At 71.3% G+C, this 103,364-nt stretch carries 81 protein-coding genes, 3 tRNA genes and 1 pseudogene; 38 read left to right on the forward strand and 47 right to left on the reverse strand.

All coding sequences use genetic code 11. From position 1 onward, the window contains the following. The 15 genes from ACZ32T_RS04060 to ACZ32T_RS04130 form a co-directional block, all read right to left on the reverse strand. Positions 1–223 (reverse strand): hypothetical protein (locus tag ACZ32T_RS04060; RefSeq protein ID WP_467365214.1); only part of this gene is annotated, 223 nt, incomplete at its 3' end. Positions 224–451: 228 nt separating this feature from the next. Beyond that, complete coding sequence (locus ACZ32T_RS04065) at positions 452–1,231, reverse strand: TIGR03936 family radical SAM-associated protein (RefSeq protein ID WP_467262657.1); 780 nt, start codon at positions 1,229–1,231, stop codon at positions 452–454. A 122-nt stretch (positions 1,232–1,353) separates the two neighbouring features. Further along, positions 1,354–2,487, reverse strand: coding sequence for a hypothetical protein (locus ACZ32T_RS04070; RefSeq protein WP_467365216.1), 1,134 nt, complete (start codon positions 2,485–2,487; stop codon positions 1,354–1,356). Between the two features lie 50 nt (positions 2,488–2,537). Beyond that, positions 2,538–3,437, reverse strand: a complete 900-nt coding sequence (locus tag ACZ32T_RS04075) for an SdiA-regulated/phytase-like domain-containing protein (RefSeq protein ID WP_467365218.1) — start codon at positions 3,435–3,437, stop codon at positions 2,538–2,540. A 247-nt stretch (positions 3,438–3,684) separates the two neighbouring features. Beyond that, positions 3,685–5,610 (reverse strand): TIGR03960 family B12-binding radical SAM protein, encoded by a 1,926-nt coding sequence (locus tag ACZ32T_RS04080; RefSeq protein WP_467262661.1) that lies wholly within the window; start codon positions 5,608–5,610, stop codon positions 3,685–3,687. Positions 5,611–5,660: 50 nt separating this feature from the next. Then, positions 5,661–7,232 carry a CYTH and CHAD domain-containing protein gene (locus ACZ32T_RS04085; RefSeq protein ID WP_467262662.1) on the reverse strand — a complete coding sequence of 524 codons (1,572 nt, stop codon included), beginning with the start codon at positions 7,230–7,232 and terminating at the stop codon, positions 5,661–5,663. Positions 7,233–7,311: 79 nt separating this feature from the next. Then, positions 7,312–8,505: a rod shape-determining protein RodA gene (rodA, locus tag ACZ32T_RS04090; protein WP_467262664.1), complete on the reverse strand. Its 1,194-nt coding sequence runs from the start codon at positions 8,503–8,505 to the stop codon at positions 7,312–7,314. Continuing rightward, positions 8,505–10,679: a penicillin-binding protein 2 gene (mrdA, locus tag ACZ32T_RS04095; protein WP_467365219.1), complete on the reverse strand. Its 2,175-nt coding sequence runs from the start codon at positions 10,677–10,679 to the stop codon at positions 8,505–8,507. Before mrdA ends, rodA begins: the two co-directional genes overlap by 1 nt. A 64-nt stretch (positions 10,680–10,743) precedes the next feature. Further along, positions 10,744–11,406 carry a rod shape-determining protein MreD gene (mreD, locus tag ACZ32T_RS04100; protein WP_467262667.1) on the reverse strand — a complete coding sequence of 221 codons (663 nt, stop codon included), beginning with the start codon at positions 11,404–11,406 and terminating at the stop codon, positions 10,744–10,746. Between the two features lie 10 nt (positions 11,407–11,416). Continuing rightward, positions 11,417–12,475 (reverse strand): rod shape-determining protein MreC, encoded by a 1,059-nt coding sequence (gene mreC / locus ACZ32T_RS04105; protein WP_467262668.1) that lies wholly within the window; start codon positions 12,473–12,475, stop codon positions 11,417–11,419. 97 nt (positions 12,476–12,572) lie between these two features. After that, complete coding sequence (locus ACZ32T_RS04110; RefSeq protein ID WP_015577137.1) at positions 12,573–13,592, reverse strand: rod shape-determining protein; 1,020 nt, start codon at positions 13,590–13,592, stop codon at positions 12,573–12,575. Positions 13,593–13,885: 293 nt separating this feature from the next. Beyond that, a complete protein-coding gene (gene ndk / locus ACZ32T_RS04115; RefSeq protein ID WP_014156293.1) occupies positions 13,886–14,299 on the reverse strand; it encodes a nucleoside-diphosphate kinase in 414 nt (137 codons plus the stop codon). 110 nt (positions 14,300–14,409) lie between these two features. Further along, entirely contained in the window at positions 14,410–14,772 is a 363-nt protein-coding gene (locus tag ACZ32T_RS04120; protein ID WP_467262670.1) for a DUF4233 domain-containing protein, read from the reverse strand. Between the two features lie 3 nt (positions 14,773–14,775). Next, positions 14,776–16,299, reverse strand: coding sequence for a bifunctional tetrahydrofolate synthase/dihydrofolate synthase (gene folC, locus ACZ32T_RS04125; RefSeq protein WP_467262671.1), 1,524 nt, complete (start codon positions 16,297–16,299; stop codon positions 14,776–14,778). 123 nt (positions 16,300–16,422) lie between these two features. Beyond that, a complete protein-coding gene (locus ACZ32T_RS04130) occupies positions 16,423–19,041 on the reverse strand; it encodes a valine--tRNA ligase (protein WP_467365221.1) in 2,619 nt (872 codons plus the stop codon). A gap of 137 nt (positions 19,042–19,178) precedes the next feature. On the opposite strand from ACZ32T_RS04130, the gene ACZ32T_RS04135 reads away from it, so the two are divergent. After that, positions 19,179–20,201: a hypothetical protein gene (locus ACZ32T_RS04135; RefSeq protein WP_467365223.1), complete on the forward strand. Its 1,023-nt coding sequence runs from the start codon at positions 19,179–19,181 to the stop codon at positions 20,199–20,201. A gap of 72 nt (positions 20,202–20,273) precedes the next feature. On the opposite strand, the gene clpX is transcribed toward ACZ32T_RS04135, so the two are convergent. From clpX to ACZ32T_RS04160, 5 genes are all read right to left on the reverse strand, one after another. Next, a complete protein-coding gene (clpX, locus tag ACZ32T_RS04140; protein WP_103516222.1) occupies positions 20,274–21,572 on the reverse strand; it encodes an ATP-dependent Clp protease ATP-binding subunit ClpX in 1,299 nt (432 codons plus the stop codon). A gap of 155 nt (positions 21,573–21,727) precedes the next feature. After that, positions 21,728–22,411, reverse strand: coding sequence for an ATP-dependent Clp protease proteolytic subunit (locus ACZ32T_RS04145; protein ID WP_031091966.1), 684 nt, complete (start codon positions 22,409–22,411; stop codon positions 21,728–21,730). Between the two features lie 67 nt (positions 22,412–22,478). Next, positions 22,479–23,084: an ATP-dependent Clp protease proteolytic subunit gene (locus tag ACZ32T_RS04150; protein ID WP_031091967.1), complete on the reverse strand. Its 606-nt coding sequence runs from the start codon at positions 23,082–23,084 to the stop codon at positions 22,479–22,481. A 285-nt stretch (positions 23,085–23,369) separates the two neighbouring features. Next, positions 23,370–24,776: a trigger factor gene (gene tig / locus ACZ32T_RS04155; RefSeq protein ID WP_467262676.1), complete on the reverse strand. Its 1,407-nt coding sequence runs from the start codon at positions 24,774–24,776 to the stop codon at positions 23,370–23,372. A gap of 150 nt (positions 24,777–24,926) precedes the next feature. Then, positions 24,927–25,003 (reverse strand) — tRNA-Pro (locus ACZ32T_RS04160). 177 nt (positions 25,004–25,180) lie between these two features. Between ACZ32T_RS04160 and ACZ32T_RS04165 the strand changes: the two genes are divergently transcribed. Further along, positions 25,181–25,254: transfer RNA gene (locus ACZ32T_RS04165), tRNA-Gly, on the forward strand. A 57-nt stretch (positions 25,255–25,311) separates the two neighbouring features. On the opposite strand, the gene ACZ32T_RS04170 is transcribed toward ACZ32T_RS04165, so the two are convergent. Next, positions 25,312–25,659: a DUF1330 domain-containing protein gene (locus ACZ32T_RS04170; protein ID WP_467262678.1), complete on the reverse strand. Its 348-nt coding sequence runs from the start codon at positions 25,657–25,659 to the stop codon at positions 25,312–25,314. Positions 25,660–25,765: 106 nt separating this feature from the next. Further along, positions 25,766–25,960 (reverse strand): hypothetical protein, encoded by a 195-nt coding sequence (locus ACZ32T_RS04175; protein WP_277333982.1) that lies wholly within the window; start codon positions 25,958–25,960, stop codon positions 25,766–25,768. 490 nt (positions 25,961–26,450) lie between these two features. Here ACZ32T_RS04175 and ACZ32T_RS04180 point away from each other — a divergent pair, with 490 nt between their 5' ends. Continuing rightward, complete coding sequence (locus ACZ32T_RS04180) at positions 26,451–27,614, forward strand: acyltransferase family protein (protein ID WP_467262679.1); 1,164 nt, start codon at positions 26,451–26,453, stop codon at positions 27,612–27,614. Positions 27,615–27,662: 48 nt separating this feature from the next. On the opposite strand, the gene ACZ32T_RS04185 is transcribed toward ACZ32T_RS04180, so the two are convergent. After that, positions 27,663–28,163: an HD domain-containing protein gene (locus ACZ32T_RS04185; RefSeq protein WP_467262681.1), complete on the reverse strand. Its 501-nt coding sequence runs from the start codon at positions 28,161–28,163 to the stop codon at positions 27,663–27,665. 151 nt (positions 28,164–28,314) lie between these two features. Here ACZ32T_RS04185 and ACZ32T_RS04190 point away from each other — a divergent pair, with 151 nt between their 5' ends. Then, entirely contained in the window at positions 28,315–29,493 is a 1,179-nt protein-coding gene (locus tag ACZ32T_RS04190; RefSeq protein ID WP_467262682.1) for a cation:proton antiporter, read from the forward strand. Between the two features lie 116 nt (positions 29,494–29,609). Here ACZ32T_RS04190 and ACZ32T_RS04195 read toward each other — a convergent pair whose 3' ends face one another. Further along, positions 29,610–30,755 (reverse strand): SpoIIE family protein phosphatase, encoded by a 1,146-nt coding sequence (locus tag ACZ32T_RS04195; protein ID WP_467262683.1) that lies wholly within the window; start codon positions 30,753–30,755, stop codon positions 29,610–29,612. 104 nt (positions 30,756–30,859) lie between these two features. Between ACZ32T_RS04195 and ACZ32T_RS04200 the strand changes: the two genes are divergently transcribed. Continuing rightward, entirely contained in the window at positions 30,860–32,092 is a 1,233-nt protein-coding gene (locus tag ACZ32T_RS04200) for a GNAT family N-acetyltransferase (protein ID WP_467365225.1), read from the forward strand. Between the two features lie 22 nt (positions 32,093–32,114). Here ACZ32T_RS04200 and ACZ32T_RS04205 read toward each other — a convergent pair whose 3' ends face one another. After that, entirely contained in the window at positions 32,115–32,936 is an 822-nt protein-coding gene (locus tag ACZ32T_RS04205; RefSeq protein ID WP_467365226.1) for an Fpg/Nei family DNA glycosylase, read from the reverse strand. A 74-nt stretch (positions 32,937–33,010) separates the two neighbouring features. After that, positions 33,011–33,499, reverse strand: coding sequence for a ribose-5-phosphate isomerase (locus tag ACZ32T_RS04210; RefSeq protein WP_356715551.1), 489 nt, complete (start codon positions 33,497–33,499; stop codon positions 33,011–33,013). A gap of 249 nt (positions 33,500–33,748) precedes the next feature. On the opposite strand from ACZ32T_RS04210, the gene ACZ32T_RS04215 reads away from it, so the two are divergent. Together ACZ32T_RS04215 and ACZ32T_RS04220 are read left to right on the forward strand one after the other, a co-directional pair. Continuing rightward, entirely contained in the window at positions 33,749–35,188 is a 1,440-nt protein-coding gene (locus ACZ32T_RS04215) for an amino acid permease (protein ID WP_467262688.1), read from the forward strand. Positions 35,189–35,279: 91 nt separating this feature from the next. Further along, complete coding sequence (locus tag ACZ32T_RS04220) at positions 35,280–36,596, forward strand: FAD-binding oxidoreductase (protein WP_467365228.1); 1,317 nt, start codon at positions 35,280–35,282, stop codon at positions 36,594–36,596. Here ACZ32T_RS04220 and ACZ32T_RS04225 read toward each other — a convergent pair. Further along, entirely contained in the window at positions 36,577–37,170 is a 594-nt protein-coding gene (locus ACZ32T_RS04225) for a biotin transporter BioY (protein ID WP_467262691.1), read from the reverse strand. The genes ACZ32T_RS04220 and ACZ32T_RS04225 overlap by 20 nt on opposite strands. Before the next feature lie 257 nt (positions 37,171–37,427). Between ACZ32T_RS04225 and ACZ32T_RS04230 the strand changes: the two genes are divergently transcribed. Then, positions 37,428–38,819: an amino acid permease gene (locus ACZ32T_RS04230; RefSeq protein ID WP_467262692.1), complete on the forward strand. Its 1,392-nt coding sequence runs from the start codon at positions 37,428–37,430 to the stop codon at positions 38,817–38,819. A gap of 119 nt (positions 38,820–38,938) precedes the next feature. Next, positions 38,939–40,351, forward strand: a complete 1,413-nt coding sequence (locus ACZ32T_RS04235; RefSeq protein ID WP_467365230.1) for an amino acid permease — start codon at positions 38,939–38,941, stop codon at positions 40,349–40,351. 36 nt (positions 40,352–40,387) lie between these two features. Here ACZ32T_RS04235 and ACZ32T_RS04240 read toward each other — a convergent pair whose 3' ends face one another. After that, on the reverse strand, positions 40,388–41,353 hold the full coding sequence (locus ACZ32T_RS04240) for an ArsR/SmtB family transcription factor (RefSeq protein WP_467262695.1): 966 nt from the start codon (positions 41,351–41,353) through the stop codon (positions 40,388–40,390). A 60-nt stretch (positions 41,354–41,413) separates the two neighbouring features. Here ACZ32T_RS04240 and ACZ32T_RS04245 point away from each other — a divergent pair, with 60 nt between their 5' ends. Continuing rightward, positions 41,414–42,685, forward strand: a complete 1,272-nt coding sequence (locus ACZ32T_RS04245; RefSeq protein ID WP_467262696.1) for an MFS transporter — start codon at positions 41,414–41,416, stop codon at positions 42,683–42,685. Here ACZ32T_RS04245 and ACZ32T_RS04250 read toward each other — a convergent pair. Beyond that, complete coding sequence (locus tag ACZ32T_RS04250) at positions 42,600–43,052, reverse strand: GNAT family N-acetyltransferase (protein WP_467365232.1); 453 nt, start codon at positions 43,050–43,052, stop codon at positions 42,600–42,602. The two genes, ACZ32T_RS04245 and ACZ32T_RS04250, sit on opposite strands and share 86 nt — an antisense overlap. A gap of 126 nt (positions 43,053–43,178) precedes the next feature. Here ACZ32T_RS04250 and ACZ32T_RS04255 point away from each other — a divergent pair, with 126 nt between their 5' ends. Both ACZ32T_RS04255 and ACZ32T_RS04260 read left to right on the forward strand, forming a co-directional pair. Beyond that, positions 43,179–44,240, forward strand: coding sequence for a glycerophosphodiester phosphodiesterase family protein (locus ACZ32T_RS04255; RefSeq protein WP_467365234.1), 1,062 nt, complete (start codon positions 43,179–43,181; stop codon positions 44,238–44,240). A gap of 96 nt (positions 44,241–44,336) precedes the next feature. Further along, positions 44,337–44,978: a superoxide dismutase gene (locus tag ACZ32T_RS04260; protein ID WP_467262699.1), complete on the forward strand. Its 642-nt coding sequence runs from the start codon at positions 44,337–44,339 to the stop codon at positions 44,976–44,978. Positions 44,979–45,119: 141 nt separating this feature from the next. On the opposite strand, the gene ACZ32T_RS04265 is transcribed toward ACZ32T_RS04260, so the two are convergent. Beyond that, complete coding sequence (locus tag ACZ32T_RS04265) at positions 45,120–45,980, reverse strand: helix-turn-helix transcriptional regulator (protein ID WP_467365237.1); 861 nt, start codon at positions 45,978–45,980, stop codon at positions 45,120–45,122. A gap of 86 nt (positions 45,981–46,066) precedes the next feature. Between ACZ32T_RS04265 and ACZ32T_RS04270 the strand changes: the two genes are divergently transcribed. Together ACZ32T_RS04270 and ACZ32T_RS04275 are read left to right on the forward strand one after the other, a co-directional pair. Further along, positions 46,067–46,834 (forward strand): SDR family oxidoreductase, encoded by a 768-nt coding sequence (locus tag ACZ32T_RS04270; protein ID WP_467262703.1) that lies wholly within the window; start codon positions 46,067–46,069, stop codon positions 46,832–46,834. A 129-nt stretch (positions 46,835–46,963) separates the two neighbouring features. Beyond that, positions 46,964–47,173 carry a tautomerase family protein gene (locus ACZ32T_RS04275; RefSeq protein ID WP_467262705.1) on the forward strand — a complete coding sequence of 70 codons (210 nt, stop codon included), beginning with the start codon at positions 46,964–46,966 and terminating at the stop codon, positions 47,171–47,173. Positions 47,174–47,243: 70 nt separating this feature from the next. On the opposite strand, the gene ACZ32T_RS04280 is transcribed toward ACZ32T_RS04275, so the two are convergent. Next, complete coding sequence (locus ACZ32T_RS04280; protein WP_467262706.1) at positions 47,244–47,894, reverse strand: mycothiol-dependent nitroreductase Rv2466c family protein; 651 nt, start codon at positions 47,892–47,894, stop codon at positions 47,244–47,246. 133 nt (positions 47,895–48,027) lie between these two features. On the opposite strand from ACZ32T_RS04280, the gene pepN (ACZ32T_RS04285) reads away from it, so the two are divergent. The 4 genes from pepN (ACZ32T_RS04285) (at position 48,028) to ACZ32T_RS04300 (ending at position 56,470) form a co-directional block, all read left to right on the forward strand. Next, positions 48,028–50,616: an aminopeptidase N gene (pepN, locus tag ACZ32T_RS04285; protein ID WP_467365239.1), complete on the forward strand. Its 2,589-nt coding sequence runs from the start codon at positions 48,028–48,030 to the stop codon at positions 50,614–50,616. Between the two features lie 171 nt (positions 50,617–50,787). Beyond that, positions 50,788–51,795, forward strand: coding sequence for a hypothetical protein (locus tag ACZ32T_RS04290; RefSeq protein WP_467365241.1), 1,008 nt, complete (start codon positions 50,788–50,790; stop codon positions 51,793–51,795). Between the two features lie 153 nt (positions 51,796–51,948). Continuing rightward, positions 51,949–55,257, forward strand: coding sequence for a S8 family serine peptidase (locus ACZ32T_RS04295; RefSeq protein ID WP_467365243.1), 3,309 nt, complete (start codon positions 51,949–51,951; stop codon positions 55,255–55,257). Positions 55,258–55,441: 184 nt separating this feature from the next. Beyond that, positions 55,442–56,470 (forward strand): aspartate-semialdehyde dehydrogenase, encoded by a 1,029-nt coding sequence (locus ACZ32T_RS04300; RefSeq protein ID WP_467262711.1) that lies wholly within the window; start codon positions 55,442–55,444, stop codon positions 56,468–56,470. A 76-nt stretch (positions 56,471–56,546) separates the two neighbouring features. Here the strand turns inward: ACZ32T_RS04300 and ACZ32T_RS04305 are convergent, their stop codons facing one another. Next, complete coding sequence (locus tag ACZ32T_RS04305) at positions 56,547–57,089, reverse strand: DUF1203 domain-containing protein (protein ID WP_467262713.1); 543 nt, start codon at positions 57,087–57,089, stop codon at positions 56,547–56,549. A 113-nt stretch (positions 57,090–57,202) separates the two neighbouring features. On the opposite strand from ACZ32T_RS04305, the gene pepN (ACZ32T_RS04310) reads away from it, so the two are divergent. Further along, positions 57,203–59,779, forward strand: a complete 2,577-nt coding sequence (gene pepN, locus ACZ32T_RS04310) for an aminopeptidase N (RefSeq protein WP_467365245.1) — start codon at positions 57,203–57,205, stop codon at positions 59,777–59,779. A gap of 56 nt (positions 59,780–59,835) precedes the next feature. Here pepN (ACZ32T_RS04310) and ACZ32T_RS04315 read toward each other — a convergent pair whose 3' ends face one another. The 7 genes from ACZ32T_RS04315 to ACZ32T_RS04345 form a co-directional block, all read right to left on the reverse strand. Then, a complete protein-coding gene (locus tag ACZ32T_RS04315) occupies positions 59,836–60,234 on the reverse strand; it encodes a VOC family protein (RefSeq protein WP_467365247.1) in 399 nt (132 codons plus the stop codon). A gap of 158 nt (positions 60,235–60,392) precedes the next feature. Beyond that, positions 60,393–61,538, reverse strand: a complete 1,146-nt coding sequence (gene alc, locus ACZ32T_RS04320) for an allantoicase (protein ID WP_467365249.1) — start codon at positions 61,536–61,538, stop codon at positions 60,393–60,395. A gap of 59 nt (positions 61,539–61,597) precedes the next feature. Next, on the reverse strand, positions 61,598–62,521 hold the full coding sequence (locus ACZ32T_RS04325; RefSeq protein ID WP_467262718.1) for a LysR substrate-binding domain-containing protein: 924 nt from the start codon (positions 62,519–62,521) through the stop codon (positions 61,598–61,600). A gap of 80 nt (positions 62,522–62,601) precedes the next feature. After that, positions 62,602–62,832 (reverse strand): hypothetical protein, encoded by a 231-nt coding sequence (locus ACZ32T_RS04330; RefSeq protein WP_432783174.1) that lies wholly within the window; start codon positions 62,830–62,832, stop codon positions 62,602–62,604. Positions 62,833–62,852: 20 nt separating this feature from the next. Further along, a complete protein-coding gene (malQ, locus tag ACZ32T_RS04335) occupies positions 62,853–65,000 on the reverse strand; it encodes a 4-alpha-glucanotransferase (RefSeq protein ID WP_467365251.1) in 2,148 nt (715 codons plus the stop codon). Further along, a complete protein-coding gene (locus ACZ32T_RS04340; RefSeq protein WP_467262721.1) occupies positions 65,001–65,333 on the reverse strand; it encodes a hypothetical protein in 333 nt (110 codons plus the stop codon). It abuts the gene before it with no gap. A 321-nt stretch (positions 65,334–65,654) separates the two neighbouring features. Further along, the gene (locus tag ACZ32T_RS04345) at positions 65,655–66,191 is read right to left on the reverse strand and encodes an HNH endonuclease (RefSeq protein ID WP_104785722.1); all 537 of its coding nucleotides are present in this window, start codon (positions 66,189–66,191) and stop codon (positions 65,655–65,657) included. A 317-nt stretch (positions 66,192–66,508) separates the two neighbouring features. On the opposite strand from ACZ32T_RS04345, the gene ACZ32T_RS04350 reads away from it, so the two are divergent. From ACZ32T_RS04350 to ACZ32T_RS04435, 18 genes are all read left to right on the forward strand, one after another. Beyond that, the gene (locus tag ACZ32T_RS04350) at positions 66,509–67,573 is read left to right on the forward strand and encodes a mechanosensitive ion channel family protein (RefSeq protein WP_467262723.1); all 1,065 of its coding nucleotides are present in this window, start codon (positions 66,509–66,511) and stop codon (positions 67,571–67,573) included. A gap of 147 nt (positions 67,574–67,720) precedes the next feature. Beyond that, the gene (locus ACZ32T_RS04355; protein ID WP_467262725.1) at positions 67,721–68,881 is read left to right on the forward strand and encodes an ROK family transcriptional regulator; all 1,161 of its coding nucleotides are present in this window, start codon (positions 67,721–67,723) and stop codon (positions 68,879–68,881) included. A gap of 123 nt (positions 68,882–69,004) precedes the next feature. Further along, the gene (locus ACZ32T_RS04360; RefSeq protein ID WP_467262727.1) at positions 69,005–70,345 is read left to right on the forward strand and encodes an ABC transporter substrate-binding protein; all 1,341 of its coding nucleotides are present in this window, start codon (positions 69,005–69,007) and stop codon (positions 70,343–70,345) included. A gap of 11 nt (positions 70,346–70,356) precedes the next feature. Further along, positions 70,357–71,355, forward strand: coding sequence for a carbohydrate ABC transporter permease (locus ACZ32T_RS04365; RefSeq protein WP_467365253.1), 999 nt, complete (start codon positions 70,357–70,359; stop codon positions 71,353–71,355). A gap of 1 nt (position 71,356) precedes the next feature. After that, positions 71,357–72,262: a carbohydrate ABC transporter permease gene (locus ACZ32T_RS04370; RefSeq protein ID WP_467262730.1), complete on the forward strand. Its 906-nt coding sequence runs from the start codon at positions 71,357–71,359 to the stop codon at positions 72,260–72,262. Positions 72,263–72,267: 5 nt separating this feature from the next. Next, positions 72,268–73,533: a 6-phospho-beta-glucosidase gene (locus tag ACZ32T_RS04375; RefSeq protein WP_467365255.1), complete on the forward strand. Its 1,266-nt coding sequence runs from the start codon at positions 72,268–72,270 to the stop codon at positions 73,531–73,533. Next, positions 73,524–74,492, forward strand: coding sequence for an N-acetylglucosamine kinase (locus ACZ32T_RS04380; RefSeq protein WP_467262733.1), 969 nt, complete (start codon positions 73,524–73,526; stop codon positions 74,490–74,492). The genes ACZ32T_RS04375 and ACZ32T_RS04380 overlap by 10 nt, the downstream gene beginning before the upstream one ends. A 291-nt stretch (positions 74,493–74,783) precedes the next feature. Next, positions 74,784–76,172, forward strand: coding sequence for a hypothetical protein (locus tag ACZ32T_RS04385; protein ID WP_467262734.1), 1,389 nt, complete (start codon positions 74,784–74,786; stop codon positions 76,170–76,172). An 11-nt stretch (positions 76,173–76,183) separates the two neighbouring features. Then, on the forward strand, positions 76,184–77,224 hold the full coding sequence (locus ACZ32T_RS04390) for a glutamate ABC transporter substrate-binding protein (protein WP_467262736.1): 1,041 nt from the start codon (positions 76,184–76,186) through the stop codon (positions 77,222–77,224). A 47-nt stretch (positions 77,225–77,271) separates the two neighbouring features. After that, positions 77,272–78,609 (forward strand): coiled-coil domain-containing protein, encoded by a 1,338-nt coding sequence (locus ACZ32T_RS04395; protein WP_467262738.1) that lies wholly within the window; start codon positions 77,272–77,274, stop codon positions 78,607–78,609. After that, a complete protein-coding gene (locus tag ACZ32T_RS04400) occupies positions 78,606–81,329 on the forward strand; it encodes a serine/threonine-protein kinase (RefSeq protein WP_467365257.1) in 2,724 nt (907 codons plus the stop codon). The genes ACZ32T_RS04395 and ACZ32T_RS04400 overlap by 4 nt, the downstream gene beginning before the upstream one ends. A gap of 2 nt (positions 81,330–81,331) precedes the next feature. After that, entirely contained in the window at positions 81,332–82,696 is a 1,365-nt protein-coding gene (locus tag ACZ32T_RS04405) for a PP2C family serine/threonine-protein phosphatase (RefSeq protein WP_467365260.1), read from the forward strand. A gap of 156 nt (positions 82,697–82,852) precedes the next feature. Next, positions 82,853–84,214 carry a vWA domain-containing protein gene (locus tag ACZ32T_RS04410; protein WP_467262744.1) on the forward strand — a complete coding sequence of 454 codons (1,362 nt, stop codon included), beginning with the start codon at positions 82,853–82,855 and terminating at the stop codon, positions 84,212–84,214. 112 nt (positions 84,215–84,326) lie between these two features. After that, positions 84,327–85,757, forward strand: coding sequence for an FHA domain-containing protein (locus ACZ32T_RS04415; protein WP_467365262.1), 1,431 nt, complete (start codon positions 84,327–84,329; stop codon positions 85,755–85,757). A 73-nt stretch (positions 85,758–85,830) separates the two neighbouring features. Further along, a complete protein-coding gene (locus tag ACZ32T_RS04420) occupies positions 85,831–86,235 on the forward strand; it encodes a globin (protein ID WP_362937074.1) in 405 nt (134 codons plus the stop codon). A 158-nt stretch (positions 86,236–86,393) separates the two neighbouring features. Next, positions 86,394–89,726: an FtsX-like permease family protein gene (locus ACZ32T_RS04425; protein ID WP_467365264.1), complete on the forward strand. Its 3,333-nt coding sequence runs from the start codon at positions 86,394–86,396 to the stop codon at positions 89,724–89,726. 1 nt (position 89,727) lies between these two features. Continuing rightward, a complete protein-coding gene (locus tag ACZ32T_RS04430) occupies positions 89,728–92,499 on the forward strand; it encodes an ABC transporter permease (protein ID WP_467365266.1) in 2,772 nt (923 codons plus the stop codon). Then, positions 92,496–93,452 carry an ABC transporter ATP-binding protein gene (locus ACZ32T_RS04435; RefSeq protein ID WP_467365268.1) on the forward strand — a complete coding sequence of 319 codons (957 nt, stop codon included), beginning with the start codon at positions 92,496–92,498 and terminating at the stop codon, positions 93,450–93,452. Before ACZ32T_RS04430 ends, ACZ32T_RS04435 begins: the two co-directional genes overlap by 4 nt. Positions 93,453–93,516: 64 nt before the next feature. Here the strand turns inward: ACZ32T_RS04435 and ACZ32T_RS04440 are convergent, their stop codons facing one another. From ACZ32T_RS04440 to ACZ32T_RS04470, 7 genes are all read right to left on the reverse strand, one after another. After that, the gene (locus ACZ32T_RS04440; protein ID WP_467262752.1) at positions 93,517–94,209 is read right to left on the reverse strand and encodes a DUF8010 domain-containing protein; all 693 of its coding nucleotides are present in this window, start codon (positions 94,207–94,209) and stop codon (positions 93,517–93,519) included. Beyond that, on the reverse strand, positions 94,206–94,628 hold the full coding sequence (locus ACZ32T_RS04445) for an acyl-CoA thioesterase (protein ID WP_467262753.1): 423 nt from the start codon (positions 94,626–94,628) through the stop codon (positions 94,206–94,208). The genes ACZ32T_RS04440 and ACZ32T_RS04445 overlap by 4 nt, the downstream gene beginning before the upstream one ends. 5 nt (positions 94,629–94,633) lie before the next feature. Next, entirely contained in the window at positions 94,634–96,298 is a 1,665-nt protein-coding gene (gene ettA / locus ACZ32T_RS04450) for an energy-dependent translational throttle protein EttA (protein ID WP_104785750.1), read from the reverse strand. Between the two features lie 207 nt (positions 96,299–96,505). Then, complete coding sequence (locus tag ACZ32T_RS04455; RefSeq protein ID WP_467262754.1) at positions 96,506–97,990, reverse strand: Cys-Gln thioester bond-forming surface protein; 1,485 nt, start codon at positions 97,988–97,990, stop codon at positions 96,506–96,508. Positions 97,991–98,178: 188 nt separating this feature from the next. Next, on the reverse strand, positions 98,179–98,604 hold the full coding sequence (locus ACZ32T_RS04460; RefSeq protein ID WP_467365270.1) for a single-stranded DNA-binding protein: 426 nt from the start codon (positions 98,602–98,604) through the stop codon (positions 98,179–98,181). A 153-nt stretch (positions 98,605–98,757) separates the two neighbouring features. Then, positions 98,758–100,827 (reverse strand): GTPase, encoded by a 2,070-nt coding sequence (locus ACZ32T_RS04465; protein WP_467365272.1) that lies wholly within the window; start codon positions 100,825–100,827, stop codon positions 98,758–98,760. Then, entirely contained in the window at positions 100,824–102,464 is a 1,641-nt protein-coding gene (locus ACZ32T_RS04470; protein WP_467365274.1) for an ATP-binding protein, read from the reverse strand. Before ACZ32T_RS04470 ends, ACZ32T_RS04465 begins: the two co-directional genes overlap by 4 nt. 318 nt (positions 102,465–102,782) lie before the next feature. Here ACZ32T_RS04470 and ACZ32T_RS04475 point away from each other — a divergent pair. After that, positions 102,783–102,855 (forward strand) — tRNA-Arg (locus ACZ32T_RS04475). A gap of 182 nt (positions 102,856–103,037) precedes the next feature. On the opposite strand, the pseudogene ACZ32T_RS04480 reads toward ACZ32T_RS04475, so the two are convergent. Beyond that, positions 103,038–103,364, reverse strand: a pseudogene (locus tag ACZ32T_RS04480) (hypothetical protein); the annotation flags it as partial.

The raw sequence follows: 103,364 nt of genomic DNA on the forward strand, positions 1-103,364 counted from the left end.
CGCGCGCGGGCGGTGCGGCCTCGGCGGCGGGCTCGGCGGAGGCGGCCGGTGCGGCCGGAGTGACGTCCTCGGCGGTGGACGCGCCCGGCGCGCCCGACGGCGGGCCGGCGGGCCGGGACGCCGCGCGGCGCCTGCGGCGCGGCGGCAGCTTGTCCCCGGGGGCGTTGTTGTCCTCCGTGTTCACGGGGTTTCCGGTGTTACCGGGTTCGTTCGGCTCGTGCATGCGGGCGGTTCTCCCGTCGCGCTCCCGGGCGCCACGCCTTGTTCCGGTCCGACGCGATTCGCGTGATGTGCGCGATACCGCCGTCCGGGGCGCGGGCGCCGCACGGGAGCTGATGTCTGGCTCGCCGGTTCCGTACGCGTACGCACGGCCTGGCGAAAGTCTTATGGGGCGGTGCGCGGCCCGACCCAGGTGGCTCCCGGGTCCGAGGGCTGCGCTACAACGACCGCCTTACGCGGAACCTGCACCTTCCGGCGCCGTCGCGGCGGCTGCCGGATCGGCCGTGGGAACGGCCGGGGCTGCCTCGCGGTCAGGCGCGAGCGGGTCGGTCACCGTGCCGGACTCCTCGTCGAAGAGCCCCTGCGCCAGCCTGGTCACCGCTGCGGGGACCGGCGGCTTCAGGTCGGCCACAGCTTGGAGACCGGACAGGACGTCGTCGGGTCGCACGGCAGGTGTCAAGTGCCGCACTACCAGCCGCAGTATCGCACAGGGCCTCTCCCCGGACCTATCAGGCTGTGGATCAAGGGCCTGAAGACCGGCGACCGCCGCACGGGCGTCGAAGGTCCGCATGCCGTTCTTCGCGCGGCGCTGGACCTCCACGGTCTCCGCGCCCAGGAATGCGGCGACGGCCTTCTCGGCGTCCTCGACGGTGACCCCGTCCAGCCGCATCTCCCATACGGAGGCGGTCAGCCGGTCCGCGAGGCCCGACGTACGGGCCTCCACCGCGTCGATGACGTCGAGGCCCTCGGGCATCGACGCGTCGAGCAGCCTGCGCAGTGTGTCCGGGTCCCGCGCCTCGGTGAGGGCGATCTCCAGGAACTCGGCCTCGCTGCCCGTGCCCGTGGGGGCGGCGTTGGCGTACGACACCTTCGGGTGCGGGGTGAAGCCGGCCGAGTAGGCCATCGGCACCTCGGAGCGGCGCAGCGCCCGCTCGAAGGCACGCTGGAAGTCTCTGTGGCTGGTGAACCGGAGGCGGCCCCGCTTGGTGTAGCGCAGTCGGATGCGCTGCACCGCCGGTGCGGGCGGCGGGCCTTCGGGCTGTCGCTTGCCCAGTGGTTCTTCTCCTCGGTGCGGGGCGGCCGCGGTGGCGTGCCGCCCACGAAGTACGGGGTGCCCCGGGGTGCCGCTCCGGCTCACCCCCGCTTGACGGTTTTGTCGGCAAGCAGGGAGATCTCTGGTGCGGGCGCCGCGCTGGGGACAGTCGTTGTCCTACCCAGGGTACGCGCAGCGGACCCTTCGAGTTCCCGCGCGTCCGTGACCTGCGGTGGTCCCACCAGGGCGCGCCACGCGTCCCTGCGGGCCGTGCGGAGGGTCGCGCGGGCCGAGGCGAGCGCGCCGCGGGCCGCGCGACCGGCCTCCAGAGCGGCCCGCTTGACGGGGGCCCAGGCGACGTCGCGCACGAAGTGCCCGACCGGCGTGCACACGGCACGGTAGACCCAGGTCACCGGCGCACCGACCAGGTGCCACGCCAGCCAGGCCAGGGCCCGGCCGACGGCGCGGGAGATGAACCCGGCGATCCGCCAGGCGACACCGAAGGCGGCCGCGACCTCCCGGCCCACGGGCGCGAGGATCCGGCGGTACACCCAGGCGATCGGCAGCACGAGCAGGGTCATGACCAGCCACACGACGGCGGTCCAGAGCCCCCGGCCGGCAGCGGCGATCCCCTTTCCGGCCATCAGGAGCGTCCACGCGATGCCCTGTCCCAGCGGGGTCAGCACGTGCCGGTGGATCCACACGAGCGGCAGCACGACCAGGTACGTGACCAGCCGGTCCACCGCGATACCGAGCGGCTTGAGGACGTACCGCCACACGCCGACGGCGGGCCACACCAGGAGGAAGGTGACGAGTCCGGTGACCGCCGGGACGAGCAGCTCGGCGTACACCCACCGCAGCCCGTGTCCGGCCGGGGTGAGTACGGCTCCGTAGAGCCACACCAGCGGGACGACGACCCCGTACCGGACGACCGGGACGACGACGTGGCGCCACAGGCCCACCCACGGCCATACGAGAAGGGCCACGGTCAGCCAGGCGAGCGCCCTTCCGACCGGGACGAGCACCTGGTCGTACAGCCACTCCAGCGCCCGTCCGAGGGGGCGCAGCAGCACCCGTTCCGCGAGACGGCCTCCCGCGACGAGAAGGTCCCAGAGCATCCGGACCGGCAGGACCAGGACGAGCACCACGATCCTCACGGGGATCCTGACGAGGGTCGTCAGGCAGCCTTCTCCGCCTTCGTACGGCGCGGGCGTGCGGTGCTTGTCGAGGTCCATGCCGTTAGGGACGCGAAGAGCCTCCCCAGGGTTTCCCGGCGGGGAAGAACTCAGCAGAGGGCCATGGCCCGCACGGACCCGCCGAGGTTCTCGTCGTCGGTGCCGAGGAGCGCGTCGGCCGACGCCGGCAGGCACTCCACCGCTTCGATCTTGTACCGGGGGAAGGTGCCGAGCACGGCCGGGGCGGTCGCGAGCGTGACCCGCACCGCGCCGCCGGCCGGGACGCCGATCCTGCCCGCTTCGCTCACCGCGGAGTCGAACGGGCCGTCGTCACCCGCGTCCGCGGCCGAACTCACGAGGATCCGGCCCGAGCCGGTCACCGTGATGTCGGAGATGTGACGGGTGCCGGCGTCGGCCGGGTGGGCCGCACGGTAGGCCCGGCTGGTCACGGCGCCGAACTGGGGCTGCCCCCACGAGGCGAAGGTGAGGGGCGCCGCGTACAGCGTGGCGGGTCGGCCGTCACCCGCTCCCCGGTCGGCCCACAGGGCGGCCAGTTTCCCGTTCCGTGCGACCAGCGCGAAGCTCTCGAAGTCGTCGCCCTCGCCGATCGACGGGAGCGGCGAGTGGTCGACGACCGTGGCGGTCGACCCGGTGACCTCCAGCCGGTAGAGGATGCCTCGGGCGGTGAGCGCCATATACTCCCCCGGCGTCCCCGGGATGCCCTCGATGGCTTCGAGGTCCACGGGCTCCGGTCCGTCCCAGATGACCGGGGAGATGTCGTCGGAGTCCGCCGTGTGGGTGATCCGGGAGATCCGCTGCTGCCCGGACCTCTTGTTGTCGTGCACGACGAGCGCGGTCACCCCGGTCCCGTCCCCGGTGGGACCTTCGTACGCGAGGCCGCTGACACCGCTGCGGACGTCGCCGCCGGTCCTGTGCCATGCGCCGTCCGCGCCGGCGGGGGCGGCGCCGAGCACGGTCAGCAGCGCGGTGGCCGCGGTGAGCCAGGCCATGGACTGCAACGTCGGGAGTTTCACCGGGTGCGCTCGCCTTCTCCGTAAGACCTTCTCCGTGGGGCCGGCGCACAAGCGCGCCGGACGTCAGGTTATTGATCTTGGTGAGCGTTCCCTGACACCGCTACGCCGTTCGCCGGAGCGCGACGGGCGGTCCGGAAGGGGGCGCGCTGCCCTGACAGCGGTCCGCCCCGCCCGGCGGAGGCCGGGCGGGGCGGGAACGGCTGTCACTCGTACGAGGGCGAAGTCACTTCACCACTGTGAGCGGCAGGAGCTTCTTGCCGGTGGGGCCGATCTGGATGTCCAGGTCGAGCTGCGGGCACACGCCGCAGTCGAAGCAGGGCGTCCAGCGGCAGTCCTCGACCTCGGTCTCGTCGAGGGAGTCCTGCCAGTCCTCCCAGAGCCAGTCCTTGTCGAGACCGGAGTCCAGGTGGTCCCAGGGCAGGACCTCCTCGTACGTCCGCTCACGGGTGGTGTACCAGTCGACGTCGACGCCGAAGGCCGGGAGCGCCTTCTCCGCGCTCCTCATCCAGAGGTCGTAGCTGAAGTGCTCGCGCCAGCCGTCGAAGCGGCCGCCGGCCTCGTAGACCTCGCGGATGACCGCACCGACCCGGCGGTCACCGCGGGAGAGCAGGCCCTCGACGATGCCGGGCTTGCCGTCGTGGTAGCGGAAGCCGATGGAACGGCCGTACTTCTTGTCGTCGCGGATCTTGTCCCGGAGCTTCTTCAGCCGGGCGTCGGTGGCCTCGGCGCTGAGCTGCGGGGCCCACTGGAAGGGGGTGTGCGGCTTGGGCACGAAGCCGCCGATGGAGACGGTGCAGCGGATGTCGTTCTGTCCGGAGACCTCACGGCCCTTGGCGATGACGTTGACCGCCATGTCGCCGATCTGGAGGACGTCCTCGTCGGTCTCGGTGGGCAGGCCGCACATGAAGTACAGCTTCACCTGGCGCCAGCCGTTGCCGTACGCGGTGGCGACCGTGCGGATCAGGTCCTCTTCCGAGACCATCTTGTTGATGACCTTGCGCATGCGCTCGGAGCCGCCCTCGGGGGCGAAGGTGAGGCCGGACCTGCGGCCGTTGCGGGTCAGCTCGTTGGCCAGGTCCACGTTGAACGCGTCGACGCGCGTGGAGGGCAGCGAGAGCCCGATCTTGTCGTCCGTGTAGCGGTCGGCGAGACCCTTGGCGATGTCACCGATCTCGCTGTGGTCCGCGGAGGAGAGCGACAGGAGGCCGACCTCCTCGAAGCCGGTGGCCTTGAGCCCCTTCTCCACCATCTCGCCGATGCCGGTGATGCTTCGCTCCCGCACGGGGCGCGTGATCATGCCGGCCTGGCAGAAACGGCAGCCGCGGGTGCAGCCGCGGAAGATCTCCACGGACATCCGCTCGTGCACGGTCTCGGCGAGGGGGACGAGCGGCTGCTTGGGATACGGCCATTCGTCGAGGTCCATGACGGTGTGCTTGGAGACACGCCACGGCACGCCCGACTTGTTGGGCACGACGCGGCCGATACGGCCGTCGGGGAGGTACTCGACGTCGTAGAAGCCGGGGACGTAGACGCCGCCCGTCCTCGCGAGACGGAACAGCACCTCCTCGCGGCCTCCGGGCCGGCCCTCGGCCTTCCAGGCGCGGATGATCTCGGTGATCTCCAGGACGGCCTGCTCGCCGTCGCCGATGACCGCGCAGTCGATGAAGTCCGCGATCGGCTCGGGGTTGAACGCGGCGTGGCCGCCCGCCAGCACGATCGGGTGGTCGACGGTGCGGTCCTTGGACTCCAGCGGGATGCCCGCGAGGTCCAGGGCCGTGAGCATGTTGGTGTAGCCGAGCTCGGTGGAGAAGCTGAGACCGAACACGTCGAAGGCGCCGACGGGGCGGTGGCTGTCCACGGTGAACTGGGGCACCTCGTGCTCGCGCATCAGCTCCTCGAGGTCGGGCCACACGCTGTACGTGCGCTCGGCGAGGACGCCCTCGCGCTCGTTGAGCACCTCGTACAGGATCATGACGCCCTGGTTGGGCAGCCCGACCTCGTAGGCGTCCGGGTACATGAGTGCCCAGCGGACGTCGCATTCGTCCCACGGTTTGACGGTGGAGTTCAGCTCACCGCCGACATACTGAATGGGCTTCTGCACATGCGGGAGCAGAGCTTCGAGCTGTGGGAAGACCGACTCGGCAGACATCTGAGGACCTTCGTAGCTGGCAGGGGTGACCATCAAGCGTAACCCGGTGCTCAGCCTTTCAACGCCGCGCGCAGTTTCGGACGGGACGCGCGCGCCCAGACCCCGGGCAGCTCGCGTTCCCGTGCCGCCGCGGCGGCCTCCTCCTGCCCGTACAGAAGGCCCCAGGTGAAGGCGGACTCCCCCGCGCCGTGGGCCTGGACCGCCAGGGTGCGCAGGGCCTCCCTGGCCACGACGCTGTCCTGGTGGTCGCCGAGGACCGACTGCACGGACTTCATCCGTTCGGCGAACTTCTTGGCCGGCTTGCCCAGCGCCGGCCTGGCGGCCTCCGCGGCGTACCGGACGCGTTTGGCGGCCTTGCGCGCTTCGTGCATGGCCACGTCGCGTTCCGTCCCGGGCTGCTGGTCCAGGGCGTGCCCGACGCGGGTGGCGAGGCGTTCGTAGTCCTTGAGCACGGCGCGGGGCAGGACGTCCCGCGGCGGCCGCGCGGCTCCGGGGAGCAGGGGCGGCCCGGCGAGGAGGGCGTCCAGGGAGTCCAGCAGGGCCAGGTAGCGCTCCGTGTCGAGCACGGAGGCGACCCGTCGCCGTGAACCGGTGCGCCTGGCGACGGAGGTGAGGGTCAGCCGGGCGCTCACGGGCCCCAGGAGGAGGGTGTCGGGCAGCCCGGCGACGTCGGAGCGGAGCCGTTCGCCGAGGACTTCCTCGTCACGGTCGACCCCGAGCTCTGCGGCGAGCCACTTCAGCTCGGCGCGGAGGGGATCGGTGACAGTCCGGTCGAGCACCTTGCGGTGCGTCCTGAAGGCGCTTCGCAGCCGGCGGGTGGCGACCCGCATGCGGTGCACGCTGTCGGGCAGGCCGCGGCGTACGGCGGGGTCCAGCTCGACGAGGGCCGTGACCTGGCGGCGTACGTAGGCGAGCACATGGTCGCCCGCGGTCCGCGGGGAATTCGCCTTGGCCTTCTCCTTGGTCTTCGCCTTCGCCTTCTCCTTGGCCTTCGTCTTCTTCGCCGGCGGCTTCCCCGGAGCGGTCTCGGCCAGCGCCCTGGCCAGCTTGGACGGTGCCGCCGAGGGCCGCACACCTGCCTTGCGCAGCCGCCGCTCGACGGCGTCCAGGAGGGCGGGGTCGGCGTCGTCGGCCAGCTCGACCTCCAGCTCGGTCCACGCCGCCGTGGTGCCGTGCCCGTCCTCGGTGAGCCGCTCCGCGAGGACCTCGTCGACGCTCAGCTCGGCGAGCAGGGCTCCGTCCTCGTCGAGGAGGTGGTGGACGTCCCGGGCGGAGAAGATCCGGACGACGGGGGTCACCGCCGCGTTCCGCACCCGGGAGCGGAGCAGCTCGCCGAGCTCGGGCGGCAGGGAGTCGGTGAGCGGGGCCCGGATCTCGTCACGGACGCCGGCGGAGACGGGGAGCTTGAGGTGCCACCCGGCGTCGTCCCCGCCTGTTCTGCGGCGCAGCGTCAGCGCGTCCGAGGCCAGCCGGAGGTCCTCGGTGTCGTAGTAGACGGCGTCCAGTTCGCTGAGTCCCCGGTGGACGACCGCGGAGACCCCGGCCGCACGGGTCAGGTCGGGCAGCCCGGTCTCCGGAGGTGCTTCGTACTTCCGCTCGATCTCACGCTTCGAGTCCGCCATATGACGAACCTATCCGCGATGCCCCGGGATATGCAGGACGGAGCCGGGCCGACCGGCCGGTGCCGGACGGCCCGTCCGCTCAGGCCGACATCGGCCGCTGCACCTTGATCGACTGGAGCAGTCCTACGGCCACCCAGACGGCGAACATCGACGAGCCCCCGTAGGACACGAACGGCAGCGGGAGACCGGCCACCGGCATGATCCCGAGCGTCATCCCGATGTTCTCGAAGGACTGGAAGGCGAACCAGGCGATGATGCCGGCGGCCACGATCGTCCCGTACAGCTCGGTCGTTCCGCGGGCGATGCGGCAGGCGCGCCACAGGACGACGCCGAGCAGGACGATGATCAGACCGGCTCCGAGGAAGCCGAGTTCCTCGCCCGCGACGGTGAAGACGAAGTCGGTCTGCTGCTCGGGGACGAACTGGCCCGTCGTCTGCGAGCCGTTGAAGAGCCCGGTGCCGGTGAGTCCGCCGGAGCCGATCGCGATGCGCGCCTGGTTGGTGTTGTAGCCGACGCCGGCCGGGTCGAGCGCCGGGTTGGCGAAGGCCGCGAAACGGGCGATCTGGTAGTCGTCCAGGACACCTAGCTGCCAGACGGCCACCGCCCCCGCCGCGCCCGCGCCGAGGAGCCCGAAGACCCAGCGGTTGGACGCGCCGGAGGCGAGGAGCACGCCGAGCACGATGACGGCCATGACCATCACGGAGCCGAGGTCGGGCATCAGCATGACGACGGCCATCGGGACCAGCGCCAGGCCGAGGGCCTTGGCGACGGTCCGGTGGTCCGGGTGGAGCTGGTCGCCCGCGTCGACCCGGGCGGCGAGCAGCATCGCCATGCCCAGGATGATCGTGATCTTGGTGAACTCCGAGGGCTGGAGCGAGAAGCCGCCGGGCAGCAGGATCCAGGCGTGCGCGCCGTTGACGGTCGCGCCCAGGGGGGTGAGGACCGCGAGGACGAGCAGGACCGACAGCCCGTAGAGGACCGGCACCGCTCCCCGCAGGGTGCGGTGCCCGAGCCAGATCGTGCCGATCATCAGCGCGAGGCCGATGCCGGTGTTGAGCGCGTGCCGGAAGAGGAAGTAGTAGGGATCGCCGTGCGTGAGTGACTCGCGGTTACGGGTCGCCGACCAGACCAGCAGCGAGCCGACGAAGGACAGCGCGAGGGCCGATCCGAGCAGGGGCCAGTCCAGCCGCCGCACGACGGAGTCGCGGGCGGTGAGCCTGGCCCAGACGGAGCGGTCCTCGGGGCCGTAGCGCGAGACTGAGAAACCTGCCATCAGTCGCGCCTCCCGACGGTCGCGGGCAGGGCGCCCGCGAGCGCCTGGGTGCCGTCGTCGACGGGCGCGGGGGTGTACGGCCTGATCTTGGGCGACTCGATCTGGCCGTCCGGCTTGATCTTGGGCAGGGTCTTCTGGGGCGTGGGCAGCAGCGCCTTCTTGATGTCCTGCTTGCCACTCGGGTCGAGTCCGTACAGCGCGTTGTAGATGTTGCGCACGGCGGGGCCGGAGGCGCCGGAGCCCGTACCACCCTGGGAGATCGTCATGACGATCGTGTAGTCCTTGGTGTACGAGGCGAACCAGGAGGTCGTCTGCTTGCCGTGGACCTCCGCCGTGCCCGTCTTGGCGTGCATCGGGATCTTGTCCTGGGGCCATCCTCCGAAGCGCCAGGCGGCGCTGCCCCGGGTCGCGACACCCGCGAGGGCTGCGTCTATCTTGTCGCGCGTGTCTCCCGTGAAGGGCAGCTTGCCGTGGGCCCGGGGCGCGATCTCCTGGACGTCCTTGCCGTCGCCGCTGACGACCGCCTTGCCGACGGTCGGGTCGTACAGGGTGCCGCCGTTGGAGATCGCGGCGTAGATGGTCGCCATCTGGATCGGGGTGACGAGCGTGTCGCCCTGGCCGATCGAGTAGTTGACGGAGTCACCGGCGCGCATCTTGTTGCCCTCGATGCAGCCTTCGTACGCGATCTTCTCGACGTACGTGCCGTCCTTCTTGCCCTGCTTGCACCAGGCCGCCTTGTTGGCGTCGTAGAAGTCCTGCTTCCACTGGCGGTCGGGGACACGGCCGGCGACCTCGTTGGGGAGGTCGATGCCGGTCTCCTTGCCGAGCCCGAACTGGTGGGCCGTCCTGTAGAACCAGTCCGCCGGCTTCTTCTTCGGCTTGTTGCCGCCGTCCTTCGCCCACTCCTTGTGGGCCAGGCCGTAGTAGACGGTGTCGCAGGAGACCTCGAGGGCGCGCCCGAGGTTGATGCTGCCGTAGCCCTGGGACTCGAAGTTCTTGAAGACCTGGCCGCCGATGGAGTACGAGCTCGGGCAGGGGTAGTTCCCGTCGAAGTCGTATCCGGCGTTGACCGCGGCGGTCGAGGAGATGACCTTGAAGATCGACCCGGGTGCGGCGGTGCCCTGGATGGCCCGGTTCAGCAGCGGGAAGTTGGACTTCTTCCCGGTGAGCTTCGCGTAGTCCTTGGCGGAGATGCCGCCGATCCAGGCGTTGGGGTCGTATGTCGGCAGGGACGCCATGGACACGATGCGGCCGGTCTTGGACTCCATGACCACGACGGCACCGGAGTCCGCCTTGTACAGCTCGTTGGTGTTGCGGTCCATCTCCTTGCGGGCCGTCTCCATCGCGTTGTTGAGCTCGTACTCGGCTACGGCCTGGACCCGGGCGTCGATGGAGGTGACGACGCTGGAACCGGGCTGGGCCTCGTCGTTCTGCGCCTCGCCGATGACGCGGCCGAGGTTGTCGACCTCGTAGCGGGTGACGCCGGCCTTGCCGCGCAGTTCCTTGTCGTAGGTGCGCTCCAGGCCGGAGCGGCCGACCTGGTCGGAGCGGAGGTAGGGCGAGTCGGTGTCCTGCGCCTTGGTGACCTCTTCGTCGGTGACGGGCGAGAGGTAGCCGAGGACCTGGGCGGTGTTGGCCTTGCCGGGCGCGGCGTAGCGGCGTACGGCGGTGGGTTCGGCCGTGATGCCGGGGAAGTCCTCCGCGCGCTCACGGATCGTGAGGGCCTGCTGGGTGGTGGCCTCGTCGGTGACGGGGATCGGCTGGTAGGGCGAGCCGTTCCAGCAGGGCTGCGGGGTCTTGGCGTCGCAGAGCCGGACCTTGTCCTGGACGTCCTTGGGCTTCATGTCGAGGACGCCGGCCAGCCGGGTGAGGACGGCGACGCCGTCGTCCTTCATCTTCATCAGCTCGGTGCGGCTGGCGGAGACGACGAGTCGGGTCTCGTTGTCGGCGAGGGGGACACCGCGGGCGTCGAGGATGGCACCACGGACGGCGGGCTGCACGACCTGCTGGACGTGGTTGTTCTTGGCCTCGTCGGTGTACTCCTGCCCGTTGCGGATCTGGAGGTACCAGAGCCGGCCGCCGAGCGTCAGGAGCAGGGAGAAGACGAGGACCTGGATGACGACGAGGCGGATCTGGACCCGCTGGGTCCGGCCCGTCTCCGGGATGTTGGTCACGAGGTCCCCCCGGTGCTGGTGGGTCGGCCGGGGATACGGGGGTCGCCCCCGGGAGAAGACGGCCTCACAGTCGCTTGACCCCCTTGATCCTTCCTGCGCGTGCGGCGCGGCTGCGGGCGGCCCGCAGGCGCATTCCGTTCCGCTGACTGCCGATCCGCAGCCCGGTGCCGGTGGCAAGCCAGCCCGCGGCGACGTCACCGCTGCCGGAACTGTCGGCGACCGGGTCGTTCTCGGTGCGTCTGGCGAGCGCCATGATCAGCGGAACGGTGAACGGCGCCAGCAGCAGGTCGTACACCACGGCGGTGAACAGCAGGCTGCCCAGGCCCACATGACGGGCCGCCGTGTCGCCGACGAGCGCGCCGACACCGGCGTACAGCAGGGTCGATCCGAGCGCCGCGGCGACGACGAAGGCCATCGGGGCGAACGCCGACTTGAGCTGGCCCTTCTCGGGGCGGGCCATTCCGGCGAGGTAGCCGATGACACAGAGCACCAGGGCGTAGCGCCCGGCGGCGTGGTCGGCGGGCGGCGCCAGGTCCGCGAGGAGGCCCGCGCCGAAGCCGATGAGGGCGCCGCTGACCGGTCCGTACACGAAGGCGAGTCCGAGGACGACGAGGAGCAGCAGGTCGGGGGTGGCCCCGGGCAGTTGCAGGCGGGCGAGGACGGAGACCTGGATGACGAGGGCGACCACGACCAGGGCGACGGAGAGCAGGATCCTGTTCAAGCGCATGACGTCAGCTCTATTCCTGCTCGTTCGCCGTGTCACCGGCGGCCGTACCGGCGTCGCCGGGGGCGTCCGGGGACGCGCCCGGTGAGGCGGAGGCGTCGGGTTTCTCGTTGACGTTCCCGACGACCTTTCCGCTGCCGTCGACGAGGTCGCCGTTCGGCTGGACGGTGACGGTGACGGTCGGGGTGGGCTTGGGCTTCTCCGGCTTCTTGGGCTGCGCGGGCAGAACCATGTCGCGGGGGTCCTCGCGGGGCGCCTGGACGACGATGCCCACGACGTCGAGCTTGGTGAAGCCGACGTACGGGCGGACGAAGACGGTCCGGGTGAGGTCTCCGCCGGACGGGTCGACGCGGACCACCTCGCCGACCGGCACGCCGGGGACGAAGGGCTTGTCCTTGCTGGACCCGAAGGTGACCAGCCGGTCGCCCTTCTTCACGTCGGCCTTGCCGTTGAGGAACTGGACCGACAGCGGCCGGGATCCCTGGCCGGTGGCGAAACCGAGCTCGTCGGTCTTCTCCATCCGGGTGCCGACGGTGAAGTCCGGGTCGTTGGCCAGCAGGACGGTCGCGGTGTTCGGGCCGACGGTGGTGACCCGGCCGACGAGCCCTTCGCCGTTGAGTACGGTCATGTCGCGCTTCAGGCCGTCGTTCGCCCCCGCGTCGATGGTGATGGTCCAGGAGAAGCCCTGGGCCGCTCCTATGGCGATGACCTGGGCGGCCTTGATGCCGTACTGGCCGGCTCCGGCGGTCTTCAGCATGCTGTCGAGCTGGCGGACCTTGCTGGTGTTGCGGTCGTCGCTGCCGAGCCTCGTCTTCAGCGCGGCGTTCTCGTGCTCCAGGGCCGCGATCCGGTCGTGCCGGTCACCGGAGTCCCGTACGGCGCCGATGGCGTTGCCCACCGGGTCCACCGCCGCCGAGACGCCGTTCTCGACCGGACCGAAGACCGTGGCGGCGGCCTGCCGTGCTCCGTCCACCGGCGACTCCTCGCCACCGCGGATATCCACCGTGATCAGGGCGAATGCGATGGCGATCAGCAGCACCAGGAGCAGCCGGCTCTCTCGTGTGTCCCTCACGTGCGGCGGCCGTGCCTTCCTCGTCGGAATGTTCGTGCCTGTATACCAACGTTCCGCCGTACGGGACGGCAGTGCCCGTACGGCGGAACAGCGTGTTCTACCGTCGGGGCTGGGCGTCCAGCACCTGCTGGAGTGCCTCGAACTCCTCGACGCACTTGCCGGACCCGAGAGCCACGGAGTCCAGCGGGTCCTCGGCGATGTGGATCGGCATGCCCGTCTCGTGGCGCAGCCGCTCGTCGAGCCCGCGCAGCAGCGCGCCGCCGCCGGTGAGGACGATGCCGCGGTCCATGACGTCGCCCGAGAGCTCCGGCGGGCACTTGTCGAGCGTCGTCTTCACGGCGTCGACGATCGCGTTGACCGGTTCCTCGATGGCCTTGCGGACCTCGGTCGCGGAGATGACGACGGTCTTGGGCAGGCCCGAGACCAGGTCGCGTCCGCGGATCTCGGTGTGTTCGTCCTTCTCCATCTCGAAGGCCGAGCCGATGGTGATCTTGATCTGTTCGGCGGTGCGCTCACCGAGGAGGAGGGAGTACTCCTTCTTGACGTGCTGGATGATCGCGTTGTCCAGTTCGTCCCCGGCGACCCGGATGGACTGGGCGGTGACGATTCCGCCGAGCGAGATCACCGCGACCTCGGTGGTACCGCCACCGATGTCGACGACCATGTTGCCGGTGGCCTCGTGGACCGGCAGCCCGGAGCCGATGGCCGCGGCCATGGGCTCCTCGATGATGTGCACCTGGCGCGCGCCGGCCTGCGTCGACGCCTCGATGACGGCGCGTCGCTCGACCCCTGTGATGCCGGAGGGCACACAGACGACGACCCGCGGACGGGCCAGGTAACGGCGCTTGTGGATCTTGAGGATGAAGTAGCGGAGCATGCGCTCCGTGATCTCGAAGTCGGCGATCACGCCGTCCTTCAGGGGCCGCACGGCGACGATGTTGCCCGGTGTGCGGCCGATCATCTTCTTTGCCTCGGAGCCGACCGCCAGGATTCCGCCGGTGTTGGTGTTGATGGCCACGACGGACGGCTCGTTCAGGACGATGCCGCGCCCCCTGACGTACACCAGCGTGTTGGCAGTCCCGAGGTCGATAGCCATGTCACGGCCGATGAACGACATTGAGTTCCCCTTGTTCCCCATGAGGATGCGTCGGGCCTTCCCAAGAAGCGAAGAATGGCTTGTTTTGAGTAGGCGAGGGTTGGCGCTGCGGGCGTGGAAGCTTCCATCGTAGTGCCGTATGCACGGACACAGCGCGAGGGTCCTTCGCCATGGCGAGCGGAACGGCTGCCCGTTCCACCCATGGTGACGTTACGTCGGAGGGATGCGTTCCCGCGATACGGGACCCTATGCCGAAGGGCGACCGAATTACTTCGGTCGCCCCAGGTCATGAGCGCTGTTTGGCGGAGCCGAAGTCAGGAAAGCCCGGGAAAGAAGAGCTTGAGTTCTCGCTCTGCGGACTCCTCGGAGTCCGAGGCGTGGATGAGGTTCTCCCGGGTGATCGTGCCGAAGTCACCACGGATCGAGCCGGGCGCGGCGGCGATCGGGTCGGTGGGTCCGGCCAGGGCACGGACGCCTTCGATCACCCGCTCGCCTTCGGCCACCAGAGCGACGACGGGGCCGGAGGCCATGAACTCGACGAGCGGCTCGTAGAACGGACGGCCCTTGTGCTCGCCGTAGTGCTGCTCCAGGGTCTCCTGGTCGAGCGTGCGCAGCTCCAGCGCGGTGATCGTCCAGCCGGCTTTGCGTTCGATGCGGCCGACGATCTCGCCGATCAGCCCACGCCGTACGGCGTCGGGCTTGAGAAGGACGAGGGTGCGCTGAGTCATGTACGGCTCCTTGGGGACTTCCGGTGCGGGTGAGGGCGAGATTACAGGGGTACGCGAACGGCCCTACGGCCGGGTTTACCCCGCGTCGTCCTCGGGGCCGCGCGCGTGGGTCAGGCCGGAGCCTGTGTGCTCGCCTCGGCCTCGGCCTGGGCCGCCCAGCGCGCCTTGGCCTCGTCGATCCTGCGGCCGTAGTGCACGGAGGCCCACCACAGGGCACCGAAGATCACCCCGAGGATGAACATCATCGGGATGAAGAAACCGCTCAGCACCAGCGCGATCTGGAGCGCCCAGCCCAGCTGCACACCACCGGGACGGGTGATCACACCGCAGAGCAGGACGGACAGCAGCATGCCGATGCCGCAGACCGTCCAGACCGTGCCCATGGACATGCCGTCGGACTTCATCGCCACGAGTCCGGCGAAGCCGATGACGAAGAACTCACCGATCAGCGTCGATGCACAGAGCGTACGCACAGGTCAGCGCCTTCCCAGGAGCAGCCGGGCCTCGCCGACCGTGATCACGGATCCGGTCACCAGGACTCCGGCGCCCGCGTATTCGGCCTCTTCCTCGGCGAGGGTGATCGCCGCCTCCAGCGCATCGTCGAGGCGGGGTTCCACCTGGACGCGCTCGTGGCCGAACACCTCGACGGCGACGGCTGCCAGGGCGTCCGCGTCCATGGCGCGCGGGCTGGAGTTCTGCGTGACGACGATCTCGGCGAAGATCGGCTCGAAGGCTTCGAGGAGCCCCCGGACGTCCTTGCCGTCGCTGGCGCCCACGACCCCGATCAGCCGGGAGAAGCTGAACGCCTCGGAGACTCCCTCGGCGGCGGCGAGTGCGCCGGCCGGGTTGTGCGCGGCGTCCAGGACGACGGTGGGACTGGACCGGACGACCTCCAGGCGGCCCGGCGAGAGCACCGAGAGGAAGGCCTTGCGGACCGCTTCCGCGTCGAGGCTGCGGGCCTGCTCCGCCCCGATGCCGAAGAACGCCTCGACAGCGGCGAGCGCCACCGCCGCGTTGTGCGCCTGGTGCGCCCCGTAGAGCGGCAGGAAGATGTTGTCGTACTCGCCGCCCAGGCCCCGCAGGGTCAGCAGCTGGCCGCCGACCGCGATCTCGCGGGAGACGATGCCGAACTCCATGCCCTCGCGGGCGACCGTGGCATCCACCTCGACGGCCTTCTTCAGCATGACCTGCGCCGCGTCGACCGGCTGCTGGGCCAGGATCACCGTCGCGTCCTGCTTGATGACGCCGGCCTTCTCACCCGCGATCTCCGCGGGCGTGGTGCCGAGGCGGTCGGTGTGGTCGAGCGAGATGGGGGTGACGACGGCGACCGAGGAGTCGATGACGTTCGTCGCGTCCCAGGTGCCGCCCATGCCGACCTCGACGACCGCGACGTCGACCGGCGCGTCGGCGAAGGCCGCGTACGCCATGCCCGTGAGCACCTCGAAGAACGAGAGCCGGTAGGGCTGCTGGGCGTCGACCATCTCGACGTACGGCTTGATGTCGTTGTACGTCTCGATGAAGCGTTCCGCGTCGATCGGGGCGCCGTCCAGGCTGATGCGCTCGGTGATCGACTGGACGTGCGGGGAGGTGTAGCGGCCGGTGCGGAGCTCGAAGGCGCTCAGGAGGGCCTCGATCATGCGGGCCGTGCTGGTCTTGCCGTTGGTCCCCGTGATGTGGATCGAGGGGTAGGCGCGCTGGGGCTCGCCCAGCACGTCCATCAGGGCCGCGATCCGGGTCACCGAGGGTTCGAGCTTGGTCTCGCCCCAGCGTCCGGCGAGCTCCTGCTCCACCTCGCGCAGCGCCCGGTCGGTCTCGGGATCGGCGGGGCGGTCGGGGACCGCCTCGCCCTGCGGCGGACCCGACTGGGTGCGCAGCGTCCGGCTCCCGGCCTCGATCACCGCCAGGTCGGGGTCGCGCTGGGTCTCTTCGTCGACGATCTCCGCGAAGGTGTCGTCGGGGTCGGACGCGTCGTGCCGGTCTGAAGGGCGGGGCTCACTCACAGGGCCAGTCTACGGATGGCCACGGACATCGCGCGCAGCGCCCGCTGCGGCGCCGGCCCCGGGTACGGCGAAGCCCCCGCGCTCCCGGTCGGTCGGGGGCGCGGGGGCTCCGGTCCCAGGTCATCAGCCCTTCGGCAGATTCGCCAGCTGGGCGGTGATCCTCTCGATGTCGGCCTCGGCCTTGGCGAGCCGGAGCCGGATCTTGTCGACCACGTTGTCGGGGGCCTTGGCGAGGAAGGCCTCGTTGCCGAGCTTGGCGTTCGCCTGGACGACCTCCTTCTTGGCGGCCTCCAGGTCCTTGGTGAGGCGCTTGCGCTCGGCGGCGACGTCGATCGTGCCGGAGAGGTCGAGGGCGACCGTGGCACCGGCGACGGGGAGCGAGGCGGTGGCGTGGAAGCCGTCGCCGGCCGGCTGGAGGCGCAGCAGCTGCCGGATGGCGGCCTCGTGGGGCGCCAGGGCGGTGCCGTCCAGGGTGAGCGCGGCGGGGACCTTCTGGCCGGGCTGCAGGCCTTGGTCGGAGCGGAACCTGCGGACCTCGGTGACGACCTGCTGGACGAGCTCGATCTCCTGCTCGGCCTCCTGGTCGCGGAAGCCCGAGTCCTTCGGCCAGTCGGCGACGACGAGGGACTCGCCGCCGGTGAGGGTCGTCCAGAGCGTGTCGGTGACGAAGGGGACGACCGGGTGCAGCAGGCGCAGGGTGACGTCGAGGACCTCGCCCAGGACGCGCGCGGAGACCTTGGCCTGCTCGCCCTCGGCGAAGAACGTCGTCTTGGACAGCTCGACGTACCAGTCGAAGACCTCGTCCCACGCGAAGTGGAAAAGGGCGTCGGCCAGCTTGGCGAACTGGTAGTCGTCGTAGAGCGCGTCGACCTGGGCGACGACCGTGTTGAGCCGGGAGAGGATCCAGCGGTCGGTGGCGGTCATCTGCTCGGGGGCCGGCAGGGCCCCCTCGACCGTCGCGCCGTTCATCAGCGCGAAGCGGGTGGCGTTCCAGATCTTGTTGGCGAAGTTGCGGGAGCCCTGGACCCAGTCCTCGCCGATCGGGACGTCGACGCCGGGGTTGGCACCGCGGGCCAGGGTGAAGCGGACGGCGTCGGAGCCGTACTTGTCCATCCAGTCCAGCGGGTTGACGACGTTGCCCTTGGACTTCGACATCTTCTTGCCGGTCTCGTCGCGGACCATGCCGTGGAAGGCGATGGTGCGGAACGGGACGTCGCCCATGGCGTACAGGCCGAACATCATCATCCTGGCGACCCAGAAGAACATCAGGTCGTAACCGGTGACCAGGACGGAGTTCGGATAGAACTTCTCCAGCGACTCGGTCTGCTCCGGCCAGCCCATGGTGGAGAACGGCCACAGTCCGGAGGAGAACCAGGTGTCGAGGACGTCGGTGTCCTGGTGCCAGCCCTCGCCGGTGGGCGCCTCGTCGTTCGGGCCGACGCAGACCATCTCGCCGTTCGGGCCGTGCCAGACGGGAATGCGGTGGCCCCACCACAGCTGGCGCGAGATGCACCAGTCGTTGAGGTTGTCGACCCAGTCGAAGTAGCGCGGGGTCAGGTCGGCGGGGTGGATGTTGACGCGGCCGTCACGGACGGCGTCGCCCGCCGTCCTGGCGAGCGTCTCGACCTTGACCCACCACTGCATCGACAGGCGCGGCTCCAGCGTCGTCTTGCAGCGGGAGCAGTGGCCGACGGAGTGGACGTACGGGCGCTTCTCGGCGACGATCCGGCCGTCGGCCCGCAGGGCGGCGACGATCGCGGACCGGGCCTCGAAGCGGTCCAGGCCCTGGAAGGGGCCGGGGGTGATGATGATGCCGCGCTCGTCGAGGACCTGGATGGTCTCCAGGTCGTGGCGCCGGCCGATGGCGAAGTCGTTCGGGTCGTGCGCGGGGGTGACCTTGACGGCGCCGGTACCGAACTCGGGGTCGACGTGGGTGTCTGCGACGACCGGGATGGTGCGGTTCGTGAGCGGCAGCCTGATCTGCTTGCCGATGAGGCGGGCGTAGCGCTCGTCGTCGGGGTGGACGGCGACGGCGGTGTCACCGAGCATCGTCTCCGCGCGGGTGGTGGCGACGACGATGGTCTCGTCACCGTCGCCGTACTTCATGGAGACGAGCTCGCCGTCGTCGTCCTGGTAGTCCACCTCGATGTCGGAGATGGCCGTCAGACAGCGCGGGCACCAGTTGATGATGCGCTCGGCGCGGTAGATCAGGCCGTCGTCGTACATCCGCTTGAAAATGGTCTGGACGGCCGTGGACAGGCCCTCGTCCATGGTGAAGCGCTCGCGGTCCCAGGCGACGCCGTCGCCGAGACGGCGCATCTGGCCGGAGATCTGACCGCCGGACTCCTCCTTCCACTGCCAGACGCGCTCGACGAACGCCTCGCGGCCCAGGTCGTGGCGGGACTTGCCGTCCTTGGCGAGCTCGCGCTCGACGACGTTCTGGGTGGCGATGCCGGCGTGGTCCATGCCGGGCTGCCACAGCGTCTCGTAACCCTGCATGCGCTTGCGGCGGGTGAGGGCGTCGATCAGCGTGTGTTCGAAGGCGTGGCCCAGGTGGAGGCTGCCGGTGACGTTCGGCGGGGGGATGACGACGGTGTACGCGGGCTTGTCGCTCTTCGCGTCGGCCGTGAAGTAACCGCGTTCTACCCAGCGCTCGTACAGCGGCCCCTCTACATCGGCCGGCGCGTACTGGGTCGGCAGTTCGGGGGTGCTGGCTGGCTGCTGCGCTGCGTTCTCGGTCACGCCACACAGTTTAGGGGCGTCACAGTCATGCACTGAAACCGGTTTGTTCAGTAACGGTGTACGTCCGGATGCCCTATGTGAGCGCCGCTTCCGTCAGGATGTTCGGAACGCATAAGCATTCTGGAGGGGACAGCGCAATGAGCTACAACCAGCCGGGCCCGTACGGCGGGCAGCCGCCGCAGGGCCAGCCCGGACCGTACGGCCAGCAGCCGGGCCCGTACGGGCAGCAGCCCGGCCCGTACGGCGGCCCCCCGCCGCAGGGTCCTCCGCAGGGCCAGCCGCAGGGCCGGCCCGGCTACGGCTACCCGCAGCAGGCCCCCCAGGGCGTCCCGCCGCAGCAGCAGCCCCCACAGGGCTACGGCTACCCCCAGGGCCAGCAGCCGGGCCCGTACGGCCAGCAGCCGCCCGCTCCCCCGTACGGTGGCCAGCAGGCGTACCCCGGCATGCCTCCGCAGCCGGGCGCCCCGAAGAAGAAGACGGGCCTGATCATCGGCGCGGCCGTGGTGGCGCTGGCGGTCGTGGCGGGCGGGGTGTACTTCCTGACGTCGGGCGGCGGCAGCGGCGATGTGGCGGACTCCACCAAGGGGTACAAGCTGACGCCCCCCGCCTCGGTGGACACGTACAAGAAGAACGAATCGAAGAGCTCGTCCTCGGACACTCCGTCGAGCAAGGAGAAGACCGAGGCGGAGGCCCTGGGCATCAAGGACCCGCACAAGGCCGAGGCCCAGTACATGAGCGGCGACATGGAGAAGAACCCGCTCACGACCAAGATGCTCATGTTCTACGGCAACTGGGGTGACGTCAGCGACCCCGCGAAGGCCCTCGACGGCATGTTCACACAGGCCAAGATGGGTATGGCCGAGAGCGACGACGCCACGACCTCCCTGGTGGGCAGCCCCAAGGAAGTCACACCCTCCGGTTTCGAGGGCGCGCTGATGAAGTGCCAGGACATGAAGGTCGTCAACGACGAGGCCGACGGCACCGTGGCGAACGGGCCCAAGGAAATGGTCATGCCCGTCTGCATCTGGGCCGACTACAGCACCGTCGGCGCGGTCATCGGCGTCGACATCGGCGCGGCCATGACCAACAAGTCCATGACGCAGGACGAGGTGGCGACCCTCGCCGCCAAGCTCTACAACACCTCCCGCACCAAGGTCTGACCCCGCACAGCGCGAAGGGGCGCCCGGCCACCGGCCGGGCGCCCCTTCGCGTGCGCGTCGTTGTCGCTGCCGCTACGCGGACTTCTCGTGGCGGCCGCCGTCGTTCTTTCCGATCGTGCGCGGTTCGCGCGGGACCAGTGTCGGGTTGACGTTGTTGCGGACGACGTCCGGGGTGATGACCACGCGGGCCACGTCCTTGCGGGACGGGACCTCGTACATCACGGACTGGAGGACCTCTTCCATGATGGCGCGCAGACCGCGCGCGCCCGTCTGGCGGAGGATCGCCTGGTCGGCGATGGCTTCGAGGGCCTCGCGCTCGAAGTCCAGCTCGACACCGTCGAGTTCGAACAGACGTTGGTACTGCTTCACCAGCGCGTTACGCGGCTCGACCAGGATCTGGAGCAGTGCCTCGCGGTCCAGGTTGTGGACCGAGGTCAGCACGGGGAGGCGGCCGATGAACTCGGGGATCATCCCGAACTTCACCAGGTCCTCCGGCATGACCTCCTGGAACTGGTCGCTCGCCTGGATCTCCAGCTTGGAGCGGATCGTGGCCCCGAAGCCGATGCCCTTGGCGCCGGCCCGCGACTCGATGATCTTCTCCAGGCCCGAGAAGGCACCGCCCACGATGAACAGCACGTTCGTCGTGTCGATCTGGATGAACTCCTGGTGCGGGTGCTTCCGTCCGCCCTGCGGCGGCACGGAGGCGGTGGTGCCCTCCAGGATCTTCAGCAGGGCCTGCTGGACGCCCTCACCGGATACGTCGCGCGTGATCGACGGGTTCTCGCTCTTGCGGGCGACCTTGTCGATCTCGTCGATGTAGATGATGCCGGTCTCGGCCTTCTTGACGTCGTAGTCAGCGGCCTGGATCAGCTTCAGCAGAATGTTCTCGACGTCCTCACCGACATAGCCGGCCTCCGTCAGCGCCGTCGCGTCCGCGATGGCGAACGGGACGTTGAGCATGCGGGCCAGCGTCTGCGCGAGGAGCGTCTTGCCCGAGCCCGTGGGGCCCAGCAGCAGGATGTTGGACTTGGCGAGCTCGATCGCGTCGTCACGATTCGCGCCGCCGCCGTTCTCCCCGGCCTGGACCCGCTTGTAGTGGTTGTACACAGCGACCGAGAGGGCCTTCTTCGCGGGCTCCTGCCCGACGACGTACCCCTCGAGGAACTCGTAGATCTCGCGCGGCTTGGGGAGCTCCTCCCACCGCACCTCGGAGGTCTCTGCGAGCTCCTCCTCGATGATCTCGTTGCAGAGATCGATGCACTCGTCGCAGATGTACACACCGGGTCCCGCGATGAGCTTCTTCACCTGCTTCTGGCTCTTTCCGCAGAACGAGCACTTGAGCAGGTCGCCGCCATCACCGATGCGTGCCACGAGGTGCTTCCCCTTCGCCTGGGAGCAGCCTGGTTCAGCGGCTCCTGGTGCCTCTATCCGACGGTACCTTGCCTGGCCCCCCGTTCGGGCCCCCCTTGGCACGGTTCACACGGCGGTGGCCGTGCAACGGAATGTGCCAAGGGGAAAGACCGACGTCAGACGGACGCGCCTGCGGTGGTCTTACGGGTGGAGACAATCTGGTCCACCAGACCGTACGCGAGTGCGTCGTCGGCGGTAAGGATCTTGTCGCGCTCGATGTCCTCGCTGATCTTCTCCAGCGGGGTGGTGGAGTGCTTCGCCAGCATCTCCTCGAGCTGGGTGCGCATCCGCAGGATCTCGTTGGCCGCGATCTCCAGGTCGGAGAGCTGCTCACGGCCGGTCTGCGAGGACGGCTGGTGGATCAGCACACGGGCGTGCGGGAGCGCCATGCGCTTGCCCGGGGTGCCCGCCGCCAGCAGGACGGCGGCGGCGGAGGCCGCCTGGCCCATGCAGACCGTCTGGATGTCCGGCTTCACGAACTGCATCGTGTCGTAGATCGCGGTGAGCGCGGTGAACGAGCCGCCGGGGCTGTTGATGTAGATCGAGATGTCGCGGTCCGGGTCCATCGACTCCAGGCACAGCAGCTGCGCCATGACGTCGTTGGCCGAGGCGTCGTCGATCTGCACACCGAGGAAGATCACGCGCTCCTCGAAGAGCTTCGCGTACGGGTCGTACTCACGCACACCCTGCGAGGTGCGCTCCACGAAGCGCGGGACGACGTAGCGGTTGTCCACCTGCGGGCCGGTGTAGAGGCCGCTCGCGGAGGCGCCGGAGAAGTTGTTCATGTGGGTGTTCACCATCCTGGTGGCGTATCTGTGGGCTGGAGGTCTCGGCGTACGAGAGGGTGCGGGGTGGTGCACGCCCGGATCAGGCTCCGGTGCCGCCGCCGCCCGGGATGCCCGACGCGACCGAGATGATCTCGTCGATGAGGCCGTAGTCCTTGGCCTCCTCGGCGGTGTACCAGCGGTCGCGGTCGCCGTCGCGGATGATCGTCTCCACGGTCTGACCGGAGTGGTGCGCGGTGATCTCGGCCATCCGCGTCTTCGTACGGAGCAGGTACTGCGCCTGAATCTTGATGTCCGAGGCCGTACCGCCGATGCCGGCCGAACCCTGGTGCATGAGGATGTCGGTGTTCGGGAGCGCGAAGCGCTTGCCCGCCGTGCCGCCGGTGAGCAGGAACTGGCCCATGGAGGCCGCCATGCCCATACCGATGGTGACCACGTCGTTCGGGATGTACTGCATGGTGTCGTAGACCGCCATGCCGGCCGTCACCGAACCGCCGGGGCTGTTGATGTAGAGGTAGATGTCCTTGTCGGGTTCCGCGGCAAGGAGCAGAAGCTGTGCGGTGATCTTGTTGGCGATGTCATCGTCGACCTGCTGACCGAGGAAGATGATGCGCTCGCCGAGCAGTCGGCTGTAGACCTGGTCACCGAGGCCTCCACCGAGGGACGGCTCTCCGGCGGCGTAGGGCATCAGATTCGTCACGTATCCACCTGCTCGTCTCTGACGGCTCCGGCCGTCTCAGCGTCTTCGTACCGGGTGGGCCGGGACTACCCGACCCTTCCTCTTCATGGACCCTAACGCGCAGGTGGGACAACGCCATCCCGCTTCCCCAACTGTTCGCTGGGAGCGCAAGGTAAGCAGTCCGCACAAGGGTTCCAGGGCGGTTCCGCCGGGCGCGGGCCGATACGGCGACGGGCCCCGGACTGATTCGTCCGGGGCCCGTCGTGCGGATCAGATCAACGAGCGGAGCGGGGCTCAGGCCTCGTTCTTCTCGTCCTTCTTCCCGTCGGCCGGCTCGGTGGTCTCCTCGGCGGCCTCGACCGTCTCGGTGGCCTCGTCCGCCGCGTCCTCTTCGTCCTCGAGCTCGACGACCTCACCGTTGGTGTCGACGACCTTGGCGGCCTCGACCACGACGGCCAGCGCCTTGCCGCGGGCGACCTCGCCGACGAGCATCGGCACCTGGCCGCCTTCGACGACGGCCTGGGCGAACTGGTCGGGGCTCATGCCGGAGGACTGCGCGCGCCGCATGAGGTGCTCGGTGAGCTCCTCCTGGTTGACGTTCAGCTTCTCCTTGTTGACGAGCTCGTCAAGGATGAACTGGGTCTTGATGCCCTTGACGGCCTGCTCGGAGGTCTCGTTCTCGAACTCCTCCAGGGTCTTGCCCTGGATCTCGAGGTACTTCTCCAGGTCGAGACCCATCTGGCCCAGCTGGTGGTGCTCGAGGTTGTGCTTGCGGGTCTGGACCTCGTCCGCGAGAAGCTTCTCGGGGATCGGGACCTCGGCCAGCTTCAGCAGCTCCTCGAGGACGCGCTCCTGGGCCTGGGTGGCCTGGTCGTACTGCTTGGTGCTCTCGAGGCGCTTGCGGCTGTCCTCGCGGAGCTCGGCGAGCGTGTCGAACTCGCTCGCCATCTGCGCGAAGTCGTCGTCCAGCTCGGGCAGTTCGCGCGAGGCGACGGCGGTGACCTTGACGGTGACCTCCGCTTCCTTGCCCTCGGCGGAGCCGCCCTTCAGCTCGGAGGTGAAGGTGGCCTCGCCACCGGCCTCCAGGCCGGTCACGGCCTCGTCGATGCCTTCGAGGAGCTCGCCGGAGCCGATGGTGTACGAGACACCGGCGGCCACGCCGTCCTCCAGGACCTCTCCGTCGACCTTGGCCTCGAGGTCGATCGTGACGACGTCGCCCTCGGCCGCGGCGCGCTCGACCGGGTTGGTCGAGGCGAAGCGCTCACGGAGCTGCTCCACGGCCTTGTCGACGTCCTCGTCGCTGACTTCGAGTGCGTCCACGGTGACCTCGATGCCGGAGTAGTCCGGGATCTCGATCTCGGGACGGACATCCACCTCGGCGGTGAAGGCCAGCAGCTCGCCATCCTTGAGTTCGGTGATGTCAACCTCGGGCTGGCCCAGAACGTTGAGCTCACCCTCGTTGACAGCCTCGGTGTAGAACTTCGGAAGGGCGTCGTTGACGGCCTCCTCCAGCACAGCACCACGGCCGAACCGCTGGTCGATGACGCGGTTGGGGATCTTGCCCTTACGGAAGCCCTTCACCGTGACCTGCTGGTTGATCTTCTTGTACGCCGCGTCGAGGCTGTCCTTGAGCTCCTCGAAGGGCACCTCGATGCTGAGCCGAACCCGAGTCGGGTTCAGGGTCTCCACGGCGCTCTTCACGGTTCGGTCTCCTTGGTGGCTGACTTCTTGGGGTTCTGCTGGGCCGCCGAGAGGCGGCTTCGCGGATCGAGCCCGGTACATCAGACACACGGGCACGCAATTTGCATAGTAACGGCAAGCGGGAGGACTCCCACAATGCGATCTTGCTGGTGGTCGGGGTGGCCGGATTCGAACCGACGACCTTCCGCTCCCAAAGCGGACGCGCTACCAAGCTGCGCCACACCCCGTCGGTGCGACACGTAGGGTACATGCAGAAGGACACCGCGCAGGCCGCTTCGCGCAGTCACCCCCGGGTGCGTCACGGGGGGCATGCCGATACGGGTGTGCGCGCACCTTCCCCGACCCGCTACGATGCTTCCCGTACCGACTTCCGCCGGACCTTCCGGACCGGCGTCGCGGTGCTTGCGGGCGTAGCTCAATGGTAGAGCCCTAGTCTTCCAAACTAGCTACGCGGGTTCGATTCCCGTCGCCCGCTCCATGCGAAAGGGCCGGCCCGGAGGAGAGATCCTCCGGGCCGGCCCTTCTCGGTCGGGCGCTACCCGCCGGGCAGTGCCTCGCGCATCGCCTTCGCGGCGGGTGCCGGGTCGTAGCCCTCGGGAACGCCGTCGACCAGGATGATGTCGCCCTCGATGTGCCGTGAGCGCAGCGGCGCGATCTCCTGGTACGCGGGCGAGTCCCACCAGGCACGGGCCTCGGCGATCCCGGGGAATCCGATCACCACGACGTGCCCGGGCCAGTCGCCCTCCCTCGTCTCGTGCGGCGTCGCGTGCACGAGGAAGCGCCCGCCGTACCCCTCGAAGGTGGCGGGGATCCGTTCGATGTACTCGGCGATCTCCGGGTGCGGCGCGGCCTCTCGCAGGTGGGCTATGGCGTAGGCGGGCATGTCTGTCCCTTCGGTCGGCGGGAGCCCCTGTGCGTCGCGGTGCGCCCGCGCGGGTGCGCCGCCGGGACGGACTCGCGCACGCCCGCGCCGGAATCGCGCGCGGGCGTCAGAAGCTGATCTGGTTGATCGTGTCGGCTATCGAGTTCATGAATCTGTTGATCGACGGCGCCATGCCCGTCGAGGCCAGGAAGAAGCCGAAGAGCACGGCGACGACCGCCGGCCCCCCCTTGATGGATCCGCCACGGATGAACACCACCAGGACGATCCCCAGCAGAAGCACCACAGACAGTGAAATGGCCACGACTGATCACACCCTTGGTCGGTCCGCCTTGCCGGCCCGGCGGCGTGCGGCCAGCACACCTCCGTCGCGACCATCGTGCCACCAACTCCCCTGTGGCTGCTGCCGGGTGATGAAGAGAAATGACCAGATCGCGCCATCCTCGCGCCCGCGTGCAACCGGGAGCACCCTGACGCGATCCGGCGCACGCGGCGCACTCCGGGGCGCAGGGCGGGGACGCGCCGAGAAGCTGTGCGTCCGCTGTGCGCAGAGCAGTTCGAATACCGGCCGTTGTGATCGTTGCCATATCCCCACACTTCATTCACAGGCTTTTGCCAGGAGCTCGTGCGACGTAATTCACTCTCGCCAACCAGCCGCCGATATGCACCATTTAAGCCGGATGAATCATCACGTAACGGGCGGTTGCCGGTGGTTTCGCATTCGAAAGGCGGGGAACACGCGATATTTCTCAGGGGTTTTACGCATACCGATCGGCGGGTCTAAGGTGCATGAGATGTCCAAAGCTCCGAGCGAAATTCAGAGGGCCCCGATCACCCCGGAGAGCCGGGAGACGGAGCCGAGACACGAGCAGATCCTGACGGCCCCGGGGACGCCCTCCCCCGCCGTTCGGACAGCTCCCGCCCCCGTGGAGGCACCCGCACCGGCCAAGAGCCGTGACGCGTACTTCGACAATGTGAAGTACCTCGCGATCGTGCTCGTCGCCGTGGCCCACTCGTGGGAGCCGGTGATGGAGGGGAGCCGCGCGACACGGGCGCTGTACATGGTCGTGTACACGTTCCACATGCCGGCGTTCATCCTCGTCTCCGGATACTTCTCGCGGTCGTTCAACATGAGCGCACCCAAGGTGAAGCGGCTCGTCACCGGCGTCGCGGTGCCTTATGTGCTCTTCGAGACCGCCTATTCGCTCTTCAAGCGCTACGCGGGCGGCGAGGGTGATTCGCCCATCACCCTGCTCGACCCGTTGTTCCTCACCTGGTTCCTGATCGCCCTGTTCATCTGGCGGGTGACCACGCCGATCTGGCAGTCGCTGCGCCACCCGCTCCCGGTCGCCCTGCTGATCGCGGCGCTCGCCTCCATCTCCCCGGGCATCGGCGACGACCTGGACCTGCAGCGCGTCTGCCAGCTCCTGCCGTTCTTCGTGCTCGGCCTGCTGATGAAGCCGGAGCACTTCCAGCTGATCCGGCGCCGCGAGGTACGGATGCTGGCCGTCCCCCTGTTCGCCGTGACCCTGGCCTTCGCCTACTGGATCGCGCCGGACATGCGGCTCGGCTGGTTCTACCGCAGCGACAGCGCCCAGGAGCTGGACTTCCAGTGGTGGGCGGGGCCCGTGATGACCCTGGCGATGTTCGGCTGCGCGCTGTTGCTCACCATCGCGTTCCTCGCCCTGGTGCCGCGCCGCCACATGTGGTTCACCGTGCTGGGCGCCGGGACGATCTGCGGCTACCTGCTGCACGGCTTCCTGATCAAGGGCGCCGGCTACTACGGCCTGTTCGACCGCTACGAGTGGCTCTCGGGGCCCGTGGGGCTCGTCCTCATCTCGCTGGTCGCCGCCGCGGCCGTGACCCTGTTGTGCACCCCGCCGGTCCGGCGCGCGCTCCGCTTCGCGACCGAGCCGGACATGAACTGGGCCTTCCGCAAGAACCCCGCAAAGCGCTGAGCCTGTCCGGATCGGCCCCCTGCGCCGGGGGCCGGTCCCGTCGTCGCATCAGCCGGCCGCCGGGTTGGCCGGATCCCGCTGTTCGGCGGGGGTGACACCCCCCGGCAACCCCAACAGGCCGCGCACCTGCGCATATTTCTCGCTCAGCCGGGTACGGGTCGTCGGCGACAGGACCGCAAGCCGGTCCGGGTCAGCGTTGTGCGCCAGATCCGACTCCTTGATCAGCAGCGCTCCGGGTGTGGCGAGAATCCGCCCGGTGTACGCGAAGAGGTCCTCGCCGTCCCGCTTGGTGACGGCGAGGACCATTTCTTTTACCCGCCTGTGAAGCGGGGCCTCGTCCAGCCACTGCCGGGAGAGCGCGCCGTCCTCGACCGCGTCGTGCAGCCACGCGGCGGCGATCTGCTCCTCGCTGCCGCCCCGGATCCGTACCCCCTCCGCCACCGCGGCCAGATGCTCCGCGTACGGGCGCCCCGCCTTGTCGGTCTGCGTGCGATGGGCCTCGCGGGCGATCGCTTCCACCTGGGGCAGGGTCAGATACGGGATCGGCATGGGCCGACTGTACGTCGGGCACCGGTCCGCCCTGAAGAGCTCTTCGAGGCACTCCAAATCGTTCGGTAAACTAATTACTGACGATTCCTTGACGCACTCTTGACCGAACGAAGGAGACGGGCTCATCGGACACGCAGACACGCTCATCGCCATGGGGGGCGCGTTCCTCGCCGCCGCCGTCCTCGCCCGCGTCGGCGGCCGCATCGGACTGCCGACCATCCCCCTGTTCATCCTCGCCGGGATCCTCCTCGGCCCGCACACCCCCGGGGTCGTCCTTCTCGACGACCCGCACGACCTGGAGATGCTCTCCGCGCTCGGTCTCGTGCTGCTGCTCTTCTACCTAGGCCTCGAATTCCACCTGGACGACCTGAAGAAGGGCGGGCGCAAGATGGCGCTCGCCGGCGGCACCTATCTCGCCCTGAACGTCGGCGCGGGACTCGGTTTCGGCTTCGCGCTGGGCTGGGGCACCTCGGAGGCGCTGGTCCTCGCGGGCGTGCTCGGCATCTCCTCCTCGGCCATCGTCACGAAGGTCCTGGTGGACCTCGGACGGATCGGCAGTCCGGAGACGCGGCCGATCCTCGGCATCATCGTCGTCGAGGACGTCTTCCTCGCCCTCTACCTGGCCGCACTTCAGCCGATCCTGTCCGGCGCCGACAGTCTCGGCGCGGCGGTGCTCGACGGCGGCAAGGCGTTCGGTTTCCTGCTGCTGCTCGCGCTGGTGGCCCGGTTCGGCACGAAGCTCATCGGCAAGCTGATGAACACGAGGGACGACGAACTCCTCGTCATCTCCTTCCTCGGTGTCGCCGTCTTCGTCGCCGGGATCTCCGAGTGGTTCGGGGTGGCCGACGCGATCGGCGCGTTCATGGTCGGCCTGATGCTGGGCAGCACCACCTCGGGCCCCCGCATCCTGAAGCTGGTGCACCCGCTGCGCGACGCGTTCGGAGCGATCTTCTTCTTCGCCTTCGGGCTGTCCATCAACCCCGGCGATCTGCCGAGCGTGGTGTGGCCGGTCCTGGCCGCCGTCGCCGTGACCGTGGCGATGAACGTCTTCGCGGGGATGGCGACGGCGAAGATCTACGCCTTCGGCCCGAAGGCCACGGCGAACATCTCCACCACCCTGCTGGCGCGGGGTGAGTTCGCGCTGATCCTCGCCACGATGGCGGCGGGCGCGGGCCTGGACGAACGGCTCTCCCCCTTCATCGCCGGATACGTGCTCCTTCTCGCGGTCCTGTCGCCCCTGGCGGCCGGCCGTTCGCACTGGCTCGCCCGGATCCTTCCCGGAGGACGTGCGCGGGACCAGGAGGCCGAGAAAGAGGCGGTACCGGTCTGACGTGCGGACGCCCGGGTGCGCGGGGCCACGCCCCCGCACCCGGGAGGACTTCACGTTCGAGTGACGGCGGACGCTTCAACTTGACACCTGTACGGTTTCGACCGGTTCGGCCGGATTCAGCCCCGGCGAGACAGCAGGAGGAGCGCGCGGTCGTCGTTGACGTCCTTCGCGCAGGCCTCGATCAGGTGCCAGGCCGCGCCCTCGAAGCCCGTGGCGACGTAGCGGTCGGCCTCGCCGGTCAGCCGGTCGATGCCCTCGGCGATGTCCCGGTCGGACGCCTCCACCAGGCCGTCCGTGAAGAGCATCAGGACGTCCCCGGGCGCCAGCGAGCCCTTCACCGCGTCGAACTGCGCACCGTCGTACACCCCGAGCAGTGGTCCCTCGGCGGCCATCTCCTCCCACCGGCCGCTGCCCGCGTGCAGCTGCAGCGCCGGGGGGTGACCGGCCGAGAGGAGTTCGTAGTCGCCGGAGTCCAGGTCCAGGACGAGATGGATGGAGGTGGCGAAGCCCTCGTCCCAGTCCTGGCGCAGCAGATAGCCGTTGGCGGCGGGGAGGAAACCGTGCGGCGGCAGGGAGCCGAGGAGGCCGCCGAAGGCTCCCGAGAGCAGCAGGGCGCGGGAACCCGCGTCCATACCCTTGCCGGAGACATCGGTCAGCACGACCTCCAGGGTGCGGCCGCCGTTGGTACGGGCGGCGACGACGAAGTCACCGGAGAAGGACTGGCCGCCCGCCGGGCGGAGTGCCATCTCGCGGTGCCAGCCGTCGGGGAGCCGCGGCAGGGCGCTCTGGACCCTGATCCGTTCGCGCAGGTCGAAGAGCATCGTGCCGCCGCGCCGCCACGGCACCCCGACCCTGGCCCGGAACTGGGCGAGGACGAGCCCGAAGAAGCCGCAGGCCGCGACGGTCAGGACGGTGCCCGGAGTGACCCGGGCGGGCCCTTCCGCGTAGGGGCCGAGGGCGACGGACTCCACGATCAGGGCCGCGGCGGCGGTCGCGTAGAGACTCAGCAGGCTGGCCGGCCGAAGCAGCAGACCGCCCGCGACGATCGGCAGGGCCAGGGCGGTCGGTGAGCACCAGACCGGGTTGATCAGCGTGACGCAGGTGATCACCGGGATGATGATCAGCAGACCGGCCAGGGCTATCCAGTCGGAGCCGTCCCCGCGGAAGTAGTCGACTCCGGACCTGCGCAGCGCGATGCGCGCCCGGTGCGCTGATCTTCGCCACCGGGCGGGGTAGGTGTCTGCTCCTCTGCGACGGGCCATTGCCGGGACCTTATCCACCCGACGGCCTCCGGTGCAGGGGGACCCGGTGACAATGTGTTCGAAACTGGTTCGCTCAGGCCTCGCCGCCCTGGTAAGCAGGGGTCATGACTACGGAACTGAGGGTGTTGTCGCCAGGGGAATCGGATGCCTGGTTCGGCTGTCTCGACTTGGCTTTCGGAGGGGTTGCCTTCTCCCCCGAGAGCCGCGAGATGTACGCCGCCCTCGCCGAGCCCCAGCGCGCGCTCGCCCACTGGGACGGCGCGGACTGCGTGGGCACGGCCGGTTCGTACAGCTTCCGGCTGACCGTGCCCGGCGGGGCCGCGGTGCCGACCGCCGGGGTCACGGCGGTGAGCGTCTCCTCGACCCACCGCAGGCAGGGGCTGCTGACGGCCATGATGCGGCGCCAGCTGGACGACGTCCGCTCGTGGGGCGAGCCGCTCGCGGTGCTGCTGGCGTCGGAGCCCGGCATCTACGGCCGGTTCGGCTACAGCGCGGCCACGACCGAGACGAAACTGCGGATCGACACCTCCCGGGCCTCCCTGACGCTTCCCCCGGGTACGGACGGGGTGCGGGTGCGCCGGTCGTCACCGGCGCAGGCTCTCGACGCCTGCGAGGCGGTGTACGCGCAGCTGGCGGCGGGCCGTCCCGGCACTCCGCTGCGCCGGCCCGGCTGGGAGCGGGTGCCCGTCAACGACCCGGAGAGCGGCCGGGGCGGCGGCTCCCCGCTGCAGTGCGTGCTCGCGGAGCGGGACGGCGAGGTCACGGGGTACGTGACCTTCCATCTGCGGCCCGCCTGGGACGACGCCGGCCCTCGGGGCACCGTGGCGGTGCGTGACCTGGCGGCGCTGGACCCCGCCTCCTACGCGGCGTTGTGGCGCTACCTCTTCGGGATCGACCTGATGACCGTCGTCGAGTGCCACAACCGGCCCGCGGACGACGCCGTGCTCCGGCTGGTCTCCGACGTCCGGCGCTGCGAGGTGCGGCAGCGGGACGGTCTGTACGTGCGGCTGGTCGAGCTGGGTGCGGCACTGGAGGCCCGGCGCTACCGGGCCCCCGCCGACGTGGTGCTGGAGGTGGAGGACGCCTTCTGCCCGTGGAACGCGGGGCGTTGGCGCCTGACCGCCGACGCCAAGGGCGCGGCCACCTGCCGGCGGACGGACGACGAGCCCGAACTGGCCCTTTCCGTCAACCAGTTGGGTGCCGCCTATCTGGGCGGCGTGTCACTGACGACGCTCGCGGCGGCCGGACAGGTGCGGGAGCTGCGGGCGGGCGCTCTGGCGGAGACCGCCCTGGCGTTCTCCTCGGACGTGCAGCCGTGGTGCCCGCACGGATTCTGAGCCCGTACGGTCTCCGGCCTGCCTACCGGCCCGGTATGGGCGGCTGGCAGGCCGGGCACCAGAAGAGGTTGCGGGCCGCCAGGTCCGCCGTGCGGATCCCGGTCCCGCAGATGTGACAGGCCTGCCTGGCCCGCCGGTAGACGTACACCTCGCCGCCGTGGTCGTCGACCCGCGGGGGCCTGCCCATGGCCTCCGGCAGGTGCTCGGGGCGGACGGTGTCGATGCGGTTGTTCCGTACGCCCTCGCGCATCAGGGCGCCGAGGTCGGCCCAGACCGCGTCCCACTCGCCCCGTGTGAGGTCCTTCCCCGGGCGGTACGGGTCGATTCCGTGCCGGAAGAGGACTTCCGCGCGGTAGACGTTGCCGACGCCGGCGACGACCTTCTGGTCCATGAGCAGGGCGGCGACCGTGACGCGGCTGCGGGAGATCCGTTGCCAGGCACGCTCGCCGTCCTCGTCGGCGCGCAGGGGGTCCGGGCCCAGCCGGTCGTGTATCGCGCGCTTCTCGGGGTCCGTGATCAGGGCGCACGTGGTGGGGCCCCGCAGATCCGCGTAATGATCGTCGTCGAGCAGGCGCATCCGGACGGTGTCGGTGGGCGGCGGGGCCGGAGTCGTCCCGAAGCCGAGCTTGCCGAAGAGGCCGAGGTGGACGTGGACCCAGACCGGCCCCTCGAAGCCTAGGAAGAGGTGCTTGCCGTGCGCGTCGACGCCGGTGAGGGTCCGGCCGTCCAGCAGGGCCGCGCTGTCGGAGAACTTGCCCTGCGGGCTGCTCACGCGCACCGGGCGGCCCGCGAAGCGCTCGTGGTGGTCCGCGGCGAGGCGGTGGATCGTATGCCCCTCGGGCACGGTGTTCTCCTGGTGACGCGCCTGTGCCGCCGGGCGAGGACCCGGCGGCACAGGGAAAGCGGGTGTGGGGCCGGTCAGCCCTGCTGCGGGTGGTGGGCCGGGATCGGGGGGAGCTCGCCGGTGTTCTCGTAGGCCGAGAGCATCTCGATGCGACGGGTGTGGCGCTCCTCGCCGGAGTACGGCGTGGCCAGGAAGATCTCGACGAACTTGGTGGACTCCTCCACCGTGTGCATCCGGCCGCCGATGGCCACGACGTTGGCGTCGTTGTGCTCACGGCCGAGCGCGGCGGTCTGCTCGCTCCAGGCGAGCGCGGCGCGTACGCCCTTGACCTTGTTCGCGGCGATCTGCTCGCCGTTGCCGGAGCCGCCGATGACGATCCCGAGGCTGTCCTTGTCCGCGGCCGTCCGCTCGGCGGCACGGAGGCAGAACGGCGGGTAGTCGTCCTGGGCGTCGTAGATGTGAGGACCGCAGTCGACGGCCTCGTGGCCGTGGGCCGTGAGCCACTCGACGAGGTGGTTCTTCAGTTCGAAGCCGGCATGGTCGGAGCCGAGGTACACGCGCATGGAGCGAAGTGTGGCACGGACGGGGCGGGGTAATCGTCAGCGGGGTCGGGACCCACCGGGCTTTCGACGGGTCCGGTTCGGGCCGGGGCTGTGCGCAGAACCACACGGGCAACGATCGGGTCAAGGAAACGGACTAGGGGGTTCCGATTTCGGGGCCGGCCGGGCTTGAATGCGTGGCCTCGTCTTCGCATCACCCCCGCCGAAGGCAGCACCCGACACACGTGATCAGAAAACGTAAGGATTCGATCCATGACGTCGCAGACGACTCTGGCCGGACCGGGCCAACAGCCCGGCGAGCCGGGTAAGCCAGGATCCCCGGACGGGCTCCAGGCCGGCCTCAAGAACCGTCACCTCTCGATGATCGCCATCGGCGGCGTGATCGGAGCGGGCCTCTTCGTCGGCTCCGGAGCGGGCATCGCCGCCGCGGGGCCGGCCATCCTCCTGTCGTACGCGCTGGTCGGCCTGATGGTCGTCTTCGTCATGCGAATGCTCGGCGAGATGGCCGTCGCCCGGCCGAGCTCGGGTTCCTTCTCCGCCTACGCCGACCAGGCCCTGGGCCGCTGGGCCGGCTTCTCCATCGGCTGGCTGTACTGGTTCTTCTGGGTCGTGGTGCTCGCCGTCGAGGCCACGGCGGGTGCCAAGATCCTGGAGAGCTGGGTCCCCGGCGTGCCGCAGTGGGCGTGGGCCCTGATCGTCATGGTGGTGCTGACGGCCACCAACCTGGTCTCCGTCGGCTCGTACGGCGAGTTCGAGTTCTGGTTCGCCGGGATCAAGGTCGTGGCGATCGGCGCGTTCGTCGTCGTCGGCCTGCTCGCCGTCTTCGGCATCCTGCCCGGCTCGGACCACGCGGGCTCGGGTCTCGCCCACCTCACGGACACCGGCGGGTTCTTCCCCGAAGGGCCGGGGGCCATCCTCACGGGCGTGCTGATGGTCGTCTTCTCCTTCATGGGCAGCGAGATCGTGACGCTGGCGGCCGGTGAGTCCGAGGACCCGCGGCGCGCCGTCTCCAAGGCCACCAACAGCGTGATCTGGCGTATCGCGATCTTCTACCTGGGCTCGATCTTCGTGGTCCTCACGCTGCTGCCGTGGAACGACCCCTCGATCGTCGAGGACGGTTCGTACGTCGCCGCGCTCAACGTCATCGGCATACCGCACGCCGGCCAGGTCATGGACGTCATCGTGCTGACGGCCGTGCTCTCCTGCCTCAACTCCGGCCTCTACACGGCCTCGCGCATGGCCTTCTCGCTGGGACAGCGGGGGGACGCGCCCAAGGCGTTCGCCAGGGTGAACAAGCGGGGCGTGCCGCAGGCGGCGATCCTGTCGTCCGTGGTGTTCGGCTTCGTCGCGGTGTTCTTCAACTACCAGTGGCCCGACACGGTCTTCGCCTTCCTGCTGAACTCCTCCGGTGCGGTCGCCCTGTTCGTGTGGCTGGTGATCTGCTTCACCCAGCTGCGGATGCGCGGCATCATCCTGCGCGAGTCGCCCGAGAAGCTCGTCGTACGGATGTGGCTCTTCCCGTATCTGACCTGGGCGACCATCGCAATGATCTCCTTCGTCCTGGTCTACATGCTGACCGACGACGCCGGGCGCGAGCAGGTGCTGCTCTCGCTGCTGGTCGCGGCGCTGGTGGTGGCCGTCTCGCTGGTGCGCGACGCCCGCAGCCGGAAGGCGGCGGCGCCGGTCGAGTGATCGGCGCGCATACCTGACGGCGGATGTCAGGTATACCCGGGAGGCTCTCCCTCGCCACGCGATCCCCGCGAGCGAACGGAGAGCCTTCCTCATGACCGCGACCCCCGCGATCGAGAGTTTCCAGACCGCCTGCCCCATCCGCCCCGATCTCCTGGTGGAGGCTTCGGACGCCGCCGGTGTGCTGGCCGCGGTGCGCGACGCCGCCGCCCGCGGCCTGCCCGTCGCCGTCCACGCGACCGGGCACGGACTGCCGGGTCCGGTCAGGGGCGGGATGCTGATCCGTACCCGCCGGATGGACGGCGTGGAGGTCGATCCGGAGCGCCGCACCGCGCGGATCGGGGCGGGCGCCACCTGGGGCGCGGTCGTCGCCGCTGCCGCCCCGCACGGGCTCGCCCCGCTGAACGGCTCCTCGCCGGGTGTGGGCGCGGTCTCGTACACGCTGGGCGGCGGGCTGGGCATCCTCGCCCGGGAGTTCGGCTACGCCGCCGACCATGTCCGCTCGCTCGACGTGGTGACCGCCGACGGTGTGGGGCGCCATGTCACCCCGGACACCGAGCCGGACCTCTTCTGGGGACTGCGGGGCGGCGGGCACCGGCTGGGCGTCGTGACGGGGCTGGAGATCGGCCTGGTGGCGGTGGACCGGCTGTACGGCGGCTCGCTGGCCTTCGACGGGGACGCGGCCCCGGATGTGCCGCGGCGCTACCTGGAGTGGACGCGGACCGTGCCGGAGACCTGCACCTCCTCGCTGGCGGCGCTGCGCTACCCCGACGTGCCGCAGCTTCCGGAAGCTCTGCGGGGGCGGTACGTGGTCTCGGTGCGGGTCGCGTACACCGGCACGGCGGCGGACGGCGAGGCCCTGGTGGCGCCGCTGCGGGCGGCCGGGCCGGCGCTCTCCGACTCGCTGCGGGAGATGCCGTACACGGAGAGCCACACCATCCACAGCGATCCGCCGTTCCCGCACGCCTATCACGGTGAGGGCCTGATGCTCCGTGACCTGGACGCCGGGGCCGCGGCGCGGGTGCTGGAGCTGACGGGGCCCGGTGCCCCGATGATGACGGTGGTCCAGCTCAACCACCTGGGCGGCGCCCTGGCCGCACGGCCCGCCCAGGACAGCGCGGTGCCCCACCGGGACGCGGGTTTCCTGCTTCGGCTGCTGTCACCGCTGGACGGTACGGACGTGGAGGCGGTACGGGCCCTGTACGCGCGGGTGGCCCAGGAGACGGCGCCGTACGCCCTGGGCCGCGCGCTCAACTTCGCCTTCGGCGGCGGGGACCGCGCGGAGACGTACGAGGGTGTGCACGGACCCCGGACACGCGAGAGGCTCGCCGGTCTGGTGTCGCGATACGACCCGGCGAGCCTCTTCGGTGGTGCGTACCAGGCCTTTCGGCTCAGCCGCGGCGCCCGATGAGCTTCCAGGAGGCGGGCAGCGCGCCCATGGCCAGCGCGGCCTTGAGCGCGTCGCCGATCAGGAACGGCACGAGGCCGGCCGCGACCGCGGCGCTCATCGACATGCCGGTGGAGAGCGCCAGGTAGGGCACGCCGACCGCGTAGATGACCAGGGAGCCGGCCGCCATCGTGCCCGCGGTGCGCAGGACGGACCGGTCACCGCCCCGGCGGGCCAGGCCGCCGACGACCGTGGCGGCCAGCAGCATGCCGAGGACGTAGCCGAAGGACGCTCCGCCCGGTCCCGAGGTGCCCTCGGAGAACCACGGCATGCCGGCCATGCCGACGACCGCGTACAGGGCGAGGGAGAGGAAGCCGCGGCGGGCGCCGAGCGCGGTGCCGATGAGCAGTGCGGCGAAGGTCTGGCCGGTGACGGGGACCGGGGAGCCGGGGACGGGCACGGCGATCTGGGCCGCGATGCCGGTGAGGGCGGCGCCACCGACGACCAGCGCCGTGTCCACGGCGTAGCGGTGCCGGGCTGCGGGCAGCAGGTCGGCGAGGACCGCTCCGGAACGGACGGGGGCGGCAGCAGTGCTCATCGGGACTCCGCGGGTGAGGTGGGCAGGCAGGACTGGAGGCGACGTTAGCCGACGGCACATCCCCGGATCACCATCAGCCGCCCACAAAGCGGCGGTTGGGGAGTTAGTCGGGTTCACACAAAGAGAGGGACGCAATGACCCCTCGGCGTGATGCTGGTCACGGAGGTGGGGGTGTGCCCGGTACTCCGTTCAGGAAGGAGCGCTGGCCCGTGAGACTGTAGGTTCCCCATAAATGATCCGAGAGTGATCCGCAGCTCATGCACGACGCGCCCCCCACGCACTCCCCCGTACGGTCCGAGCCCCTGGCCCACGGTCTGAAGCAACGGCATCTGACGATGCTCGGTCTGGGCGGGGTGATCGGCGCCGGTCTATTCGTCGGTTCGGGCGCCGGGATCGCCGTCGCCGGGCCCGCCGTCGTCGTCTCGTACCTGATCGCGGGCGCGCTGGCGATGCTGGTGATGCGGATGCTCGGCGAGATGTCGGCCGCGATGCCCGCGTCGGGTTCCTTCTCCGTCCACGCGGAGCGCGCGCTGGGCCGCTGGGCCGGCTTCAGTGTGGGCTGGCTCTACTGGTTCATGCTGGTGGTGGTGCTCGCCGTGGAGGCGACGGCGGCCGCGCAGATCGCCCACGCCTGGGTGCCCGCGATGGACCAGTGGCTCTGGGTGCTGCTGTTCATGGTGGTGTTCACCGTGGCCAATCTGACGGCGGTGAAGAACTTCGGTGAGTTCGAGTTCTGGTTCGCCGCCCTGAAGGTGGCCGCGATCGTGGCCTTCCTGGTCCTCGGCCTGCTGGCCGTCCTCGGCGTCCTCCCGGACACGGACCCGGTGGGCCTGGCCAACCTCACCGGCCAGGGCGGTTTCCTGCCGAACGGCTGGGACGGCGTGGTCTCCGGCGTACTGACGGTGGTGTTCGCCTTCGGCGGCCTGGAGGTCGTGACGATCGCGGCGGCCGAGACCGACGATCCGGCGCGCGCCGTGGGGCGTGCGGTGCGCAGTGCGGTGGTGCGCATCCTCTTCTTCTACGTCGGTTCGATGCTGGTGATCGTGACCGTGCTGCCGTGGACCGCGCAGCAGGCGGGGCTCAGCCCGTATGTGAAGGTCCTGGACTCCCTCGGGGTGCCGTCGGCCGGACAGGTCATGAACATCGTGGTGTTCGTCGCGCTGCTCTCGGCGCTCAACGCCAACCTGTACGGCTCGTCCCGGATGATCTTCTCGCTGGCCGAGCGCGGCGAGGCGCCGCGCGGGCTGCTGAAGGTGTCCGGCGGGCAGGGCGGCGGGGTGCCCCGCCGGGCGGTGCTGGCGTCGGTGGCCTTCGGCTTCGTCTCCGTACTGCTCAATCTCGAATGGCCCGACACCGTCTTCCTCTACATGCTCAACTCCGTCGGGGCGGTCCTGCTGTTCGTCTGGGGCCTGATCGCCGCCTCGCAGCTGCGGCTGCGGCGTCGGCTCGAACGGGAGGCGCCGGGCGCCCTGACGCTGCGGATGTGGTGCTTCCCCTATCTGACGTGGGTGACCCTGGCCGGCCTGCTGGCCGTCCTGCTGCTGATGCTCACCGATGACGCGGCGCGCCCCCAGGTGCTGTGGTCTGCGGGGGCCACCGCCCTGGTGCTGCTCGTGGCGGGGGTACGGGAGCTGCGGACGAAGGTGTAGGCGGGTGCACACCTTGTGTGAGCCCGGTGACCGTATAGCGGACAACGGTTCCCCGTGGTCGGGGCTCGTGGCCAGACTGTGGGCCGTCCCCTGTCCCGACCAGTGAACAGAGCCTGTCCATGTCCCGGACCTCCGCGCCGCCCCCCACGGACGCCGCCCCCATCGCCGACTCCGCGCTCACCCACGGCCTCAAGCAGCGCCATCTGTCGATGATCGCCCTGGGCGGTGTGATCGGGGCCGGGCTCTTCGTCGGGTCGGGCGCCGGCATCGCCGCGGCCGGTCCCTCGATCGTCATCGCGTACGGCATCTCCGGACTGCTGGTCATGTTCGTGATGCGGATGCTCGGCGAGATGTCCGCGGCCAATCCCGCGTCCGGTTCCTTCTCCGTCCACGCGGAACGGGCGATCGGGCCGTGGGCGGGCTTCACCGCCGGCTGGTCCTTCTGGGTGCTGCTCTGCGTCGCCGTCGGGCTGGAGGGCATCGGCGCGGCACAGATCGTCACGGGCTGGCTGCCGGGTACGCCGGAGTGGGCCTGGGTCGCCCTGTTCATGGTGATCTTCCTCGGCACGAACCTCGCGGCCGTGAAGAACTTCGGCGAGTTCGAGTTCTGGTTCGCCGCGCTCAAGGTCATCGCGATCACGCTCTTCCTCGTGCTGGGCGTCCTCGCGATCCTGGGCGTGCTGCCCGGCACGGACTCCCCCGGCACCTCGAACCTCACCGGGGACGGCGGCTTCATGCCGCACGGCTCGGAGGGCCTCATCATCGGCCTGCTCGCCTCCGTCTTCGCGTACGGCGGCCTGGAGACCGTCACCATCGCCGCCGCCGAGTCCGAGAACCCGGTGCGGGGCGTCGCCAAGGCGGTGCGTACGGCGATGTGGCGCATCGCGGTCTTCTACATCGGTTCGATGGCGGTCATCGTGACCCTCGTGCCGTGGGACGACCCCACGGTCGCCGAGGTCGGCCCCTTCTACGCGATGCTCGACCACCTCGGCATCAGCGGCGCCGCGGAGATCATGAACGTGGTCATCCTGGTCGCCCTGCTCTCCGCCATGAACGCGAACATCTACGGCTCCTCGCGCATGGCCTGCTCCCTGGTCGCCCGCGGCCAGGGCCCGAAGGTGCTGGGCCGGATCTCCTCGGGCGTCCCGCGCAACGCCGTGCTCGCCTCGTCCGTCTTCGGCTTCCTGTGCGTGCTGCTCAGCTACTGGCGCCCCGAGGACGTCTTCCCCTGGCTCCTCAACATGATCGGCGCCGTGATCCTGGTCGTCTGGATCTTCATCGCCGTCTCCCAGCTGATCCTGCGCAGGCGGACCGAGCGCGAGGCCCCGGACCGGCTCGTCGTCCGAATGTGGCTCTTCCCCGGCCTGACGATCGTGGCGCTGGTGGCCATGGCCGGCATCTTCGTCCTGATGCTGCGCCAGCCCGACACCCGCGACCAGCTGCTGGCGACCGGCGCGCTCACCGCGGTGCTGGTCGTGACCGGCCTCGTGCGGCAGAAGCGGGCGGAGCGCCGCGCGCCTGCCGGGAACTGAGCGCGCGGCCGGGCCCGCCCCTGCCCGTGCCGCGCCTCAGCCCGCCTGGGCCCGCAGGAGCACCTCGCCGGCCTCCGTGCGGAAGTAGAGCACCGAGCGGCCCGACCTGCGCCGCCCGGCCAGGCCACCGTCCAGCAGTACCTTCAGATGGCGGCCCACCGATCCCAGCCCCTGCCCGGTCAGCGCCACCAGCTCCGTGGTGCTCCTGGGGCGGTCGAGCAGCACGAGGACACCGGCCCGCGCGGGCCCCAGCAGCCGGCCGAGGCTGTCGGGGACGGCGGGCCGGTCCGCGTCCGAGAGCGTGCCCGAGCAGGCGTACACGACCGCGTACCGTCGCGCGGCGGCGTCCCAGGAGACCCAGCCCTGGCGGGGCGTGACGGGGACGAACACCAGCTGTACGCCGGCGAGTTCACGCGGCGGGTAGTCGCGCGGGTTGACCTGGAGACGGCTGCCGCCCAGCCAGCGCATGCCGGGGTTCAGGGTGTCCAGGGCGGCCGCCCAGCCGCCCTGGCTCAGCTGTCCCGCACGCGCCACGACGTCCGCCTCGACGATCCGGCGGCGGCGCGGCCAGTCGGGGAGCACGATCCGCTCCCAGACCCACTCCAGCAGTGCGGCGGCCTTCCGCGGCAGGTCCTCCCGGTGGAGCGCGGCCGGGAGCGGACCGCCCCTGGACACCTCCAGGTCGGCACGGGCCTGCTCCGGGGAGGTCGCGCTCACCCGGTCCAGATCCTGGGCGAACGTGGTCCCGCCGGTGGGTGTGGGGGTGAGGAAGTCCGCGTTCCAGTGGCCGCCGAGCCCGGTCCGTACGAGCTCCGCGGTGACCGGGTCGTCTGCGAGACGCTCCCGGTAGGCGGGCCGGTGGGTGTCGGACCAGGCGCGTTCGGCCGGGTTGGCGGCCGCTCCACGCTCCAGGAACTGGAGGGACGCGGTGGTCTCGGCCAGTTCCGACACGACGAAGCGCCCGGCGGCCAGGGTGTCCGCGTTGATCTGCCACCAGCCCATGGTTTCGCCTCCGCGCGAAACGGTAACGGCTGTGGGGAATCCCGGCCGAGACTTCCCGGCATGCTCACCTACCGGGAAGTGTTCCGTGTGCCGCAGTTCGGGCCCCTCTTCGCGACGAGCGCGCTGCAGGGCGCCGCCTCGACGACGAGCGGGCTGGCCCTGGGTGTCCTGGTGTTCGCCACGACCGGTTCGCCGCTGCTCTCCGCGCTCTCCATGTTCGGTGCCTCGCTCGCCCAGCTGATCGGCGCGACCCTGCTGATGTCGGCGGCCGACCGGCTCCCGCCGCGCGGAGCGCTGAGCGGCGCGGCGCTCGCCTTCGGCGTGGGGACCGCCGTCCTGGCCGTGCCCGGGCTGCCGCTGCCCGTGGTGTTCGCCGTCGTCCTGGGCGAGGGGGTCGTCGCGGCGGTGACCGGCGGGGTGCGGTACGGACTGCTCAACGAGGTGCTCCCCGGGGACGCCTTCCTGCTCGGGCGTTCCCTGCTCAACATGTGTTCCGGCACCATGCAGATCTGCGGGTACGCGGCCGGAGGCGCCCTGGTGGCCGTGCTGTCACCCCGCGGCACGCTCCTCGTCGCGGCCGCCCTGTACGCCGCCTGCGCCGCGGCGGCCTGGTGCGGCCTGGCGCGCCGTCCGCCCCGGGCGGCGGGCCGGCCGTCGGTGGGCGGGACCTGGCGGACCAACGCGCTGCTGTGGTCCTCGGCGCCCCGGCGGCGTGTGTACCTCTCGCTCTGGGTGCCCAACGGGCTGGTCGTCGGCTGCGAGTCACTCTTCGTGCCCTACCGGCCGGACCGGGCGGGACTCCTCTTCGCCTGCGCGGCGCTGGGGATGCTGGCCGGGGACACCGTGACGGGCCGCTTCGTGCCCGCGCGGTGGCGCGGACGGCTGGGCACCCCGCTGCTCCTGCTGCTGGCCGCGCCCTACCTGCTGTTCGCCCTGCGCCCGGCGCTGCCCACGGCCCTGGTCCTCGCGACGGTCGCCTCCACCGCCTTCTCCGCGAGTCTGGTGTTCCAGGAGCGTCTGATGGCGCTGACCCCGGACGCGATGACGGGCCAGGCCCTCGGTCTGCACTCCTCAGGGATGCTCGCCACGCAGGGCGTGGCGGCCACGCTCGCGGGGGCCCTCGCCCAGCGGTCCTCCCCCGCGACGGCGATCACCGTGATGGCGGCGGCTTCCCTCGTGGTGACGCTGGCCCTGGCGCCGGGGCTGCGGCGGGACCGCCTGAGGGACGCGCCGCCGCAGGTGACCGTCACCCGAGACGTAGCTCCAGCAACGGCAGTTCGCGCCCGGGGACCGAACCGGAAGGGGTCGCGCCGATCCGCACCGCGCCCATAGCCGTGTAGAAGGGTTCCGCGTTCGGGTCGGCGTCGATGGTGAGCCGTACGAAGCCCAGCCGGCGGGCGCGCGCCATGGTGTGCTCGAACAGGAGCCGGCCCACGCCCCGGCCGATGGTGTCCGGCTCGACGAACATCATGGCGAGTGCGCCCCGGGGCGGTTCCCCGGCGAGGGTGGTGAAGCCCAGCACGCGGCCGTGCTCCTCCGCGACCACCGCGCGGCCGCCGGCCGTGTCGCCGGGACGGACCGTCAGTTCGTCGCGGCAGGCGGCCATGAACGCCTCGTCGTAGCCCCAGTGGGCCTTGGACCGCAGGGCCAGCGCGGTCAGCGCGGCGGCGTCCACGGGCCGCCCGGGTCGTAGGTGCATGCCTTCCTCCTGTGCCGGCTCCCGAGTACCGTACGCGTGGCCGTACATGAGGCAGCAAGGTTCCGTCCGTCCCGGCGTGACCCCGTGTGGCTCCGGTGGTCGCTCCGCGTCTCCCGAGGAGCCCGCATGGCTTTCCAGCACCCGCGCCGCCGATCGATCCTTCTGGCCACAGCCGCCGTCTCCGCCGCGGCGGCGGCCCCCGCCGCCGCCTCCGGACCGGAGGGCGGCCACAGAGGCCCGCTCGTCATCGGCCACCGGGGCGCCGCCGGGTGGCGGCCCGAACACACCGCCTCCGCCTACACCTTCGCGGTGCGGGCCGGGGCCGACTGGATCGAGCCGGATCTGGTCCCGACGAAGGACCACGTCCTGGTGGTACGTCACGAGAACGAGATCTCGGGCACCACGGACGTGGCCCGGCACCCCGGATTCGCCGACCGCCGCACCACGAAGACGGTGGACGGCCGCGCCGTCACCGGCTGGTTCACGGAGGACTTCACCCTCTCCGAGCTGAAGACGCTGCGCGCGGTGGAGCGGCTCCCCCTGGTCCGTAACCGCAACACCGTCTTCGACGGCCGCGAGCAGATCATGACCTTCCAGGAGGTCGTCGACCTGGCCCGGTCCCTGTCGAAGGAGCACGGCCGCCGGATCGCGGTCTTCCCTGAGACGAAGCACCCGACGTACTTCCGCTCGATCGGCCTGCCCCTGGAGCCACAGCTCGTCCGGGCCGTACGCCGCAACCGGCTGACCGCACGCGACTGCGTCGTCCAGTCCTTCGAGCCGTCCAGCCTCCGCGAGGTGGCCGCCGCGCGCCTCGGTCTCCCGCTGTGGCAGGCGCTGGGGACCGGCGGCGGACCGTACGGCCACCCGGTGACGTACGAGGAGATGAGGACACCGGCGGGGCTGCGCGAGATCGCCTCGTACGCCGGGTGGATCGGCCCCGACAAGTCCTCGCTGGTCCCTCCGCTCACCCTTCTGGAGGACGCCCACGCCGCCGGGCTGAAGGTCGGGGCGTACACCTTCCGCGCCGAGAACCGGTACCTCCCGGCCGAGTACCGGAAGGGCACCGCGCCGGACGACTTCGGCGACGCGTTCGCCGAGTACGCCTTCCACTTCGGCCGGGGCGTCGACGCCGTCGTGACGGACTTCCCCGATCTGGCGGCGATCGCCCGCGACGCCCTCCGGTCCTAGGACGAACGGCTGATCACCTTCTGACCCTCCTCCTGCTAGCCTGCAATTGCGAAAGACTTGCAATAACCACCAGGTAGCAGTTGGAGGGTTCGCCCCATGGCCACGTACACGCTTCCGGAACTCCCGTACGACTACGCGGCGCTCGAGCCGGTCATCAATCCGCAGATCATCGAGCTCCACCACGACAAGCACCACGCCGCGTACGTCAAGGGTGCGAACGACACCCTGGAGCAGCTGGAAGAGGCCCGGAGCAAGGATGCCTGGGGTGCCGTCAACGGCCTCCAGAAGAACCTCGCCTTCCATCTCTCCGGCCACATCCTGCACTCGATCTACTGGCACAACATGAGCGGCGACGGCGGTGGCGAGCCCCTCGCGGCGGACGGTGTGGGCGACCTGGCCGACGCGATCGCGGACTCCTTCGGTTCGTACGCCGGCTTCAAGTCCCAGCTGACGAAGGCCGCGGCCACCACGCAGGGCTCCGGCTGGGGCGTCCTCGCGTACGAGCCGGTGAGCGGGAAGCTGATCGTCGAGCAGGTCTACGACCACCAGGGCAACGTCGGTCAGGGCTCGGTACCGATCCTGGTGTTCGACGCCTGGGAGCACGCCTTCTACCTGCAGTACAAGAACCAGAAGGTGGACTTCATCGAGGCCATGTGGCGCGTCGTCAACTGGCAGGACGTGGCGAAGCGCTACGCCGCCGCCAAGGAGCGCGCCGACGTGCTGCTGCTCGCCCCCTGACCTGAGGGAGCGACCCGAGCGTCCTGCCTCGTGATCGTCTTCTCAACCTTCACCGGGCAGGCGGATGGACGGAGAGCCCCCGCGAGGACATGACTCGCGGGGGCTCTCCCATGCCCGGGCCACGGCGCGCTCCGACAGCCTTCAGCGTGTCGGTCCGGCGATCTCCTGGGTGCCGATGACGGCGAGCAGGCCGAGGAGATCGGCGCTGTCGGTGCCGACCGCGGGGGTGAACCAGAGCAGCCGCTGCCGGCCGTCCTCGCTGAACAGGTTGAGGCAGTTGACCTCGACCAGGCCGAGGGCGGGGTGGTCGATGCGTTTGCGGTCGTCGCGCCGGAACGCCACGTCGTGGTCGGCCCACAGGGCGGCGAACTCGGAGGAGGTACCGAGCAGCGAGCTGATCATCGAGCCGGCTTCGGAGTCCTTGGCAGCCCGTCTGGCGGCGGCTGCCCGCAGGTCGGCGACGAAGGCCCGGGACTGGGCCTCATGGTCGGCTTCGGGATACAGCCCCCGGGCGTCGGGCTCGGTGAACCACCGGTGGACGAAGCTGGCCCGGGGCCCCCGGAGGCCGGAGTGGTCCCCGAGCAACGCCACCGCGAGCGGGTTCTGTACGAGGGTGACGTGCAGGTCGGTGATGACCTGTGCGGGCGTCGACGTCAGACGGGTGAGCAGGTCGAGCATGCCGGGATGGATGTGCGCGGCGGGTGTGCTGTGCACGGGCACCGGGCGGTCCGCCAGGCGATAGAGGTAGTCGCGCTCGTCGGCGGTCAGGCGCAGTGCCCTCGCCAGCGCGGCGATCATCTGCTCGGACGGCTGGGAGCCGGCTCCGCGTTCGAGTTCGTTGTAGTAGTCCACCGATGCTCCGGCCAGCTGGGCGACCTCGTCGCGGCGCAGCCCGGGCACCCGGCGGCGGGGTCCGGAGGGAAGGCCCACGTCGGCCGGGCGGATACGGTCACGCCGCGACCGGAGGAAGGCCCCCAGCTCGGTGTACTTCACAGAACCCATGCCTTCATTGTGCGTCGGGCGGGGCCGCCGACCCAGGGGATGGCGTCCCCTGGCTCCGCCGGCCGGGGCGGCGCATCGTGGAGGGCATGACTACGAACCACCTCACACCCCCTCCCCCGCCGGCGGCGGTGCGGGTCGCCGTCGTCACCGGCGGATCCCGCGGCATCGGCCGGGCGGTCTCCCACCAGCTCGCCCGGGACGGCCTGGCCGTCGTGGTGAACTACTCCCGCGACGCGGCTGCCGCCGAGGAGACGGTCTCGGCGGTCACCGCCGCCGGCGGGCGGGCGATCGGCGTGCGGGCCGACGTCGCGGACGAGCACGCGGTCGCCGCGCTGTTCGACCGGGCGGAGCAGGAGTTCGGCGGTGTGGACGTCGTCGTCAACTGCGCCGGCCGGCTCGCCCTGTCACCCATCGCCGACCTCGACCTGGCGGTGCTCGACGGCGTGCACCGCACCAACATCCGCGGCACCTTCGTCGTCGCCCAGCAGGCCGCCCGGCGACTCCGTGCGGGCGGCTCGTTCGTGGGGTTCTCGACCTCCGTGGTCGGCACCCGGTTTCCCGCGTACGGCGCCTACGCGGCGAGCAAGGGGGCCGTCGAGGCGATCACTCTGATCCTCGCCCGCGAGCTGCGCGGGCGGGACGTCACCGTGAACACGGTGGCCCCCGGCCCCACGGCCACGGACCTGTTCCTGGAGGGCAAGACGCCCGAGCAGATCGACCAGCTCGCCAGGACGCCGCCCCTGGAGAGGCTGGGCACCCCGGAGGACATCGCCCGGGTGGTCGCCTTCCTCACCAGCCCGGCAGGGCACTGGGTGAACGGCCAGATCCTGCGGGCCAACGGGGGCATGGTGTGACCTCGCCGCCCGACGCCGCGGCCTCCGACCACGCCGGTAGCGGCGGAGAAACGGCCCTGTGGCCATACCCCTCGGGCTCTTGCCCAGGGAAACGATCCAGCGAAACGACCCACTCCAGGAGAGACACCCATGCCTTTCGCCCACTTCAAGGTCCCTGCGGACACCGTCACCGCCGAGGACAAGAAGAAGATCGTCGAGCGCACCACCGAGCTGTACGTGGAGATCTACGGTGAGCGGGCACGTCCCACGGTGGTCGTGCTCGTCGACGAAGTCGTCGACGGCGGCTGGGGTGTCGCCGGCGGAGTCCTGACCGCCGCCATGCTCAACGCCGACGCCTGAACCTCGCCCGCGGGATGCCTCCGGCCCCTGGTGCGTCACCAGGGGCCGGAGGCCGCACCGGCGAGCCGGGTCAGTCGAAGACCGGGCCCTGCGTGCGGGTCCGCTTGATCTCGTAGAAGCCGGGGATCGAGGCCACCAGCAGGGTGCCGTCCCAGAGCTTGGCGGCCTCCTCGCCCTTCGGGGCGGGGGTGACGACCGGGCCGAAGAAGGCGATCTGCTCACCGTCGGCGCCGGGCACGGCGATGACCGGGGTGCCGACGTCCTGGCCGACCTTGTCGATGCCCTCCTGGTGGGAGGCGCGCAGCTCCTTGTCGTACGCGTCGGAGTCGGCGTGGTCCAGGAGCTCGGCCGGCAGCCCGACGTCCGCGAGGGCGCCCGCGATCGCCTCGCGGGTGGGGCCCTCGCCGTTGTTGTGGATGCGGGTGCCGAGGGCGGTGTACAGCGGGCCGACGATCTCGTCGCCGTGCTTCTGCTGGGCGGCGACGACGACGCGGACCGGCGCCCATGCCTGGGTGCGCATCATCTCCTGGTACTCCTCGGGCAGCTCGTCGAGCTTGGGCTCGTTGAGCACGGCCAGGCTCATCACGTGCCAGCGGACCTCGACGTCGCGGACCTTCTCCACCTCCAGCATCCAGCGGGAGGTCATCCAGGCCCAGGGGCAGAGCGGGTCGAACCAGAAGTCGGCCGGGACCTTGCCGGTGGCCGTGCTGTTCTCGGGCATGTCTCTCCTCATGAGGTCGGTCTGCGCCTGTGAGGCGGAACACCACTGGGCCCTCCGGCCATTCCCGTGCGCGGGCGCGGAACGGCGCATGGGAGGATCGAAGGTCTTCGAAAGAGACACAAAGGAGTGCTCCGTGCCCGGTGAGAACCTGTCCCGCGACGAGGCCCGCGAGAGGGCCGAGCTGCTGACCGTCGACGGTTACGAGGTCGCCCTCGACCTCCGTTCCGCCGTCGGTGAGCCCGACGGCGGCGACGAGGCCGGTCCGCGCACCTTCCGCTCGCAGACCACGATCCGCTTCCGCGCCGGCCGTGCGGGTGCCTCGACCTTCGCCGATCTGATCGCCCCGTCCGTGGACGCGGTGACCCTGAACGGCAAGGACCTGGACCCCGCGGCCGTCTTCGACGGCGTCCGTATCGCGCTGGAGGACCTCGCCGAGGGAGAGAACGTCCTGGTGGTCGACGCGCGGTGCGCGTACAGCCGGACCGGCGAGGGCATGCACCGTTTCGTCGACCCGGAGGACGGCGAGGTCTACCTCTACACGCAGTACGAGCCGGCGGACGCGCGGCGGGTCTTCGCCAACTTCGAGCAGCCCGACCTCAAGGCGCCCTACCGGTTCGAGGTGACGGCACCCGAGGGCTGGCGGGTCTGGAGCAACGGCGCGGAGGAGTCGCAGGAGGGCGAGGTCCACCGGTTCGCGGAGACGCTGCCGATCTCGACGTACATCACGGTGGTCGTCGCGGGGCCGTACCACTACGTGAGCGACCACTACTCCCGTACGTTCGACGACGGCTCGACGCTGGAGATCCCGCTCGGCGCGATGTGCCGCAAGGGTCTCGCGCGCTACTTCGACGCGGACGACGTCTTCCTGATCACCAAGCAGGGCCTGGACTTCTTCCACGACAACTTCGACTACCCGTATCCCTTCGGGAAGTACGACCAGGCGTTCGTGCCCGAGTACAACCTCGGCGCCATGGAGAACCCGGGCCTGGTCACCTTCCGCGAGGAGTACATCTACCGCGGGAAGGTCACCTCGGCCTCCTACGAGCGCCGGGCCAACGTCATCCTGCACGAGATGGCGCACATGTGGTTCGGCGACCTGGTCACCATGCAGTGGTGGGACGACCTGTGGCTGAAGGAGTCCTTCGCCGACTTCATGGGGACGTTCTCGATGGTCGAGGCCACCCGCTTCACCAACGGCTGGACGACCTTCGCCAACAACCGGAAGGCCTGGGCCTACCGGGCCGACCAGCTGCCGTCCACGCACCCGGTCACGGCCGACATCCGTGACCTGGAGGACGCCAAGCTGAACTTCGACGGCATCACGTACGCCAAGGGCGCCTCGGTGCTCAAGCAGCTCGTGGCCTATGCCGGACGGGACGCGTTCCTGGAGGGGGCGCGCCGCTACTTCAAGCAGCACGCGTACGGCAACACGCAGCTGGGCGACCTGCTCTCGGTGCTGGCCGAGACGTCCGGACGCGACATGAGCGCCTGGTCGCGCGCGTGGCTGCAGACGGCGGGGGTCAACGTCCTGACGCCGGCCGTGACGTACGACGGTGAGGGCCGGATCGCGGAGCTGTCCGTGACCCAGGAGGCCGCCGCCTCCCACCCGGAGCTGCGTCCGCACCGGGTCGCGGTGGGTCTGTACCGGATCTCCCCGGAGGGGGAGCTGGTGCGGTACGCCCGCGCGGAGACCGATGTCGCCGGTGTGCGCACCCTCGTCACGGAGCTGGCCGGGGCCGAGAAGCCCGATCTGGTCCTGGTCAACGACGACGACCTCACCTACTGCAAGGTCCGCCTCGACGCGGGGTCCCTGGCGACCCTGCGCGCGCACCTCGGTGACATCACCGATCCCCTGGCGCGGGCGCTGTGCTGGTCGGCCCTGTGGAACCTGACGCGGGACGCACTGCTGCCGGCCCGGGACTTCGTGTCCCTGGTGCTGGCGCACGCCGGCCGGGAGAGCGACATCGGTGTCCTGCAGATGCTGCACGCCTGGGCGCAGTCGGCGCTGGTGCACTACGCCACGCCGGCCTGGCGTGAGGAGGGCGGCCGGGCACTGGCGGAGGGCGCTCTGACGGAACTGCGGCGCGCGGAGCCGGGCAGCGAGCACCAGCTGACGTGGGCGCGGTTCTTCGCCGCCGTCGCGGCGTCGGACGCGGACTTCCAGCTGCTGGGCGAACTGCTCGACGGCTCGGCCGTGATCGACGGCCTGGACGTCGACCAGGAGCTGCGGTGGGCGTTCCTGTCCCCGCTGGTCTCGCACGGCAGGGCCGACGAGGCCGCCGTGGACGCCGAACTCGCCCGGGACGACACGGCGTCCGGCAAACGGCACCAGGTGCGGTGCCTGGCCTCGCGCCCCTCGGCGGCGGTCAAGGCGCAGGCGTGGGCGACGGTCGTGGAGTCGGACAAGCTGTCCAACGCCCTCGTCGGCGCGACGATCGCGGGCTTCGGGCAGCCGTCGCAGCGTGCGCTGCTGGCGCCGTACACGGCCTCGTACTTCGAAGCGATCGAGCGGGTCTGGGCCGAGCGCTCCATCCAGATCGGCATGGACGTGGTCCAGGGCCTGTTCCCCGGGCTGCAGGACGACCCGGCGACCCTCACCGCGACGGACGCGTGGCTGACCTCGCACCCGGACGCGGCACCGGCGCTCCGGCGCCTCGTCCTGGAGGCGCGGGACGATCTGGCACGGGCGCTGCGGGGTCAGGAGCGCGACGCGGCGGCGTGAGATTCCGGCGCGCGCCCCGCACACGTGTGTGGGGCGTGCGCCGCACAATTCCCGTCGCGACCACCCTTTTCGGCAATCGAACTGCCGTACTTCAGTACGGCGTCGTCCTGGAATGGCGACGGGCGTGTAACACGGGTTATCGCACCGCGAGCGTGCGGAAACCTCCACGGCATGAACCGGAACACCCCGCTCTCCCCGCGCCCCGTCCACGAGGCGACCCACCGCGTGCAGTCCGCCGCGCAGCTGCGCTCCCAGGGCGTGACCGCCGCGCAGACAGCGGCCCAGTGCCTGCCCGGCGGTCCGTGGCAGCAGCTGCTCCCCGGCGTGTACCTCCTGCGCCAGGGACCGCCCACGAACGACGACCGGGTGCGCGGCGCCCTCCTGTACGCCGGGCGGCCCCCGGCGGGCGCCCGCCGTACCGTGCCGGTGCAGCCGGGGCCCGGCTACGGCGAGGCCATGGTCACGGGCCTGGCGGCGCTGGCCCTGTACGGCTTCACGTCGGCTCCCCCGGTGATCGCGCTGCACCGGATCGACGTGCTGGTCCCGCGCACCAGGCGGCTTCGCTCCACCCGGTTCGTCCAGGTCACCAGGGCCGCCGTCCTGCCCCGGCCGCAGCGCAGGCTCGGGGTGCCGCTCGCTCCGGTGGAGCGGGCGCTCGCCGACGCGGTGGCCTCGCTCACGGACGCCTCCACGGTGCGCCGGATCCTGACGGAGGCGGTGCGCGGCGGGCACTGCGAACCGGCGTCCGTGGTACGGGAGCTGAACGACGCGAGACTGCTGGGCCGCGCGCACGTGGTGGACGCCGTGGACGCGCTGCTCGTGGAGGGCCGGGCGATGGCGGAGGGCCGGCTGTACGAGATGGTGCGCGCCCACCGGCTGCCCCAGCCGCTGTGGAACGTGCGGCTGGCGCTGCCGGGTGGTGGCTCGCTGGGAGGGGTGGACGCGTACTGGCCGGAGCCGGCGGTCGCGCTCGAACTGGGCGTCCGCTCGCCCCGGGAGGAGCATGTCGCCTTCACCGCGGAGCGGGAGCACCTGGAGCGGCTCGGGGTGACGGTGGTGCGGGTGACGCCGAAGCAGCTGCGTGACTCGACGGAGCAGCTGTCGGTGGTGCTGCGCACGGCGATGATGGCGGCCGAGGACCGTGAACCGGCCGCTTACGTGGTGGTCCTGCCGCGGTGAGCACGGGCGGGTGGCGCAATGGCACCGGTGGCGGGTCTACGCCATGTCACTTTCTCGTCCCCGCCAACTCTCCACAAACCCCTGTCGTTTACGAAAGGCTGAGCGGTCATCGGGTACCGAATTCCGGACTCTCTCTTTCTTTCACAAACAGGGATGCTGATGACCAAGGAATCCCCCGGCTCCATACCCGGGGCGAGACGCGTGGCGCGCATCGCGGCCGCAGCCGGACTGGCGGCCGCGCTGGCCGCCACCGGCGCCGCCCCGGTCTTCGCCGCCGACGACCCGGCGGCTTCCCCGGTGAAGCCCGCCGCCGCGAGCGCGAAGGGCGACAAGCTGGGCGAGGCCGACGCCGATGTGCTGGCGAAGGCCGAGGCCAAGGGCGAGAAGAACATCACGATGATGGTCGCCACCACCCCCGGTGCGACCGAGCAGGTCGCCGACCAGCTGGACGCCGTCAAGGGTTCCGTGCTGGGGCAGACGTACGACAAGCTCGGCTATGTCCGGGCGACCGTGCCGACCGCGTCCGCCGAGGCCACCATCAAGGCGGCACAGAAGCTGTCGTCGGTCCACGGCATCGATCTCAAGCAGGAGATCAAGCTGGACGACCCGACGCCCACGGGCGACCGGGCGGCCGGGGTGAAGCAGCCGAAGGCCACGGGAAGTTACGCGGCTCCGAACAAGAAGACCCCGGCGAAGAACCCGTACAACCCGTCCTTCGAGACGGGTGCGGTCGACTTCGTCGAGCAGCACCCGAAGGCCGACGGCCGCGGGATCACCATCGGTGTCCTGGACTCCGGTGTCGACCTCGGCCACCCCGCGCTCCGGAAGACCACCACCGGCGAGCGCAAGATCGTCGACTGGGTGACGGCGACCGACCCCGTGGGCGACAACGACGGCACCTGGCTGCGGATGGACCAGGCCGTGTCCGGCCCGACGTTCACCAGCGGCGAGACGACGTACTCCGCGCCGGAGGGCTCCTACGGCTTCCGCGTCTTCAAGGAGTCCGCCACGCGCGGCGGCGACATGGCCGGCGACCTCAACCGCGACGGTGACACCACCGACCAGTGGGGCGTGCTGTACGACCCGGTCACCGGCACCACGCGCGTCGACCTGAACGGCAACGCGGACTTCGGCGACGACACCGTCCTGAAGCCGTACAAGGAGAAGCACCAGGTCTCCTACTTCGGTGAGGACGACCCGCGGACCGACGTCGTCGAGCGCATCCCGTTCGTCGTGGAGACCCGCAAGGACGTCGTCTTCGACGCGGCCGGCAACACGGCCGACTACGTCAGCATCGGCGTCATCCAGAGCGAGCACGGTACGCACGTCGCCGGCATCACGGCGGCCAACGGCCTGTTCGGCGGCAAGATGAACGGCGCGGCGCCCGGCGCCAAGGTCGTCTCCTCGCGCGCCTGCACCTGGTCCGGCGGCTGCACCAACATCGCGCTGACCGAGGGCATGATCGACCTCGTCGTGAACCGCGGCGTCGACGTCGTCAACATGTCGATCGGCGGCCTGCCGCCGCTCAACGACGGCAACAACGCCCGCGCCGAGCTCTACAAGCGGCTCATCGACATCTACGGCGTCCAGCTGGTCATCTCGGCCGGCAACGACGGCCCGGGGGTCAACACCATCGGTGACCCGGGTCTCGCGGACCACGTCATCTCCGTCGGCGCGTCCATCTCCAAGGAGACGTGGGCGGCCAACTACGGCTCGAACGTCACCAAGAAGTACGACATGCTGCCCTTCTCCTCGCGCGGTCCGCGTGAGGACGGCGGCTTCGCGCCGATCCTGACGGCCCCGGGCGCGTCCATCAACACCACCCAGACGTGGATCCCCGGTGGTCCGGTCAAGGAGGCGGGCTACTCCCTCCCCGCCGGTTACTCCATGCTGCAGGGCACCTCGATGTCCTCGCCGCAGGCCGCCGGCGCGGCGGCGCTGCTGCTGTCCGCGGCGAAGCAGAAGCACATCGAGCTGCCCCCGGCCGACCTGCGGACGGCGCTGACCAGCACGGCCACCCACATCAAGGACGTGCCCGCGCACGCCCAGGGTGCCGGTCTGATGGACATCGTCGGCGCCTGGAAGCAGATCGAGAAGAAGGGTGCCGCGGCGCACGAGTACACCGTGAAGGCCCCGGTCGACACCGCGATCGACTTCGCGCTGAAGACCCCCGGCTTCGGCACCGGGCTGTACGACCGTGAGGGCGGCCTGAAGGCCGGCCAGAAGAAGTCGTACGACGTCACCGTCACCCGCACCACGGGTCCGGACAAGGCCGTGAAGCACAAGCTGTCCTGGAAGAACAACGACGGCACCTTCAAGCTGACCGGTTCGAGCACCGTCTCGCTGCCGCTCGGCAAGCCGGTGACCGTCAAGGTCCAGGCGAAGCCCCGCACGGCGGGCGTCCACAGCGCGATCCTGGTGGTGGACGACCGGAAGACCACCGGCGTGGACCAGCAGATCCTCTCCACGGTGGTCGTCGCCAAGGACCTGGTGAAGCCGGGTTACGCGTTCACGGCGAGCGGCTCGGTGCAGCGCAACGGCACCACGTCGTACTTCCTGAACGTCCCCGAGGGCGCCGAGACCCTGGAGGTCGCGATGAGCGCCCTGCGCTCGGGCAGCCAGACGCGGTTCATCTCCATCCACCCCTACGGGGTCGCGGTGGAGGACAGCTCCACGGTCTACTGCTACCCGAACTACGAGAACCCGGCCAACACCTGCCGCCCGGACACGCGCTCGTACAAGGACCCGCAGCCCGGCGTCTGGGAGATCGAGGTCGAGTCCCGCCGTACGTCGCCGCTGCTGGACAACCCGTACAAGCTGGATGTCTCGCTGCTCGGCGCCACCTTCGACCCGGCGGTGCAGACCATCGCCGAGGCGAAGATCGGCACCCCGGCCGCGGTGGACTGGACGGTCACCAACAACGCCGGCGACCTGGAGGGCTCCCTGAAGGGCGGCTCGCTGGGCTCGGCCGACGTCGAGCGTCCGTCGATCTCCACCGGCGGCGAGTACACCAGGACGGTCACCATCGGTGAGGGCGTCGAGAAGCTGGACGTCGCCATCGGCAACACGTCGGACGCCAACGCCGACATCGACCTGTACGTGTACAGGGGCGCCACCGAGGTCGGTGCCTCGACCACGGCGGGCTCGGAGGAGTCGGTCAGCCTGGTGAAGCCGGCCGCCGGCACGTACACCGTCGTCATCGACGGCTACTCGGTCCCGGCCGGGACCACCGAGTACGACTACCGCGACGTGTACTACGCACCGTCGCTCGGCGCGATCAAGGTCGACGAGTCCAAGGCCGTGAACCTGGCCAACGGCGCGTCCGCCCAGGTCGGCGCCGAGGTCCTGGTCGCCGGAGCGGCTCCCGAGGGCCGGCAGTTCTTCGGCGAGGTCCAGCTGGTGAACGCCCGCGGCACCGCGGCGGGCACCGGCAGCGTCGTGATCGAGAAGGTCGCGCCGTAACCACCGCGGCCGTGTGATCCGCACGACACGCGCGGACTGTGGGGCGGGGGCTCGCAAGGGCTCCCGCCCCACAGCTCTGTGCGAGCCCCGTCCGCCTGGCGGACAATGGATTGGACAAGGGAGCCGTGGACATACGCATCATGGACCGGCAACCGTGCCCGTTCGCATCCGTGAGGGAGTTCCAGTGAAGGTCGGAATCGTCGGCGCCACCGGTCAGGTCGGCACAGTCATGCGCAGCATCCTGGCCGAGCGGAAGTTCCCCGTCGCCGAGCTGCGGCTCTTCGCCTCCGCGCGCTCCGCGGGCTCCACGATCGCCTACGAGGGCACGGACATCACGGTCGAGGACGCCTCCACCGCGGACTACACCGGTCTCGACATCGTGCTGTTCTCCGCGGGCGGCGCGACCTCGAAGGCGCTGGCCGAGAAGGTCGCCGCCCAGGGCGCCGTGGTGATCGACAACTCCTCCGCCTGGCGCAAGGACCCCGAGGTACCGCTGGTGGTCTCCGAGGTCAACGCCCACGCGATCAAGGACCGCCCCAAGGGCATCATCGCCAACCCGAACTGCACCACGATGGCCGCCATGCCCGTGCTGCGCCCGCTGCACCAGGAGGCGCAGCTCGACGCGCTGACCGTGGCGACCTACCAGGCGGTGTCCGGTTCCGGGGTCGCCGGTGTCGCGGAGCTGCACGGCCAGGCGTCCAAGGTCGTCGCGGAGGCGGACAAGCTGACGCACGACGGCGACGCGGTCGACTTCCCCGAGCCGGCCGTCTACAAGCGTCCGATCGCCTTCAACGTGCTGCCGCTGGCCGGTTCGATCGTGGACGACGGTTCCTTCGAGACCGACGAGGAGCAGAAGCTCCGCAACGAGTCCCGCAAGATCCTGGAGATCCCGGAGCTCAAGGTGTCCGGCACCTGCGTCCGGGTCCCGGTCTTCTCCGGACACTCCCTCCAGATCAACGCCCGTTTCGCCCGTCCGATCAGCGTCGAGCGCGCCTACGAGCTGCTGAAGGACGCCGAGGGCGTCGAGCTCTCCGAGATCCCGACCCCGCTCCAGGCGGCCGGCAAGGACGCCTCCTACGTGGGCCGCATCCGCGCCGACGAGACCGTCGAGCACGGCCTTGCGCTGTTCGTCTCCAACGACAACCTGCGCAAGGGCGCGGCCCTGAACGCGGTCCAGATCGCGGAGCTGGTGGCGGCGGAGCTGAAGGGCTGACGCCCTCCCCACCCGGACGGAGGGGGCGGCCACCGGATCCCGGTGGCCGCCCCCTCCGCGATGTGCCGGGCAGCTGTCACCGCGCCTCGCGGTCTGCTTCCTGAGCGGAGTCCCGCCGTCGGCCGGCTCGCACCTCGAAGTGGAAGCACCCGTACTCCACGGCCCGCACGTGCGCCAGCACCACCTGGGGGTCGGCGAAGGCCTCCGCCAGCGCCTCGTCGAAGCCCCTCTCCTCGTCGGCCGGGATCTCCAGCAGCCGGCCTCCGACGATCCTGCCGTCCGCGTCGTAGCGCCGGACCGTGCGCAGCGCGCCCGCCCGCGAGAACGGGTAGCCGGTCCGGTCCGCAGCCGGGCCCTCGCACTCCTCGGCGTGGATGAAGACCGGGCCCTGCTCGTCGTACGCCCCGGGGCGCGCCCAGGTCTCCGCGGCCCAGCGGCGCAGCGGCGCGTACGACACGAGCGCGATCACCTCCCCGGGCCGTGCGCCGCGCAGGCAGCAGCGCAGGGGATCACCGCCCTCCGTCGCCGTGTACGGGACGCAGGGACGTCCGGCGTCGTCGGTCGTGCGGAGCTCTTTCAGAGCGTCCGGCCCGATGGGCCGTGCCTCGTGAGTGGTCATGATCCGAGGGTGGCCCGGCCGACTCCGCCGGTCCGGCGGAAAACGGACATCGCGTTGTGCCCGTCCCGCGTGGAAGGATGGCAAAAAACGTCGCATATCAAGGAGATGACCGCGTGCCTGGCACGAATCTGACCCGCGAAGAGGCACAGGAGCGGGCGCGCCTGCTGACCGTGGACGCGTACGAGATCGATCTCGACCTCTCCGGCGCACAGGAGGGCGGCACCTACAGGTCCGTCACCACCGTGCGCTTCGACTCCGCCGAAGCCGGTGCGGAGACCTTCATCGATCTGGTCGCCCCCGCGGTGCACGACATCGTGCTGAACGGCAAGGACCTGGACATCGCCGCCGTCTTCCGGGACTCCCGGATCACGCTGAAGCACCTCCAGGCCGGTGCCAACGAGCTGAAGGTCGTCGCCGACTGCTCGTACACGAACACCGGCGAGGGACTGCACCGCTTCGTCGACCCGGTCGACGAGCAGGCCTACCTCTACACCCAGTTCGAGGTCCCGGACGCCCGCCGGGTGTTCGCGAGCTTCGAGCAGCCCGATCTGAAGGCCACCTTCCGGTTCACCGTGAAGGCGCCGTCCGGCTGGACCGTGATCTCCAACTCGCCGACGCCGCAGCCCGAGGGCGACGTCTGGTCCTTCGAGCCGACGCCGCGCATCTCGACGTACATCACGGCTCTGATCGCCGGTCCGTACCACGCGGTGCACAGCAGCTACGAGAAGGACGGCCAGTCGGTGCCGCTCGGCATCTACTGCCGGCCGTCGCTCGCCGAGTACCTCGACGCGGACGAGATCTTCGCGGTCACGCGGCAGGGCTTCGAGTGGTTCCAGGAGAAGTTCGACTACGCGTACCCCTTCGCCAAGTACGACCAGCTCTTCGTCCCCGAGTTCAACGCCGGGGCGATGGAGAACGCGGGCGCGGTCACCATCCGCGACCAGTACGTGTTCCGGTCCAAGGTCACGGACGCGGCCTACGAGACGCGCGCCGAGACCATCCTCCACGAGCTGGCCCACATGTGGTTCGGCGACCTGGTCACCATGGAGTGGTGGAACGACCTCTGGCTGAACGAGTCGTTCGCCACGTACACCTCCATCGCGTGCCAGGCGGACGCCGAGGGCTCGAAGTGGCCGCACTCCTGGACCACGTTCGCCAACTCCATGAAGACATGGGCCTACCGGCAGGACCAGCTGCCGTCGACGCACCCGATCATGGCGGACATCCAGGACCTCGACGACGTCCTGGTGAACTTCGACGGGATCACGTACGCGAAGGGCGCCTCGGTCCTGAAGCAGCTCGTGGCGTACGTCGGCAAGGACGCGTTCTTCCAGGGCGTGCAGGCGTACTTCAAGGCGCACGCGTTCGGGAACACGCGTCTGTCCGACCTGCTGGGCGCGCTGGAGAAGACCTCCGGCCGTGACCTGAAGACCTGGTCGAAGGCGTGGCTGGAGACGGCCGGCATCAACATCCTTCGCCCGGAGATCGAGACCGACCCGAACGGCCACGTCACCTCGTTCACCGTGCTGCAGGAGGCCCCCGCGCTTCCCGCCGGGGCGAAGGGCGAGCCGACGCTGCGCCCGCACCGGATCGCCATCGGCTGCTACGACCTCGACGCCGCCGGGAAGCTGGTCCGCACGGACCGGATCGAGCTGGACGTCGACGGGGAGCGCACCACGGTTCCGTTCCCGGCGGGCACGGCGCGCCCGGCGGTCGTCCTGCTCAACGACGACGACCTGTCGTACGCGAAGGTCCGCCTCGACGAGGAGTCGCTGCGGGTCGTCACCGCGCACCTGGGTGACTTCGCCGAGTCCCTGCCGCGCGCCCTGAGCTGGGCCTCGGCCTGGGACATGACGCGCGACGGCGAACTGGCGACGCGCGACTACCTGGCGCTGGTCCTCTCCGGGATCAGCAAGGAGACGGACATCGGGGTCGTCCAGTCGCTGCACCGCCAGGTGAAGCTGGCCCTGGACCTCTACGCCGCCCCGGACTGGCGCGAGGCGGGTCTGAACCAGTGGACCGAGGCGACGCTCGCGCACCTGCGCGCGGCGGAGCCGGCCAGTGACCACCAGCTGGCGTGGGCCCGCGCCTTCGCCTCGACGGCGCGCAGCCCGCTCCACCTGGACGTGCTGCAGTCGCTGCTGGACGGCACCCAGGAGATCGAGGGCCTGGCCGTCGACACGGAGCTGCGCTGGGCGTTCGTGCAGCGCCTCGCCGCGACGGGCCTCATCGACGAGGAGGAGATCGCCGCCGAGTACGAGCGCGACAGGACGGCCGCGGGCGAGCGCCACGCGGCGTCCGCGCGCGCGGCCCAGCCCTCCGAGGAGGCCAAGGCCGAGGCATGGGCGTCGGTCGTCGAGTCGGACAAGCTGCCGAACTCCCTTCAGGAGTCGGTCATCGGCGGTTTCGTACAGACCGACCAGCGTGACCTGCTCGCTCCGTACACCGAGCGGTACTTCGCGGCGGTCAAGGACGTCTGGGACTCCCGCAGCCACGAGATGGCCCAGCAGATCGCTGTGGGCCTCTACCCGGCGCTCCAGGTCTCGCAGGAGACCCTGGACGCGACGGACGCCTGGCTGGACTCGGCGCAGCCCAGTGCCGCGCTGCGCCGGCTGATGTCGGAGTCGCGCGCGGGCGTGGAGCGTGCGCTCAAGGCCCAGGCCGCGGACGCGGCGGCGGCCACCGCGTAGCGGAGCCCCCACGGCGAGGGAGCGTCTCCGGCAGGAGGCGCCCCCTTCCGTACCCCCTAGGCCCGGCCCTCCTCCGCGTCCTGCGGATACCAGCGCAGCTCGACGGTGTTGCCGTCCGGGTCCCGCACGTAGACGGACTGCGCACTGCCCCGGGCGCCGAACCGCTCCCCCGGGCCGTCGAGCACGGTGAAGACGCCCGAGTCGATGACCTGCTGCCAGTCCAGGGGCTCGACGACCAGGCAGATGTGGTCCACGTTGGACTCGCCGCGGGGGCCGCTGAGCAGATCGATGATGGTGGTCGGACTGACCCGTACCGAGGGGAACGGGACCGTGCCGGAGCGCCACTCGTCCACCCGGACCGGCTCCAGGCCGAGGGGCCCGCAGTAGAACTCCAGCGCCCGCTCGACGTCCCGCACATTGAGCACCAGATGGTCGAAGGCCTTGACGCGCAGCATGGGCCGCCCTTTCGGTGTTGACGCCGTCGGTTCTCGCTCGTTGCCCCCATCCTGCCCCGACGGGCCCTCGCGCCGCTGCCCGAATGAGAACCGCCCGGCGGACGGGCGCCGAGTGCGCAGCCGTCCGCCGGGCGGGAGTTGTGGGCGTCCGGGGGGCGTCAGCCCGTGGACTGCTCGTAACGGCGGGCCAGTTCGGCCGCGCCCGCCTCCGTGGGCGAGCCGTGGAGACGCATCCTGGCCACGCCCCCGTCGGGGTAGGCGTCCAGGCGTACGTGGGTGACCACGGCCTCGGCGCCGAGGACGAAGCGGTGCAGGGTGTCGGGCTGGAGCCGGGTGCGCGGGAGGATCTCGAACCACTCGCCGCTCTCGCCGTCGCGGCCCTGGAGGCCGATCCAGCCGGCCGCGTTGCCCTTGAGGTAGGCGGTGTCGATCTCGACGGCGCACACCGCGCCCTGGGCGGGCAGCCGGAAGCGCACCCAGTCGTTCGTGTCGCGGACCCGGCGGCGGCGGTTCTCCCAGCCGTCGTCCATCTTGCGGGAGGTGCCGGGCAGGATGATCTGCGCCGGCGAGGAGTAGAAGCGGTCCGAGGCGTCCTCGTACATGCCGCCGTTCAGGATCGAGATCAGGTCGATCGTGCCCAGCGCCGCGAGCCAGGCCGGGTCGGGGACGACCTCGCCGTGGACGCGGAGGCGGGCGATGCCGCCGTCGGGGTGCTGGCAGATCCGCAGATGGGTGTAGCGGCGGCCGCCCGTGATCTCGAAGCCGTTGGCGGCGTGGCCGCGTACGGGGGTCGGCGGGACGAGCTCCTCCCACTTCGCGTCGTCGGCGAGGAGCTCCTGGGCCCCCGGGGCGCCTTCCACGGCCGCCGCCTGGACGGAGACGCGCTGCGGGTAGTTGCCGCGGAAGTGGGCGGTGTCGACGACGATGCCGCGGATGATCCCGGGAGTGCCCAGGCGGACGATCGCCCAGTCGTGGTCCTCGGGCGCGGGAAAGGGGTGGTCCGCGTCCGCGCCGCGGCGGCGGCGGGTCTCCCAGCCGTCCATGATCTTGCCCTTGTGACCGAAGCGCTCGGGGTCGAAGACCGCGGGTTCGCGGATCAGGAGGTTCTCGCGCTCGGCGAAGAACTCGTCGTTGGCCGCGATGACGCCCGCGCCGAGGCGGCGGTCCGCGAGGTCGACCAGTTCGGTGAAGGGGAAGTCGCCGGTCCGGTAGTCGGCGTAGGGGTCGCCGCCGCCGTAGGGGGCGGCGTCGTTGGCGTGCGGGTCGGTGGAGGAGGGTTCCGGCTGGATCTCGTCGGTGGGCATGTGCCTACTGTGCTGCCGCTCTACCGATCAGGTCCATCGAAAATTTTCGTACTGTCCTTTCAGGTGTACTGAATGGTCCGCTCCGCCGCCCACTGGAGCGCCCTCAGCACCCGTGCGACCGCGGGACCGCTCTCCGCTCCCTGCCGCACCGCCGCGACAACATGGCGGCAGGGCCGGTCCTCCTCCAGGACGCGCATCACCACGCCGTCGCGCGGCCGGTCGGAGGCCGACACCATCCGGGGGACGAGAGCGACGCCCATGCCCGCCCGCACCATGGCGAGGATCGCCGTCCAGCCGGCGGCGCTGTGGGCCTGCTCGGGGACGAATCCCGCGGCCTCGCAGGCGGCGGTGGTGATCTCCGACCACGGGCCGGACCCGCCGAAGATCCATGCCTCGCGGGAGAGGTCCGCCAGCCGCAGGGCGGGCGCGCCGGCTAGGCGGTGCCCGGCGGGCAGTGCCACGTCCAGCGGGTCGGCGAGGAGCGGCAGCAGGGTGAAGCGGGGGTCCCGGGCGGTCGGGGCGTGCGCCGCCAGGGAGAGCGCCAGGTCCACCTCACCGGCCGACAGCAACTCGTAGGCCTGGGCCGCCTCCGCCTCCCGTACGCGCACCTGGGGCCCGGGCCGGTCCCCGGACTCCAGCAGCCGCACGGCCGGCACGACGAGGGCGGGGACGGCGGTCGAGAAGGCACCGACCCGCACCTGGCCCGCCTCTCCCCGCAGATAGCCGGTCAGCTCGGCGTCGGCCCGCTCCAGCTGGGCGAAGACGGCCTCGGCATGGCGCAGGACGAGATGGGCGGCGTCGGTGAGCCGGACGCGGCGGCCCTGCGCCTCCAGCAGCGGTACGCCGAGCTGCCGGGAGAGGTTGGTGAGCTGCTGCGAGACGGCCGAGGGGGTCATGAGAAGGGCTTCGGCCGTGGCGGTGACCGTGCCCCGGTCGCGCAGGGTGCGCAGGATACGGAGCTTCTTGACGTCCCACTCGGTCATGGCCGAAACCTACCCGTCGCCCGGACATGCCGATGCGCCGCGCGGTACGTCGTACCGGCGGCACACTCGCAAGAGAGCCTTCAGGCCTGCTTCTTGGACTTGTCGAGGACCATGACGAGTCCCGCGATCACCAGGAACAGGACGATCGGGAGCGCGACGTAGAGACCGAGGGTCTCCAGCACGTTCAGCCCCGGGCCCGGGTCGTCACCGTCGTCGCGGGTCAGCGCGAGCGCCGGGGACGACATGAGCAGCATCATCAGCGTCGTACCGGCCGCGACGGCGCCGGCGCGCATAGCGTTCTTCTTGTCCACGGTGCAAACGTAGCGAACGCCTACGAGGGGCGCGCGCCCGGGGGTGCCGTACGGGACTCGTGGCCGTCCGTCAGGACCGCCATGAGCCGGTGCAGCCGGGGCGACGCGGTGATCTCCTCCAGCGTGACGGGGTGGCCTTCCGCGTCGGCGATGGGCAGGCGCCAGTTGGGGTACTGGTCCCAGGTCCCGGGGAGGTTCTGCGGCCGGCGGTCGCCCACGGTGTCCGGGAGCCAGACCCCGGCCATCCGGGCGGGGGTGGCCCGCAGGAAGCGGTGGACCGCGCGGACCGCCGCCTCCTCGTCACCCTCGCCCTCGGGCAGCAGCCGGAGCCGGGCCAGGCATGCCAGCCACTCGGCGGTGTCGGCGGCGTCCTCGGCCAGCTCCTGTTCCAGGCTCCGGGTGAGCAGCCCCAGCCGGTGGCGGAGCGTCACGTGATCGCCGGTCAGGCGTGCGGCGGTGGAGGGCAGATCGTGGGTGGTCGCCGTGGCCACGCAGCCCTCGCGCCACTGCCCGGGTGCCAGCGGCCGCCCCGTGCCGGCCCAGTCGCGCTCGAACCAGAGCACGGAGGTGCCGAGCACCCCGCGGCGGGCCAGCGCCTCGCGTACGCCGGGCTCGACGGTGCCGAGGTCCTCCCCTATGACGACGGCACCGGCCCGGTGTGCCTCCAGGACGAGCACGGCGAGCATCGCCTCGGCGTCCTGGCCGACGTAGGCGCCCTCGGTGGGCGGGCGCCCCTCGGGCACCCACCAGAGCCGGAAGAGACCCATGACGTGGTCGATGCGCAGCGCTCCGGCGTGGGCGAGGAGGCCGCGCAGGAGGTCGCGGTAGGGGGCGTAGGCGGACGCCGCGAGGGCGTCGGGGCGCCAGGGGGGCAGCCCCCAGTCCTGGCCGTGGGCGTTGAAGGCGTCCGGGGGCGCGCCGACGGACATGCCGTGCGCGAAGGCGTCCTGCTGGGCCCAGGTGTCGGCGCCGTCGGGGTGGACGCCCACGGCGAGGTCGTGGACGATCCCGACGGCCATCCCGGACTCCCGCGCGGCGCTCTGGGCCGTGGCGAGCTGGGTGTCGGTGAGCCAGGCGAGCCGGCAGTGGAAGTCGACCCGGTCCAGCAGTTCGGTGCGGGCGCGGGCGCTCTGCGGGGAGCGGGGGTCCCGCAGCCCTTCGGGCCAGTCGCGCCACCGGGAGCCGTGCACCTCGGCCAGGGCGCACCACAGGGCGTGGTCCTCCAGGGCCTGCCCCTGCCCGGCGAGGAAGTCGCAGTAGGCGGCGCGGCGGCCGGGGGTCAGGGGGACCTCGTGGACGATCTCCAGGGCCTGCTTCTTGAGCGTCCAGACGGCATCCCGGTCGATGAGCGCGCCCTTGTTCAGCACGGCCTCGCGGAGGGCGGCGGCTTCCTGGCGCAGGTCGTCCAGGGCCGCCCTGCCGGGCTCGGCGACGTGGCCGTACTCCGGGATCGACTCGATGTGCAGATGGACCGGGTCGGGGAAGCGGCGGGAGGAGGGACGGTACGGGGACGGGTCGGTCGGGCTGCCGGGCACGGCGGCGTGCAGCGGGTTGACCTGGACGAAGCCGCTCCCCAGGGTGCGTCCCGCCCAGGCGGCGAGGTCGGCCAGGTCCGAGAGGTCGCCCATGCCCCAGGAGCGGGCGGACAGCATCGAGTAGAGCTGGACGAGGAATCCGTGCGTGCCGGCGGCCGGCTGGGGTACGCGGTCCGGAGCGACGACGAGCGTGGCGGTGGCGTGGCGGTGGTCCGCCGTACGGACGGTCAGCCGGTGGACGCCCAGGGGCGGTTCGTTCCACCAGGCGGGTGTCGTCGGCGAGCTCGTCTCGGAGGCGGGTGCGGGAAGCACCCGCATGCGCAGGGGCGACGGCGCGTCGGTGGCGCCCGGCTCGGGGTCGACCGTCAGGAGCGCGCCGGGCGGCAGTGCGGTCAGCGCTGCCGGCAACGGCTCTCCCGACCAGGCCACCACGGTCGGCGGGAGCAGTCGGGAGGCCGCTGCCGATTCGGCTGCGGCGAGTGATCCCTCCACCTCCGCGGGGGTGCCGGCGTCGACGCCCAGGGCGGCGAGCACGGCCGTGACCGTGTCGTCGGGGACGGACACCGTGACATCCGCGGACGGGGAGAAGGAGGTGGCGACGCCGTGCAGTGCGGCGAGCCGGGACAAGCCCATTCAGACTCCTGGGGACTCCATGCCCCCTGCGGTGCCGGGTGCTGTCGGCTCGCTGGTCAGAGGGGCGACGGCGGCGAGCGGTGGCTCGCTCGTGAGGGGTGTGGCGTCGGCGAGCGGAGGCTCACTGGTGAGCGGGGGTTCGCCGGGAAGCGGGGCGCTGTCGAGCGAAGCGGGCTCACCGATCAGGTGCGAGACCTCGGCGAGCGGCAGCTCACTGATCATCGGAGGGGCGGTGAAGGACGGGGACGTCTTGCCTGCCAGCGGATCGGAACCCATGGGGCTAGGCACCTGTTTGGAGAGGGCGGAGAGCAGAAGCTGCGCGGAAGCGGGCATGGTGGCCTCCTGGCCGTGGACAACAGGACACAGCAGACCTACCCAGCGGGCGCGGGAGCAGACGTGGACGTGACATAGGCGTTATGACAACGATTCCAACGTGCCGTGGGTCACACTTCGTTCCCCGGCGCGTCAGGTATGGACCGTTTTCAGCCACTCGGCGGCGCCTCTCCCGACGCAAAGCCCCCTGGACCCGGCCCGTCCGTCGTAAAAGCCCCCGGGCCCGCGCCCGTCCGCCGGGCCGGCGCCGCGCCCGCCCGGGTGACGTGGTCGCCCGCCCGGGTGACGCGGCGGCCTCCGCCACGTCGACGGCCCGGCACCTCAGGCGGAGACGCCGTCGATCCGGGCCATCACGTCGTCCGCGCCGAAGGGCTGCAGATAGGGCAGCCAGCGCGGGTCCCGGTGCCCGGTCCCGATGATGCGCCAGGCGAGACCGCTGGGCGGCGCCGGCTGGTGGCGCAGCCGCCAGCCGAGCTCCGGCAGGTGGCGGTCCGCCTTGACGTGGTTGCAGCGGCGGCAGGCCGCCACCACGTTGTCCCAGGCGTGCTGCCCGCCGCGGCTGCGCGGGATGACGTGGTCGACGCTGGTCGCGGCGGCGCCGCAGTACATGCAGCGGCCACCGTCCCTCGCGAAGAGCGCCCGGCGCGTGAGCGGGACGGGCCCCCGGTAGGGGACCCGCACGAACCGTTTGAGGCGGACCACGCTGGGCGCCGGTACGGCACGGGTGGCACTGTGCATGAAGGCGCCGGACTCCTCGAGGCAGATGGCCTTGTTCTCGAGGACGAGGACGAGCGCGCGGCGGAGAGGTACGACGCCGAGCGGCTCGTACGAAGCGTTGAGAACCAGGACGTGCGGCACGGTGGATGCCTCCTTGTACGCCGGCGACGCGTGGCTCGCGCCGGGACGATCCGATCTCAGTCTCTCCTCATGCCTGGTCCGAGCGCCACCACGTGCGAGTAACGGGCCGAAGGGATTTTTCTCACCGTCCCGCCGTACGCGCGCCCCGGGCACACCCGAACAGCTGCTTGAACGGGGAGGCAGGCCGTCCCGGGGGGCCGGCCACACCCCCGCGCCCCCGGGTGAGACGTGTATCTCCCTCCCCGACGGCAACGAACCGGCCCCCCGGCTTCGTTACTGTGGTTGGTCTGCTGTCGCCCCATACGGAGGTCCCCGTCGTGTCCCTGTCCGCCCTCCTGGCCGCGGCTCCGTCCCCCGGGGCCGCAGGCTCGCTGGACGAAGCCGCCGAGCGGGCCGGGAACGCCGCAGGCTGGGTCGAGGAGAACTGGTCCACCTGGCTGAACACCGGCCTCCGGATCATCCTCATCGCGGCCGTCGCGATCGTGCTCCGCTATCTGATCCGGCGTGCCCTGACCAACCTCATCGACCGGATGAACCGCAGCGCCCAGGCGGTGGAGGGCACGGCCCTCGGCGGCCTGCTGGTCAACGCGGAACGCCGCCGCCAGCGCTCCGAGGCCATCGGCTCCGTGCTCCGCTCGGTGACGTCGTTCCTGATCCTCGGCACCGCGGCCCTGATGATCCTGGGCGCCTTCCAGATCAATCTGGCCCCCCTGCTCGCCTCCGCGGGGGTCGCCGGGGTGGCCCTGGGCTTCGGCGCGCGCAACCTCGTCACCGACTTCCTCTCCGGCGTCTTCATGATCTTGGAGGACCAGTACGGCGTCGGGGACCAGATCGACGCGGGTGTCGCCTCCGGCGAGGTGATCGAGGTCGGTCTGCGGGTCACCAAACTGCGGGGCGACAACGGCGAGATCTGGTACGTGCGCAACGGCGAGGTCAAGCGGATCGGCAACCTCAGCCAGGGCTGGTCCACGGCCGGTATCGACGTCACGGTCCGCCCCACGGAGGACCTGGAGTCGGTCCGCAAGGCGATCGCCGGCGCCGGCGAGACCATGACGAAGGAAGAGCCCTGGTCGGAGCGGCTGTGGGGCCCGGTCGAGGTGCTCGGCCTGGACGCGGTGCTGCTCGACTCGATGACCCTCCGGGTCACGGCGAAGACCATGCCCGGCAAGTCGCTGGGCGTCGAGCGCGAGCTGCGCTGGCGCATCAAGCAGGCGCTGGACGCGGCCGGGATCATGATGATCGGCACCATCCCCCTCCAGACGGACGGTGAGGCCGCCGCCGATCCGACGGCGGCCGTGGCGGCCCCCTCGGCGTACGCGTCGGCGACGTCGCCGCAGTCGCTGGCGGCGACCCCCATACCGCCCGCCAACCTCACGAAGTAGCCGCCGCCGGACGTCCGGTGCGCGCAGCGCCCCCGCAGGTAACGCTTTGGTTGCCTCGGGGGCGCTTCCCATTGACGCCCCGGTGACGCCGCCATACCTTCCTCTCACCGATAGGAAAGTTTCCTAACAGAGGCAGGCGCGTCGCTCATGGCCGGAACCACCCCAGGCACCCCCAGCGTTCTGCGTGCCATGAACGACCGGGCGGCGCTCGATCTCCTCGTCGCCCAGGGGCCGCTCACCCGCACGCGCATCGGCGAGCTGACCGGGCTCTCGAAGCCCACCGCCTCCCAGCTGCTGGCGCGCCTGGAGGAGGCGGGCCTGGTCCGCTCGACGGGCAGCCAGAGCGGGCGCCCCGGGCCGAACGCCGTGCTCTACGAGATCGACCCGGCCTCCGCCCACGTCGCCGCGCTCTCCGTCGGGCCCACCGGGATCGACGCCGTGGTCGCCGACATCACCGGCACGGTGGTCGGCTCCTGCCGTGTGGAGGCCGAGGCGGTCGCGGAGGACGTACGGCACCGCACCGCCCAGCTCGTCGCCGAGGCAGTGGACGGCGCCCTGCGTCCGACCGGTCTCGGCCATGACGACCTCGCCGCCGTGGTGGTGGGCACCCCGGGCGCGATCGACCCGCACACCGGGCAGCTGCGCTACGCGCCCCATCTGCCCGGCTGGCACTCCCGTACGCTGCTCGCCGACCTCGCCGAGGTGGTCGGCCGGCCGGTCGTCATCGAGAACGACGTGAACCTCGCCGCCGTCGCCGAGCAGTACGAGGGCGCGGCGCAGGACCACGACCACTTCGTGCTCGCCTGGGTCGACGAGGGTGTCGGCGCGGCGATCGTGCTGGGCGGCACCCTCCTGCGCGGCGCCACCGGCGGCGCGGGCGAGATCGGCTACATGCCGCTGCCCGGCGCCCCGCTCGCCCGGGGCGGCGCCGCCGACTGGGCGGGGCCCGACGCGGGGGGCGGCTTCCAGAGCCAGGTCTCCTCCCCCGCCGTGCGCGACCTGGCCGGAGGCAGACCGCTGGCCGAAGCGCTCGCCGACGAGGCGGTGGCCGCCGAAGTCGCCCGCAGACTCGCCACCGGCCTCGCCTCCGTGGTCGCCGTGGTCGATCCGGAGCTGGTCGTGCTCTCCGGCTCCGTGGCCCAGGCCGGCGGGGACGGCCTGCGCAAGCGGGTCGAGGCCGAGATGACCGGTCTGGCACTGCCCAGGCCGCTGCTCCGCGTCAGCGACATCGCGGGCGACCCGATACTGACCGGCGCTCTGCGCACCGCCCTCGCCCAGGCGCGCGACAGCACGTTCGACACCGCCTGACCCCGCCCGCCCCCTCCTGACGGCCCGCCGTACCGCGCGTACCGGTGGTCCGTACGGCACCCCCATGCCCGCTCCCGCCACGCTTCACCGCCTGTCCCTCCTCCCCCGCGAAGGAAGTCCGCCATGGCGCTACGGCGCATTCGTACCCGCGTGCCCCTGGCGCTCGGCGCAGCGGCCCTGCTGCTGTCCGGCTGCGCGAATCCGAGCACCGGCAGCAACACCGACGACCCCACCAAACCGGTCACGCTGAAGTTCTGGCACGGCTGGTCGGCGCCCGGTGAGGTCAAGGCGATCGACGAGAACATCGCCCGGTTCGAAAAGCTCCACCCCAACATCGACGTCGTCTCCACCGGCAACGTCAGCGACGAGACGATCAACCAGGCGCTGCGGGCCGGAGGCGGTGACGCACCCGACGTCGTCACCTCGTTCACGACCAACAACGTCGGGCAGTACTGCTCCTCCGGCATGTGGGCCGATCTCGACCCCTTCCTGAAGAAGAGCGGGATCGACAAGGCGAAGGTCTTCCCGAAGACCCTGCTGGACTACACGCGGTACGAGGGCGTCCAGTGCGCGGCGCCCCTGCTCGCCGACGCGTTCGGCATGTACTACAACAAGGACGCCTTCGAGGAGGCGGGCATCAGCCGGCCTCCTCGCACCATGTCCGAGATGAAGGCCGACGCGGTCAAGCTGACGCGTAAGAAGAAGGACGGCTCGCTCCGGCGCGCCGGCTTCATGCCGAACTTCCAGCTCTACCAGAACTCCCCCGACCGGATGTTCGCGCAGTGGGGCCCCGAGTACTTCGACGCCGACGGCAAGGCGAGGCTCGCCGACGAGCCCAGGACCGAGCAGTTCTTCACCACCATGCGCGGGATCTCCGACGCGCAGGGCGGCTACCGGGCCATGGAGCGGCTGCGCGCCACCTTCGGTGACGAGATGTCCTCCCAGAACGGCTTCCTGACCGGCAAGCTCGCGATGCACCTGGACGGCGAGTGGCGCGGCCTGATGCTCGACGAGGCCGAGGCGGACTTCGACTGGGGGGTCGCCCCGCTGCCGGTCCCCGACGACCAGGCCGACACCTACGGGCGCGGTTATCTGACGGGCACCGTGGCCGGCATCGCGCACAGCAGCCGACACCAGAACGCGGCGTGGGAGCTGGTGAAGTACCTGACGACCGACACCGACGCGGTCGTCCACTTCGCCAACGCGATCCACAACGTGCCCTCCACCTTCGAGGCGCTCAAGTCGCCCGACCTGGACGCGGATCCGGCCTTCCGGACCTTCATGGAGATCGCGCGGAACCCGCACAGCCAGGCCGTTCCGCCGTCGAACAACGGCGGTCAGTACATCACCTCGTTCATGGACTTCTCGCAGTCCGTCGAAGCGGGCAGGACCAAGGATCTGCACGGCGCACTGAAGGAACTCGACGAGCAGATCGACGCCGACAACCTCCAGTCGGAAAACTGAGGAGCCGAGTCATGGCACTTTCCCTCTCCACCCCGGCGAAGTCCGCCGGACGGGGGACCGAACCGGCCCCCCGCAACTCCCCCCTGCGGCGCAAGCGGAACCGCGAGCGGCTGCGCACCCTGGGATTCCTCTCGCCCTGGCTGATCGGCTTCTCGGTCTTCTTCGGCTATCCGCTGATCGCGACCGTCTACTTCTCGTTCATGCACTACAACCAGATCAAGGCGCCGACGTTCGTCGGGCTGCGCAACTGGAGGTACGTGCTGGAGCAGATGCCGCTGTTCGGGCCCGCCCTGTGGAACACACTGTGGCTGGTCGTGGTGATGGTCGCGCTGCGCGTGGTGTTCGGTCTCGGTGTCGGCCTGCTGATCACCAGGATCAAGACGGGGGTCGGGCTGTTCCGCACGGCCTTCTACATCCCGTACCTGGCGCCGCCGGTCGCGGCCACCGTCGCCTTCGTCTTCCTGCTCAACCCGTCCACCGGGCCGGTCAACGAGATCCTCTCGTGGTTCGGCCTGCACGGCCCGAGCTGGTTCAACGACCCGAACTGGTCGAAACCCTCGCTGGTGCTGCTCTCCCTGTGGGGCATCGGCGACCTCATGGTCATCTTCATGGCCTCGCTGCTGGACGTGCCGAAGGAGCAGTACGAGGCCGCCGACCTGGACGGCGCGGGATCCTGGACGAAGTTCCGCTACGTCACCTGGCCCGCCATCACACCGATCGTGCTGTTCGCCGTCGTCACGGGCGTCGTGCAGACGATGCAGTACTACACGCAGGCCCTCGTCGCGGGGAAGCTCGCCTCCGGCGTCTCCATCGGCCCCGGCACCGTGATCCAGCCCGGCTATCCGGACCACTCCACCCTGACGGTGCCGCAGCTCGTCTACTCGATGGGCTTCCAGAACTTCAACACCGGTGCCGCGTGCGTCCTCTCGCTCGTGCTCTTCGCCATCGCCATGGCCGTCACCCTTCTGCTGATGCGCAAGAGCGTCGGCCTCATCCCGGCGGAGGACTGAGATGACGATGCCCACCACCCTGACCAGGCCGGACACCGCCGTGGCGAGCCGCCCGAGCGGCTCCGACGCGGCAAGGCACCGCCGTAAGCGTGTCCTGAACTGGATCGCGGTCCACTCCGTGGCCGTCGCGCTCGCCCTGTTCTTCGTCCTGCCGTTCGTCTTCGTCCTCCTCACCTCGGTGATGAGCGACGACCAGGCGATGAGCGGCGAACTGTGGCCCGACTCCTGGAACTGGTCGAACTACTCGACGGTCTTCCACACCCCGGGCTTCCTCAGCTGGTGGCGCAACTCGCTGATGTACGCGCTCGTGGGCACCGTGTTCACCGTGTGCTCGTCGGTGCCGGTCGCCTACGCGCTGGCCAAGTTCCGCTTCCGCGGCCGGCGTACGGCGATGATCCTCGTCATCTCCACGATGATGCTTCCGCCGCAGGTCATCATCATCCCGATGTACCTGGTGTGGGCGCAGCAGTTCCACCTGTCGGGCTCGCTGTGGCCGCTCATCATCCCCATGGCGTTCGGCGACGCCTACTCGATCTTCCTGCTGCGGCAGTTCCTGCTCACCATTCCGCAGGAGTACATCGAGTCGGCGAAGGTCGACGGTTGCGGTGAGTTCCGCACGCTGCTCAAGATCGTCGTACCGATGGCCAAGCCGGGCATCGCGGCCATCGCGCTCTTCCAGTTCTTCTACTGCTGGAACGACTACTTCGGACCGCAGATCTACGCCGCACAGAACCCGGGCGCCTGGACCCTGAGCTACGGCCTGGAGTCCTTCAAGAGCGCCCACGCGGTCAACTGGAACCTGACGATGGCCGCCACCCTGCTCGTCATGGCGCCGGTCATCATCGTGTTCTTCTTCGCACAGAAGGCCTTCGTCGAAGGCGTCACCCTCACCGGAGTAAAGGGCTGAGAAGCATGAAGCTCGCAGTAGTGGGCGGCGGGTCCACCTACACCCCCGAACTGATCGACGGTTTCGCGCGGCTGCGGGACACCCTGCCGGTCGAAGAACTCGTGCTCGTCGACCCGGCGGCCGACCGGCTGGAGCTGGTCGGCGGCCTGGCGCGGCGGATATTCGCCAAGCAGGGCCACCCGGGCCGGATCGTCACCACCTCCGACCTGGACGCCGGGGTCGCCGGCGCGGACGCCGTGCTGCTCCAGCTCCGCGTCGGCGGGCAGGCCGCCCGCAACCAGGACGAGACGTGGCCGCTCGAATGCGGCTGTGTCGGCCAGGAGACCACCGGGGCGGGCGGTCTCGCCAAGGCGCTGCGCACCGTCCCGGTCGTCCTCGACATCGCCGAGCGGGTGCGCCGCACCAATCCCGACGCCTGGATCATCGACTTCACCAACCCGGTCGGGATCGTCACCCGGGCCCTGCTCCAGGCCGGGCACAAGGCCGTCGGCCTGTGCAACGTGGCGATCGGCTTCCAGCGGAAGTTCGCCGCCCTGCTCGACGTGACACCGGGCGAGGTCCACCTCGACCATGTCGGGCTCAACCACCTGACGTGGGAGCTCGGGGTGCGGCTGGGCGGCCCGGACGGCGAGGACGTCCTGCCGAGGCTCCTCGCGGAGCACGGTGACGTGATCGCCGGTGACCTGCGCATGCCCCGGCAGATCGTCGACCGCCTCGGCGTGGTCCCGTCGTACTACCTGCGGTACTTCTACGCGCACGACGAGGTCGTACGGGAGCTCGGCACGAAGCCGTCCCGTGCGGCCGAGGTCGCCGCGATGGAGAAGGAACTCCTGGAGATGTACGGCGACCCGGCCCTGGACGAGAAGCCCGCGCTGCTGGGCAAGCGGGGCGGTGCCTTCTACTCCGAGGCGGCCGTCGACCTGGCGTCCGCGCTGCTCGGCGGGGGCGGCTCCGCGGTGCAGGTGGTCAACACGTACAACAAGGGGACGCTGCCCTTCCTGCCGGACGACGCGGTGATCGAGGTCCAGGCCCGGGTGGACGGCAGCGGTGCCACGCCGCTCGCGGTGCCCGCCCTGGACCCGCTGTTCGCCGGGCTGATCGGCCACGTCACCGCCTACGAGGACCTGGCTCTGGACGCCGCGCTGCGCGGCGGCCGTGACCGGGTGTTCAAGGCGCTGATGGCCCACCCGCTGACCGGTCAGTTCGAGTACGCCGAGGCGCTCACCGACAAGCTGATCGCGCACAACCGGGAGCACCTGGCGTGGGCCTGACCGCACATGTGCTCGCGATCGACGCGGGCAACAGCAAGACGGACGTGGCGGTGATCGGCGCCGACGGGACCGTCCTCGGCACCGGGCGCGGGGGCGGCTTCCAGCCGCCGGCCGTCGGGATCGGCACGGCCGTCGACGGGCTCGCGGAGGCGGTCGGGACCGCCCTCGCGCAGGCTGGGGCCGTCGGCGTCGACCATGTGTCGGCCTGTCTCGCCAACGCCGACCTCCCGGTCGAGGAACGGGAGTTGGCCGAGGCGCTGGAAGCCCGCGGCTGGGGCGGCACCGTGGAGGTGCGCAACGACACCTTCGCGATACTGCGCGCGGGGGTCGACGAGCCCCGCGGCGTGGCCGTGGTGTGCGGTGCGGGGATCAACTGCGTCGGCATGCGGCCGGACGGGGCGACCGCGCGCTTCCCCGCGATCGGCCGCCTCTCCGGTGACTGGGGCGGCGGTTCGGGGATGGCCGAGGAGGCGCTGTGGTTCGCGGCGAGGGCCGAGGACGGCCGCGGCGAGCCGACCGAGCTGGCCCGGACCCTGCCCGGCCACTTCGGGCTCGACTCGATGTACGCCCTGATCGAGGCACTGCACCTGGGGCACATCCCGTACGCCCGCCGGCACGAGCTGACCCCGGTGCTGTTCTCCACGGGGGCGGCCGGCGACCGGATCGCGCGCGCCCTCGTGGACCGGCTCGGCGACGAGGTGGTGGCGATGGCCGCCGTCTCGCTGGCCCGGCTCGGTCTGCTGGAGGAAGAGGTACCGGTGGTGCTGGGCGGCAGCGTGCTGGCGGCCCGGCACCCCGCTCTGGACGACCGGATCGGCGAACTCCTCGCGGTCCGCGCGCCGAAGGCGGTGATCAGGGTCGTCTCCGCTCCGCCGGTGCTGGGTGCCGGACTGCTGGGCCTGGACCGCACGGGGGCCGCCCCCGCGGCGTACGACAGGCTGCGGGCGCGGTACGTCTGAGAGTTGACCCGCCGGGCGTCCCGTGGCCGTGCCGCGCGGGGCGCCCCTCCCGTACGGGAACCGATCAGCTGTCCCGAACGTGTTCATGTGGGGAGATCAGTCTGCTCAGGGGCCCGCCCGGCCGATTGCCTTGATCGCTCGCGCTCGTCCTGATCGAATACGGGGGCGGGGGCGCGATCCGGGCATTCCTGGTGGACCAGGTTCCCTTGGGGCCATACTTCTGGCCAGGACGAGTCGTCCCCCGATCGGCCGGGGGGCCCGGGCCGTCGTCATGACCGAGGGGGAGGTCTCGTGACATACCCGCCGAGCGGGGCCGCACTGCGGGAGCCCGGGCCGGATGCGCCGTCCGCGCCCGTGACGGTACCCGCGCAGCGTCGTGGTGTCCCGTCCGTGGCCGTCGACCGGCTGCGCGCCGCGGCGACGACCGAGCCGGGCAGGCTGCAGATCTTCGGCGCCGTACTGGCGCTGCTGGTCGTGGTGTTCGGTGCGGTGACCGTCACGGAGATCTCCGGACGTGCCTCGTCCGCCGATGACGTGGTGACACGCAGTCAGCCGCTGAGCGCGGCCGCCGCGAGCATCTACCGTTCACTGGCCGACGCGGACACGATGGCCGCGAGCGGCTTCCTGGCGGGGGCTCAGGAGCCCGAGGACGTGCTCGCGCAGTACGACGCGGACATCAAGGAGGCCTCCCGGCTGCTGGTGAAGGCCGCGGCGAGCACCGACGCCTCGACCTCCTCGCACCGGGAGATCACCACGCTGGGCGAGCTGCTCCCCGAGTACACGGGGCTGATCGAGCGGGCCCGGGCCAACAACCGGCAGGGTCTGCCGCTCGGCGGCGCCTATCTCCGCTACGCCAACCAGAAGATGACGAACGAGATCCTCCCGGCGGCCGAGCGGCTGTACGCGGCGGAGACCGGCCGGCTGACCACCGACTCGGCCGACGCCCGGCGTTGGCCCGTCCTCTCGCTGGCCACCGGGGTCCTGGCGCTGGCCGCGCTGGTGTGGATGCAGCGGCGCAACTACCGCAGGACGAACCGCGTCTTCAACCACGGGCTGCTCGCGGCGACGGCCGCGGCCACGGTGGTGCTGCTGTGGCTGGCCGTGGGACACACGGTGGCCAGGGCGGAGCTGCACAGCGCGATGTCGAACGGGCAGCAGTCACTCGACGTCCTCAACAAGGCCAGGATCAACTCGCTGAAGGCACGGGCCAACGAGAACCTCACGCTGGTCGCCCGGGGCGCGGTCCTGACCCCGGACGGCGCGGACAAGTACGAGACCGACTACAGCACGGGCATGAAGGCACTCGGCACACAGCTCGAGAGCGCGGAGAAGCTCGCCGGCGACGACTCCGGGGGGAGTGAGCCGGTGGAGGCCGCCATCGACAGCGTGTCCGAGTGGCAGGACCGCCACAAGAAGGCCAGGGCGACGGACGACCAGGGTGATTACGACAGCGCGCTGCTGCAGATCATCGACCCGGAGAACTCCACGGGTGAGTCCTTCGAGAAGGTCGACGACGCGCTGGAGACGGCCCTCGCCCATGAACAGGACCAGTTCGACGCCGCGGCCGAGGACGGCCGCGGGGCGCTGGGCGGGCTGCCGGCCGGGGCAGCCGTCCTCGCCGTGCTGGGTGCGGTCGCCGCGATCGTCGGGGTCAACCGCAGGCTCTCGGAGTACCGGTGAGGGGACGAGCGATGACCAGGCCGAAGGGCTGGGCCGCACGGAGCAGACTGCGCGGCTGGGGCGGTGTGACGGGCATGGCGGTGGCCTGTGCCGTCACGGCCTCGCTCACCCTGCTGCCGCTGGCGCACGGCGAGGGGACGCTGGGCGGGCTGCACACGGGGCAGGGCGCCACCTCCGCGGTGCCCACGAAGGCCGAGGAGTGCGAGGACCCGGAGGCGAGCCTGCCGGCGTCGAGCGCCGACGGCCCGAGCATCGAGAAGATCAAGAAGCGCGGCAAGCTGATAGCGGGTGTCGACCAGAACAGCTTCCGGTGGGGCTACCGGGACCCGGAGGCCGAGTCCGGCACGCTCGAAGGCTTCGACATCGACCTGGTGCGGGCCATCGCGGAGAACATCCTCGGCGACCGCGACGCGGTGATCTTCCGTGCCATCCCCACCAACCAGCGCATCGACGCGCTGGAGAACGACAAGGTCGACGTCGTCGTGCGCACGATGACGATCAACTGCAAGCGGGCCGAACAGGTCGCGTTCTCCACGGCCTACTTCCAGGCAGGCCAGCAGGTCCTGGCGCCCAGGAAGTCGACGATCACCGGCTACGACGAGTCGCTCAAGGGCAAGCGTGTCTGCACGGCGGAGGGCTCGACGGCGTACGACGCGCTGAACGAGAAGTCCTTCGGCGCGGTCTTCGAGGACGAGCACGACGGCACCGAGCTGGACGAGGACCGGCTGACCGTCCCCAACCAGCTCGACTGCCTGGTACGGCTGCAGCTCGGCGAGGTCGACGCGGTGGTCACGGACAACGCGCTGGCGGCCGGCCAGGCGGCCCAGGACCCCGCGGTGGAGCTCAAGGGCGACAAGCCGTTCACCACCGAGTACTACGGCGTGGCCGCGAAGCTCGGCGCCGACGACCTGGTGGCCCGGGTCAACCAGGTCCTGGCCGATTACCGCCAGGGCGGGGCGCAGAGCCCCTGGATGACGTCGTACCGCACCTGGCTGGAGGAGGGGCTGCCCGGCATCAAGGGCCCCCCTGCCCCCAAGTACCGCAGCAACTGAACCTGTCCGGGCCCTGAGGTCCGGCGGCCGGAACGGAGAGGTGATCGATGGGCGTGGCGGGATCCTTCCCCGGTTTCGCGGGGAGGCCCCCCGGCCCGGTCATGGACCGGGACGAGGCGGACCGTGCGCTGGCCCGGCTCGGTGCGGAGCACGAGGCCATCGAGACGTCGCTCCTCGCCCTGGAGGAACATGCCGGCCGCCGGCTCCTGGAGGGCGCCACTCTGGCCGGTGTCACCAAGGAGCGCTGGAGCTCGACCAAGCGGTCGATCACGCTGCTCTGGCGGTACTTCGACGCCTACGCCGGTGCGCTGGCCTCGGCCCGTGAGATCCGGGCCAGGCGCCGCTACCCCGGCAGGAGCGACCTGGTGGCCCTGACCGACCTGCTGCGCGGCGACGGTGTGACCGTGGCGAACCAGGGAGCGCCCGGCCCCGGCGTCTCGCTCACCGGCCCGGCCCGGCTCTCCGAGCGGTTCACGCTGGAGGACCTGGTCGCCCGGATGAACGACCTGTACGCCCAGGCACTGGACATGGTCCTCGCGTCGGACTCCGTCTGGTCGGCGCTGCCCGCCCGGATCGACCTGCTGGCCGCCGAGTTGCGCCGCACCGGCTCTCTGGCGCACTCCGTCGGGGTGCGGCCCGGGGAGCACCCGGCCGGTGACGACCTGGAGTCGATCGCCGAGGAGCTGGCCACGCTGCGGAAGCAGGTGATCTCGGATCCACTGGCGTTCTGGGTGCCGGGCCCCGGCAGTGCCGCGCCCGGCGGAGGGCGGCCCGACACCACGCGCTACGACCGCGCGGCCCTGGCCCTGGAGGACGTGCGCCGGGAGATCGAAGCGGTGCTGGCGGTCCGGCAGGACGCCGAGCAGCGCCTGATGCAGGTGCGTGACCTGCTGTCGCGCGCGAACCGTACGCTCGCCGAGGCCCGGTTGGCGCGCGGCGAGGTGCTGGCGAAGATCGCCGCGTCCGAGGTGCCCGCGGTCAGCGGACCGCCGACCGTGTTGCAGGAGCGGCTCGCGACTGCCTCGGCGTACCGCAGGCACGCCCAGTGGAACCGGCTGTCGCCTCTGCTGGAATCGCTGGAGCGGGAGGCCGAGGACGAACTGCTGCGCGCCCGGGAGTCACTGACGTCCGTCACGGGGCCGCTCGCGGTCCGGGCGGAGCTACGCGGCAGGCTGGACGCGTACAAGGCGAAGGTGGCCCGGCACGGCCTGGCCGAGGACCCGTTCCTCATCGAGCGGTACGACGCGGCCCGGCGGATGCTGTGGAGCGCCCCGTGCGATCTGCGCGTCGCCGAACAGGCGGTGCTGCGCTACCAGCAGGCCGCCACCGATCTGCTGACACCGCGCCGTCGGGGCGAGTACGACGGACAGGGGGAGACATCATGAGTACGCAGTGCCAGCGCCCCACGTGCGAGGGCGGCTACGAGGACATGGGCGGCGGCGAGCTGTACTGCGACACCTGCGGCCTCGCGCCGGTCGTGTCGCCGACGGGCATGGTGAGTTCACCGCCCACCGGCATCGCGGGCGGTGGCAGGGCGGCGGGCGGCCGGGGAAGCAGCAGCACCTCGCAGCGGACCGGTTCGCAGGCGTCCGCGCGCTCCTCGTCCCGCTCGTCGACCTCCCGGCGCTCGGTGTCCGGGCGGCTCTCCCGCTCCCTCTCCGGCAGCGCCACGTCCCACTCGGTGTCGGTGCGCTCCTCGGGTGCCTCGACGGGTTCCTCCTCCGGGCGCGGCCGGCTGGGCGCGGGCCTGGTGCTCGTGCCGGACGTGCCGCGGCCCGACCCGCACACGGCGGTGATGGAGAACCCGGAGGTCCCCGAGCGGAAGCGGTTCTGCTCGCGCTCCGACTGCGGTGCGCCGGTGGGCCGTGCCCGTGGGGAGCGGCCGGGCCGTACCGAGGGGTTCTGCACCAAGTGCGGTCACCCGTACTCCTTCGTGCCCAAGCTGCGTGGTGGTGACGTCGTGCACGGGCAGTACGAGGTGGCGGGCTGCCTGGCACACGGCGGGCTCGGCTGGGTCTATCTCGCGGTGGACAGGGCGGTCTCCGACCGCTGGGTGGTTCTCAAGGGTCTGCTGGACACCGGGGACCAGGACGCCATGGCGGCGGCGATCTCCGAGCGGCGCTTCCTCGCGGAGATCGAGCACTCCAACATCGTCCGCATCTACAACTTCGTGGAACACCTGGACCAGCGCACCGGTTCGCTGGACGGCTACATCGTCATGGAGTACGTCGGCGGGAAGTCGCTCAAGGAGATCGCCAACGAGCGCCGCACACCCGCCGGGAAGCGGGATCCGCTGCCGGTCGAACAGGCCTGCGCGTACGGCATCGAGGCGCTGGAGGCGCTCGGCCACCTGCACAGCCGCAACGTGCTGTACTGCGACTTCAAGGTCGACAACGCGATCCAGACCGAGGACCAGCTCAAGCTCATCGACATGGGCGCGGTGCGCAGGATGGACGACGACGAGTCGGCCATCTACGGCACCGTCGGCTACCAGGCGCCCGAGGTGGCCGAGGTCGGCCCGTCCGTCGCCTCCGACCTCTACACGGTCGCGCGGACCCTCGCGGTGCTGACCTTCGACTTCCAGGGCTACACGAACGTCTTCGTGGACTCGCTCCCCGACCCGGACAACATCGAGGTGTTCCGGAGGTACGAGTCGTTCTACCGGCTGCTCGTGCGGGCCACGGACCCGGATCCGGCCCGGCGGTTCTCCTCGGCCGCGGAGATGGCGGAGCAGCTGACGGGTGTGCTGCGGGAGATGGTCGCCCTGCAGACGGGGCGCCCGCGCCCGGCGCTCTCGACCCTGTTCGGTACGGAGACGCGGGTGACGGACACGGCGTTGTTCGCGGAGCCGGCCGGTGAGGTGTCGCGGCTCGGCGCCCGGACGGGCCCGTCCGGCGGCGCGGGACGCCTCGGACGCCGGCGTGCGGTGGCGGCAGCCACGCTCCCGGCCCCGTCCCTGGCGGCCGCCCCGCCCGTCGCCCCCGCGCCGCAGGGCGCACCGCCCGGCGCCGCTCCGCTGTACGCGCCCGACACCCACGTCCGGGGCGGCGGCCCGGCGGCGTACGAACGCCCCCCGGCGGCTGTTCCAGCTCCTCGCGCGCCGGTCCAGGGGCCCGGCGCGCTCCCGGCCGTGGTCCCGGGTGCCGCCCCCCGGCTCGCCGCGTTCGACGCACGGGCGACCTCGCTGGCCCTGCCCGTGCCCCGGGTCGATCCGAACGACCCCAACGCCGGTTTCCTCGCCGGGGTGATGACGTCGGCGCCCGCGGAGCTGATCTCCGCCCTGCACTCCGTGCCCGCGGCCTCGCTCGAGACCCGGCTGCGGGAGCTCCGTGCCCGCCTGGAGATGAGTGAACTCGACTCCGCGGTGCGGGCGCTGACGGCGGTGGAGGCCCAGCACCAGGACGACTGGCGGGTGGTCTGGTACCGCGGGATCACCTCGCTGGTGACCGGTGACAACGAGAACGCCGCGCTGTCCTTCGACGCGGTCTACGACGCCTTCCCGGGCGAGCCCGCGCCGAAGCTCGCGCTGGGCGTCTGCGCGGAGGTGCTGGGGCAGCTGGACAACGCCGCGGAGTACTACCGCCTGGTGTGGTCGACGGACCCGAGCTTCGTCAGCTCGGCGTTCGGTCTGGCCCGGGTGCAGATCGCCGCCGGGGACCGGCCCGCCGCGGTGCGCACCCTGGAGTCCGTGCCCGAGTCGTCGATCCACTACACGGCGGCCCGGGTCGCCGCGGTGCGGGCCCGGCTCCGTGAACGCGCACCGCACGAGCCGCTGATGGACGACCTGTCGGCCGCCGCCGACCAGGTGACCGCGCTGCGGGACTACGGCCTGGACGCGGTGAGACGTGAGCAGTTGTCGACCGAGGTACTCGGCACGGCGCTCGACTGGGTACTCTCCGGTAGTCCCACGGCTCAGCCGTCGGCTCCGACCTCTCCCGCAGCCGCGGGGCCGAGGACGGTGCTCGGCAGCGAGCTGGACGAGCGGGGCCTCAGGTTCGGCCTCGAACGCTCGTACCGGATGCTCGCCCGGCTCGCGCAGCGGGGCGACGAGAGGATCGAACTGGTGGAGCGGGCCAACCGTTTCCGCCCCCGGACCTGGGTGTGAAGATGTCAGAGAGCCACCAGCAGCCCTCCTTGCCGGGGTGCCCCAGCTGCGAGGAACCGCTGGAGCCGGGCGACCTGTTCTGCGGAGCGTGCGGGTACGACCTCTCGGCCGTGCCGGCGCCGCCCGCCGACCGCCCGACGGTCGCCATCACGGTGCCCGGGCAGGGCCCGGGAGCGCCTGCCGGCGGCGGTCCTGTGGAGTGGCCCCCCGCCTCCGAGACGGACAGCTCCGACCTGCCGGCACCCACGCACCGCCCGGCCGATCTCCCGGGGGTGGACTCGGGCGGCAGGCCCCTGCCCGCCGCGGGGGAGGTGGCGGCGGTCCGCTACGACGGTCCGGACGCCCCGCAGGGAGCCGCCCGGACCGGCGCCGCCGGCGACTTCGAACTGGCCGCCCCCGACCCCCGTACCGCGGAGCACGCCGCCGCCGGCGGGGTGGCGTCCGGTGCCAAGGTCTGTGTGGCCTGCCGCTCGGGTCGTGTGGACACCGACGGTTACTGCGAGAACTGCGGTCATGCCCAGCCCCGTGAGCGCGACCACATGGAACAGGAGCTCGGCTCGGTGGCCGCGGTCAGCGACCGGGGTCTGCGCCACCACCGCAACGAGGACGCGTTCGCGGTGTCCTCCACCGCGCTGCCGGACGGTTCACCGGCCGTCGTCGCCATCGTGTGCGACGGCGTCTCGTCGGCGAGCCGCCCCGACGAGGCGTCGGCCGCGGCGGCGAGCGCCGCCAACGAGTCGCTGCTGGAGTCGCTGCCGCGCGGCACGCACGCGCAGCAGGCGATGCACGAGGCGATCCTCGCCGCGTCCGAGGCCGTCAACGCCCTGGCCCAGGAGCCCGGTCGGGCGATGGAGCATGATCAGCACCGCCATCAGAACGCCCCGGCCTGCACCCTGGTCGGCGCGATCATGGCGGGCGGTCTGCTGGTCGTCGGCTGGGTCGGCGACAGCCGTGTCTACTGGGTCCCCGAGGACCGCTCCCAGCCGCCGGCCCGGCTCACCGAGGACGACTCCTGGGCGGCGCAGATGGTGGCGACCGGCCTGATGAACGAGGCGGAGGCGTACGCCGACGAGCGCGCCCACGCCATCACGGGCTGGCTCGGTGCCGACGCGTACGAACTGGAGCCGCACACCGCGTCGTTCAAGCCCGACCGGCCCGGCCTGGTGGTGGTGTGCACCGACGGCCTGTGGAACTACGCGGAGTCGGCGGCGGAGATGGCCGCGGCCGTGCCGGCGGACGCGTACGAACGGCCTCTGCACGGCGCCCAGGTGCTGGTCGGTCACGCCCTCGACGGTGGGGGCCACGACAACGTAACAGTGGCGCTGCTGCCGTTCGCCGTGGCGGCGCCGGGGGCAGGATCGGCCTGAGCCGCTCGCGGTCCGCCGGCTGCCGGCCGGCGGACCGCCCTGTCCCGCGTCCTTCCCGCCCCGCGCTCCGTGCCCCGCGCCCGCTTCCTACGCCCTGAACTCTGTCCGCCCACCTGTCTTCGTCCGACATATGTGGAGCATCGAGGAGCCGATCAGATGGCCAACTTCTCCAAGTCAAGCGTGCCGCAGTTCTCCGTCGAGGTGTACCAGAACGAATTCCTCCCCGAGGGCGGCCGCGAAGTCAACGCGATCGTCACCGTGACGTCCACGGGCGGAGGGACGACCGGCGGTGTGCCGCTGGCCGACGGTGTGCCGGCAGCGGGCCGCCTCCCGGGGCAGGCGCCGGGCGCCGCCGTGGTGCTCATGGTCGACTGTTCGGGCTCGATGGACTACCCGCCGACGAAGATGCGCAACGCCCGCGACGCGACGGCGGCGGCCATCGACACCCTGCGGGACGGCACACGATTCGCCGTGGTCGCGGGGACGCATGTGGCCAAGGACGTGTACCCGGGCAACGGGCAGCTGGCGACGGCCGATCCGGGGACCAAGGCCCAGGCGAAGGAGGCCCTGCGCCGGCTGAGCGCGGGCGGTGGCACGGCGATCGGTACCTGGCTGCGGCTGGCCGACCGGCTGCTCGGAGCCGCCGAGGTGGGCATCCGGCACGGCATCCTCCTCACCGACGGACGCAACGAGCACGAGTCCCCGGAGGATCTGCGGGCGGCTCTGGACTCCTGTGCGGGCCGGTTCACGTGTGACGCGAGAGGTGTGGGCACCGACTGGGAGGTGAAAGAGGTCACAGCGATCGCCTCCGCCCTGCTCGGCACGGCGGACATCGTCGCGGACCCCGCGGGGCTGGCCGCGGACTTCACGCGGATGATGGAGAACGCGATGGGCAAGGAGGTCGCGGACGTGGCGCTGCGGCTCTGGACGCCCGTCGGTGTGGAGATCGTCTTCGTCAAGCAGGTGGCTCCCGCGGTCGCCGATCTGAGCGACCGCCGCACCGCGGCGGGCCCCCGCGCGGGCGACTACCCGACCGGTTCCTGGGGCGACGAGTCCCGGGACTACCACGTGTGCGTCAGGGTCCCGGAGGCCGGGATCGGCCAGGAGATGCTGGCGGCCCGGGTCTCGCTGATCCTGCCGCCTCCGTCCGGCGGTGGCGCCCCGCAGACGCTCTCCCAGGGGCTCGTCCGGGCCGTGTGGACGGATGACATGGTCGCGTCCACCTCGATCAACCCCCAGGTGGCGCACTACACAGGGCAGGCGGAACTGGCACAAGTCATCCAGCAGGGACTTGATGCGCGTAAATCGGGCGACTTCGACGGCGCGACAGCCAAACTGGGCCGTGCCGTGCAGCTCGCGTCGCACTCCGGAAACGCGGATACTGCGAAACTGCTTTCGAAGGTGGTCGACGTCGTCGACGCGGCGACCGGTACTGTGCGACTGAAAGCGAGGGTCGCGGAGGCGGACGAGATGACACTCGAAACGCGCTCGACCAAGACAGTCCGCGTCAAGAAATAGCGACACGGACGACAGTGAACCGACCGTACGGAGAGCCGCCCCGGCCGACCGGACGGCGCACCGAACAGCATGGCGGCCTCCGGGCCGGACGAGGAGAGGGGGAAGCGCCGACATGCCGACCTGCCCGAACGGACACCAGTCGGGTTCCGAGGACTGGTGCGAGGTCTGCGGACACCGCATGGCCGGGACGGGCGCGCCCACGGGCGCGGTCCCGCCGCCTCCCCCGCCGCCCGCACCGGGTTACGGCTATCCCCCGGTGTCCGGCACCGGGGAGCCGACCGCACAGGCCGAGCTCTGCCCGCAGTGCCGTACCCCGCGCGAGGCGATGGCGCCGTACTGCGAGGAGTGCCGCTGGAACTTCCTCACGAACACGGCGACGTCGTACACGCCACTGGCCCCGCAGGGCGGCGCGGGTGGCCCGGCGCCGGGCCTGAACCTGCCGCCCGGCTTCCAGTCACAGCAGGGCCCGCCGCCGCAGCAGCAGCGGGACCCGTTCGAATACCAGGGCTCCCGGCCTTCGCAGATGAACCGGCCGGCCGAACCGCTCGCGCCCGAGCAGGGCAGCCGCCCCGGTCCGCCGCCACCCCCGCCCTCCTTCCAGCAGGGGCCGCCGCCTCCGCCGTCGTTCCAGCAGCAGTCGCCGTCCCCGTTCGATGCACAGGGGCAGGGGCAGGGGCCTGGCCAGCAGGGGCCTGGCCAGCAGGGTCCCGGCTCGCAGGGCCCGGGCTCGCAGGGGCCCGGTCAGCAGGGCTCCGCTTCGCCGTTCGATCCCCAGGGCCGGCCGGGCCAGCAGGTCCCCGGCCAGCAGGGACCCGGCCAGGGTGGCCAGCAGGGGCAGGGCCCGCAGGGTGCCGGTCAGCAGGGTGCTCCGTCCTCGCCGTTCGAACCGCAGCGGCAGGGCCCTCCTCCCCCGCCGTCGTTCCAGCAGCAGTCCGCGCCGCCCGCGCCCCAGCGTCCGCAGGCGCCGCAGCCCGGTGGCGACGACGACTGGATGCTGCCGCCGCCCTCACAGCAGCAACAGCATCCGCAGGCCTTCCAGCAGGGTCCGCAGACGCCGCAGGCACCTCGGGCGCCTCATTCGCCGCAGCAGCAGTTTCCCGGCCAGGGTCCCGCCCAGGGCGGCCTGGAGCAGGGAACGGTCAGCTGGAAGGCCGTCATCGGCCCGGACCGTGACTACTTCCTGGCGATGATGCAACGCAGCGGCCCCGAGGCGACCGGGCTCAACCTGCCCGCGTACTCCCCGGAGCAGCACCTTCCGCTCACCGGCAGCCAGATCACCATCGGCCGCCGCCGGCACAGCACCGGCGAGTCCCCCGACATCGATCTCGCCGTGCCGCCGGAGGACCCGGGCGTCTCGCACCAGCACGCCGTGCTGGTGCAGCAGCCGGACGGCACCTGGGCCGTCGTCGACCAGAACTCCACCAACGGCACCACGCTCAACGGCGCCGAGGACCCGATCCAGCCCTATGTCCCCGTCCCGCTCCACGACGGTGACCAGGTGCACGTGGGGGCCTGGACGACGATCACGGTCCGCCGCGACTGAACCACCGGAGCCGGCCGGGGTCAGGAGTCCTAGGACTCCTGACCTCGGCCGCTGTGTCTGCGACGATGGACGGGTGACAGAGATTCCGCGCGACACGCTTCAGGAGCAGACCTTCTACGAGCAGGTCGGCGGCGAGGAGACCTTCCGACGCCTGGTCCACCGCTTCTACCAGGGCGTCGCGGACGACCCGCTGCTGCGACCGATGTACCCGGAGGCGGATCTGGGCCCCGCGGAGGAACGGTTCACACTGTTCCTCATGCAGTACTGGGGCGGGCCCCGCACCTACAGCGACCAGCGGGGGCACCCCCGGCTGCGGATGCGGCACGCCCCGTTCCAGGTGGACCGGGCGGCGCACGACGCCTGGCTCGGCCACATGCGGGTGGCCCTCGACGAGCTCGGTCTCCCTCCGGAGCAGGAGCGGCAGTTGTGGGAGTACCTCACCTACGCGGCCGCCTCGATGATCAATACCGCGGGCTGAACCATGTGCGGAATCCGGTACTCCAGAGCCGCATAACGGTCACGATCGCATCAAGGTGCACCCGCAAGCGGTTTCCAGGAGCCCGTGCACTCTGAAAGCATCCGGTACACGCCGGGGGGCGTGCGAGGCGTGCGGCTGCTGAGGGTTCGGGGGATCAGGTGACGGGGTTCGTCCTTCTGCGGGTGCGCGCGCACCGGCTCCTGCTCTCCGCCGCGGTCCTGGCCGTGCTGCTCACCACCTGTGTGCTGGCCGCGCTCACCGCGTTCTCGGGTTCCATGGGCGATGCCGCCCTGCGGCACACGCTCACCCACCGTTCCGCCGCGCAGGCCGCGCTCCTCGTCTCCGCCGACGTGGACCGCGAGCAGCGGGACGAGGCCGACGCCGCGGTGCGCCGGGCCGCCCGCGACACATTCGACGGGCTGCCGGTGACCGTACGGAAGCTGGAGAGTTCGGGGTCGTACGCGCTGCCGGACGGTCTCCAGGCGCCCGCCGCACGGCGCGACCAGCCCGATCTGACGCATCTCGCCTCGCTCGACCGCAGCCGGATCCGTCTCACGGCGGGGCGTCTGCCGGACGCCGGGGCGGGGGACGCGAAGGGACGCGTGCAGGTCGCGCTGCCCCGCCCCGCCGCCGAGGCGCTGAAGCTGAAGCCGGGTTCCCGCCTCACCCTCACCGACCGGCTGAAGGAGACGTCGCTGCCGGTCGAGATCACCGGCCTGTACGAGGCGTCCGACCTGAACGACCCGTACTGGCAGCTGGACCCGCTCGGCGGGCGCGGCGCCCGCAAGGTCGTCTTCACCACGTACGGTCCCCTGCTCGCAGACCCGGCGGTGCTCGCTTCCGGCCGGGTCAGCGCGGGTCCGGTGTCCTGGCTGGCCGCCGCCGACTTCCGTACGGTGACCACCGGCCGGACCGAGGCGCTGCGCCGGGCGTCGGCGGACGGGCCCGAGGCGCTGTCCGCCTCCCCGGTCTTCGGCGGCGAGGCCACGGTGCGGACCTCGCTGCCGACCGTCATCGGCCAGATCGACCGGGCGCTGCTGGTGTCCCGCTCCACGATCATGATCGTCGCGGTGCAGCTGGTCCTGCTCGCCGGTTACGCCCTGCTGCTCGTGGCCAGGCTGCTGAGCAGCGAGCGGGGCGGCGAGACCGAACTGCTGCGGGCCCGGGGCGGGTCGAGGGGCCGGATCGCCTCACTGGCCGCGGTCGAGGCGCTGCTGCTCGCGGTGCCCGCCGCGGTCGTCGCGCCGCTGCTCGCCGGTCCGCTGACCCGGCTGCTCGCAGCCCGGAGCGAGCTGGGCAGGATCGGTCTGAGGCTCGACGTCGGGGCGGACGGCACGGTCTGGCTGGTGGCGGGCGTCGTCGCGCTGGCGTGCGCGCTCGCCGTGGTCGCGCCCGCCCTCACGGCGGGCGCGGGGAGCCGCCGGGGCTCCCGGGCCGCTGCACTGCCAGGCCCGGTGCGGGCGGGCGCCGACATCGGGCTGCTGCTGATCGCGGGGGTGGCGTACTGGCAGCTGGACCGGCAGACCGGGGCGTCCGGGAGCGGTGCGCTCAGCGGCGACCGGGAGGGTGAGCTGGGCATCGACCCGCTACTGGTCGCCGCTCCCGCGCTGGCCCTGCTCGCGGGCACGGTCCTGACTCTGCGCCTTCTCCCGCCCGCGGCCCGGCTCGCGGAGCGCCGCGCGGCGGGCGGGCGCGGGCTGTCCGCGGCCCTGGCGGGCTGGCAGTTCAGCCGCCGGCCGCTCCGGGGCGCGGGCCCGGTGCTGCTGCTGGTCCTGTCGGTCGCGATGGGCATGCTGGCCATCGGTCAGAGAGCGTCCTGGGACCGATCGCAGGATGACCAGGCGGACTTCAGGTCGGGCGCCTCGGTCCGCATGGTGGGCACGCTGTCGGGCGACCCCGCGAAGGCCGCCGCGTACACGGACCTCCCGGGTGTACGCGAGGCGGCTCCGGCCTTCCGTACGACGGCCGATCTCTCCGGCGGCCGGACGGCCGAGGTCCTCGCCCTGGACACCGCGCACGCCGACGAGCGGATGCTGATGCGCGAGGACCTGTCCGGCGCGTCGCCGCAGGAGCTGTTCGACGCGATCGCACCGCCGAGGACCGTGCGGGCCGGAGTGGTTCTGCCCGAGGGCAGCGAGCGGGTGCTGTTCGATCTGCGGATCCGTGACTCCTCGGCGCCCGGCGGCAGGTCCCCGTCCTCCTCGACGGCGATGGTGAGCGTGCTGCTGGAGGACCGTTACGGCATCGGGTACCGGATCGGTGCGGGGACCGTGCCCGTCGACGGCCGCGCGCACAGCGTGTCGTTCCCCGTGTCCGCCGCCGGAGAGCTGGCGGTGACCGGCTTCGAGCTGGACGGGGAGGTGCCCGCCGTACGCCCCGAGAAGCGGCTGGTCGACGTGTCGAGGCTCCGGGCCCGCACCACGGACGGACGTGAGGAGCCGGCGCCGGCTGCTGACGGAGTGCGCTGGAAGGCCGCGGCGACGGTCTCCGAGGGGAGTGAGACCCGCCCCGGGGAGGCGGTCGCGGAGGTGTCCGGATCGGGCGCCGCCCCGTCGTTCGGGTACGACACGGGTGCCACCCTGCCGGACGACTCGTTCTGGGGCAGCGGCGCCGCGGTCGGCACCCTCCGGATCACTGCCGCCCGTCCCGCGGCCCCCGTGCTGAAGGCGGTGGCCACCGACGCGTATCTGACGTACGCGGGGGCGAAGCCGGGGCAGGAGGTCGACCTCACGCTGGCGGGCAACACGGTCCGGGTGAAGCTGGTGAAGTCGGTGCGGCAGCTCCCGACCACCGGCCCCGGGGCGTCCGCCGGTCTGCCCGAGGGGGCATCGGAGGAGTCGTCCACGAAGCCGGGCGGGGGGCTGCTGCTGGATCTGAAGGCGGTGTCGGAGGTGCTCGCCCACCGGGCGGGTGCCACCCTGGCGCCCACCGAGTGGTGGCTGAGCGCCGCCCCCGGCGACGGCGCGAAGGTGGCCGCCGAGCTGCGTGCGCTGCCCGGCACCGATCCGGCGCAGGTGCGGGTGCGTGACGAGGTGGCGCGGGAGCTGGCGGACGACCCGCTGGGAGCGGGACCGCAGTCCGCGCTGCTGGCCGTCGCCGTGGTGGCGGCCGCACTGGCGGCGGTCGGATTCGCCGTCGGCCTCGTGGGCTCGCAGCGCGAACGGGCCGCGGAGTTCGCCGTGTTGCGGGCGCTGGGCGCGCCCCGGCGCCGGCTGGCCAGGACCGCCGCCGCCGAACAGGGCGTCCTGATCGCCCTCGCCCTGCTGATCGGGCCGGCCCTCGGGGCGGTGCTCACCAGGGCCGTCGTACCACTCGTCGTGCTGACCGGGCAGGCAGCGAGGCCCGTGCCTGACGTACTGGTGCTGCTGCCGGCCGGCGAGGTCGCGGTCCTGCTCGCGTCGGTCGCCGCGGTGCCGCTGCTGACCGTCGCGGCGATCACACTGCGGCGCGCCGATCCCGCGGTGTCGCTGCGCCACCAGGGGGACAACTGACATGAACGCCGCCAAGAACCCGGCCGCCTGCGCCCCCTGGGTGCGCACGCGGCTGCGCACCGCCCCCGGTGTCTCCGCCGCCCTCGCGGTCCTGGTGTTCCTGACCGCCTTCCTCGCCGCCGTGTTCCCTCGTTCCGTGGACGCGTACGAGACGAAGGCGCTGCGCCATGACGTCACGACGGCGGCGCCCGGGCAGAGCGTGCTCGACGTGGCCACGCCGCCGCCTCCGCTCAATGTGGCGCGTCCGGTGCGGGAGCAGGCCATGCGGGAGGAGGCCCTGGCCGGGATCGACCGGGCGCTGGTGAAGAGGCTTCCCGACCCCGTGCGGGCCGGTCTGCCGCTCTCCTCCTACGGGGTGCACACCACGAAGCCGATCGTCGCGGAGGAGCCCTGGCTGCCCCGTCCCAACGCGATGCCTCCCCAGCTGCACTACGCCGTCCCGTCGGCGCTCGACGAGCACAGCGAGCTGGCCGCCGGGCGCTGGCCCGCCTCCCACGGTGAGGTGACCGCCGCGGCCGGCGAGGTGGAGGCGGCCGTCACCGAGGAGACCGCGAAAGAACTGAGGATGAAGCCGGGCTCCACGCTCACGGTGCCCACCCAGGGCGGGAAGCCGCTGACCGTACGTGTCACGGGCATCGTGACCCCGCTGCACCCGGAGAGCGGCTACTGGTCGGTCGACCCCCTCTACCGCGCCCCGTCCCTGACGCAGGACCCGGCTTCCCCGACGCCGGTCCTCTACTGGACGGGAACTCTGCTCATGGCGCCCGGCACCGGGCCGGCGCTGCTCGACACGATGGGCGAGCCGGAGCTGTACTGGCGTCTCGCCCCGGACGCCTCCGGACTCGTCGCGGCCGACGTCCCACGGCTCCGGGACGCCGTGGCCGGGCTGGAGAACGGCCCCGCACTGCTGAAACTGCGTGCCCTGGTGGGGCCCAACACGACGCTCACCACGGACCTGGACGCGATCCTCGACGCGTACACCGCGATGCGCGCCGCGATCGGCCCCGTGGTCACGGTGGCGGCCGTGGGGATCGGTGCGGTGGCCGCCGTCGTCCTGCTGATGACGGGCGGGCTGATCGGTGCGCGCCGCCACCACGAGCTGGCTCTGCTGCGCTCCCGCGGCGGCTCGCTGCGGGGCATCGGCGGGCGGCTGCTCGCCGAGACGGCGGTGGCCGTGCTGCCCGCTGCCGCTCTCGGGCTGCTGCTGGCCGTCCTCCTCGTCCGCGAGGCCCGGTTGCTGCCGGCCGTGGCGGGTGCGGCCGCCGTCGCGTCGCTCGTCTGCCTGGTGCTGCCGCTCCGTACGGCCCTGCGCCACCGCAGGCCGCTGCTGCACGGCGCCCGCGACGACGTGGCGGGCGCCAGGCCGAGCCGCCGCCGTACGGTGGCCGAACTGACGCTGCTCGTCCTGGCGGTCGGCGCGGTCGCGGCGCTGCGCCGCCGTGGCACATCGTCGGGCTCGGGCGCCGATCTGCTGGTCAGTGCCGCGCCCGTCCTGGTGGGGCTGATCGCCGCACTCGTGCTCGTACGGCTGTATCCGCTCCCGCTGCGGCTGGCGGCCCGTCCGGTGGCGCGGCTGCGCGGAGCGGTCGGTTTCCTGTCACTGGCCCGTGCGGGCAGGGCCTCGTCGAGCGGCACGCTGCCCCTGCTGGCCCTGCTGATCGCGTTGACCACCGCCGCGTTCGGCGGCTCGGTGCTCGCGGGGGTCGCGGACGCCCGTGACGAGGCGTCGCTGCGGGCCGTCGGCGCGGACGCCCGGATCAGCGCGGAGGGCGGGCTCGCCGCGCTCTCCGAAGGCTTCGTCCGTGAGGTGCGGGCGGTGGAGGGCGTCGAGGACGTCACCCCCGTACGCATCGAGTACGGGACTCCGCTGGCGGCCGGCCTGGATGTCAGGTCCGACACGAAGCGCGCGACGCTGCTGGGCGTCGAACCGGAGTCGTACGCGCGACTGGCGCGCGGCACCGGGCTGCCGGCCTTCCCCGGGGCCGCGCTGGAAGGCGGAGCGGGGCAGGGTGAGGTGCTTCCCGCGCTCGTCTCGCCCGCGCTCGGTGAGCGGCTCGGTGAGCGGCCGCACACCATCCGGTCGCAGGCGGGTGACATCAGGGTGCGGGTCGCCGGGGTGCTGACGCGCACCTCCGCCGTGGACGGTTCCGAGTTCCTGATCGTCGACGCGAAGCGGCTCGCCCAGCCGGATCCCACGACCCTCCTGGTCACCGGTTCCTCGCTCGACGGGCGCCGGCTGACGGCCGCCGCCCGTGACGAGGGGCCGGAGTACGGGGTGCGGCTGCGGTCCGCGGAGCGCGAGCGGTTCGTGGACACCCCGATGCAGTCGGGCGCCGAACGGATCTACGGGGCCGCGGTCGCGGCGGGCGCCGGATACGCGCTGCTCGCCGTGGGCCTCTCCCTGTTGCAGACCGCCCCGGAGCGCACCACCCTCCTGGCCCGGCTGCGCACCATGGGGCTCACGACGCGGCAGGGGAGGCGGCTGCTCGCGTTCGAGGCGATGCCGCAGGCGCTGCTGGCGGCGTTCGGCGGGCTCCTCGTCGGCTGGGCGACCATCGCCCTGCTGGCACCGGGCGTCGATCTGGGCGCGCTGGCACTGGCCGGCGGCGACCCCTCGACGCCTCACACCGCTTCGCTGCGGGCCGACCTCCTGTCGCTGGTGCTCCCGGCGGCCGGAGTGGTCGTCCTCGCCGCCGCAGTGGCCGGAATCCAGGCGTGGTGGGCGAGCCGTCGTGGATCGATCAAGGAACTCAGGGCAGGAGACACCCGGTGACATCGTCGACAGAGACCACCCTGGCGGAACTCGAACAACGGGCAGCGGCACGCCGTGACCGGCCTTCGTACGGGCACGACGCCCTGATCGCCTGCGACCGGCTGGTGCGCATCTTCTCCACGGACGGCGTGGAGGTGCAGGCGCTCCAAGGGCTCGATCTGCTGGTCACGGAGGGCGAGCTGATGGCCCTGGTCGGCGCATCGGGCAGCGGGAAGTCGACCCTGATGAACATCCTGGCGGGCCTGGACGTCCCCACGGCCGGGTCGGCGAAGGTGGCGGGCTGCGACCTGCTGGCGATGGGGCAGAAGGAGCGGCTGCGCTACCGCCGCGACGTCGTCGGGTTCGTCTGGCAGCAGACCTCCCGCAATCTGCTGTCGTATCTGACCGCCGTACAGAACATCACGCTTCCCATGCAGCTGCGGGGCGGCGGCCGCAACCGCGAACGGGCCGCGCGGGCCGAGTCGTTGCTGGGGATGCTGGAGGTCGCGGACTGCCGCGACCGCCGTCCCGCCCAGATGTCCGGCGGCCAGCAGCAGCGGGTGGCGATCGCGGTGGCCCTGGCCAACAACCCGTCGGTGCTGCTCGCCGACGAGCCGACCGGTGAGCTGGACTCCGCGACCGGCGAGCAGGTGTTCGCCGCGTTCCGGCGTGCCAACGAGGAGCTCGGCACGACGATCGTCATCGTCACCCACGACCAGGCGGTGGCGAGCGAGGTGCGCCGCACGGTCGCGATCCGCGACGGCCGCACGTCGTCCGAGGTGCTGCGACGCACCGAGGTGGACGCGGCGACGGGGCAGGAGTCCCAGGTGGCGCGGGAGTACGCGATGCTCGACCGGGCGGGACGGCTGCAGCTGCCGGCCGACTACACGGAGGCCCTGGGGATGGAGCACCGGGTGATGCTGGAGCTGGAGCAGGACCACATCGGGGTGTGGCCGGACGCGCCGGAGAAGTAGGCGCGGGCTCGCGGCTTCGGACGGCCCCGGGCTCGCGGCTTCCGACGGCCCCTGACGGGCGGCTTCAGACGGTCCCGACCGTCACGGCGAGCGCGCCGAGGCCGCCGCCGCCCGCGCCGCGCAGCGCGATCGAGCCGAACGGCGTGCGCAGCCGGAGCCAGGCTCCCGCCGTGAACAGCGCTACGGGGAAGTCGGGCGCCGAACGGAGGAAGCCGAGGGACTGGGCGGCGTGGACGGCGCGCAGCGGAAGCTCCGTGTCCCCTACCGTCCGGGACCAGATGTCGTGGCCGATCAGGTCGCGTTCCGCCCGGGTGCGCCGGTCCTCGGGCAGCGCCGCGTCGCGGGACCGGAACTCGGCCACGGCGTCGGTGAGCCGGGTGCGCAGGTCGACGGGGCCCGGCAGCCCGGGGCGCTCCTGCCAGCCGCCGCGCGGCGGCAGCAGCCCGGCCCACGGCGGTCCGGTGACGGGCGCGGGCAGGGGGCAGGGGGCTTCGCCGGCCGCCTCGGTGCCGATCGCTTCGAGGAGCTCACCGGCCGAGACCGTGACGTCGAAGCCGGGGTCCCCGGCCAGCCGGGCCGTCCGGATCGCGAGGACCTCGAACGACGGCGGCCGGCCGAAGACGGCCAGCGCGCCGCCGCCCGCCTGGAGACGGACGGCGGCGGCCCGGTCGTAGTGCAGGAGCCGGCCGAGGAAGGCGGCGAGGTCCGCCGCCTCCCTCGCGTCGGCGAACCGCAGCGACCGTACGGGCACTGTCATACGACGGCGGGCTCCTGGTCGAGGTACTCCTGGAGGAAGAGCTTCTCCTCGGCGGTGATCCGCCGGGGCCGCTCCTCGGCCAGGTTGTAGGGCACGACGACCGTCGACGCCCGTACGTACACCTGGTCGGGGTCCTTGACCTCGTAGGCGATCGTCAGCGACGCCGCGGTGATCTTCGTGACCCAGGACTCGATGGTCACCGGGGCGTGCCGGTGGACCAGCGGGCGCACGTAGTCGATCTCGTGCCGGGCCACGACGGACCCGCCGGCGAAGGACGGCGAGCCGTCCCCCGGCGCCAGCCGGAACATGAAGTCGATGCGCGCCTCCTCCAGGTAGCGGAGGAAGACCACGTTGTTCACGTGGCCGAAGGCATCCATGTCCGACCAGCGCAGCGGGCAGCTGTAGATGTGACGGGCCAAGTCGATCAGCCTCGCGTGAGCTTCTTGTAGGTGGCACGGTGCGGGCGGGCCGCGTCCGCGCCGAGACGCTCGACCTTGTTCTTCTCGTACGACTCGAAGTTGCCCTCGAACCAGTACCACTTGGAGTCGCCCTCGTACGCCAGGATGTGCGTGGCGACGCGGTCCAGGAACCAGCGGTCGTGGGAGATGACCACCGCTGCTCCGGGGAACTCCAGCAGGGCGTTCTCGAGCGAGGACAGGGTCTCGACGTCGAGGTCGTTGGTGGGCTCGTCGAGGAGCAGCAGGTTGCCGCCCTCCTTGAGCGTCAGCGCCAGGTTCAGGCGGTTGCGCTCACCACCGGAGAGGACACCGGCCGGCTTCTGCTGGTCCGGGCCCTTGAAGCCGAACGCGGAGACGTACGCCCGCGAGGGCATCTCGACCTGGCCGACGTTGATGTAGTCCAGCTCGTCCGACACGACGGCCCAGAGGGTCTTCTTCGGGTCGATGTTGGCGCGGGACTGGTCGACGTACGAGATCTTGACCGTGTCGCCGACCTTGATGGCGCCGGAGTCCGGCGTCTCCAGGCCCTGGATCATCTTGAACAGCGTGGTCTTGCCCGCGCCGTTCGGACCGATGACACCGACGATGCCGTTGCGCGGGAGCGTGAAGGACAGGTCGTCGATGAGGACCTTGTCGCCGAAGGCCTTGGAGAGGTTCTCGACCTCGACGACGATGGAACCGAGCCGCGGGCCCGGCGGGATCTGGATCTCCTCGAAGTCCAGCTTCCGCATCTTGTCCGCCTCGGCCGCCATCTCCTCGTAACGGGCGAGACGCGCCTTGGACTTGGTCTGCCGGCCCTTGGCGTTGGAGCGGACCCACTCCAGCTCTTCCTTGAGCCGCTTGGCGCGCTTCTCGTCCTTGCGGCCCTCGACCTTGAGGCGGGTGGCCTTCTTGTCGAGGTAGGTGGAGTAGTTGCCCTCGTAGGGCAGGGCGCGGCCGCGGTCGAGCTCGAGGATCCACTCGGCGACGTTGTTCAGGAAGTACCGGTCGTGCGTCACGGCGACGACGGCGCCCGCGTACTTCGAGAGGTGCTGCTCCAGCCAGTTCACCGACTCGGCGTCGAGGTGGTTGGTGGGCTCGTCGAGCAGGAGCAGGTCCGGGGCCTCGATGAGGAGCTTGCAGAGCGCCACACGGCGCTTCTCGCCGCCGGAGAGGTTGTTGACGGGCCAGTCGCCGGGCGGGCAGCCCAGGGCGTCCATGGCCTGCTCGAGCTGGGCGTCGAGGTCCCAGGCGTTGGCGTGGTCCAGGTCCTCCTGGAGCTTGCCCATCTCGTCCATGAGCGCGTCGGAGTAGTCGGTCGCCATGAGCTCGGCGACCTCGTTGAAGCGCTTGAGCTTGCCCATGATCTCGGCGGCGCCGTCCTGGACGTTCTCCAGGACGGACTTGTTCTCGTCGAGCTTCGGCTCCTGCATGAGGATGCCGACACTGAAGCCGGGCGACAGGAAGGCGTCACCGTTGGACGGCTGCTCCAGGCCCGCCATGATCTTCAGCACCGTGGACTTACCGGCACCGTTGGGCCCTACGACACCGATCTTCGCGCCGGGCAGGAAGTTCAAGTTGACGTCATCGAGAATCACCTTGTCGCCGTGCGCCTTGCGCGTCTTGCGCATGGTGTAGATGTACTCAGCCAAGAGAAACCGTCCGGCAGCAATAGAGGTGTGGGCAGATACACCCATCTTGCCTGACGTCCGCGCCCTGACGGAAACCCGTCCGGTTCCCGGTACGGGCCGGGCCCCTCCGGACGGCCCGTCCGGAGGGGCCCGGGCAACACGAAGGGCCTGGTACGGGGGTCCGTACCAGGCCCTTCACCGGCGCGTTCCCGCTGCGCCTGTGCTCAGTCACTCACCGCTGGTCTGCGTCTTCTTCCTGCGGAGCATGAAGACCGCGCCGCCGCCGAGGACGACGAGGGCGATGGCGACACCCGCGATGACGGGGGTGGCGCTGGAACCGCCGGTCGCGGCGAGGTCACCCTCGGTGCCCGGGGTGCTCGCGGCGGGCGCGGGCGTGGGCTCGGAACCGGTCTGGGTCGTGGTCTCGTCACCCGGGGCGGGGGTGCCGGCGGTCTCGCAGTCCAGGACGCCCTTGAAGTTCTTGCTGAAGCCGCCGGGGCCGGTGATCGTGAAGTCGTAGGCCTCGTCCTCGCCGACCGGGACGGTCACCGTGCGGGTCTCACCGGCCGGGATGCTGTGCTCGGTGCCGGCGAGCTCGAAGGTGAACGCCTCGTCACCGGTGTTGCTCGCTGTGATGTCGACGCCGCCCTTGGCGCAGTTCTTCTGGGCGGTCACCGCGGGGACGGCGCCCTTCTCGGCCCAGGTGGCGGTCGCCGTCGCGGAGACGGTGGACTCGCTGGAGCCGGCGAGGATCATCGTCTGGCTCTTGATCAGCCCGGCGAAGACCCGGCCCACGGGCACGGAGGTCGTGGCCTGGACGGAGAACGAGGAGGAGCCGTCGGTGGCGTCCTCGGGAACGGAGAAGTACAGGTCGGCGCCGTCGGCAGCCTCGGTGACGGGCTTGCCGGCCTTGTCGGTGACCTGGACCCCGCTGGCGGCGGCGTCGGCCGGCGGTGCCACGGAGACCTGGCCGGCGTCGGTGTGGACGGTGACCGGACCCAGCTTCTCCCCGGCCTTGCCGGAGACCGCGGCCGGAGACAGGCCCACGGATGCCTTGGGCTCCGCGACGTTCTGGGCGTTCTTCTCCAGCCAGTCGGCGAGCTTCTCGGCGTTCGCGTCCTTGGCCGTCACGTCGGCCTTGTCCGAGAAGCGCCAGATGGCGACCTGGGTGCCGGCGGCGGCGGTCTTCTCGTTGAGCGGGCCGGTACCGGCCTTCTCGGCGAGCGCCGCGAAGTCGTTGACCTGCGGGTAGGAGTGCTGCAGGATCCAGCGCACCTTGCCGGCGTCCTCGTTGGCGCCGAGCGAAGACTGGTCCCAGGGGGTCTCCAGGTACTTCGCGCCGTCCTTGGTGGGCGTGTGGAAGTCGATGCAGTACGTCTGGATGGTGCCGCCGCCGTCGACCTTCATCTCGAACAGGCCGGCGGGCAGCTCCTGGGGCTTCTTGCCCTCACCGGTGTTGAGCTCGGCGGTGCCGTAGGTCTTCAGACCGTCCAGTACGGCAACCGCACCACCCTGGTGCTGACCCGCCTCGTCCGTCGGCGCGGCCGTGGCGGCCGTCGCTCCGGCGATCGTTCCCGCGGCGACCAGCCCGGTGGCCAGCATCGCGGCGGCCGTCCTGACGAGCCCGCGGCCGTGGCCCTTGCTCCGGCCCCCTGGGGAGCCCTCTGTCGCCGCCGTCGACGACGCAGTGGATGCTGAAGACACAGAAAACACAGAATTCCCCTCCGGGCGAGACCTTCACGCATGAGGCGCGTGTGGGAGGTGCCTCGCCAGCAAACTCAAGTGCCGCATGAGTACGGGGGAATCGTAAGGAGCCGAGCGAACGGGAATCCCCTTCATGCCGTCAGATAAGCATTCCGACTCGTAATCGTTATAGCTCTGTTCGGCGCGCCCCCTCCTCTTCAGGACACCGATGTCATTTCTGTGGCCGGTTTCTGACGATGCGTAGGCGGCGTCAGGGAGGGGTCGGCTCTGACGACGCGCCGGAACGCCGCCGTCCCCCTGTTCAGGTCGTGGCCCACCGCCACGGCGTCGATGTCCACGGAGGTCTTCCACACCCCTTCCCGCTCCTCCTCGCGCACCTTCAGCCGGCCGTGGACGACGAGCGGTTCGCCGACCGAGACCGAACCGGACAGATTCACCGCGAGCGTCCGTCGCGCCCACACCGTGTAGAAGCTGGTGCGGCCGTCCGTCCAGGTCTGCTGCTCCCGGTCCCACCGCCGGGGAGTCACCGCCAGCCGGAATCGCGCCGTCGGCCCCGTGGCCGTGTCCCGGAAGTCCACCGCCGTCGCGGCGTTTCCCACCAGTGTCACCATCGTCTCGTTCATTTCCGCTCCCCCGATTCATGCCGCATTCCGCCGCTTTCCTGCCCGCTGTCCGCCCTGCACCGATGCGATGCGATGACGGGCGGTCCGTTGCGCCCGTCCGACCGCTGCGAACCATGCTGTACGGAAAACGGAAATCCCGCCGACGCCTGTGGATTACCCGCCGGTTGTGGACAACTCCGTCACCGCCACATATCGCTCCCGCACCTCGCGGTAACGGGCCAGCTCCGCCGCCACCGGGTCGAGGACCCTGACCCTGCCGCATCCGGCGGCGGTCTCCCGCAGCCGTCGCTCCGCCTCCTGCCCGTACCGGCGCGCGGGCCCCCGAGCCGCTGCCGCGCACGACCACTCGACGAGCGGCCCGCCGACCACTCCGGCCAGCATGAGGAGGGCCGGTGTGAGGAGGCCGGGTTCGAGCAGGCCGACGATCTGGCCGAGCAGCCACAGCCCGCCGAAGATCTGGAGCAGCGTCATCGAGGCCTGCGCGAGCACCGCCGCGGGCCACCACGCCGGGCGGGGCGGCCTGGCGGCACGGCCACCCAGGACCCCGGCGACGGGCGCGGTGGCCCTGCCCACGGAACCGGAACCGGAACCGGAGCCGGAGCCGGAGCCGGAGCCGATGGAACGGACGGAACCGGAAACGGAGCCGGAACCGACACCGACGGAGCCGGAACCACGCTTTCCCCGCCCCGTCGCCGCATCCGCCCCGCCCCGCCCCCGCGCGCCCTCGCCCCGGCCGCCCGGCCCCACCGGAGCGGACCCCGTGTCCGCGTTACCTCCGCGCCCTCGGCCACCGGCTCCCGCCTGCGCGTTCCGTGACAGCTCGTCCAGCGCCTCCGGCAGCCCCTTCGCCCCGTTCACCGCCGTCTCACGCACGGCCTGCGCCCACGGCGCGGGCAGCCCGTCCACCGCGTCGTCCGCCAGCTTCCGTACGGCCTGCTCCACCCGCTGCCGGGCGGTGAGCTCCTCCTCCGGAGGCGCGAGGACCTGCGCCATCAGGTCAAGGCCGCCGCCCAGCTGCCGGGTGGACTCGTACCAGCGCCACAGCCGCAGCCACGGCGTCCCGCAGGCCCTTCCCGCGTTCCGCCGCCACTCGCGCTCCGCCGCCTGCCCTGCCGCCGCCGCGCCGACTGCTTCCGAGAGCCGGTCCGTGAATTCCTCCCGGGCCCGCTCACCGAGTCCCGGCCGCCCCTCCGCGACGTACACCGGCCGGAGCCGCGCTGCGGCAGCGTCCACGTCTGCGGAGAGCCTGCGCGCCGCCGCCGTACGGGCCTGGACGAAGGTGCCGAGCAGCTCCCGCAGGTCACCCACCCCGGCCCCGGTGAGCGCGGACAGGGACATGACGGTGGCGCCCGGCTCCCCGTGCTCCCCCACCGCCATGCCGTCCTCGTCGAGCAGCCGGCGCAGGTCGTCCAGGACCAGGTCGGCGGCCTCGCCGGACAGCCGGTCGATCTGGTTGAGCACGACGAAGGAGATCTCGGCGTGCCCGGCGAGGGGGCGCAGATAGCGTTCGTGCAGGGCGGCGTCGGCGTACTTCTCCGGGTCGACGACCCAGATCACCGCGTCGACCAGGGCCAGCACCCGGTCCACCTGATCTCGGTGGCCGGTCGCCGCGGAGTCGTGGTCGGGCAGGTCGACCAGAACGAGCCCCTGCAGCGCCTCGTCGGTGGCCGTGCCACCCTGGACCGGCCTGCGCCGGAGCCTTCCGGGGATGGCCAGCCGGTCGAGCAGTCCGGCGGCGCCGTCGGTCCAGCTGCAGGCGATCGGGGCGGAGGTCGTCGGCCGGCGCAGACCCGTGTCGGAGATCTGGACGCCCGCGAGCGCGTTGAAGAGCGTGGACTTGCCGCTGCCGGTGGCCCCCGCGACGGCGACGACGGTGTGCCGGGAGGAGAGCCGCTGACGCGCCGACGCCTCGTCGAGCACCCGGCCCGCCTCGGCGAGGGTGTCCCCGTCGAGGCGGGCGCGGGAGAGCCCCACCAGTTCGCGCAGTGCGTCCAGCCGGGGCCGCAGCGGGCCGCCGGGCAGTCCGTACGCCTCGACCTGGGGCCCCGGTTCGTCGTCCTCGGGAGTCCGCCCGGCCTCCGCGCTCTCCTGTGCGGCGTCGGCGGCACGGCGCGCGATGAGCCCGTCGTCCCAGCGCCTGCCGTCGTCCCGTCCGGCGTCTTCCGCGCCTTCGTGCTCCGGTCCCTGCCCGTGGTCCCGGTCCTGGTCAGTGACGGCAGTCATCGCTGCCACCTCTCCTTCTGCAGTACGGACAGCGCGGCGATGAGTTCGGCCTGCGGCTCGGGGGCGACGTCGAGCGTGTCCAGCGGGGCGAGCCTCCGGTCGCGCTCGCCGTGCATGACCTGGTCCAGGCAGTCGGTGAGCAGCGCCCCGCCCTTGTCGCGGAGGCGCAGCGCCCCCTGGGCGCCGATCCGCTCGGCGAGCTGCTCGCCCGCTCCCCTGGCGCGGCGGCCGCCGAGAAGGGCGGCGGCCAGCAGCGCGGCCACCGTCTCGGCGTCGGGCGCCGCGTTGCGTTCGAGCAGCCGCGCCTCCTCCTCGGCCAGCTCCTCCAGGACGCGCCTCCAGCGCCGTACGGCCATGGCGATCCGGCCCTGGATGTCCTCGGCGGGGCCCCATCCCCCTGCTTCCCGGCCGGCGTCCTCGAACCGGAAGTTCCCGGCGGCGGGCTCCCGCTGCCAGACCGTACGGATCTGCTCATCGGAGGCCGCCACGGCGCACTGGAGCAGAGCGATCAGGCTCTCCACGAGTGCGTCCAGCAACTCCCCCGCGGTGCTGTAGAGCGGATATCCGCGCCACCGGGTGCGGGCGCCGCCTGCGAGCACCGCGCCGTCGCGGAGCCTCCGCCGCACGCGCGCCAGCTCCTTCCCGTACGCCTCCTCGACCACACCGGTCAGCCGTACGGCAGCGGCGTACTGCGCGGCGACGGCCCCGGCCAGCTCGGGCATCCGTACGTTGAGCGAGTCGATGACCCCGGACGCCGTACGCCCCACGGCCTGCTGACGGGCCGCCGGATCCTGTGCCCGGTGCGTGAGCCAGGCGCGCAGGGGGGCGACGGCGGTGGTGGGCAGCAGTCCGCTGCCGCCGCCCGCGGACTCGGGGAGCTCCGGGATGGTGAAGCGGGGCACCTCGCCGAGGCCGGCCCGGGTGAGCAGGGCGGCGTACTGCCGTGACACCTCGGCGATCACCTGGTGGGGCACCCGGTCCAGGACGGTGACCAGGGAGGCGTCGTACTCCTTGGCGGTGCGCAGCAGATGCCACGGCACCGCGTCCGCGTACCGGGACGCGGTGGTCACCATGACCCAGATGTCGGCGGCGCAGATGAGTTCGGCGGCCAGGACCCGGTTGCGGACGACGAGGGAGTCGATGTCGGGGGCGTCCAGCAGCGCGAGGCCCCGGGGCAGCGTCGCAGCGGTCTCCACCCGCAGCACGGTGTCGTCTCCCCCCTCGGCCCCGAGGTGATCCAGCCCGTCCGGGTCCGGGACCTGCCCGGGGGGTAGCCACACCCGGATCAGCTGCGGCAGCACCCGCCCCCCGGCAAACCAGTGGTGGTCGTCCGGGTGGCAGACGAGTACGGGGGTCCGCGTGGTCGGGCGCAGCACACCGGCCTCACTGACCCGGCACCCCACCAGCGAGTTGACCAGCGTGGACTTGCCGGCTCCGGTGGATCCGCCGATCACCGCGAGCAGGGGTGCCTCGGGATCCTTGAGACGGGGTACGAGGTAGTCGTCGAGCTGGGCGAGCAGTTCGGTCCGCGTCTGCCGGGCGCGGGGGGCCCCCGGCAGGGGAAGTGGAAGACGCACGGCAGCGACACGGTCGCGCAGGGCGGAAAGTGCGTCGATGAGCTGGGGCCGTACATCCATGGTTACCACATGTGAAGAATGCCCAATTTTGACGCCTTTTTGAAGCGTATAGGCCCCTCTGCGCGGCGGATCCACCCCAGGGGACAGAGGGGACGAGTAGGGCGCAGGCATAACGAGTGCACAACACCCGGGGCGCGAGGCGTCAAAAGCGATGCATGAATCGCACCCACCTGCGATTATCGGTTCGCTTCACCGAACCTCCACATCGTGCCACGCAGGTGAAGCAACCGGGACGAGGCGATCTGAGCCCTATCCTTGTCCCCGCAAGGTCACGGATGGCTTGAACCAGCGCCTTCCGCGGCACCAGGCCGACACCCGGCCCCCGTAGCTCAGTGGATAGAGCAGGCGCCTTCTAAGCGCTTGGCCGCAGGTTCGAGTCCTGCCGGGGGCGCACAACGCGCACCACTGCGAGGCCCTCCGACCCGGGGGGCCTTTTCGCTGGTCCGACGCACACTAAGGAGTCGGCCGTAGAGCGCGCGTAAGCGCCGGACCGGCCTCGGGCTGCCGCGAGGACGATCCGGCGCTGTTCCGGCTGCCGCCGGAGCGGGTGTGAGGACAGGGGCGCTCAGCGAGTCACTTCCGCACCGGCGGGCACGTACCCGTGTCCTCGCCGATGGAGTTGATCTCGGCGTTCGAGCGGGAGTCGCCCGCGTAGTCGATCTGGTCGGTGCACTTCGTGTCCGGGTCCTTCGGCGTACCCGACGCCTCGCCGGACTTCCGCACCGGCGGGCACGTACCCGTGTCCTCGCCGATCGAGTTGATCTCGGCGTTCGAGCGGGAGTCGCCCGCGTAGTCGATCCGGTCCGTGCACTTCGTGTCCGGGTCCTTCGGCGTACCCGACGCCTCGCCGGACTTCCGCACCGGCGGGCACGTACCCGTGTCCTCGCCGATCGAGTTGAT

Source organism: Streptomyces sp. NPDC023573, from assembly GCF_055559735.1.

Coding starts and splice junctions, on each gene's coding strand:
- ACZ32T_RS04295 (WP_467365243.1), top strand. CDS start 51,949: ATGCTGATGACCAAGGAATCCCCCGGCTCCATACCCGGGGCGAGACGC.
- ACZ32T_RS04230 (WP_467262692.1), top strand. CDS start 37,428: ATGCACGACGCGCCCCCCACGCACTCCCCCGTACGGTCCGAGCCCCTG.
- ACZ32T_RS04315 (WP_467365247.1), bottom strand. CDS start 60,234: ATGCTGCGCGTCAAGGCCTTCGACCATCTGGTGCTCAATGTGCGGGAC.
- ACZ32T_RS04275 (WP_467262705.1), top strand. CDS start 46,964: ATGCCTTTCGCCCACTTCAAGGTCCCTGCGGACACCGTCACCGCCGAG.
- ACZ32T_RS04280 (WP_467262706.1), bottom strand. CDS start 47,894: ATGCCCGAGAACAGCACGGCCACCGGCAAGGTCCCGGCCGACTTCTGG.
- ACZ32T_RS04070 (WP_467365216.1), bottom strand. CDS start 2,487: ATGGACCTCGACAAGCACCGCACGCCCGCGCCGTACGAAGGCGGAGAA.
- ACZ32T_RS04145 (WP_031091966.1), bottom strand. CDS start 22,411: ATGGTGAACACCCACATGAACAACTTCTCCGGCGCCTCCGCGAGCGGC.
- ACZ32T_RS04170 (WP_467262678.1), bottom strand. CDS start 25,659: ATGCCCGCCTACGCCATAGCCCACCTGCGAGAGGCCGCGCCGCACCCG.
- rodA (WP_467262664.1), bottom strand. CDS start 8,505: ATGGCAGGTTTCTCAGTCTCGCGCTACGGCCCCGAGGACCGCTCCGTC.
- ACZ32T_RS04190 (WP_467262682.1), top strand. CDS start 28,315: ATGGGGGGCGCGTTCCTCGCCGCCGCCGTCCTCGCCCGCGTCGGCGGC.
- mreD (WP_467262667.1), bottom strand. CDS start 11,406: ATGCGCTTGAACAGGATCCTGCTCTCCGTCGCCCTGGTCGTGGTCGCC.
- ACZ32T_RS04150 (WP_031091967.1), bottom strand. CDS start 23,084: ATGCCCTACGCCGCCGGAGAGCCGTCCCTCGGTGGAGGCCTCGGTGAC.
- ACZ32T_RS04400 (WP_467365257.1), top strand. CDS start 78,606: ATGAGTACGCAGTGCCAGCGCCCCACGTGCGAGGGCGGCTACGAGGAC.
- ACZ32T_RS04185 (WP_467262681.1), bottom strand. CDS start 28,163: ATGCCGATCCCGTATCTGACCCTGCCCCAGGTGGAAGCGATCGCCCGC.
- ACZ32T_RS04250 (WP_467365232.1), bottom strand. CDS start 43,052: ATGCACCTACGACCCGGGCGGCCCGTGGACGCCGCCGCGCTGACCGCG.
- ACZ32T_RS04395 (WP_467262738.1), top strand. CDS start 77,272: ATGGGCGTGGCGGGATCCTTCCCCGGTTTCGCGGGGAGGCCCCCCGGC.
- ACZ32T_RS04405 (WP_467365260.1), top strand. CDS start 81,332: ATGTCAGAGAGCCACCAGCAGCCCTCCTTGCCGGGGTGCCCCAGCTGC.
- ACZ32T_RS04440 (WP_467262752.1), bottom strand. CDS start 94,209: ATGACAGTGCCCGTACGGTCGCTGCGGTTCGCCGACGCGAGGGAGGCG.
- ACZ32T_RS04245 (WP_467262696.1), top strand. CDS start 41,414: ATGCTCACCTACCGGGAAGTGTTCCGTGTGCCGCAGTTCGGGCCCCTC.
- ACZ32T_RS04465 (WP_467365272.1), bottom strand. CDS start 100,827: ATGACTGCCGTCACTGACCAGGACCGGGACCACGGGCAGGGACCGGAG.
- ACZ32T_RS04235 (WP_467365230.1), top strand. CDS start 38,939: ATGTCCCGGACCTCCGCGCCGCCCCCCACGGACGCCGCCCCCATCGCC.
- ACZ32T_RS04370 (WP_467262730.1), top strand. CDS start 71,357: ATGACGATGCCCACCACCCTGACCAGGCCGGACACCGCCGTGGCGAGC.
- ACZ32T_RS04265 (WP_467365237.1), bottom strand. CDS start 45,980: ATGGGTTCTGTGAAGTACACCGAGCTGGGGGCCTTCCTCCGGTCGCGG.
- alc (WP_467365249.1), bottom strand. CDS start 61,538: ATGCCCACCGACGAGATCCAGCCGGAACCCTCCTCCACCGACCCGCAC.
- ACZ32T_RS04180 (WP_467262679.1), top strand. CDS start 26,451: ATGTCCAAAGCTCCGAGCGAAATTCAGAGGGCCCCGATCACCCCGGAG.
- ACZ32T_RS04430 (WP_467365266.1), top strand. CDS start 89,728: ATGAACGCCGCCAAGAACCCGGCCGCCTGCGCCCCCTGGGTGCGCACG.
- ndk (WP_014156293.1), bottom strand. CDS start 14,299: ATGACTCAGCGCACCCTCGTCCTTCTCAAGCCCGACGCCGTACGGCGT.
- ACZ32T_RS04305 (WP_467262713.1), bottom strand. CDS start 57,089: ATGACCACTCACGAGGCACGGCCCATCGGGCCGGACGCTCTGAAAGAG.
- ACZ32T_RS04460 (WP_467365270.1), bottom strand. CDS start 98,604: ATGAACGAGACGATGGTGACACTGGTGGGAAACGCCGCGACGGCGGTG.
- malQ (WP_467365251.1), bottom strand. CDS start 65,000: ATGGGCTTGTCCCGGCTCGCCGCACTGCACGGCGTCGCCACCTCCTTC.
- ACZ32T_RS04195 (WP_467262683.1), bottom strand. CDS start 30,755: ATGGCCCGTCGCAGAGGAGCAGACACCTACCCCGCCCGGTGGCGAAGA.
- ACZ32T_RS04410 (WP_467262744.1), top strand. CDS start 82,853: ATGGCCAACTTCTCCAAGTCAAGCGTGCCGCAGTTCTCCGTCGAGGTG.
- ACZ32T_RS04085 (WP_467262662.1), bottom strand. CDS start 7,232: ATGGCGGACTCGAAGCGTGAGATCGAGCGGAAGTACGAAGCACCTCCG.
- ACZ32T_RS04225 (WP_467262691.1), bottom strand. CDS start 37,170: ATGAGCACTGCTGCCGCCCCCGTCCGTTCCGGAGCGGTCCTCGCCGAC.
- ACZ32T_RS04415 (WP_467365262.1), top strand. CDS start 84,327: ATGCCGACCTGCCCGAACGGACACCAGTCGGGTTCCGAGGACTGGTGC.
- ACZ32T_RS04390 (WP_467262736.1), top strand. CDS start 76,184: ATGACCAGGCCGAAGGGCTGGGCCGCACGGAGCAGACTGCGCGGCTGG.
- ACZ32T_RS04355 (WP_467262725.1), top strand. CDS start 67,721: ATGGCCGGAACCACCCCAGGCACCCCCAGCGTTCTGCGTGCCATGAAC.
- ACZ32T_RS04470 (WP_467365274.1), bottom strand. CDS start 102,464: ATGGATGTACGGCCCCAGCTCATCGACGCACTTTCCGCCCTGCGCGAC.
- ACZ32T_RS04260 (WP_467262699.1), top strand. CDS start 44,337: ATGGCCACGTACACGCTTCCGGAACTCCCGTACGACTACGCGGCGCTC.
- ACZ32T_RS04240 (WP_467262695.1), bottom strand. CDS start 41,353: ATGGGCTGGTGGCAGATCAACGCGGACACCCTGGCCGCCGGGCGCTTC.
- ACZ32T_RS04340 (WP_467262721.1), bottom strand. CDS start 65,333: ATGCCCGCTTCCGCGCAGCTTCTGCTCTCCGCCCTCTCCAAACAGGTG.
- ACZ32T_RS04220 (WP_467365228.1), top strand. CDS start 35,280: ATGACCGCGACCCCCGCGATCGAGAGTTTCCAGACCGCCTGCCCCATC.
- ACZ32T_RS04360 (WP_467262727.1), top strand. CDS start 69,005: ATGGCGCTACGGCGCATTCGTACCCGCGTGCCCCTGGCGCTCGGCGCA.
- ACZ32T_RS04365 (WP_467365253.1), top strand. CDS start 70,357: ATGGCACTTTCCCTCTCCACCCCGGCGAAGTCCGCCGGACGGGGGACC.
- ACZ32T_RS04255 (WP_467365234.1), top strand. CDS start 43,179: ATGGCTTTCCAGCACCCGCGCCGCCGATCGATCCTTCTGGCCACAGCC.
- ACZ32T_RS04375 (WP_467365255.1), top strand. CDS start 72,268: ATGAAGCTCGCAGTAGTGGGCGGCGGGTCCACCTACACCCCCGAACTG.
- ACZ32T_RS04270 (WP_467262703.1), top strand. CDS start 46,067: ATGACTACGAACCACCTCACACCCCCTCCCCCGCCGGCGGCGGTGCGG.
- ACZ32T_RS04210 (WP_356715551.1), bottom strand. CDS start 33,499: ATGCGCGTGTACCTCGGCTCCGACCATGCCGGCTTCGAACTGAAGAAC.
- ACZ32T_RS04135 (WP_467365223.1), top strand. CDS start 19,179: ATGAGCTACAACCAGCCGGGCCCGTACGGCGGGCAGCCGCCGCAGGGC.
- ACZ32T_RS04325 (WP_467262718.1), bottom strand. CDS start 62,521: ATGACCGAGTGGGACGTCAAGAAGCTCCGTATCCTGCGCACCCTGCGC.
- ACZ32T_RS04290 (WP_467365241.1), top strand. CDS start 50,788: ATGAACCGGAACACCCCGCTCTCCCCGCGCCCCGTCCACGAGGCGACC.
- ACZ32T_RS04080 (WP_467262661.1), bottom strand. CDS start 5,610: ATGTCTGCCGAGTCGGTCTTCCCACAGCTCGAAGCTCTGCTCCCGCAT.
- ACZ32T_RS04075 (WP_467365218.1), bottom strand. CDS start 3,437: ATGGCCTGGCTCACCGCGGCCACCGCGCTGCTGACCGTGCTCGGCGCC.
- ACZ32T_RS04110 (WP_015577137.1), bottom strand. CDS start 13,592: ATGTCGTTCATCGGCCGTGACATGGCTATCGACCTCGGGACTGCCAAC.
- ACZ32T_RS04215 (WP_467262688.1), top strand. CDS start 33,749: ATGACGTCGCAGACGACTCTGGCCGGACCGGGCCAACAGCCCGGCGAG.
- ACZ32T_RS04200 (WP_467365225.1), top strand. CDS start 30,860: ATGACTACGGAACTGAGGGTGTTGTCGCCAGGGGAATCGGATGCCTGG.